Annotated in this window: 86 protein-coding genes, 1 tRNA gene and 1 pseudogene (1 of these 88 running past the window's edge); 39 read left to right on the forward strand and 49 right to left on the reverse strand. The window is 42.4% G+C overall.

Going from position 1 to position 115,343, the window contains the following annotated elements:
• Positions 1-748 precede the first annotated feature (748 nt).
• Positions 749-2,047: a KamA family radical SAM protein gene (locus tag ATH1_RS0102095; RefSeq protein ID WP_010416939.1), complete on the forward strand. Its 1,299-nt coding sequence runs from the start codon at positions 749-751 to the stop codon at positions 2,045-2,047.
• Positions 2,048-2,315: 268 nt separating this feature from the next.
• The gene (locus ATH1_RS0102100) at positions 2,316-3,191 is read left to right on the forward strand and encodes a lysylphosphatidylglycerol synthase transmembrane domain-containing protein (protein WP_010416941.1); all 876 of its coding nucleotides are present in this window, start codon (positions 2,316-2,318) and stop codon (positions 3,189-3,191) included.
• Between the two features lie 18 nt (positions 3,192-3,209).
• Here ATH1_RS0102100 and ATH1_RS0102105 read toward each other — a convergent pair whose 3' ends face one another.
• Together ATH1_RS0102105 and ATH1_RS0102110 are read right to left on the reverse strand one after the other, a co-directional pair.
• Positions 3,210-4,598: an LPP20 family lipoprotein gene (locus ATH1_RS0102105; protein WP_010416943.1), complete on the reverse strand. Its 1,389-nt coding sequence runs from the start codon at positions 4,596-4,598 to the stop codon at positions 3,210-3,212.
• Between the two features lie 14 nt (positions 4,599-4,612).
• Positions 4,613-5,074 (reverse strand): regulatory protein RecX, encoded by a 462-nt coding sequence (locus ATH1_RS0102110; protein WP_010416945.1) that lies wholly within the window; start codon positions 5,072-5,074, stop codon positions 4,613-4,615.
• 236 nt (positions 5,075-5,310) lie between these two features.
• Between ATH1_RS0102110 and ATH1_RS0102115 the strand changes: the two genes are divergently transcribed.
• A complete protein-coding gene (locus ATH1_RS0102115; RefSeq protein WP_010416948.1) occupies positions 5,311-6,531 on the forward strand; it encodes an acyloxyacyl hydrolase in 1,221 nt (406 codons plus the stop codon).
• Here ATH1_RS0102115 and metF read toward each other — a convergent pair.
• The 7 genes from metF to ATH1_RS0102155 all read right to left on the reverse strand — a co-directional run bounded on the left by metF (position 6,528) and on the right by ATH1_RS0102155 (position 17,525).
• Entirely contained in the window at positions 6,528-7,484 is a 957-nt protein-coding gene (metF, locus tag ATH1_RS0102120) for a methylenetetrahydrofolate reductase [NAD(P)H] (protein ID WP_010416949.1), read from the reverse strand. The two genes, ATH1_RS0102115 and metF, sit on opposite strands and share 4 nt — an antisense overlap.
• Positions 7,485-7,668: 184 nt before the next feature.
• Entirely contained in the window at positions 7,669-9,171 is a 1,503-nt protein-coding gene (locus tag ATH1_RS0102125) for an Eco57I restriction-modification methylase domain-containing protein (protein WP_010416951.1), read from the reverse strand.
• A gap of 29 nt (positions 9,172-9,200) precedes the next feature.
• The gene (metH, locus tag ATH1_RS0102130) at positions 9,201-12,938 is read right to left on the reverse strand and encodes a methionine synthase (RefSeq protein WP_010416954.1); all 3,738 of its coding nucleotides are present in this window, start codon (positions 12,936-12,938) and stop codon (positions 9,201-9,203) included.
• 482 nt (positions 12,939-13,420) lie between these two features.
• Positions 13,421-14,023: a coiled-coil domain-containing protein gene (locus tag ATH1_RS0102140; protein ID WP_010416960.1), complete on the reverse strand. Its 603-nt coding sequence runs from the start codon at positions 14,021-14,023 to the stop codon at positions 13,421-13,423.
• Between the two features lie 407 nt (positions 14,024-14,430).
• Positions 14,431-15,828, reverse strand: a complete 1,398-nt coding sequence (gene fumC / locus ATH1_RS0102145; RefSeq protein ID WP_010416963.1) for a class II fumarate hydratase — start codon at positions 15,826-15,828, stop codon at positions 14,431-14,433.
• Between the two features lie 32 nt (positions 15,829-15,860).
• Positions 15,861-16,968, reverse strand: a protein-coding gene (prfB, locus tag ATH1_RS0102150; RefSeq protein ID WP_139035213.1) for a peptide chain release factor 2 whose coding sequence is annotated in 2 segments (ribosomal slippage) — positions 15,861-16,904 and positions 16,906-16,968 — 1,107 coding nt in all. Because the reading frame shifts where the segments join, the coding sequence is not laid out codon by codon here.
• Positions 16,969-17,449: 481 nt separating this feature from the next.
• Positions 17,450-17,525 (reverse strand) — tRNA-His (locus ATH1_RS0102155).
• Between the two features lie 801 nt (positions 17,526-18,326).
• On the opposite strand from ATH1_RS0102155, the gene ATH1_RS0102160 reads away from it, so the two are divergent.
• The 3 genes from ATH1_RS0102160 (at position 18,327) to lon (ending at position 23,326) form a co-directional block, all read left to right on the forward strand.
• Positions 18,327-19,508 carry a hypothetical protein gene (locus tag ATH1_RS0102160; protein ID WP_010416966.1) on the forward strand — a complete coding sequence of 394 codons (1,182 nt, stop codon included), beginning with the start codon at positions 18,327-18,329 and terminating at the stop codon, positions 19,506-19,508.
• 178 nt (positions 19,509-19,686) lie between these two features.
• Positions 19,687-19,950: a type B 50S ribosomal protein L31 gene (locus tag ATH1_RS0102165; protein ID WP_010416968.1), complete on the forward strand. Its 264-nt coding sequence runs from the start codon at positions 19,687-19,689 to the stop codon at positions 19,948-19,950.
• Positions 19,951-20,860: 910 nt separating this feature from the next.
• Entirely contained in the window at positions 20,861-23,326 is a 2,466-nt protein-coding gene (lon, locus tag ATH1_RS0102170) for an endopeptidase La (protein WP_029163917.1), read from the forward strand.
• A 145-nt stretch (positions 23,327-23,471) separates the two neighbouring features.
• Here lon and ATH1_RS0102175 read toward each other — a convergent pair whose 3' ends face one another.
• Entirely contained in the window at positions 23,472-24,260 is a 789-nt protein-coding gene (locus tag ATH1_RS0102175) for an ADP-ribosylglycohydrolase family protein (RefSeq protein WP_010416972.1), read from the reverse strand.
• Between the two features lie 367 nt (positions 24,261-24,627).
• On the opposite strand from ATH1_RS0102175, the gene ATH1_RS0102185 reads away from it, so the two are divergent.
• Positions 24,628-25,731 carry an AI-2E family transporter gene (locus tag ATH1_RS0102185; RefSeq protein ID WP_010416973.1) on the forward strand — a complete coding sequence of 368 codons (1,104 nt, stop codon included), beginning with the start codon at positions 24,628-24,630 and terminating at the stop codon, positions 25,729-25,731.
• Between the two features lie 12 nt (positions 25,732-25,743).
• On the opposite strand, the gene ATH1_RS0102190 is transcribed toward ATH1_RS0102185, so the two are convergent.
• Complete coding sequence (locus ATH1_RS0102190) at positions 25,744-26,376, reverse strand: hypothetical protein (protein ID WP_010416974.1); 633 nt, start codon at positions 26,374-26,376, stop codon at positions 25,744-25,746.
• A 327-nt stretch (positions 26,377-26,703) separates the two neighbouring features.
• Positions 26,704-27,333 carry an NUDIX hydrolase gene (locus ATH1_RS0102195; protein ID WP_010416975.1) on the reverse strand — a complete coding sequence of 210 codons (630 nt, stop codon included), beginning with the start codon at positions 27,331-27,333 and terminating at the stop codon, positions 26,704-26,706.
• A 7-nt stretch (positions 27,334-27,340) separates the two neighbouring features.
• Between ATH1_RS0102195 and pyrE the strand changes: the two genes are divergently transcribed.
• Positions 27,341-27,973, forward strand: a complete 633-nt coding sequence (gene pyrE, locus ATH1_RS0102200) for an orotate phosphoribosyltransferase (protein ID WP_010416976.1) — start codon at positions 27,341-27,343, stop codon at positions 27,971-27,973.
• 2 nt (positions 27,974-27,975) lie between these two features.
• Complete coding sequence (locus ATH1_RS0102205; protein ID WP_010416977.1) at positions 27,976-28,377, forward strand: SRPBCC family protein; 402 nt, start codon at positions 27,976-27,978, stop codon at positions 28,375-28,377.
• Here ATH1_RS0102205 and ATH1_RS0102210 read toward each other — a convergent pair.
• Complete coding sequence (locus tag ATH1_RS0102210) at positions 28,374-29,114, reverse strand: biotin--[acetyl-CoA-carboxylase] ligase (protein WP_010416978.1); 741 nt, start codon at positions 29,112-29,114, stop codon at positions 28,374-28,376. The two genes, ATH1_RS0102205 and ATH1_RS0102210, sit on opposite strands and share 4 nt — an antisense overlap.
• Before the next feature lie 255 nt (positions 29,115-29,369).
• Here ATH1_RS0102210 and rsfS point away from each other — a divergent pair, with 255 nt between their 5' ends.
• From rsfS to ATH1_RS0102235, 5 genes are all read left to right on the forward strand, one after another.
• A complete protein-coding gene (gene rsfS / locus ATH1_RS0102215) occupies positions 29,370-29,750 on the forward strand; it encodes a ribosome silencing factor (protein WP_010416979.1) in 381 nt (126 codons plus the stop codon).
• A 24-nt stretch (positions 29,751-29,774) separates the two neighbouring features.
• Positions 29,775-31,940: an ATP-dependent zinc metalloprotease FtsH gene (ftsH, locus tag ATH1_RS0102220; RefSeq protein WP_010416980.1), complete on the forward strand. Its 2,166-nt coding sequence runs from the start codon at positions 29,775-29,777 to the stop codon at positions 31,938-31,940.
• Positions 31,852-32,559 (forward strand): LutC/YkgG family protein, encoded by a 708-nt coding sequence (locus ATH1_RS0102225; protein ID WP_245531685.1) that lies wholly within the window; start codon positions 31,852-31,854, stop codon positions 32,557-32,559. Before ftsH ends, ATH1_RS0102225 begins: the two co-directional genes overlap by 89 nt.
• A 225-nt stretch (positions 32,560-32,784) precedes the next feature.
• Positions 32,785-33,591, forward strand: coding sequence for a phosphatidate cytidylyltransferase (locus tag ATH1_RS0102230; RefSeq protein WP_010416982.1), 807 nt, complete (start codon positions 32,785-32,787; stop codon positions 33,589-33,591).
• Positions 33,592-33,652: 61 nt separating this feature from the next.
• Positions 33,653-34,393: a phosphatidylserine decarboxylase family protein gene (locus ATH1_RS0102235; protein WP_245531686.1), complete on the forward strand. Its 741-nt coding sequence runs from the start codon at positions 33,653-33,655 to the stop codon at positions 34,391-34,393.
• Between the two features lie 18 nt (positions 34,394-34,411).
• On the opposite strand, the gene ATH1_RS0102240 is transcribed toward ATH1_RS0102235, so the two are convergent.
• The 9 genes from ATH1_RS0102240 to ATH1_RS0102280 form a co-directional block, all read right to left on the reverse strand.
• Positions 34,412-37,603 carry a ligand-binding sensor domain-containing protein gene (locus tag ATH1_RS0102240; protein WP_010416984.1) on the reverse strand — a complete coding sequence of 1,064 codons (3,192 nt, stop codon included), beginning with the start codon at positions 37,601-37,603 and terminating at the stop codon, positions 34,412-34,414.
• A 4-nt stretch (positions 37,604-37,607) separates the two neighbouring features.
• On the reverse strand, positions 37,608-38,585 hold the full coding sequence (locus ATH1_RS0102245) for a hypothetical protein (protein WP_010416986.1): 978 nt from the start codon (positions 38,583-38,585) through the stop codon (positions 37,608-37,610).
• A gap of 8 nt (positions 38,586-38,593) precedes the next feature.
• On the reverse strand, positions 38,594-40,009 hold the full coding sequence (locus ATH1_RS0102250) for a PKD domain-containing protein (RefSeq protein WP_010416988.1): 1,416 nt from the start codon (positions 40,007-40,009) through the stop codon (positions 38,594-38,596).
• A 12-nt stretch (positions 40,010-40,021) separates the two neighbouring features.
• Entirely contained in the window at positions 40,022-40,927 is a 906-nt protein-coding gene (locus ATH1_RS0102255; RefSeq protein ID WP_010416990.1) for a PorP/SprF family type IX secretion system membrane protein, read from the reverse strand.
• A 15-nt stretch (positions 40,928-40,942) separates the two neighbouring features.
• The gene (locus ATH1_RS0102260; RefSeq protein ID WP_010416991.1) at positions 40,943-42,667 is read right to left on the reverse strand and encodes a T9SS C-terminal target domain-containing protein; all 1,725 of its coding nucleotides are present in this window, start codon (positions 42,665-42,667) and stop codon (positions 40,943-40,945) included.
• Positions 42,668-43,685: 1,018 nt separating this feature from the next.
• On the reverse strand, positions 43,686-45,107 hold the full coding sequence (locus tag ATH1_RS0102265) for a TlpA family protein disulfide reductase (RefSeq protein ID WP_010416993.1): 1,422 nt from the start codon (positions 45,105-45,107) through the stop codon (positions 43,686-43,688).
• Between the two features lie 66 nt (positions 45,108-45,173).
• Complete coding sequence (gene coaD, locus ATH1_RS0102270; protein ID WP_010416995.1) at positions 45,174-45,656, reverse strand: pantetheine-phosphate adenylyltransferase; 483 nt, start codon at positions 45,654-45,656, stop codon at positions 45,174-45,176.
• A 421-nt stretch (positions 45,657-46,077) separates the two neighbouring features.
• Positions 46,078-47,487, reverse strand: coding sequence for a bifunctional class I SAM-dependent methyltransferase/glycosyltransferase family 2 protein (locus tag ATH1_RS0102275; RefSeq protein ID WP_010416998.1), 1,410 nt, complete (start codon positions 47,485-47,487; stop codon positions 46,078-46,080).
• Positions 47,488-47,490: 3 nt separating this feature from the next.
• Positions 47,491-49,146: a glycosyltransferase family protein gene (locus ATH1_RS0102280; RefSeq protein WP_010417001.1), complete on the reverse strand. Its 1,656-nt coding sequence runs from the start codon at positions 49,144-49,146 to the stop codon at positions 47,491-47,493.
• A 1,475-nt stretch (positions 49,147-50,621) separates the two neighbouring features.
• On the opposite strand from ATH1_RS0102280, the gene ATH1_RS0102285 reads away from it, so the two are divergent.
• The 4 genes from ATH1_RS0102285 to ATH1_RS0102300 all read left to right on the forward strand — a co-directional run bounded on the left by ATH1_RS0102285 (position 50,622) and on the right by ATH1_RS0102300 (position 55,051).
• Positions 50,622-51,779 (forward strand): hypothetical protein, encoded by a 1,158-nt coding sequence (locus ATH1_RS0102285; RefSeq protein ID WP_010417003.1) that lies wholly within the window; start codon positions 50,622-50,624, stop codon positions 51,777-51,779.
• 17 nt (positions 51,780-51,796) lie between these two features.
• Entirely contained in the window at positions 51,797-53,023 is a 1,227-nt protein-coding gene (locus ATH1_RS0102290; protein ID WP_010417005.1) for a quaternary amine ABC transporter ATP-binding protein, read from the forward strand.
• Between the two features lie 2 nt (positions 53,024-53,025).
• On the forward strand, positions 53,026-53,898 hold the full coding sequence (locus ATH1_RS0102295) for an ABC transporter permease (protein ID WP_010417007.1): 873 nt from the start codon (positions 53,026-53,028) through the stop codon (positions 53,896-53,898).
• A 289-nt stretch (positions 53,899-54,187) separates the two neighbouring features.
• Entirely contained in the window at positions 54,188-55,051 is an 864-nt protein-coding gene (locus ATH1_RS0102300) for a glycine betaine ABC transporter substrate-binding protein (RefSeq protein ID WP_139035215.1), read from the forward strand.
• A gap of 204 nt (positions 55,052-55,255) precedes the next feature.
• Here the strand turns inward: ATH1_RS0102300 and ATH1_RS0102305 are convergent, their stop codons facing one another.
• The 3 genes from ATH1_RS0102305 to carB form a co-directional block, all read right to left on the reverse strand.
• A complete protein-coding gene (locus tag ATH1_RS0102305; protein WP_010417011.1) occupies positions 55,256-55,756 on the reverse strand; it encodes a hypothetical protein in 501 nt (166 codons plus the stop codon).
• The gene (locus tag ATH1_RS0102310; protein ID WP_010417013.1) at positions 55,753-56,217 is read right to left on the reverse strand and encodes a hypothetical protein; all 465 of its coding nucleotides are present in this window, start codon (positions 56,215-56,217) and stop codon (positions 55,753-55,755) included. The genes ATH1_RS0102305 and ATH1_RS0102310 overlap by 4 nt, the downstream gene beginning before the upstream one ends.
• An 82-nt stretch (positions 56,218-56,299) precedes the next feature.
• The gene (gene carB / locus ATH1_RS0102315; protein ID WP_010417015.1) at positions 56,300-59,524 is read right to left on the reverse strand and encodes a carbamoyl-phosphate synthase (glutamine-hydrolyzing) large subunit; all 3,225 of its coding nucleotides are present in this window, start codon (positions 59,522-59,524) and stop codon (positions 56,300-56,302) included.
• A 377-nt stretch (positions 59,525-59,901) separates the two neighbouring features.
• Here carB and ATH1_RS0102320 point away from each other — a divergent pair, with 377 nt between their 5' ends.
• The 15 genes from ATH1_RS0102320 (at position 59,902) to carA (ending at position 77,146) form a co-directional block, all read left to right on the forward strand.
• Positions 59,902-60,381, forward strand: coding sequence for an arginine repressor (locus ATH1_RS0102320; RefSeq protein WP_010417017.1), 480 nt, complete (start codon positions 59,902-59,904; stop codon positions 60,379-60,381).
• A gap of 313 nt (positions 60,382-60,694) precedes the next feature.
• On the forward strand, positions 60,695-61,396 hold the full coding sequence (locus ATH1_RS0102325; RefSeq protein ID WP_010417019.1) for a GNAT family N-acetyltransferase: 702 nt from the start codon (positions 60,695-60,697) through the stop codon (positions 61,394-61,396).
• A gap of 78 nt (positions 61,397-61,474) precedes the next feature.
• Entirely contained in the window at positions 61,475-62,689 is a 1,215-nt protein-coding gene (locus ATH1_RS0102330; protein WP_010417021.1) for an argininosuccinate synthase, read from the forward strand.
• A gap of 202 nt (positions 62,690-62,891) precedes the next feature.
• A complete protein-coding gene (argC, locus tag ATH1_RS0102335) occupies positions 62,892-63,857 on the forward strand; it encodes an N-acetyl-gamma-glutamyl-phosphate reductase (protein ID WP_010417023.1) in 966 nt (321 codons plus the stop codon).
• A gap of 240 nt (positions 63,858-64,097) precedes the next feature.
• Positions 64,098-65,225 (forward strand): aspartate aminotransferase family protein, encoded by a 1,128-nt coding sequence (locus tag ATH1_RS0102340; RefSeq protein ID WP_010417025.1) that lies wholly within the window; start codon positions 64,098-64,100, stop codon positions 65,223-65,225.
• Between the two features lie 11 nt (positions 65,226-65,236).
• Positions 65,237-65,854: an HNH endonuclease gene (locus ATH1_RS0102345; protein ID WP_010417027.1), complete on the forward strand. Its 618-nt coding sequence runs from the start codon at positions 65,237-65,239 to the stop codon at positions 65,852-65,854.
• Positions 65,844-66,650: a pyrroline-5-carboxylate reductase gene (gene proC / locus ATH1_RS0102350; protein ID WP_010417030.1), complete on the forward strand. Its 807-nt coding sequence runs from the start codon at positions 65,844-65,846 to the stop codon at positions 66,648-66,650. Before ATH1_RS0102345 ends, proC begins: the two co-directional genes overlap by 11 nt.
• The gene (gene proB, locus ATH1_RS0102355) at positions 66,647-67,750 is read left to right on the forward strand and encodes a glutamate 5-kinase (protein WP_010417033.1); all 1,104 of its coding nucleotides are present in this window, start codon (positions 66,647-66,649) and stop codon (positions 67,748-67,750) included. Before proC ends, proB begins: the two co-directional genes overlap by 4 nt.
• 226 nt (positions 67,751-67,976) lie before the next feature.
• Positions 67,977-69,224: a glutamate-5-semialdehyde dehydrogenase gene (locus tag ATH1_RS0102360; RefSeq protein WP_010417037.1), complete on the forward strand. Its 1,248-nt coding sequence runs from the start codon at positions 67,977-67,979 to the stop codon at positions 69,222-69,224.
• Between the two features lie 137 nt (positions 69,225-69,361).
• Positions 69,362-70,312 carry an N-acetylornithine carbamoyltransferase gene (locus tag ATH1_RS0102370; protein ID WP_010417040.1) on the forward strand — a complete coding sequence of 317 codons (951 nt, stop codon included), beginning with the start codon at positions 69,362-69,364 and terminating at the stop codon, positions 70,310-70,312.
• Between the two features lie 69 nt (positions 70,313-70,381).
• Positions 70,382-71,158: an acetylglutamate kinase gene (gene argB, locus ATH1_RS0102375; protein WP_010417042.1), complete on the forward strand. Its 777-nt coding sequence runs from the start codon at positions 70,382-70,384 to the stop codon at positions 71,156-71,158.
• 52 nt (positions 71,159-71,210) lie between these two features.
• Complete coding sequence (locus ATH1_RS0102380; RefSeq protein WP_010417044.1) at positions 71,211-72,284, forward strand: M20 family metallo-hydrolase; 1,074 nt, start codon at positions 71,211-71,213, stop codon at positions 72,282-72,284.
• Positions 72,285-72,948: 664 nt separating this feature from the next.
• Entirely contained in the window at positions 72,949-74,283 is a 1,335-nt protein-coding gene (argH, locus tag ATH1_RS0102385; RefSeq protein ID WP_010417046.1) for an argininosuccinate lyase, read from the forward strand.
• A gap of 148 nt (positions 74,284-74,431) precedes the next feature.
• Positions 74,432-75,778, forward strand: a complete 1,347-nt coding sequence (locus ATH1_RS0102390) for a citrate/2-methylcitrate synthase (RefSeq protein WP_010417047.1) — start codon at positions 74,432-74,434, stop codon at positions 75,776-75,778.
• A 279-nt stretch (positions 75,779-76,057) separates the two neighbouring features.
• The gene (carA, locus tag ATH1_RS0102400; protein ID WP_010417051.1) at positions 76,058-77,146 is read left to right on the forward strand and encodes a glutamine-hydrolyzing carbamoyl-phosphate synthase small subunit; all 1,089 of its coding nucleotides are present in this window, start codon (positions 76,058-76,060) and stop codon (positions 77,144-77,146) included.
• Between the two features lie 324 nt (positions 77,147-77,470).
• Here carA and ATH1_RS21805 read toward each other — a convergent pair whose 3' ends face one another.
• From ATH1_RS21805 to ATH1_RS0102420, 4 genes are all read right to left on the reverse strand, one after another.
• Positions 77,471-77,614, reverse strand: coding sequence for a hypothetical protein (locus ATH1_RS21805; protein ID WP_010417054.1), 144 nt, complete (start codon positions 77,612-77,614; stop codon positions 77,471-77,473).
• Positions 77,615-77,698: 84 nt separating this feature from the next.
• Positions 77,699-78,832 carry a cytochrome d ubiquinol oxidase subunit II gene (cydB, locus tag ATH1_RS0102410; RefSeq protein WP_010417056.1) on the reverse strand — a complete coding sequence of 378 codons (1,134 nt, stop codon included), beginning with the start codon at positions 78,830-78,832 and terminating at the stop codon, positions 77,699-77,701.
• Positions 78,825-80,438, reverse strand: coding sequence for a cytochrome ubiquinol oxidase subunit I (locus ATH1_RS0102415; protein ID WP_010417058.1), 1,614 nt, complete (start codon positions 80,436-80,438; stop codon positions 78,825-78,827). The genes cydB and ATH1_RS0102415 overlap by 8 nt, the downstream gene beginning before the upstream one ends.
• 31 nt (positions 80,439-80,469) lie before the next feature.
• Positions 80,470-80,682 (reverse strand): DUF4492 domain-containing protein, encoded by a 213-nt coding sequence (locus ATH1_RS0102420; protein ID WP_010417061.1) that lies wholly within the window; start codon positions 80,680-80,682, stop codon positions 80,470-80,472.
• Between the two features lie 657 nt (positions 80,683-81,339).
• On the opposite strand from ATH1_RS0102420, the gene gltB reads away from it, so the two are divergent.
• The 4 genes and pseudogenes from gltB to ATH1_RS22545 all read left to right on the forward strand — a co-directional run.
• Positions 81,340-85,860, forward strand: coding sequence for a glutamate synthase large subunit (gene gltB / locus ATH1_RS0102425; protein WP_010417062.1), 4,521 nt, complete (start codon positions 81,340-81,342; stop codon positions 85,858-85,860).
• A gap of 54 nt (positions 85,861-85,914) precedes the next feature.
• Positions 85,915-87,336: a glutamate synthase subunit beta gene (locus ATH1_RS0102430; protein ID WP_010417064.1), complete on the forward strand. Its 1,422-nt coding sequence runs from the start codon at positions 85,915-85,917 to the stop codon at positions 87,334-87,336.
• Positions 87,337-87,641: 305 nt separating this feature from the next.
• Complete coding sequence (lpxA, locus tag ATH1_RS0102435) at positions 87,642-88,451, forward strand: acyl-ACP--UDP-N-acetylglucosamine O-acyltransferase (RefSeq protein ID WP_029163919.1); 810 nt, start codon at positions 87,642-87,644, stop codon at positions 88,449-88,451.
• Positions 88,452-88,683: 232 nt separating this feature from the next.
• Positions 88,684-88,863 (forward strand): annotated as a pseudogene (locus ATH1_RS22545) (hypothetical protein); the annotation flags it as partial.
• Positions 88,864-89,147: 284 nt separating this feature from the next.
• Here the strand turns inward: ATH1_RS22545 and hydF are convergent.
• Positions 89,148-90,368: a [FeFe] hydrogenase H-cluster maturation GTPase HydF gene (hydF, locus tag ATH1_RS0102440; RefSeq protein ID WP_010417068.1), complete on the reverse strand. Its 1,221-nt coding sequence runs from the start codon at positions 90,366-90,368 to the stop codon at positions 89,148-89,150.
• A 348-nt stretch (positions 90,369-90,716) separates the two neighbouring features.
• On the opposite strand from hydF, the gene ATH1_RS0102445 reads away from it, so the two are divergent.
• Complete coding sequence (locus ATH1_RS0102445) at positions 90,717-91,715, forward strand: PD40 domain-containing protein (RefSeq protein WP_029163920.1); 999 nt, start codon at positions 90,717-90,719, stop codon at positions 91,713-91,715.
• A gap of 2 nt (positions 91,716-91,717) precedes the next feature.
• Here ATH1_RS0102445 and ATH1_RS0102450 read toward each other — a convergent pair whose 3' ends face one another.
• From ATH1_RS0102450 to ATH1_RS0102510, 13 genes are all read right to left on the reverse strand, one after another.
• Positions 91,718-93,181, reverse strand: coding sequence for a lyase family protein (locus ATH1_RS0102450; RefSeq protein WP_010417072.1), 1,464 nt, complete (start codon positions 93,179-93,181; stop codon positions 91,718-91,720).
• Positions 93,182-93,193: 12 nt separating this feature from the next.
• The gene (locus ATH1_RS0102455) at positions 93,194-94,357 is read right to left on the reverse strand and encodes a sigma-54-dependent transcriptional regulator (protein WP_010417074.1); all 1,164 of its coding nucleotides are present in this window, start codon (positions 94,355-94,357) and stop codon (positions 93,194-93,196) included.
• A gap of 21 nt (positions 94,358-94,378) precedes the next feature.
• Complete coding sequence (locus ATH1_RS0102460; RefSeq protein WP_010417075.1) at positions 94,379-95,320, reverse strand: Ppx/GppA phosphatase family protein; 942 nt, start codon at positions 95,318-95,320, stop codon at positions 94,379-94,381.
• A gap of 244 nt (positions 95,321-95,564) precedes the next feature.
• Positions 95,565-96,911 (reverse strand): ABC transporter permease, encoded by a 1,347-nt coding sequence (locus ATH1_RS0102465; RefSeq protein WP_010417077.1) that lies wholly within the window; start codon positions 96,909-96,911, stop codon positions 95,565-95,567.
• The gene (locus ATH1_RS0102470) at positions 96,908-97,852 is read right to left on the reverse strand and encodes an ABC transporter ATP-binding protein (protein WP_010417079.1); all 945 of its coding nucleotides are present in this window, start codon (positions 97,850-97,852) and stop codon (positions 96,908-96,910) included. The genes ATH1_RS0102465 and ATH1_RS0102470 overlap by 4 nt, the downstream gene beginning before the upstream one ends.
• 107 nt (positions 97,853-97,959) lie before the next feature.
• A complete protein-coding gene (locus ATH1_RS0102475) occupies positions 97,960-98,427 on the reverse strand; it encodes a DUF6146 family protein (RefSeq protein ID WP_010417081.1) in 468 nt (155 codons plus the stop codon).
• A 43-nt stretch (positions 98,428-98,470) separates the two neighbouring features.
• Positions 98,471-99,613: a bifunctional histidinol-phosphatase/imidazoleglycerol-phosphate dehydratase HisB gene (gene hisB / locus ATH1_RS0102480; protein ID WP_029163921.1), complete on the reverse strand. Its 1,143-nt coding sequence runs from the start codon at positions 99,611-99,613 to the stop codon at positions 98,471-98,473.
• 10 nt (positions 99,614-99,623) lie between these two features.
• Positions 99,624-100,532, reverse strand: a complete 909-nt coding sequence (locus ATH1_RS0102485) for an alpha/beta hydrolase (protein ID WP_010417085.1) — start codon at positions 100,530-100,532, stop codon at positions 99,624-99,626.
• A gap of 11 nt (positions 100,533-100,543) precedes the next feature.
• The gene (gene hisC, locus ATH1_RS0102490) at positions 100,544-101,581 is read right to left on the reverse strand and encodes a histidinol-phosphate transaminase (protein ID WP_010417088.1); all 1,038 of its coding nucleotides are present in this window, start codon (positions 101,579-101,581) and stop codon (positions 100,544-100,546) included.
• Between the two features lie 38 nt (positions 101,582-101,619).
• A complete protein-coding gene (hisD, locus tag ATH1_RS0102495; RefSeq protein WP_010417090.1) occupies positions 101,620-102,900 on the reverse strand; it encodes a histidinol dehydrogenase in 1,281 nt (426 codons plus the stop codon).
• Positions 102,901-102,973: 73 nt separating this feature from the next.
• Positions 102,974-103,834, reverse strand: a complete 861-nt coding sequence (gene hisG, locus ATH1_RS0102500) for an ATP phosphoribosyltransferase (RefSeq protein ID WP_010417091.1) — start codon at positions 103,832-103,834, stop codon at positions 102,974-102,976.
• 377 nt (positions 103,835-104,211) lie between these two features.
• On the reverse strand, positions 104,212-104,604 hold the full coding sequence (locus ATH1_RS0102505) for a bacteriohemerythrin (protein ID WP_010417093.1): 393 nt from the start codon (positions 104,602-104,604) through the stop codon (positions 104,212-104,214).
• 263 nt (positions 104,605-104,867) lie between these two features.
• On the reverse strand, positions 104,868-105,263 hold the full coding sequence (locus tag ATH1_RS0102510) for a bacteriohemerythrin (protein WP_010417095.1): 396 nt from the start codon (positions 105,261-105,263) through the stop codon (positions 104,868-104,870).
• 497 nt (positions 105,264-105,760) lie between these two features.
• Here ATH1_RS0102510 and ATH1_RS0102520 point away from each other — a divergent pair, with 497 nt between their 5' ends.
• The gene (locus tag ATH1_RS0102520) at positions 105,761-106,495 is read left to right on the forward strand and encodes a CDP-alcohol phosphatidyltransferase family protein (RefSeq protein ID WP_052306294.1); all 735 of its coding nucleotides are present in this window, start codon (positions 105,761-105,763) and stop codon (positions 106,493-106,495) included.
• 68 nt (positions 106,496-106,563) lie between these two features.
• On the opposite strand, the gene ATH1_RS0102525 is transcribed toward ATH1_RS0102520, so the two are convergent.
• The 6 genes from ATH1_RS0102525 to ATH1_RS0102555 all read right to left on the reverse strand — a co-directional run.
• Entirely contained in the window at positions 106,564-106,884 is a 321-nt protein-coding gene (locus ATH1_RS0102525; RefSeq protein WP_010417101.1) for a single-stranded DNA-binding protein, read from the reverse strand.
• Positions 106,885-107,494: 610 nt separating this feature from the next.
• Entirely contained in the window at positions 107,495-108,280 is a 786-nt protein-coding gene (locus tag ATH1_RS0102530) for an InlB B-repeat-containing protein (protein ID WP_010417103.1), read from the reverse strand.
• Complete coding sequence (locus ATH1_RS0102535) at positions 108,222-112,097, reverse strand: InlB B-repeat-containing protein (RefSeq protein ID WP_010417105.1); 3,876 nt, start codon at positions 112,095-112,097, stop codon at positions 108,222-108,224. Before ATH1_RS0102535 ends, ATH1_RS0102530 begins: the two co-directional genes overlap by 59 nt.
• Positions 112,098-112,231: 134 nt before the next feature.
• Positions 112,232-113,356, reverse strand: a complete 1,125-nt coding sequence (locus ATH1_RS0102540) for a helix-turn-helix domain-containing protein (RefSeq protein ID WP_245531687.1) — start codon at positions 113,354-113,356, stop codon at positions 112,232-112,234.
• A 271-nt stretch (positions 113,357-113,627) separates the two neighbouring features.
• Entirely contained in the window at positions 113,628-114,836 is a 1,209-nt protein-coding gene (gene manD, locus ATH1_RS0102550) for a D-mannonate dehydratase ManD (RefSeq protein ID WP_010417110.1), read from the reverse strand.
• Positions 114,837-114,874: 38 nt separating this feature from the next.
• Positions 114,875-115,343, reverse strand: partial view of an SDR family NAD(P)-dependent oxidoreductase gene (locus tag ATH1_RS0102555; RefSeq protein ID WP_029163923.1) — the 3' portion only. It continues 278 nt past the right edge of the window; the window shows 469 of its 747 coding nt (coding positions 279-747); its start codon lies beyond the right edge, outside the window; the stop codon is at positions 114,875-114,877.

The following is a 115,343-nucleotide window of genomic DNA, read 5'->3' on the forward strand; positions in this document are numbered from 1 at the left end:
GATGAAATGGACATAGATGGGTTTTCGACAATAAGAATATGTATAAATCCTTTTATGCGAGTTCCATCAGACTAATGACTTAGATAAATTTTATACGGATGAAATATAAAGTAAACCGCGGCAGTATTCTGTTGCGGTTTTTTTCGGATTTTAGAAAATATATGAGTGCGGAATAAAAAGTATATTTGGTTAAAATCAAAAACTGCTTCCATTCCCTGAAAATTGTTTGTTGTTGCTTCGCATGATATTGTTTTTAAAAAAATTCTGAGTTCACCCGCCACCATCCTCTTCGCAGCACTATATGCTGTACGGTTAATTCTTCTTTTAATTCAAAACATATATAAAGCACTGATTTACAGCAATTAGAATGGTTTTCGTTTGTCGGTTTCTCAAAATCTTTGTATATTTGTAATAAATTAAGGATCATGTCTACTTCTGAAAATTGATTCCTCATGGCAATTTTTTTGCCTCTTTATTTTGCTTAATTAGTGTCCGTCTATAAAGTCGGCAAAAGTTGTATCAAATCATGTGTCTGTTCAGAAAGTGTCAGTTGCAAGGCTTTCGAAGCCGCCCAAAATGGAGTTTACTTATCAAATGAGTATTTTGGCGGCGAGTGTAACACAGCAAATGGCACTTTATGGACCGACACTAATTATGGCACCGGAGCATGTCTTGATGTCTAAAAACAGATGTGTTGGTGTATCGAAAGAGAATTAAATATAAAAAAAATAATAAACTTTGGATGCCTATGAAATATCAGATCTATTCATTGCACAATTATCAAAAAATTCCTCAGATCGATAAGTTAAACAAGCAGGATCTAAGAAATATTGATGTAGTTGGTCATGTTCTTCCGTTTAAGACTAATAATTATGTTGTAAACGAACTTATTGACTGGGATAATTTTCATGAAGATCCCATTTTTATCCTAAACTTTCCTCAAAAAGATATGCTTAAGCCTGAGGATTTTCAGAGTATGTCTTCAGTGCTCGATAAAGAGAACGATAAGGTTGCAATAAAAAAGGCAGCCAACGCGATTCGTCACAAACTGAATCCCCATCCGGCCGGGCAGGCACATAATGTGCCGGAACTTAACGGGCTCAAGCTTCAGGGTGTTCAGCACAAGTATGATGAAACCATGTTGTTTTTCCCTACCCAGGGCCAAACATGTCATGCTTATTGTACTTTTTGTTTTCGCTGGCCTCAGTTTACCGGCATGGACGACCTTAAGTTTGCCATGAAACAGATGGACTATGTGATTGAATATCTGAAACAACACACCGAGATCACCGATATTTTATTTACTGGGGGCGACCCAATGGTAATGAAAGCCTCGATTCTCGACAACTATATTACCAGTCTTTTGGAAGCTGATATTCCACATCTTCAGAATATCCGTATTGGTAGCAAGTCGCTCAGTTTCTGGCCCTACCGTTATCTGACGGATGATGACGCCGATGATGTATTACGCATTTTTGAAAAAGTTACCAGGGCCGGAAAATCATTGGCTTTTATGGCCCATTTCAATCATTACCGCGAGCTTGAAACAGAGGCAGTTGCCAAGGCTGTTGCCAGGATACGTGAAACAGGTGCCCAGATAAGGACACAATCACCATTGCTGAATCATATTAATGCCGATGCCGATGTCTGGAGTACCATGTGGAAAAAACAGGTCCGTATGGGAATGATCCCTTATTACATGTTTGTTGCCCGTGATACCGGGGCTCAGGAGTATTTCGGTGTATCTTTGGCACGTGCCTGGGAGATTTTCCGTAAAGCCTATACCCGGGTAAGCGGAATCTCACGAACTGTCAGGGGCCCAAGTATGTCATGTACGCCTGGTAAAGTACGTATCATTGGTGTGAGCGAAGTAAGGGGCGAAAAGGTGTTTGTTTGCGAATTTATCCAGGGGCGTAACAGCGACTGGGTAGGTCGTCCTTTCTTTGCAAAGTATGATCTGCGCGCTTTGTGGATGGATGATTTAAAACCTGCTTTTGGTCAGGAGGAATTCTTCTTTGAGGAAGATATGGCAAGAATGCTTTTGTAATTGTTGTCTGTTAAAATGAAAGTATATTAAGGTTATATGAAAACTTGCGAGTTCCTCCGGTAAATCGGGGCCAGCCTGTTCAACCTTAAAAATTGAATTTTGTAATAATGAGTCAGCTTAAAACTGACATGTAAAAATATCTATTAAATAACCGTCAGGGACGATCCGGGGCGGTTATTTTGTTTTATGGATTTATTGTATTTTTGAACCACGAATTTGTGAATCTCTTCCTGAGATCAGGCCTATAACCCGGACTAATTTTATTTTGATGAATATTATCAACCAAAAACACATAAAAACCATAAAACTAATTGCTAAGATTTTTATTAGCGCCGGTATTTTATGGTATATTACCTCGAAGATCGATATTGAAGAAATTGGTAAGTCCATTGCAAGAGCCAATATTCTGTTGCTTCTTGTTGCGTTATTGATTTATGTGGTTTCTCAGGTGGCAGCGGCCTTTCGTCTGAATACTTTATTCCGGTTAATGCCGGTTAATATCTCCGAAAAGACCAATATAAAGCTGTACTGGCTGGGTCTGTTTTATAACCTTTTTCTGCCTGGAGGAGTTGGTGGTGACGGCTTTAAGGTTTATATGCTCAATCACTATCTGAAAGTACCTGTTAAGAGGTCGCTGGGTGCTATTTTTGCCGACCGGCTTTCGGGCTTAACGATTATTGTCACATTTATATTGGTACTTTTGCATTTTGTCGATTATTCTTTTCCGTATAAATTGTGGTTGTACTTTGCTATTCCGGTTCCCTTAATTGCGTTTTATTTTTTCCTGAAATGGGTATTGCCACTTTTCCGAAAAGCCTTTGTTTATATTAGTTTGTGGTCTGTTTTGGTTCAGGGCTTTCAAATGCTGGCAGCCGTAAGTATACTGTATGCTCTCGGAGTGGAAAATTCAGGCAGTTATGATGATTATTTGTTCCTCTTTTTCCTCTCTGCAATTATGGCATCTATTCCTGTAACACTGGGTGGTATAGGCGCCCGTGAATTTACCTTCCTGATGGGGGCCGAATACCTGCACCTGCAGCAGGACCTTGCAGTTGCTTTAAGTTTGTTGTTTTTTTCGGTTTCGGCAGTTTCTGCATTGCCGGGACTATGGTATACCATAAAACCGCGCAAAATTCTTGTCTGAATTCAGGAGTGGGCACACTTACAGGTTCAGCGATTCGAGTTGTGGATATATTTCTTCCCTGAATTTTTTCAAAAGCTTTTCCCTGGCCTCTTTTAAAGCATACTGATAACTTCCGGGGCGCATCCCCTTTATTCCGGTCACCGTGTCACTGAAAATTTCCGTTCCTGTTTCGGCTGAAATTATTGAAAAGTAGAGGTCGGCAAAAACCACGTAAACCGTGTAGCCTGTGCCTTCTTTTATCTCACCTTTCCTGAAATTTACATCCGTTTCAACGATGTAGGATGCCGATTCGGCGGATGGAGTGAAGTTAAAGAAAGTTTCGTTTAGTTCTGATTTTAGTTGATTGGCGAAGGGTTGCCTGATTTCAGGGCTTCCAAAAACATGCTCGACAGCGGTAAACCACGCATCCGATTTTTGGAGTTCAATGTCGAATGTTGCAGAGGGGACAGCTCCTTCGGGCAGGAAAAAGCCAACCAGCGGGCTGTTGGCGTCCTTGTTCTCTTCCTGAAGAAGTGCTGTGTGGTCGAATTTAGCTGTAACCTTTTGTTTTTTTAGTGGCGACTCAAGTTTTTGTATATAACTTTTTACTTCTCCTCCGGGATCCGAGACCGCCTTTTCCTGTAAAATTCCTTTGCCCTGTGTAAACTGAAAACGAACCGGAAAATTATGAACAGGAACTTTTCGTCCGGCAGGTGAAAAATATTCAACCCTGGCTGTTAGCGGGGCTTCCATCGTTTTTGAGAAAGACACCTTATAGGTCGGATTAACCGGCGTGACTGATATTTTCGAGAACAATTGCCGCAGGTCGTTCATAATATCGATCCCTAAATTGATATTACCGTCAATAGTTCTGTAGGTCAGGTCCTCTTTGAGGTGGTCTTCCAGAGATTCAATGGCTTTGAAGTAAGCGCCCAGAGCAGCTGTTATTTCAATATTTTCCAGATGTTGACGCGCCTCAAGAAGAAAAGAAGCGGCCTTCTTTTTAGCCATTTCCAGATCGAGTTGTTTGCGACGCCGGTATTGTTCTTTATTCAGGCGCATCATCACCCAGTACTCTTTTTTGTTCTCCCATGTCTGCACTTCATATCCGGTCAGATTCCCGGCAGTTGATGTGGCAATTTCTGATTCGAAAGTTTCGCGGAAAGCATAATTGTCTTCAAATTGACGCAGCAGTGAGTTGGCAGATACGTTTACTTCAATTTCCGATGCCAATTCCTTCAGTGCATCGGCTCGTGCCTTTTTGGCATAATCCAGGCCGGATGCTTCATTTTTATAAGCCATCCCTATGCCAATAAAATATTCCCTGTCCGATGGGCGTTTTTTAACCCATTTGGGTTTGGCAGCTTCAGCCGGAAGATGAGATAAGCCAAAAATGACTATCAGAAAGAGAGTGTAGAGCTTGTTCATATTTTTAGCTTTTTTTAATTCTTTAACAATAATTGTTCCACAATTGGAATGATCTCCTCGTATTCATACCCTTTCGATACTGCATTTCTAATCAGAGCAGCCTTCTGTTTGAGGGGCTCTGTGTCTTTAACCTGTCTTAGTTTTTCTTTTATGAGTTTTTTGAGGGTTTGCCGGTAATCATTTTCATCAATTTGATTTAGAGCGTTGTTGACATCATCGTCAGAAATTCCTTTTTGTTTTAGCTGCCAGCGTATTTTTTGCCTTCCCCACCTGTTGAACCTGAACTTGTCGCGAACATAGAACGAAGCAAACCTTGACTCATCAATAAATTGTTCTTTAACCAGTTCTGCCAATATTTTTTCAGATTGTTCCGGCTGAACGTCCCATTTTTCGAGTTTCTTGCGAATGTCCGACCGACAGTATTCCTGCCGTGCGCATAACGATGATGCTTTATGAAGTGCTGTCTTGTAATCCATGAAATAATGTTGCAATATATCCGAAACATTGAAACCTCCAATAACTTGATGTCTATCGCTAAAATAATGATTTTTGTAATTATTACCTATTTTATAGATTTATGATGACAAAGATTGTCACAAAAGAACATGTATAAAACTCTTGCATGCGAGTTCCATTCGGCCAATAACTTAGATAAATTATATACGGATGAAAAGTCTTAGTTGGACAAGTACAAAATGATTGGAAGTTAAAAGTGGATTTGAAATCCACTACCAAAGGAGGTGCGGATTATCGCTCGGCTTTGCCGCTTTGCTCTGCAAAGAAATCCGCACCAGCGGGGGTTAATCGGGAGGAGTCCCGTTCGGCCTTTGAAAAACAAATTTTATTTATTCGAATGCAAAAACATTGTTACATATTTTTTACCATAATCGGGTTGCTTCTTTCAATTGTTGCCAAAGCTCAGGAGGAGGTAGATCAGGCTCCAATACGTTATTTAAATACCTGGGTTTATGGTGGAAAAATTGTTGTTCATTCCTCCAAAGTGGAACATTTCCGCAATGTATCTCCAAAGGGCATTGGCATAGATTATGAATGGAAATTTGTTTCCGGGGAGGCTTATTCTTTGTGTCAGTGTTATCCCTCAATAGGTGCATCATTGAATTTCCGGGATTTTGGTGATAGTTCGCTTGGGCATGCATTGTCGGGATTGTTCTATGTTGAACCGGTTTTGTTTTCCCCGTTTAATATTGATATTTCTTTCAAAGGGGGGTTGGGAATCAGTTATTTGAGCAATCCCTATGATGAAAGCAACAACCCTGAAAATGTGGCGTATAGCATTCATCTTTCTTTTCCCTTGTTGGCGGGATTGTCCTTTAAATATCCTGTTGGAGACCAGTGGGCACTGCGCCTGGCAGGTACTTTTCAGCACATTTCGAATGGTGGAATCAATCAACCGAATCTGGGAATTAATTATACTGCCTTGGGGGTAGGTGTTCAACGAAAGCTCGATTCCCGTTCTCTTCCGTCCAAAATAGAGCTTCAACCTTTTGATCGGGCAAGTGGCGAAAAAAGATGGTATTTTAACATGATTGCCGGACTGAAAGAGCCTGAAGAAAGTGAAGGTAAAGCTTTGGTATTGTCAGCATCTGGCGAATATTTGTCACAGTTTGCTCGTATTAACGCCTGGACGGCCGGCATCATGGCAGAGTTCGACAATAGCCGTGATTATTCGGATGTGGGAAGCAAATCACGTCTGAGTTTTATGGTTGGGCACGCCTTTCTTTTGGGGCGTTTTGCTTTTGGGCAGAAAGCCGGCATTTACATCTGGAAGGGGCATGCCACGCATGCTCCATGGTATCAGTATTATACGCTTGATTTTGAAATAAATGATAAAATCGCGATCGGGACAGGTTTAAAAGCTCATGGGAAAGTGGCCGAATTTCTTGGGGCCCGGCTTTTGCTGTCGCCTTTTTAGTAAATCTCTCTGGCTATGTTATAGACGCACTGCGTGGCCATCATTGAATAGAAATGCAACAAATTGAACCCGCGTGAAAGTAATTCTTTTGATTGCATTATAGCCCATTCTGTTCCTACTTTGGCGGTATCATCGTTGTTTTTGCATTTTCGGAGTTCCCGGGCCAGTGATTCGGGTATTTCGGTATGGAAAACTTTGGGCAGAATAGTGAGCTGGTTTTTGATGTTAATGGGCTTGATACCGGGGACTATGGGCACCTTTATTCCTGCTTCGCGACATTTTTTCACAAAATTGAAAAACTTTTCGTTGTCGAAAAACATCTGGGTAATAACATATTCCGCTCCTGCATCCACCTTTTGTTTCAGCCAGTAAATATCGGAATCCAGATTTGGCGCTTCTTCATGTTTTTCGGGATATCCGGCTACACCATAACTAAAAGGTGTTTCAAAAGGCTCCATGAGTGTACCATCGAGAAATAGTCCCTTGTTCAGATTATTAACCTGATGGATAAGGTCTATGGCATAAGCATTTCCCTGTTCCTCTGGCTTATAAAACTGATGCCGGGAAGAACTGTCTCCCCTGAGCAATAAAAGATCGTGGATGCCAAGAAAATTCAGGTCGATAAGTGCATATTCGGTTTCGCTCCTGGTGAAACCACTGCAGATCAGGTGCGGTACTACCGGTATCTGATACTTGTGCTGAATAGAGGCGGCAACGGCAACAGTCCCCGGTCTTTTCCGATATACCCGGCGTTCGGTAAACCCTTTTTCATTGGTTTTGTAAACCACCTCGTCACGATGAGAGGTGATATTGATATATTGAGGGTTGAATTCCTTGAGTTTATCAATGGTACTGAAAACTTTTTGAATACTGTTGCCTTTTAAGGGGGGCAACAGCTCGAAAGAGAAGGACGGTTTGTCAATGTTTCTGATTATTTCGGCTACTGTTGGCATAAATCCGGGTTTTTATCGTGTGCAAAATTATTCTTATTTCTCTGTGAAACAAATGGCTAAATATTATTTTGAGGGGCTATGAGTTTTGTCTGTTTTTTTATTCCACGCTGAGGGTGCAAAATTAAAGGAACGCTAAAATCGCTAAGAAAGGGATTCCGAGACATTGAAAGAACTGAGGTAATATTTAGCTGACAAACCGGATGAGTTGTTTTATTTTTCCCGGTTGTGCCCAGTTCATGGTTCCTTCCATTTTCATTGACAGAAGATAATGTTCGACTTGCGGCGAGTTTAATTTTTTTAATATTTTTTCGGCTTCTTTTTTTGTACCAAAAGGGATAAACGCCTGGAGCGATTGGTTAGCCTGCCAGTGTCCGTCAACCAACATCGGATTGAATTTTTTTTTGCCGTATGCTTCCCAAACGACTTTATAGGGGGCATAATTGTAACTTCCAACTCCCAACAATGCCCACCATAGGCCTCTTTTTATATGAGATTGTATCAGGGTGCCTCTTCTTGATGTTAATTTTTCCCGGTGTTGTTCAAGATATTTTTTCAGGGAAGGAAAGTTGTCTAATTCCTGCTTTGATAAGGGCCTTCCGTTCTTATTGTGAGGAATTAATACCCAGACTGAAGGTTTTTTGTTCCGGTCTTTGAAATTAGCCGATGTGAGTAATGGATAAATCATTTCTGACGGTAATTCAAATTGGTCTTCTACCAGACAGATATCTGATGATATCTTCTGAACTTTCCGGAAAAAATAAACATTGTTGGCGCCACATGTATTTAGCCCCTGGCGAGGCATTGAAGCTTTGGGTAATTCAATGGCATTAAATGCTTTCAGTGGTTTTTTTCCTACTTTTTCGTAGATACTAAACGGGCCGGCATGCTTTTGAATTGGTGATGCAAGATGTTTTGTCCATTTGTTTTGCTGAAGCATATAATAATCTATTGGAAACCGGGGTATACAGTCTCTCTCGAAATGTGCAAGACCATATCTTGTGGATATTTTATGGAAAACAGGTTCGTTTTTAAAATCAAATATTTCGACAGGTGCAAAACTGGTATCTTTGGTTTTGAATTCTCTGAACTGTTCATGTGCTCCGTCGTTTAAAAGCAGAGAAAGGGGCAAAAAGAAATATGCATGGCCTCTTTTTTTCAGAAAATTATTAATGGACATCTGAATAATGAGTGCCGAAATATCCATTCTTGAGCCTCCCAGCAATAAAGTTTGTTTGTTCCTGATGAGCCCGCTTTTATCGAATATGCTTCGAACTTTTTCTTTGTATTCCCCGGGGAGGTCATTAAAATTTTTCCATGGGGGATTACCAAAAATGATGTCGAATTGACGGGGAGATAAAGTAAGTATATCGCAGTTAGTGATCTGAGTTGAGAGGTTAATTCCGTATGATTGCCTGAAACGGTTCACTGTATGGGTAAAGTATTCGGTGTTTAATTCATTGCCGAATAGGTTGTTAACCGGTAAATCCTCCAATTTGTAACCTTTTTTCAAACCAAATTCAACAAGACTTTCCAGCAAATTGCCGGTACCCATTGTGGGGTCGAAGACAGTGGCTCCGTTCATCCATTTTCCGAAAATATCGAATTGTTCGATGGCGAATTCAGCCCATTTCTTTGGGGTGAATACGTTGCCTATTCTGAGTCGTTTTTCCGAAATGGTTGTTCTCAATGGTTCGCTATTCTTTTTTAACAATCTGTTCAATCCGCCAGATTGGTCGGAATCCACTTCTTTAATTCATCGGGACTTATTCCTTTTCGTCTTGCCACGTCTTCGACCTGGTCGTTTTTTATTTTTCCAACTCCGAAATAAACGGCTTCCGGGTGTGCCAGGTAGATGCCACTGACCGATGCATTGGGGTACATGCTGAAATGTTCGGTCAGTTCGATGCCGGCATTCTCTTCAGCATTAAGAAGGTCGAAAAGAATTCTTTTTTCGCTGTGGTCGGGGCATGCGGGATAACCCAATGCAGGGCGGATGCCTCTGTATCTTTCGCGAACCAGGTTGTCGTAGTTGAATTCTTCATCGGGGTTATAACCCCAGAATTCTTTGCGAACCCTGAAATGCATCAATTCCGCAAAAGCCTCAGCCAGCCTGTCGGCCAGCGATTTTAACAGGATGGCATTGTAATCATCGTGTTGTTCCTCAAAGTGTTTTATCCACTTTTCAATGCCTTCACCTGCACTTACGGCAAATCCGCCAATGTAATCGTTGATGCCGGATGACTTCGGGGCTACAAAATCGGATAGTGAATAGTAAGTTTCTTTTCCCTGTTTCTTTTGTTGTTCCCTTAAAAAGTGAAAGGTGGCTTTGACCTTTTTACGGTCTTCATCTTCATATATTTCTATATCGTCACCTACGCTGTTGGCAGGATAAAAGCCGATTACCGCGTTGGCCTTCAATATTTTTTCATCGCTGATGCGACGTAGCATTTTTTGTGCATCTCTCCAAAGATTGAGTGCTTCTTTTCCTTTTTCCCTGGCCGTATCAGACGAAAAGTTTTCAAGCCACATTTTCTCCGACGCCGTATCTGTCACTTTTTCAATGCCGCGATAGTTGCCGGTTAACCGCCAGGCGTGGAAAAAGAAAGTCCAGTCAATGAAAGGAATGATCTCATCAACCGGGTAATCTTTGAAGGATTTTATACCTGTAAAAGCGGGTTTTTTTACAGATGCTTCGTTCCAGTTTGTCGTCCATCTTTTTTTTCTGGCTTCCCCGATACTCAAATATTCTTTTGTTTTTTTTGATTGATTGGCTTTTCTTAATTTTTCGTATTCTTCTTTCACCGCAGCCACATACTTTTCCCTTTCTTTGGCAGAAAGTAAAGCGCCTGTGACCTGGGCACTCATCGAGGCATCCTTTACGTAAACCACGGGGCCGTTGTAGAAAGGGTCGATCTTCACGGCTGTGTGTACCTTTGAGGTTGTGGCCCCCCCAATCAGAAGGGGTTGTTTCATTCCTCTTTGCTGCATCTCTCTGGCAACATTACTCATTTCCTCAAGAGAGGGAGTTATCAGGCCACTCAACCCGATAATATCAGCCTCTTGTTTTTCTGCTTCACTTAATATTTTTTCGGCCGGAACCATCACTCCCAGGTCGATGACATCGTAATTGTTGCAGGCCAGAATAACACCTACGATGTTTTTCCCAATGTCATGTACATCGCCTTTAACGGTAGCCATCAGGATTTTACCTTTTTTGGATTGAGCATTTCCCGAAACACGCTTTTCTTCTTCGATGAAAGGCTCCAGCCAGGCTACTGCCTTCTTCATGACGCGTGCTGTTTTCACCACCTGGGGAAGGAACATCTTCCCGGATCCAAACAGATCACCCACGATGTTCATCCCGTCCATAAGCGGTTGTTCAATGATGTCGAGTGCAAATTCATATTTTTGACGCGCTTCCTGAAGGTCTTCTTCGAGGTAATCAGAAATTCCCTTGATAAGGCAGTGATGAAGCCGTTCTTCGAGGGGTAACTCACGCCAGGCATTTTTTTTGGAACTTGCAGCTTCTCCGGTTCCTTCTTCTTTAAATTTTTCGGCCGCCTCGATTAGTCGTTCCGTGGCATCAGGTCGTCGGTTTAGGACAACGTCTTCTACCAGCTCCAGTAAATCGGGTGGTATCTCATCGTATATCTGGAGCATTCCCGGGTTGACAATGCCCATATCCATTCCTGCCCTGATGGCATGATAGAGAAACACAGAATGCATGGCTTCGCGGACCTGGTTGTTTCCGCGAAACGAAAAAGACAGGTTGCTGACGCCCCCGCTGACTTTGGCATAAGGCAGATTTTCTTTTATCCATTTTGTAGCCTTGATAAAGTCAACCGCATAATTGTTGTGTTCTTCAATGCCGGTGCCAATGGCCAGGATGTTCGGGTCAAAGATGATATCTTCAGGAGGAAAATGAACTTTTTCAGTCAGAAGATGATAAGCTCTGCTGCATATTTCTATGCGTCTTTCAAAAGTGTCGGCCTGGCCTTTTTCATCGAAGGCCATTACCACAACTGCAGCTCCGTATTGTTTAATTCTTGAGGCTTGCTGCACAAAAGCATCTTCTCCTTCTTTCAGACTGATGGAGTTGACTATGGCCTTTCCCTGAAGACATTTGAGTCCGGCTTCCAGAACTTCCCATTTTGAAGAGTCTGCCATGACCGGGAGGGCTGCAATATCCGGTTCCGAGGCCATCAGGTTCAGAAAGGTAACCATCTCCTTTTTGGCATCAAGCATGGCATCATCCATGTTGACATCAATGATCTGTGCTCCGCCTTCTACCTGTTCGCGGGCAACAGAGAGCGCTTCTTCATATTTTTCTTCCCTTATGAGCCGGGCAAATTTTTTGGAGCCTGCAACGTTGGTTCGTTCTCCGATGTTCACGAAGTTTGTGTGTTCATCGATAACCAATGCATCCAGGCCGCTTAACCGTGTTTTTTGTTCAATTTTTGAAGGGATATGCGGTACTGCATCTTTAAGGTATTGCCCGAAAGCTTTAATATGTTCAGGCGTGGTGCCGCAGCAACCGCCGATAATGTTGACGAGTCCCTGGTTCAGGTACTTAAATATTTTAGGCGCCATTTCGTCCGGTGTCTCGTCGTATTCACCGAACTGATTGGGCAGACCGGCGTTGGGATAGGCGCTGATAAAGAGAGGTGTTTTGTCTCCGATTTGTTTTACATACGACCGTAAATCTTCTGCTCCGAAAGAACAATTAAGGCCAATCGAAAATAAGGGGAAATGCGAAACCGAAATAATGAAAGCATCCAGAGTTTGTCCGGAAAGGGTTCTGCCACTGGCGTCGGCCACCGTAACGGAAACCATAACAGGAAAACCGGTAAGATTTCGCTTTTTGAGTTCTTCCCCGATACCAAAAAGGGCAGCCTTTGCATTCAGCGTGTCAAAAATGGTTTCGAGCAAAAGTATATCCACGCCGCCATCGAGTAATCCCGAAGCTTGCTCGGCATAAACCTCTGCCAAATCATCAAATGTAACGGCTCTGTAGCCGGGGTTGTTAACATCGGGACTGAGTGAGGCGGTTTTATTGGTCGGGCCCATCGATCCGGCAACAAAACGCGGTTTATCGGGTGTAGCATATTTTTTTGCAGCCTCCGAAGCAAGGAGTGCCGACCGTTTATTCAGATCATAGACTTTATCTTGCATTCCGTAATCGGATTGCGAAATGCGGTTGGAATTGAACGTATTGGTCTCTATTATGTCGGCTCCGGCCCCGAGATACTGTTCATGAATCCGGCTGATAATGTCGGGGCGGGTTATTGATAACAAATCATTATTGCCTTTTTGGGAAAAGGAATGGTCTTTAAAATCTTCTCCTCTGAAATCTTCTTCCGTCAGTTTGTATTGTTGGATAAGGCTTCCCATGGCCCCGTCGAGAAGTAAAACTCTTTGCTGTACCAGGTCTTTCAATTGTTCTGTCTTACTCATAATATATTGATGCTGTTTTTCAGCAACTGTGCGGGATATAGCAACCCGGCCAGAAGCATGCTGAATGAATGATGAAAGATTTGCTTTACTACGAAACGAAAATCACGCCTGTTAAAACGTAGTCTTCAGAAATGCAAAGTTAAGGAATTATGTGATACAGTGGGGAGATAGGAGAGGGGAGCTGTTTTGGTGTTTTTGGGCTGAGTGTAAACCTTGTATGAATACGGTCTGAAAAGCCTTTTGACCCCTAAATCCCCTAAAGGGGACTTTTTTAAACTGCTGATTTTTAGCAGTTCCCCTTTAGGGGTCAGGGTAAAAATGGTAAAAATCAGCAGTTTGAAGGCTTTTTATACTGCACTCACTATTGAATTGAAGATTATATGAATCACTTTTATCTGGCTTATTTTGCCATTCATTCTGCCCTTCTGCCTTCCTCTATGTTCTTTGCCCTATGCTCCACGCTCCATGCGCCCTGTTTCGAGCTACTGTCTTCCCCTGAGTTTATTCAGCTCATTTAGATGCTGGCGGGCCATTGTTTTTTCTTTTTCAAGCGCACGTTGTCGGTGTGCTTCAAATTCTTTTTCAAGGTCTTCATATTTTTCCTGCATCTGTTTTGTGATGAAATGACTTCTTTTGAAAAGGAAAAAAAGAAATGCTACTCCTGCGGCCAGAATAAGGACTAATGCCCACATAATGGTATTGTATTTTCCTTTTTGTATTTCTGCCCCGAAAAAGGGGATGCTGTTTTTTGAGAGAATGGCTTGGTCCAGTTTATCTTGTGTGGTTGTCAATTTTTCGTTTAACAGGACAATTTGATTGCCAAGAGAATCTATCTTCGCTTGTTTTTCTGCCATTTCGTCCCGAAGATACGCCAACGTATCCATCACATTGCTTTTCAATTTATAGAGCCATGCTGTTCGGACTACCCTGAACTCTTCATACTTGCTTGATTTTTCGATGGTATAATCGAACTGGCCGGACAAAGGACCTTTGTCCAGTGTGGCTTCTTCGTTTTCCTGAGCTGTTAATGTCAGTATTTCTGTAAAGGATAAGATGACAATCAGAAAGATAGTGCAATTTTTCATGGCCTGTAAAGATTTCTATAATGAGAATATGATACGAGTGTAACGATAAAATAACGATAAAATTGTAAAATACTACAAACTTTATTTGACTCAAAGATATAAAAAAACCGTCCCTGAGGAAGAGACGGTTAATGATTATTTACATAGTGTCGTATCAAGCTTAAAATATGGCACCAGGCATCACTGATTTTCGTTTTTTCTTCATGATGAAAAATTTAGGCGCTTAGTGCATAAAACTAACCAACATGTTGTTTAAGTTGACTAAATCCCGCATAGGGCTTTTTCAGGCTTGTCCTGAAAAAAGGTAGTAGCTATGTTGTGGCTATGCGCACTTTTTCTCATTTTGAAAAAAGCAAAAATCAGTTTCAACTTATACGTCGTTTTACATGACACGACACCGGGACAAATTAATCGAGCGAACCGGTCATTTTTGACGGGTCTACCCATTTGTCAAATTCTTCCGCCGTGAGGTATCCGAGGTCGAGGGCTGCTTCTTTCAGGGTTGTGCCTTCTTTATGAGCTTTTTTAGCTATCTCGGCAGCCTTGTAATACCCGATATGTGGATTCAGTGCAGTCACGAGCATCAGAGAATTGTCGAGATGCATTTTGATCCGCTGATGGTTGGGTTTAATACCTACAGCGCATTTGTCATTGAACGAAACGCAGGCATCTCCCAGTAACTCTGCGCTCTGCAGGAAGTTATATATCATAACCGGTTTGAAAACGTTCAGCTCAAAATGACCGTTGGAACCACCTACCGACACGGTAACATCGTTACCCATGACCTGAGCACATACCATAGTCATGGCTTCTGCCTGAGTAGGATTAACCTTGCCGGGCATAATTGATGAGCCGGGTTCATTTTCGGGGATCAATATTTCTCCGATGCCCGAACGGGGACCCGATGCGAGCAGGCGGATGTCGTTAGCGATTTTCATCAGGCTCACTGCGATTTGTTTCAGAGCGCCATGACTTTCGACAATGGCATCGTGTGCTGCCAGTGATTCGAATTTGTTTGCGGCTGTTTTGAAAGGCAGGCCGGTAAATTTGGCGATGTATTTTGCGACTGTAACATCGTAACCCTTTGGCGTGTTAAGGCCTGTGCCTACAGCAGTACCACCCAGTGCAAGTTCGGAAAGATGATCCAGGGTTGCTTTAAGCGCTTTGAGTCCATGGTCAAGTTGAGAGACGTATCCCGAAAACTCCTGTCCCAAAGTAAGTGGTGTAGCATCCATCAGGTGTGTTCTTCCGATTTTTACCACCTCCATCATTTCTTCCGATTTAGTTTTCAGGGTGTCACGCAGCTTTTCAATGCCGGGAATGGTTTTTTCGATCAGCATTTTGTAAGCTGCAATGTGCATTGCAGTAGGGAATGTATCGTTGGATGATTGCGATTTGTTGACATCATCGTTTGGGTGAATGGGGCTTTCTCCTTCTCCCAGTTTTCCGCCGTTGAGTACATGGGCACGGTTGGCTATCACCTCGTTGCAGTTCATATTCGATTGCGTTCCGCTTCCGGTCTGCCATACAACCAGAGGGAACTGGTCGTCGAGTTTACCCTCGATTATTTCGTCACAGACTTTTTCAATCAAGACTCTTTTTTCTTTGGGCAGGACGCCATGTTCCTCGTTGGCATAAGCAGCCGCCTTTTTGAGATAACCAAAAGCTCTGATAATTTGTTTGGGCATGGAAGCAGCAGGGCCTATGGGAAAATTCATAACAGAACGTTGGGTTTGTGCTGCCCAATATTTATCGGCAGGCACTTTTACCTCTCCCATTGTGTCTTTTTCTATTCGGTATTCCATTTCTTTGTGTTTTTATGTTGCAGTTGAAACAATTAGTTTTTCTTGAAAACATCCTCGGCACCAAATTCCATCAGGTAAGCTTTGATAAAATCATCGATTTCACCGTCAAGTACGGCCTGAACGTTGCTGGTTTCATGATTGGTACGAACATCCTTGACCAGTTTGTAGGGCTGAAGAACATACGAACGAATTTGAGAGCCCCATTCAATTTTTTTCTTCTGTGACTCTATCTTGTTTTGTTCTTCCAGTTTTTTTCGCAGTTCCAGCTCATAGAGTTGCGATTTCAGCATACGGAGGGCATTCTCTTTATTGCCTCCCTGAGAACGCGATTCGGTGTTTTCTATAACGATACCTGTCGGGGCATGTCTTAACCTTACGCCGGTTTCTACTTTATTGACGTTTTGTCCGCCGGCACCACTCGAACGGAAGGTCTCCCACGTGATATCTGCCGGGTTAATTTCTATTTCAATGGTATCATCAATAAGGGGAATAACAAAAACAGACGTAAATGAAGTCATTCGTTTATTGGCGGCATTAAAAGGGGACAGTCTTACCAGCCGGTGTACGCCGTTTTCACTTTTGAGGTACCCATAGGCATAATCTCCTTCGAACTGAAGGGTCACCGATTTGATGCCTGCTTCATCTCCTTCCTGGTAGTTGGTTTCCGTTACCTTGTAACCGTGGCGTTCGCCCCATCTTATATACATCCGCATGAGCATTTCGGCCCAGTCCTGGCTTTCGGTACCTCCTGCGCCTGCATTTATTTTCAGGATAGCCCCCAATTTGTCCTCTTCCTTTTGGAGCATATTCCTTAACTCCAGGTCTTCAATAAGCTTTACAGTCTTCTTGTACTGCAGGTCCACATCGGCCTCTTCAGCTTCTCCTTCCTTCAGAAATTCCAGAAGTACAGACGTTTCTTCGATGGCGTTTTTGACATCTTCGTACGCATTTACCCAACTCTTAAGCGCTTTGAGTTTTTTCATTTTTTGCTCGGCTTTTTTGGGGTCGTCCCAAAAATCGGGTGCCTGGGTACGCATTTCTTCTTCTTCTATTTCAATCTTTTTACGATCGATGTCAAAGATACCTCCTTAACGCAATCTCGCGTCCGGTGAGCTCTTTCATCATTTCGGATGTTACCATGGTATTTTTTTAAATTTGTGCGCAAAGGTAACAATTAAATTTGCTGCAGGGTTGTCGGAAAGTTAAATTAACGACAAAATTCTTTAATTGTATTTATTTACCGTGCAATTGGTATTTTTCAGGACAGATACATGAGCCTCGTCTAAAAAGCATCTTTGTTGCCAAACTCAGTGTTGTTTTAAATTTTCGCATCCTCATTAACAATGAGTTAACTCTGGCACAAAAAATTAAAACGCCTTGATTCTGACAAAAATATGCATTTTATACCGCACTCATACATGATTTGTAAGCTACTTTTCCGGTTTTACAGGGGGCACTAATTGGTTAACCCCCCGGTCGAAATGACCTGTACGTCCCGACTTTAACAAAAACAGCCCTTTCCTGATCAGATTCAGGTAATTTTGAATTCAAAATTCGTCATCTTTTTTCTTAAAAAAAGCAGCCCCAAACATCTGATTTTATAGATATTTGGGGCTTTAACGGGTGAAAGACCGGATTCGAACCGGCGACCTCCAGAGCCACAATCTGGCGCTCTAACCAGCTGAGCTACAATCACCATTTTACGTGGGTGCAAAGGTAAAATTTTTTCTGTTAGTTTTGCAAATGTTTTTTCAAAAAAGCGATTATTGTTGCTTTGCCGCTGGATAGGTAAAGCAGGTTAAATAAGAAATTATTGTAAATGAAACGAGCATGACAAGGTTTGTCTTAATAGATTATCAGATTTTTAGATTTAAGATTTAAGATGAAAAGAGCATGACAACGTTTTGTCTCAAAAGAACATGTATAATTAAACTCTAATCATCAAAGAAACCAAAAACAGGAAACAGATTCTTCGTCGTGCCTCCTCAGAATGACACTTAGCACTCTGTCATTCTGAGCGGAGCGAAGAATCTAATATCAATTAAAGCATAATAAATTGCATCATTTCAATAACTTAGACTAATTTTATACGAATGAAACGAGCATGATAAAGATTGTCTCAAAAGAACATGTATAAATCCTTGCATGCGAGTTCCATCAGACTAATGACTTAGATAAATTTTATACTGATGAAATTCTTTCCTGATATCAGTTTTAAACAGGTTAGGGAATTTTTACAAAATAATTAACTTTGAACTCCATATCCGATATCAAATCTTAACAGATAATTGGATTTTTTAGTGACAGCCCGAGTTCTTTTATAAATAACTGATATACAAATTTTAATTAAAAAAGGGCAGAAGTATAAAGTTAAGGTAAAAGGGAGGATAGAGTGGAGAATTGTTAGATGAAAAATGTCAGGATGGAAATTCTTAAAATATAAACAATTGATTTTAATCCTTTTGCAAGAGTTTAGTTGCAACTGAAAAAGTAATCTTATGCATATTGTTGAAGTAAAATCAGATAAGGAAAAACGGCAATTTCTCGATGTCGTTGATAAAATCTATAAAAATGACGACGCTTATATTCGTCCTTTGGATATCATGATCGAAGAGGTATTTGATCCTGAAGTCAACGATTTTTTTCAACATGGCAAAGCGGTTCGTTTCCTTCTCATGGACGATGATAATAAGCCGATAGGACGAGTTGCTGCCTTTATCAATGAAAAAAAGGCCTACGGGTTTCAGCAGCCCACTGGCGGGATGGGCTTTTTTGAATGCATTAATGATAAGGATGCAGCTTTTATGCTTTTTGATGCGGCCAAAAACTGGTTATCGGAAAGCGGCATGGAAGCCATGGACGGCCCGATCAATTTCGGAGAGAATGACAGTTTCTGGGGGCTTCTGATTGAAGGGTTTACCCCGCCGGCTTTTGGTATGCAATATAATCCGCCCTACTATAAAGATTTTTTTGAATCGTATGGATTTGAGAATTATTTCGAGCAGGTAACCAATCGTCTGGACCTGCAAAAACCATTTCCTGAAAGATTCTGGAAAATAGCCGGATGGGTAGGACGAAAGCCCGGTTATCATTTTCATCACTTTACCTGGCAGGAGAGTGAAAAGTTCATTCAGGATTTTATTGAGATATATAATGATGCCTGGCGGTTTCATGAGAATTTTACCCCCATGAAAGCCGATACGCTTCGTAAATCTCTGAACGAGGCTAAAGATTTTATGGACGAAGAACTGATATGGTTTGCTTACTATGAAGATACCCCCATCGGATTTTTCGTCCAGTTCCCGGATGTCAATCAGATATTGAAGCACTTTCACGGGGAAATGAACTTTATTAATAAGCTAAGGTTTGTTTATCTGAAATGGAGGAAAGTAATGACGCGAACCAGGGTTGTGATTATGGGCATCCGACCGCGTTGGCAGAGAAATGGTATTGAATCGGGGATATTCTGGCATCTGCAGAAAGCGGTCGATAAAAAGCCATGGATCAAAGAGATGGAGCTTTCGTGGGTGGGGGATTTTAATCCCAAAATGCGCGCGCTTCATGATTCAGTGGGGGCAGAATTTAGTAAAAGACATATCACCTACAGGTATTTGTTTGATGAAGAAAAGCGCCGTCAGAAGCAAAGAGCTTCGGCTATTCCTCTGGATACAAAGGAATAGGTAAATTCATGAGATAATCATGCTGTGATATAAAAATTTTTTAAGTAAAAGTTTTGGTGATTGTTGACGGAATAATTAATTTTGCAGTCCGTTTAGAGTGATATAGTGTGGTTGATATTCAACAGCTATTGAAAGTAGTTATTTTTGAAAACGAGGTTTAGAATAAAAATATTTGACAATGAAAAAGGGAATTCATCCGGAAAATTATCGCATGGTTGCGTTCAGGGATATGTCCAACGGCGATACTTTTATCACCCGTTCTACCGTTAATACCCGTGAAACGGTTGAAATTGACGGGACCGAATATCCGTTGGTAAAACTTGAAATTTCAAGTTCATCTCACCCTTTCTATACTGGTAAGATGAAACTTGTTGATACCGCCGGCCGTGTTGATAAATTCCGTAATCGCTATAAAAAACATTTGGAAGGGAAGAAAAAGTAGGTTTTTAGGCTAAAGAAGGTGTTAAGCCCTGGGTGTCTTTCCAGGGCTTTTTTTTGCTGTAGAATTGGAGCGAAGCATAAATCGTGAACGCCTTATAATTTTTATCTCGTGAACAAAAAAAGTAAAAGCCCGCGCAGCTTGAGCGCAAAAAGTTAAATGCTTTTTTTGTCGGACAGTAGTGATTACTTTTTATTTTTTTTAGACCGGGCTTTTTTATTGGTATACATATTGCTACCTTAAACAGTATAAGTAATGTCTGTAATAAAGTATCATTTGCTGTGTTACGCTTGCCCCCATAACGCTCATTTACTTAAGTAAACTGCGCTTTGGCGGCTTCGCATGTCTTGCAACTGCTACTTTCTGAACAAACACATGATGTGGTATAATTTTTCCCGACTTTATAGACGGGCACTAAAAAAATATATATATTATCTGCCAAAATGACAGGTGTTTTAAGCTGTTTTATTCATCAGTATAAAATAAGTCTAAGTTATTGGTATTATGCAACTTATCATACTTTAATTGATGTCAGATTCTTTGCTTCGCTCAGAATGACAGAGTGCTCAGTGTCATTCTGAGGGGGCACGATGAAAAATCTGTTTCCTGTTTTTGGTTTCTTTGATGATTAGAGGTTAGATGGTGTTATACATGTTCTTATTGTGGGAAACCTTGTCATGCTCGTTTTATCAGTTTTCGTCATGAGATGCTCAAATTATGGAATGATACAAATAGCCGCAGACAAATTTTAAGCAGGAAATAGCAGACCATTTTTAACCCGAATTCTTGCAGGCAAGAACTTAGGATCAGATTAAATTTGATGAGGACGCTTGTATTGTATTTTGCTGGCAGTTGAGCATCGTAATTTATGAAAGAAGCAGTCTAAATAAAGAGAATGGAGATAAGACCAAATATGGAAGATTTTAAAATATCGATAGATGCATTTGGAATGAGTGATTTTGCAGATGGTGATTCGGAATTTATTCCCATTATTGGGGATGACATGGAACAGGATACCGATGATACTCCCATCCCTGAAGAATTGCCGATATTGCCTCTTCGAAATACCATCCTTTTCCCGGGTGTTATTATTCCCATTGCTATAGGTCGCGAAAAGTCGCACCAGCTTATTAAAGATGTAGACCGGGCAAAAGGGTATTTTGGAGCATTAACACAGGTTGATTATAAGATTGATGATCCGGGCGTTAACGATCTTTACAAAACCGGTTCGGTAGCAAGGATCATCAAGATACTTCAAATGCCCGATAATTCCACAACGGTCATAATACAAGGGAAGAAACGCTTTGAATTGGAAGAGATGGTGGACGATGATCCTTATTTCATCGGTCGCATCAGGTTGCTCGAGGACAGGGAACCCGAAGGTGACAAAACACGTGAGTTTGAAGCCGTGGTTTCTTCTCTTAAGGATTTGTCCCTAACGTTGATTGGACAAAGTCCGAATGTACCTCCCGAGGCTTCTTTTGCCATCCGCAATATTGAAAGTCCGGCTTTTCTTATAAATTATGTGTCGTCCAATACCGATATACCTGTTAAGGAGAAGCAACGCCTTCTGGAGATTCACGACTTGAAAGAACGGGGGATGCGGTTGGTTGAGTTTCTTGTTCGTGAAGTTCAGCTGGTGGAGATTAAGAATGACATCCAATCCAAGGTGAAGCAGGATATGGATCAGCAACAACGGGAGTATCTTCTCCAGCAGCAGATGAAAACCATCCAGGATGAGTTGGGCTCAAGTCCTGTTGAGCAGGAAATTAAAGACCTGGAAAAGCAGGCTTCGGGCAAGAAATGGTCGGATGAGGTGGCAGAATTGTTTCGAAAAGAACTTGAAAAGTTACGCCGTTTAAATTCGGCTTCGGGGGAGTATTCCATTCAGTATAATTATCTGCAGACACTGTTGGAACTTCCCTGGAATGAATATACGAGGGATAATTTTGACCTGAAACGGGCACAACGTATTCTTGATAGGGATCATTATGGACTGGAGAATGTAAAAGAACGCATTCTTGAACACCTGGCTGTTCTCAAGTTAAAGAAAGATTTAAAGTCTCCCATCATTTGTCTGTATGGCCCTCCCGGTGTTGGTAAAACGTCTTTGGGCAAATCTGTGGCAGAGGCATTGGGGAGAAGATATGTCAGAATGTCATTGGGCGGGCTGCATGATGAGGCTGAGATCAGGGGACACCGGAAAACCTATATCGGTGCCATGCCGGGGCGAATTGTTCAGAATATCAGGAAGGCGGGTTCCGCTAATCCTGTTTTCATTCTTGATGAGATAGATAAGATCAGTAACAGTTTTCATGGCGATCCTGCCTCGGCTTTGCTCGAAGTGTTAGACCCGGAGCAGAATAATACATTCCACGACAATTTCCTCGAAGTGGATTTTGATCTGTCGAAAGTGATTTTTATTGCCACTGCTAACACACTGAACTCTATATCTCCTCCGTTGCTCGATCGCATGGAATTAATCGATGTCAGTGGCTATGTGTTGGAAGAGAAGATTGAAATTGCCAGGCGACACCTAATACCTCAGCTGATCGAGAGTCATGGAATTCCCGGGGGGACTATAACAATACCCAGGCGCACACTGGCCTATATCATTGAGCATTATACCCATGAATCTGGTGTCAGAGATTTGAATAAAACCCTGGCGCGATTGTTTCGGAAGATTGCACTTAAACTTGCTACTGATGAGCAGGTAAAAAAATCGGTTGCTATTTCAGATGTCAGAGAATATCTGGGGGTTGAGAAATTTTCGAAAGATACCTGGCAGGATAATAAGTTTGCCGGTGTTGTTACCGGTCTGGCATGGACGGCCGCCGGAGGGGAAATACTGTTTGTTGAAAGCAGTCTTAGTAAAGGGAAAGGGCAACTCACTCTCACGGGAAATTTGGGGGATGTGATGAAAGAATCGGCCATGCTGGCTCTTGAATATCTCAAGTCGCATGCCGGCTACCTGGGTGTTGAGGAGTCGGTTTTCAGTGAGCGAAATGTTCATGTTCATGTGCCGGAAGGTGCAATCCCCAAAGACGGGCCTTCTGCAGGCATTACAATGGTTACTTCGTTGGCGTCATCGTTTACAGGGCGCAAGGTGAAAGCGAGAATCGCCATGACCGGGGAGATAACGCTCAGGGGCAAAGTGTTGCCCGTAGGAGGCATTAAAGAAAAGATACTGGCGGCCAAACGTGCCGGCATCAATGAGATTATTTTATCAAAAGAGAACAAGAAAGACATTGATGAGATTAAACCCATATACATAGAGGGGTTGACTTTTCACTACGTCGAAAATATAAAAGAAGTGCTTGATCTGGCGCTTACCAATGAAACGAGCATGGCTAAGCCTGTCACAAAAGAACATGTATAAAACTTACATGCGAGTTCCATTCGACCAATAACTTCTACTAACTTTATACGGATGAAACGGGCATGGAGTCGTAATTTTTCAAATGCCTGAAAGTTCATGTATGTGTCCGGTAGCTGATAAATTCCGGTGCAGGTTAACTGTTTTCTTAAGCTTTCTGATTTGACCGCGTTACAAACTTTTCCTCGAACGCGTTTATGAGAGCCTGCATTTTAGGAGTAATGCGAGCCAGCGCCCGCCGTGTTATCGATTTGGGTATGTGACCGAAATATGCTTCAGCCAATCCGCCGGCGATTGATGCAATGGTATTGCTGGGTCCGCCGATGGAAATAGCCAGACGAATGGCTTCTTCGTAATCGGAAGCTTCCATAAATGCTGCAAAGGCCGGCTCTACCGGAGATACTTCACTATCGGGGGTTATTTTTTTCGTTTTCCAGTCATTCACTTTCAACGAAAAATCGTAATCAAATGCTTGTCCGATAAAAGTTTTTATCTCTTTTTTGGTGCCGGCTTCCCTGCACATATAAATAGTTGCTGCTACTGCTTTGGCGGCTTTTATTCGTTCGGGGATATTATGGGTAATTTTGGTACTTTTTTCGGCCTCGATCAGGGCTTCTTCGACACTTTTGGCGGCAAATCCTATCGGGCTGATCCTTCGTGCGGCACCTTCCCCTTTGCTTACATAATGTTTCGAATCGTCGGACAAGGCCCACTCAAGAAATTGGGGGCGATAACCTGCTTTCGGAAATTGCCGGACCCACTCTTTCAGGGTTTTTTCATAATCTTTATGGTGTAATACTGAATCGGCGGTGGCAAGTGTCAATATGGTATCATCTGTGTATGCCGAAGAAGGTTTGAAAAGCTGAAAATCGGTATCCGGAGCATTGTCCGAGGTAAATGTGGAACCAATGATGTCGCCGATAATAGCACCTTTCATAGTTTAGGTTTTGTACGTTATAATTATTTTAATTTGGCACGGCTAATATGATAAGTTTTGCGCTAAAAACAAACTTTTCTTAAAAAATATTGTTCGCTGTTTTTTCATGCCTGTTTGGCTCCAATGGTTTTGTGATGGTTCGTTGTTCGGTTCTTCCCGGCTTAGGAAAGACCTACGGCATTCGTTGGATGATTTTGTATAGAAATTTGTATATTTGAGTCATCCTGATATGCTACAGAGACAGACATGTTTTCGTGCCGGGCCAAAGCTTATCTGATCAAAAATTTTGATAAATTTTTCTGTTTGCAGCAGTATATTTTGTTAATTGTTATTCTTGCATAATCTCATAATTCTGTGATTTGTTGATATGAAGCTGTTCCTGAAATATCTGTTTTTCATTATAGCCATTTTTGGTGGTTTTTTTCTCTTATGGTATTTCCGTTCCATTGTTATTTTCGTGTGTGTTTCTGCAATTATTTCCCTGGTTACCAGGCCGTTGTTCGATTCCTATCGACGCATAAAGATTGGAAAGGCACATGTTGGCAGAACGATATCGGCATTGTTGACGGTTTTGACTTTGTGGGTCTTTATAATCCTGTTCTTCAGATTTACTGTTCCTTTGGTAGCTTCAGAGATTCAGTTTTTCTCAAGAATTGATGTACCGCTTGCATTGGAAAAGGCAGGAAGATTGCTCTCCGATATTTTTGCGCCGTTGAGGAATTCAGAATTTGGCCGAACTATTTTGGATGGCATGGAAGCCCAGTTTGAAGAAGCTTTTCTGACATTCCTGGATTTTGAACAGGTTCGTCAGTTTTTTACCTCCATTGCTCAATTTTTTGGAGGTGTCTTTATTGCTGCTTTTTCTATTACCTTTATTACCTTCTTTTTTCTGAAAGAAGAAGGGTTACTTATCGGTGGTATTTTGCTTTTTGTTCCCCAAAAGCATGAAGCAGGTATCAGGCATGCACTGTTGTCCATCAGGTATCTGCTAAGGCGGTATTTTCTTGGAATACTTATTCAGACAACACTGGTCGGGACCATCGTGACTACCGGTTTTTCCATACTGGATGTCGGATTTAATCACGCTGTAACAATCGGCATTATCAGTGGTTTAATGAATATCATTCCTTATCTGGGGCCTCTCATCGGGGCATTTTTTGGCATTAGTGTCGGAACCCTTGTTTATTTACAGTTGCCTTTGGAATATTCTTTTCTGTCATTTTTTGGTGGTATGATTCTGGTTTATGTTATTGTTCAGTTGATGGACAATATGTTGTTTCAGCCCCTCATTTTTTCTAACAGTGTGAAGGCGCATCCGTTGGAAATCTTTATCGTTATCCTGAGTGCGGGGTATCTGGCGGGAATTTTGGGAATGTTTTTTGCCATTCCCGTTTACACAATAATTCGCGTCATTGCACGGGAATTTTTTGACCAGTATGAGGTGGTTCAAAAACTGACAGGCCGGATGTAACCGGTTTAAGATTTAGTCTTTTTTTCGTTGCTGAATGGCTTCCTGTATGTTAATTCTTTTCCCGTTTTTGATGGCTGTGATATAGGCTTGTTCAAATCCTATGGTTTTTACTATATCCCTGAATTCAACAGCTGCCTCGTAAGTGGGTAAAATGCCAAGTGTGAACTGATTCAGCCCTCCGTATTCCACCTGATGAAGCGAAACCATATAATTTTTGAATTTGCTCATATTTATGTTCGTGTATGCCCCGACCTGGACACTGAAAAAAATTCCGTCATCGGGAACGTTGAAGCGAATGGTATCCGTTCCCGGCGAGACAATGTTCAATTGCTCTATTATTAAAGAGTCTTTTTTTTCTGTAATTGAGTCACGCTTTTTTTGTTCCGGTTGGCCGAGCTTCTGAGCAAGTGTTTGTTCGTTTTTCGCGTAAGTTTCTTCCTGTTTTTTTGGGGAGGTACCCCAAATTGCGATATATGCAAAAGACAATAAGAGGAGGGTGGTTAATATGGCCAAAGCGTTTCTCATTTTTTTGAGCATACGGGATTTTCTGAAGTCCTCTTTTTTTAAACGGACAAGTTCCTTTTCCAATGCTTCACGTCTGGTTTCTTCTTTCCAGCGGTTAAATGCTTTTTCGTGGTCGGTCATCTGATTTTATTTTTCGGGTTATTCGGGGTACTCGTTTTATATTACTGAGCCCAGTCTAAAAAGCATCTTTGTTGCCAAACTCGTTGTTGTTTTAAATTTTTGCATCCTCATTAACAACAAGTTAACTCCGGTACAAAAATTTAAAACGCCTCGATTTTGACAAAAATATGCTTTTTATACTGCACTCATCAATGCCTTGTTTAAATGTTAACAGACTATAAATAAGTTAATTATTATCATAGATTATAGGATTTGTCTGTTGAAATCCGGTATCTCAAATTAATTTAATCTAACAATCTAACATCTAACAATCTAACAATCTAACATCTAACAATCTAACAATCTATTTAAAGATGTTTCAATCACTTCCCTCACAGAAGGAAATGCATTTCTGACAAATTTATCAATGTTTTGGAGATTGACCCATTCGACAGCGGTTATATCTTCTTCTTTCTGAGGAGAAGGATTTTTATTGCCGTTGTAAATCATTTCGAACCACATGGTTTCTTTCAGTATTGGCACTTCATCAATATAGTAAATATGGAATGTGGATATGAGCGGCCTTTTGATACGGAGGCTTTCAATATTACATTCTTCCTGAACTTCTCTTATAGCCGCTGCCTCAAATGTTTCATCGGGCTCGACTTTTCCTTTGGGCAGGTCGTTTCGTCCGCGACGAGTAATTCCCAGAAAGGCGTCTCTCGCAGGATTCCAGACCAATCCGCCGGCTGCAGGAAGGTTCTTATAGCACTTCCTGACCCGTTGGAGCAATTCAAATTCATTGTAGTGATATATGAAAGCTTCTTTGCGTTTTTCATTGTTTTCAAAATCCCTGAGAAATTTTTTCAGTTCCCCGTCACTTCCCAACTTATGGATGGCTCCGAAATCAGGGGTGAGAACAGAATCAATATGTTTCGTTAAAAAGAGGGCTCTGTCTTTGAAAAATATCTTGTACATTTGCGATATGAAAAAATTAAAGGAAATAATTGCCGGTCAATTGTTGCAAATAAAAGCAATTAAACTGCAACCTGCAAACCCTTTTACCTGGGCCTCGGGATGGATTTCTCCCATTTATTGTGACAATCGGAAGACTCTGTCCTATCCTGACATCCGAAATTTTATCAAGATTCAGTTTGCCCGCATTATCATGGAAAAGTGGCCCGAAGTGGATGTTATTGCAGGCGTTGCAACCGGGGCTATTGCCCAGGGGGCGCTTGTGGCTGATCTTTTGGGAAAACCTTTTGTATACGTTCGTTCAAGTCCTAAAGGTCATGGGTTGGAGAATTTGATTGAGGGAGACCTGAAGCCGGGGCAGAAAGTAGTGGTTATTGAAGACCTGATTTCAACCGGAGGAAGCAGTCTTAAAGCTGTAGAGGCATTGCGAAATAACGGTGCCGATGTGCTGGGAATGCTTGCCATCTTTACTTACGGGTTCCAGGTAGCAGAGGATAATTTTGCCGCCGCCGGGGTTGAATATAAAACGCTTAGCAATTATGAGGTGTTGATAAAGGTAGCGGTCGAAAGCGGATACATTTCTGCTGACGATTTGAATGCTTTGACCGACTGGAGAGAGAATCCGGAAAACTGGAGAAAATAATTATGACAAGATTTGAAAGTGATATAAAGACAGTTCCGCATTCTGCATCGAAGGTTTACGAAGTACTTTCCAATTTTGACAATTTTGAATCGCTACTTCCTTCGGATAAAATTCAGAACTGGGAAAGTTTTGGTGACAGATGCCGTTTCGAAGTAACGGGTATTGGACAGATCGGACTAAAGATTGTTGATAAGGAACCTGAAAAGACTATAAAATACACTGCCGACGGCACTGTTCCGTTCAATTTCTTTCTTTGGGTTCAATTGAAACATGCTGAAGCCTCCAGCAAAGTTAAAGTAACTCTGGATGCCGATCTTAACCCGATGATAAAAATGGTTGCCAAAGGACCTTTGGAGAAGTTTGTCGGCTTGCTTGCCGATGCCATTGCATCTCATTCGTATTAAAAAACAAATTCCACCTCTTTAAAGGCGTACTTTGCAGTGATACCGTCGGTACGAGTCAGAAAAATATGTCCGGCATGTCCGATACCTGAAATACTGGCCAAAAACTCCCCGTGGCTGTCACGGTATTTGTGAAACCCCGATCGCCGGTAAAGATGAGACAGATAACTCTTCTCAATTTCCCTGGTTTTGTTTTCCGTAAGTTTTTGGTAGGATGAAGTCAGTGACTGGTAAACCTGATGAAACAGGGTTTGTAAATTCATATTATATCCTGTTATCATTTTCATCGATATGGGATTGGGGATGTTTTCCGGAAAGGAAGTTTGATTAATATTGATGCCGATGCCTGCAATTGTTTGACTGATAGAGCTTCCCTGTAAAGCGTTTTCAATAAGAATGCCACCGAGTTTTTGATCGTTGTAGTATATATCATTTGGCCATTTGATTTCTACCGGCCGGATGTACTTTTCAAGTGAGGTGACAATGGCCACGGCAACAGTTTTGGAGATGATAAACTGAGATGAGGCCGGAACCATTTCCGGGAAAAAAACGATTGAGAAGGTGAGATTTTTCCCTGGTTCCGCTTCCCATGTATTTCCTGGTTGTCCGCGTCCTGCCGTCTGCCGGTTGGTAATTACGACCGAACATTCAGGCAGATTTTGCTGTTTCAGTAATTCTTTCAAATGCAGACTGGTCGATGAGGTGCTTTCGGGCTGGATGATTTCAGGTATTGAATCCATGAGTCAAAATATTAAGCGCCAATTTGTCATAGTAATGGACACAGAAGTTACAAAAATAGGCATTTGTCCTTTTAAAATGTTATCTTTGAAGGCAAATTTAATTGTGGCATTGTTTTTTCAATAGTTCATGAAGATTTTATATTTTCAGAACAGGGAGGTAAGTGATTTTTTTATGAAAAGAATTTTTTGATACAAGGCAATTCCTTGTTAGCCTTGTAACAACAGTATGTTAAGAATTAAAAAAATGTATAGTGAATGACAGAAAATTATTCTGATGTTGTTGCATCCGAAGAGCTCGTAAAAGCGGTTGTAGAAGGAATTCAGGAGAAGAAAGGGATTAATATTACCGTTCTCGATCTTCGGAACATTGAAAATATGATTGCAGAGTATTTCGTGATTTGTGAAGGAGAGAGTAATGTCCATGTTGATGCCGTTTCGGAATCCATTGAGGAGATTGTCAGAAGAGATTCCGGTGAGAAACCGTTTCATATTGAGGGGAAGCAGAATGCAGAGTGGATATTACTGGATTATCTGAATGTTGTTGTCCATGTTTTCCAGAAACAGGTGAGACGTTATTATAGTCTGGAAGAGTTGTGGGCCGACGCTTTGAGAACAGATGTTGAAAATGTATTTTAAATCGATTTTTTCTTTATCAATTATATGACTGAAAACGAACAAAAGAGACAAAATGGTCGGTCGCAAGACCATGGGAAACAAAAAAATAACGAGAAGGATACCAAACGGCCATTAAGTAGTCAGGAATCGGGCACAGATGGAGGAGACAAACCACAGGGTCCCAAAATGCCAAAGTTTAATGCTTACTGGATATACGCGCTTATTCTTATTGCCCTGATTATTGTGAGCACTTTTAACCTTGGACAGGGGCCGCAAAATTTATCCTACAGTATGTTCGAGGATCAGCTCCTGCCGAGTGGTGATATAGAGAAGATTGTTGTTGTGACAAATGAAGGAACGGCTGAAGTCACCCTCCGGGAAGATGCGATAGATAAACATGGTGACTTGTTTAAGAATGGGTATACTCCAACGAGGATAGGGCCTCATTTTGCCGTTAAAATTCCTACAATCGACCGTTTTGAAGAGGCTCGAAAAGCTGCCGAAGATGAAAATAATATAAAAATTCCCGTTGAGTACGAAGAGCGCATCAACTTTTTCCGTGATTTTATAGGGATGGTATGGCCCCTGTTGCTGTTGATTGTCATTTGGATATTTATTTTTCGGCGTATGAGCTCGCAGTCAGGTGGAAGCGGGGCAGGAAATATATTCAACGTCGGGAAATCCAAGGCCCGTATGTTTGATCGTGAATCGAACATCAAGGTTAACTTTGATGACGTAGCCGGATTGGCAGAAGCTAAGCAGGAAGTAGAAGAAATTGTTGAGTTCCTGAAGAAGCCGGAAAAGTTCACCGAGCTTGGAGGTAAAATTCCCAAAGGCGCTTTGCTGATAGGCCCTCCCGGAACAGGGAAAACACTTCTTGCCAAAGCCGTTGCAGGTGAGGCAAATGTTCCGTTTTTCAGTATGTCGGGATCCGATTTTGTAGAGATGTTTGTAGGGGTGGGCGCTTCACGTGTTCGCGATTTGTTCAGAAAGGCCAAAGAGAAGGCGCCCTGTATTGTTTTTATTGATGAGATTGATGCAATAGGACGGGCACGTGGGAAAAATGCCGGATTCAGCAGTAACGATGAGCGTGAGAATACCCTCAACCAGTTACTGACCGAAATGGACGGTTTTGCTTCCAACAGTGGCGTCATTATTCTTGCAGCGACCAACCGGGCTGATGTACTGGACCGCGCCTTAATGCGTGCCGGACGGTTTGACCGCCAGATTGCAGTGGAATTGCCCGACATGAACGAAAGGAAAGATATATTTAAAGTCCATTTGCGACCATTGCGACTTAAAGATGACGTAGATCCTGATTTTCTTGCCAAACAGACGCCCGGATTCTCCGGGGCCGATATAGCCAATGTATGTAACGAAGCCGCACTGATTGCAGCCCGCCGTAGTAAAAAACTGATCGAAAAGGACGATTTCCTCGATGCGGTCGATCGTATCGTCGGTGGACTCGAGAAGAAGAACAAAATCATCAGCAAGGATGAAAAGCGCAGGATTGCCTTTCATGAGGCAGGTCATGCCGTTATCAGCTGGCTGCTCGAACATGCACATCCTTTGGTTAAAGTGACCATTGTGCCTCGCGGAAAAGCTCTTGGCGCTGCCTGGTATCTCCCGGAGGAGAGACAATTGACAACCTCTGATCAGATGCTTGATGAAATGTGTTCGGCTCTGGGGGGACGAGCGGCCGAAGAGTTAATCTTCAACCGCATTTCCACAGGTGCGCTTAACGACCTCGAAAAAGTGACACGTCAGGCCTATGCCATGGTCAGCTATTTCGGTATGAGTCCTAAACTCGGTAATCTCAGCTATTTTGATTCTACCGGTCAGAATGAATATAGTTTCCAAAAACCTTATAGCGAAAAAACAGCTGAATTAATTGACCGCGAAGCTTCGAATATAGTGGAAGAGCAGTATGCACGTGCAAAGAAAATACTCACGGAAAATAAAGATAAACACGCCTACCTGGCTGAACTTTTATTGGAGCGTGAAGTGATTTTCAGCGAAGACCTTGAAAAGATTTTCGGGAAACGTAAGGGACCGGAGCATGTTATTTCTCCTAACCCCAATGGCAAGAGGGATGATAAGGATGAGAAAAAGTCATCCGGTAATGAAAACAAATCGAACCCTGAGAGCACGGATAAAAAAGAAAACAGCGAAGCGAAGTCTGCTAATGATGAAACAGCCGGAAAAGAATAGTGATTCACGTAAGATCATCCTCTCAAAATTACGCGGAAGTGTTTCACGAGCCTGGGAACAGAACTGGCCCGATGAAGTTCCGGAGGGCGATGTTTTTCCCCGGATAACGAATCTGTTAAATGCTTTTAAAGAAGAGCTGGAAGGGCTTGGCGGGGAGGTGTTTGTTGAGAAGAGCGAAGCTGAAGCACTCGTCAGATTGCAAAAACTTGCCAGCCATAGGAACTGGGGGCCTGTTGCGGTAGTAAACCGGGCATTAAAAGAGAAATGCTTGAAAAACAATATAGAGGTCACTGATTTTGACCCCGAAACAGGTGTTTTTGAAGCCGGATTGACCGGTTGCGAAGCCTTAATTGCGCTGACAGGCAGTGTTATGGTGAGCAGCAATGGTTCCGGACGAAAAATGAATGTTTTCCCACCGGTTCATGTGGTTTTGGCACATAGCGATCAGGTTGTGGAATCTATAAAGGATGGGTTTAAAAAAATTGAGGAAAAGTATGACCATCTGCCTTCTCAAATATCTTTGATTTCGGGCCCCAGTCGTACGGCCGATATTGAAAAGACGCTTGTCATGGGTGCACACGGGCCGCGTGAATTGATCGTTTTGGTTCAGGAGGAATAGGGGTGTTCAAATTACATCACTATATTGTTGAGTACAGTCTGAAAAATATCTTTGTTGCCAAACTCGTTGTTGTTTTAAATTTTTGCTTATTCATTAACAATAAGTTAACTCCGGTACAAAAATTTAAAATGCCTCGATTTTGACAAAAAAATGCTTTTTATACTGCACTCATTGTTTTTCCGATAAAATTCAGAATAATTTTTAAGAGATGATAACCCCCGAAGTATGAGTAATTTTTGGCAACGTACCATAACGGGTCTTTTTTTTGTTGTAGCAATAGTTATTGGATTGTGGTGGCATCCGCTGGCCTACATGGCTATTTTCGCGCTTGTTGTATTGCTTGGGATGTATGAATTTATTCGCATGCTTCGGGGACTGGATGTGAAGATTCGTTGGTTTTGGGCTTTTTTAATAGGTTTGTTTCTTTACGTTGGTTCATTTTTCTTTTTTTATGCTCAGGTACCGGCCCGCTGGCTGGTTGTGATTGTTCCCATGGTAGGTGGAGTGTTCCTTTCAGAACTTTATTTCAGAAACAAGAATTCGCTTTTGAATATTGCAACGACACTTATTACTCCGCTGTACGTGGCCCTTCCTTTGGCTTTTTTGCATCATCTTGCTTTTTATGGCGGTGAGTACGGCTATCATTTGTTAATGGGATTTTTCCTGATGGTCTGGGCAAATGATTCCGGAGCTTATGTGATAGGTTCTCTTTTGGGGAGACATAAGTTGTTTCCCAGTGTTTCGCCGGCTAAAAGTTGGGAAGGAGCTGTTGGGGGATTTGTTTTTACGATTGTAGCAGGATATTTCAGTTATTATGTGTTTGGTATATTGAAACTAATTGATTGGATAGTCATAAGCAGCCTCATTGCAGTTTTGGGAACTTATGGCGATCTTATTGAGTCTATGCTGAAGCGAAGCGTTAATATTAAAGACTCCGGGAATGTCTTCCCCGGACACGGTGGAGTGCTCGACCGGTTTGACGGTGTTTTTTTCTCGGCTCCGGCTGTAAGTTGTTATCTTTTGTTTTGTTAAATTTGCACGTTTTTTTAATTAGTGTCTGTCTAAAAAGTCGGGGAAGTATCTTTGTAACAATGTGTCTGTTCAGAAAGTACCGGTTGCAGGGCATAACGAAGCAAGTGGTATTTTATGGAGCGACACGAATAAGGTTATCATTATGAGAGTGCACAAAGAAGGTTATGCAACGTTGTTTGTAGTTTTTTTAATTTTGGCCGGGATCAATACCGGAATCTATTTCTTAGTGGCTTCGCCTGCCCCGGTTCTGGAATGGACCGTTATTATTTCTATCATATTATTCTTTTATTTTGCAGCCTTTTTTCGCAGCCCGAAACGGAGCGTCTTTCTGCAGGACAAAGCCATAGTTGCACCGGCTGACGGGAAAATTGTTGTGGTTGAAGAAACTGAAGAGAATGAATTTCTTAAAGAGAAGTGTGTTCAGGTTTCGGTTTTTATGTCCATATTCAATGTCCATATCAACTGGTTTCCTGTTTCAGGGATTGTCCGTTATGTAAAACATCAGCCGGGCAGGTTTCAGGCGGCTTATCTGCCTAAGGCATCGTCTGAAAATGAACGTACAACGGTTGCTTTGGAAACTCCCGGCGGCTCACAGGTTGTTGTGCGACAGATTGCCGGCGCACTTGCCCGAAGGATAGTTTGTTACGCAGAAGAGGGTGAAAAGGTGAGACAGGGACGACAACTCGGATTTATTAAGTTTGGCTCAAGAGTAGATGTTTTTCTGCCGGTTGGAAGTCGCATCGATGTGCAGCCGGGGCAAAAGGTAAAAGGACGGCAAACCATTATCGGGTGGCTCGAATAGGTTGAAAAAAATCGGTACTTACTGAAGTCTGATGCCCATAAATATTACATCATCAACCTGTTCCAGGTCTCCTTTCCAACTGTAGAAATGTTCTTTAACAGCATTATATTGCTGATCCATAGGTAAGTGATGGATTTCTTCCAGCATGGTTTTTATGCCCACTTTCATGAATTTTTTCTCTTTGGGTCCGCCAAACTGATCGGAGAAACCATCTGAGAAAAGATAAACGGAGTCGCCGGGCTTGCATTGATATTCAATGTTTACAAAAGGCGTATCATCATCGACAAGTGAATCCCCTATACTTCGACGATTTCCTTTATAGATGGTAAGCGCATTGTTCAGATATAAATAAACTGGTCTTTTTGCAGAAGCGACCCTTACTTTATTGGAGTCTGTTTCAATTTCAATAACGGAAATATCCATCCCGTCGCGTGTGTTTTCTTTATTCTTGCTGTTCTGAAGTAATATTTTTATTTCCAGATCAAGGCGCTGAAGAAGATCGGCCGGAGAATTGACATCCTGACGTTTTACAATATCATTGAGCAAAGTACTGCCTATCATCGACATAAAAGCTCCCGGAACTCCGTGACCGGTACAATCGGCACAACTGATAATAAAGTGGTTTTTGGTTTTGTAGAACCAATAAAAATCACCGCTGACAATGTCACGGGGTGCAAAGAAAACAAAGGACTCGGGGTAATATGATTTTAAGACATTAAGAGGGGGTAAGATTGATGATTGAATGGTTTTGGCATAGTTTATACTGTCGGTAATGTCGCGGTTTTTCCTTTCAATTTCAGCCTTTTGCTCTCTGAGCTGGATCGTTTGAAGATCAACGGCTTTTTGTAACTGTTCTTTCTGGCGTTTTAATTTTCTTTCCCGGGAGACTATTATCAGATATACCGCATAGATGATAATAGCGGTAAGTGCCAGGTAGAACCATGGTTTTTTCCAAAAAGGAGCAGCGATGGAAAACGCAATCGATACAGGGTCAGAGGGAACGCCATCGGCATTAAAAGCGCGAACGCTGAGCGTATAGCTACCGCTTGGCAAAAAATCATATTCTCTGAAATTGGTAGTGCCCAGATTTATCCATTCATGGGTTTCTTCGTCTCCACTTCTTTGTAGTTGGTATTGATAAGTTACTTCTTTTGAGTTTTTAAAACTTATGCCGATGAAATTAAATCGGAACTGATAGCTTTTACGATAAGGGTAAGGCAGTTCTATTTTCTCTCCCGGGCGGTAGCTTTCTCCGGATATCGATATGTTGGTGAAATTCAGAGAAGGCGGTATGGGGTTTTTATCATGCTTTTCGGGGAAGTAATGGACTGCTCCGCGGGCAGAAGCAAGCCAGAGCGTTTTGTCGGTATCTTTTTTTATTTGATAAAAATCCGATCCCATGTCCTGTTCGTGGTCGTATATTTCAATTTCGCCGGTTTTGGTGTCAATCATGCTCAGCCCGGGATGATGAGCAATCCAGAGCCGGTCGCGGTTGTCGACAGAAATGCTGTAACAAAAATTTTTAGCCAGGCCGTTGTTGATATTGAAAGTCTGAATGGAATCTTGTTTGTATTTTAATACTCCCCGACCGTGAGTGGCCAGCCATATACTGTTGTCTGATGTTTGAACCATATCATACACATCAACAGGCGCATCGGATATTTTGTGCATTTCAATACGGTTGTTTCTTAATTTGCAGATTCCGCTGTTTCTGGGGCCTATCCATACGTTACCTTCGTTGTCGGTATATACGAAATTTATATTATTGTGGGGAAGTCCCCGTTCGGTAGTTAGATGTTCCGTTTTTCCCGTCTTTGTATTGATGGAAAAAAATCCACCATAGGTTGCAAGATAAATCATGTCGCCTATTCCGGTAATGTCCCTGATCATTAAATCAGGAAGATTACCGGAATAGTGTAATCGGGAAAATCTCATCTCTCCCGGTTTACGGTAATAAAGACCTTTGCTGCCGCTGGCAGCATAGAGCGTGCCGTCGGGCGCACGGTACAATCCGGTAATTTCATCGTTGGGAATACCAAAAGAGGCGTCATAATATTCAAAGTCTATGAAACAGAAAGGATCTGTTTTGATCAGCCCTTTCTCCAGTCCCAGCCATAAGGTGCTGTCATGACGGCAGGTTGACAGGACTTTGTTTTGTTCAAAGCCAATGGTCTCCAGATTGTAAAACACGTGATATTCATTTGTCAGGAGAGAGGTGCCTCCGCCATAGGTGGCAAACCAGTAATTTGATTCGCGGTCACACAATATATCCCTGACATAGTTGTTGTTGAGTCCGTTTTCGGTAGAGAAGTTATAGGAGTTGGTGTACGCTTGTTTGTCAGGATCGAAAAAAAGTTTGATCACCCCGTTGCCCCACGTGGCCAAAAGGAGATTCCCGTTTGGCTCCTCTTCAATGTCTTTTATGTTTTCCCACTGGATATCGAATTTCAGGCAGAGACTGTTGTCTACAAGGTGACGACTTTCGTTTTGTGTGTCGGAATATAAAAAGAAGCCATTGTCTTCTGTTCCGATCCAGTAATCTCCAATAATTCCTTTTCTGGGAATGATGGAAGTAATATTGGTGGATGGAATTTGTGAAATCCGGGCTGCTGAAACAATGGTATCATTTTCCGAAAAATTAAGACGAAAAAGGCCTTCGGATGTGCCTGCCAAAGCTGTACCATTATTAATTCCTATGGAATAGAACAGTTTATGAGCAAGTTTATCGTGTTTTAAAAGTTCATAATCAAGCGTACTTTTGTCGATTTTTATTAACCCTTCATTTTGACAGGCAATCAGGATGGTTTCATTATCAAGGTCGCTGATGCAGGTTACCGGGCTTTTTGTCTCGGGAATCCTGACCGGCCAAAACCGGTTGTTTTTATATATCGTGACGTCGCCGTTATTGTGTCCAATCCAAAGGTTTTCATCAGAAGAGATATGCAGCGACGAGATGAAATCGTCGGCAAGCGAGTCGGTGTGATTAAAATTTTTGAACTCGAGTCCGTTATACCTTACCAGTCCTTCTCCGGTTCCCATCCAGATATAACCGTTTTTGTCCTGTTCCAGCGCATAGACGAAATTTTGTGGCAATCCCACGTTGGAATCGAAGATTTTAAATCTGAAAGATTGCCCCGATACATTACGTGTCAATAAGAGCAAAAATGCAATTGACATGAAGAATGCCAATTGTCGGGCCCGAAACTCCATAATGCTATTGTTTTGGTTTTATGCCTATGCTGTATTTATACTCAGGAATGCCACCAATAGGAATACTGTAAAACGGCATTAGCTCTCCGTATTGATTTTCCAGGAAGATGACAACATTATTGTCTTTCACCATTGGTGATTGTCGTTTTATCATCTGGATGTCCAACGAGCTGTTGTGTTCATCTTCAGTTATGGCATGGCGGCTTTCCACCCATTCATCATCAGCCGAAGCTGCCAGTATTTCACCGTTTTTCGCCGGCGATATGATCCTGATAGATCCGTCAGAGTCCCAATCGAAATTGCTTTGCTTAATGGCAATAACATCCGATGTCATATAAGGATAGATATGTGAAACTTCTTTGACATCGTTGTGCAGTCTGAATTTGTATTTGAAGTAAAAAGCAAATGCTCCTTCAACGGGACGGTTTTCATCGCTTTCGGTCGTCAGGAAAAGGGTGTAGAGATTCCCGTCATCTCCGTCAATTCCTTCAATTATCATTTTAAAAATGTACCCTCCGTATTCCGGCAGTAACTCTCCCTCTGTCGGATTAAAAGGGCCGAATGTGTACCAGCTTTTATTGTACCTTGGGTTGCCTGCAAATGTTTTTGAAGCCAGGAGGTTCCCGCTTTTATAGTTTCCTTGGAGGTTGGAACGACGCGCGTCCTCTTCGGAGCAGGTACCATCGCCGCCGTAAACAGAAAAACGGGTGGTTGTGTCCCATTCACCTTTCTGCTCATCGATATCACTTCCGGTATCGGGATCAGATACTCTTATAAAAATAGGGCGATCATAATTCTCCGGTATCGAAAAAAATATGATTTGACAAAAATCGTCATCACCCCAGGCAGTATCTCCGTCACCACCAAAAGTGACCAGATAGGGGATGTTTTCATCAATTGCAGGAACGGGTTGGGCAGATAGCGAGGACAGGTTAAAAAGGAAACTCAGAATGATGAAATATAACGTTGTTGTTGGTTTCATAATGCTCTTTATTGAGGATCAGTCACTTCAATTTCTCTGAAAAAGCACACTTCCCGGTTATTCTTTAAACGGGTTGAACAGATGATCCTGTATCTGCCGGCTTTATGATATGTGTAATCAATTTTTTTGCCAATTCTTGTTTCTCCGTTGCCAAAATCCCAATAAAAAACCATATCTTCCGGTGGATTCTTATATCCACGAAGGGTTGCCTTCAGCTCCAACGTGAAGTTGGTGTTTATAGTATCGGGTGTTTCAAACCATATTTGTTTTTTTCTTTCAATTTTCAGGTTATACGAAGCAACTGAAAAAAGTTGTTCATTCAACAACGTATCTATTACATTAAGATTAATTTGATATTGTCCGGGCTGTTCGAAACAATGATCTACTTCGAGACCTGTTGCCTCATGTCCGTCTCCAAAGTCCCATCGATAAATGTAAGGCAGCGTGTCTGACTTAAAAGGTCCGTTTTCGAAAAAAGTGAAGCAAAAATTGTCTTCTTCTACTTTTTGAGGATCGGAACATGCAATTTGAGGGAATGAGAATTTGTATATGTCATCGTCGCCGTCTCTGTCCGAAGCAAAAAAGCCATGCTTTTCATCGGGTCCGATGTAACAGGAAAAGTCATTAAAAATAGTGTTGACAGGCTCGGGAAGCGGTACGGGTTTGCTGCCGGGAATATTCATATTGACGTAGTAAATGTCGAGGTTTCCTGCTCCGTTGTGCCCGTCGGAAGAAAAATAGAGTTTTCCTGACGGGTGAATAAAGGGGAACAATTCTTTTCCCGGCGTATTTATGTCAGGGCCGGTATTTTCGGGTGTACTCCAGCCGTCCGGGGTTCTATGTGAGACGTAAATATCGGTGTCGCCATATCCGTCTTCCATATCGGACACAAAAAATAACCGGTTTCCGTCGGCCGAAAGAGATGGCTGACCTATGGAAGCACTTGGAGGAACATCTATATTCAGCTTCTGATACCTGTTCCATGCTTTTTCTCTTTTTTGAGCAGTGTAGAGCGTTAACCGGTTGGGCCGGTTCTGACCGGATCGTCCCTGATATCGTTCCGAACGATTGTGAGTGGCTATAAGCATGGCGCCATTGGCCGAAAAAGTCAGAGGACCGGCATTGTAACGTGGCTGGTCAGGCGGTGAAAAGAGTTCCGCCTTACCTGTTGTGCCGTCAGCATTAAGCGGGGTTCTGAAAATTCTGAAAAGAAGCTCATTATTTTGGTCAAGATAGGTAACAAACAGGTTGGTTCTGCGGTTTGATATAAAATAAAGCATGGAATCCTGTACCACCGGAGCAAACTCACTGGTTCCGGGATTGCTTATTTCTAATTTCCTGACGTCGATTCCCTGTCCGGGGGCTTCTATACCGGATAAGATGAGTAAAAACAGGACTAAGTATGGTGTTTTTTGCCAGGCCATTGTGGTCAGTTTTTAAAAGAATTTGGGACTTGGGGTATTAATTGTGTACCCGAAATCGTACTGAATAGAAATTTCGTGGCTACCATGGTTGAAATTTCCAATATCACCCAGAGAATAGTCATACGAGTAGGCTACCCGAAGCTGCGGAATGATTTGCCAGCCAACATGAAAAACAATCTCTTCCCGGGTACGGTAGGTGGCGCCGCCCCATATCATACTGTTATAGATTACAGAACCTGACAGGTCTGCCCAGGAGCCCGTATCCTGGTTCACTTTTAACAGGAACGATGGCTGGAAACTTAAATCCTGTGAAACATCAAAGAGATAACCGCCTGTGAAGAGAATATCCATTTTCTTCGGGTCGAATTCAGGGCCGTCTAATTTTTCGAAATCGTGGGTGAAAAACTCGGGAATTGATATGCCCCCAAAGAAACGGTGATTGTAAATACTCCATCCGAACCCTGCCTGGGGGCCCGACGATGCCTCTTTAATGCCGAATATTTCATCTTCCGCTTCTTCCAGTGTTACCTCATTCCAGTTGATGGAATAGCTGGAAAAACCTCCCGATACACTAAAAGCCATCCAGGTATAAGGGTTGACGTGCACGCGGTAAGTATATGAAAGCGATGCACCGAGATTGTTTTTGATGGCAAAAGTTTCGTTGAAGACCTGCAAACCGACGGCCATGTGAGGATTCTTTAATGGGGTGTGACCTGTAAAATACTGTGCATGTGGCGATTGTGGCATTCCTGCCCATTGCTTTCTAAAAGAGCCGAAGAGCGAAAGGACTTCACGCGATCCGGCAAAGGAAGTGTTAATGGCAAATCTGTTGTGCATGTATTGGCTAAGCGTCATTGCTTTCTGGCCGGATGCCGGAAGCATTACAAGCAGGAATATGATGATGGCAGTAATTTTCATATCAGACAGACACGGTTAATTTCTTTTGATGATTAAATAATCCTGTACAGTTTTAATGCCTTCTCCTTTGAACACAAAATAGTAAACGCCACTGTCAAGCGGTTTGCCATTGTCGTCGGTGCCGCCCCAGGGTTCATCCTCGGAGTAATCTTTTTCATGATAGACCACAGCACCGTTTTGGTCGAAAATGATCAATTCATTGTTGTCAATATGACGGGCTCCTTTTATCTTGAAATAGTCATTTTTCCCGTTGCCATTTGGTGATATTCCGGTATAGTAGGTCAGTTTCTGAAGATGAAGAACGATCTGGTCAGATTCGGCAGGACAGACGCCGTTGGTTACCAACCACTCAATAGTAACGGGAGCGTTGTTAATATTGGAAATAAGCGTGATTGTGTCGGACGGGTTGACAATGTTTCCACTCCCGGATACAATATACCATTCTCCTTTCCAGTCACCCGACAAGGTGTTGCTGAGAGGCGTTCTGGCGTGAAGGGTTGTTGAGTTCTTGTGATAGAGGGTATCCGTTTCACCGTTTGTAATTTCGGCTAAAGGTGGTTCGTCGAATCGTACAATGCGGCTCTCGCTGGCAGAGCAATCTTTGTTTGTTTCCGTCCAGGTAACAATGTGTTCGCCCCAATCCAAAGCTTCAAAAACAGAGTCATTCGGATTGGTACTTCCAGAGAATGTTCCGGTTTGGGAGCTCCAATAACCATATTGGGCTTTTGCCGATAGCTGATGTGTGAGCACGATGTTTTTTACACCACAAACGGCTGTGTCATTCCCTGCATCGGGTGAGGGAAGAAGATCAATGACCGTGGCTTCATCAGAGATATCTTCCTGTAATGCCAGACAGCCGTTGTTGTCGCGGACCCATAGAAATGAAAAGATTGTTTCACCATTGACGGTTACGGTTTCAGTGGTTGTAGTATTGGCTGATGTACCGTTGAGGACTTTCGAATCGCCGTCGGAAATGGCATATTCCCAGGGGCCGTCTTCACCCTCAAACATAAGTTCGAGTGTAGCCGTCTGCTCTTCCGTACCGCATACTTCCGATGAGGTGGTTAACGATGCCGAGGGAGAGCCGCGAAGCAGGACATTAACCTCGTCTGTATTTGAGCAGGCTCCGTTTTCCTGGTGAAATACCAGCGGATAATTTCCTTTTTCAGGGGCTTCAAAGGTAGTATTGGGATCGCTCGTGTCCCGGAAAACCCCTTCGGCAGGATTTTGCCATGAGTAGTTGTTTGAGATGGGATCGGGGACAGCACTAAGGACCGCCTGCAATCCGCAGGAATCGATATCGGCACCGGCGGAAGGATTTGGCATAGCCCAGTTGGTGAAGGATATCTCTTCACCGGAAAGTTGTTGCCCGTTATCTTTAGTCCAGTTTGTTATTGTATTGTCAAAGACTTCTAATATTTCAAAGGTACCTGTGGTGTCAGTTTTTCCTTCTTCTACCGGAAAGTTAAGGGTATAGTTTTTTATGTATACACCGTCAACCAAATTTTCTTCGAATATTTGGTTGCTTTCGAATACTTCATTGTTATTTGGAAACTTCAGTGAATATGCAAACGGATCATCACCGTAAAAGCGGATTTTCAGTTCAACAGTAATCTGGCCGGTATTGCAAACCTCAATATCCCCGGTTACAAATTCAGCATTCGGAGTTTGGGCCAGTGCACTGCTAAAGTAGCCCCAGAGCAGGATTGTTAAAATATATACCGGTTTAAGCTTCTTCATTGATGTACAATCTTTCCTTGCCGATGATGTTATAAACGGGAACTAAAATAAATATGGCCCTGATACAAATCTAATAAAAAACTCCGTGAATTCAGTCGGATATTGTTCACGCTGTTATCAGAGTTGAATTTAGTAAATAAAAATGACGAGTTCATTAAAAAGTACATGAAAGTAGTTGATTTTTACACGATTCATTGTTTTTTTCTGATGTATTTCGGGCAAAAAGTCTTTTTAGGCGCCTTTATTACCCCTCAATAGTCCGTTAAAAAAGTCTAAACGCAGAGACACAATGACGCAAAGCTTTTATTATGAGAGAGCTGTCCTTCTGTGTTATTGATTGTGTAAACAATTAATTATCAGGAACCTGTAAAAGTTTAACGGAGTATTGACCCCTTTAATGAGCCATAAAAGATAGGTTGGTCACATCAATGCGTACCTGAGATAAGGTAGTGTACCTTCGCGAGATGCTTATGCATGGAGCCACAGTGGGATGGAGTGTTGGACTATTTACGGAATCTTGTGATGTTTTTACTACACCATTTAAAACCTCTAATCATCTGAGAAACCAAAAACAGGGAACAGATTCTTCGTCGTTACCTCCTCAGAATGACATTAGACAGTCTGTCATTCTGAGCGGAGCGAAGAATCTAAGATCAATTAAAGCATGATAAGTTGCATTATTCCAATAATTTAGACTAATTTTATACAGATGAAACGAGCATGACAAAGATTGTCACAAAAGAACATGTATAAAATTCAATCATGCGAGTTCCATCAGACCAATAACTTAGACTAATTTTATACTGATGAAACGAGCATGACAAGGTTTATCACAAAAGTTGATGTATAGAATCAATCATGCGAGTTCCATCAGGCCAATGACTTAGACTTATTTTATACGGATGAAAAATCTGTGTAAATCTGTGTCATCTGTGGTGCATCCTCAACCTCAATCAGGGTTCCGGGTTTCTAACTTCTGCCTTCTGCCTTCTCCCTTCTTCCTGTCGGTTACTAACCGCTATCGACTATTTTTTCGCAGAACTTCCCTCCGGAACTTTTTAAATTGCTCAATGAAGACATCCTGAAAGTTTTCGCCGGGAGCAGGAGCGGGCACCATGACCAGCTTCCCGTTGGGATCAATAAGATAGTATAAGGGAACTGCCTGAACATTGTAGTTGTTGATCAGGTTTCCCTGCATGGCAAAATATAAAAAATGCCATTTGAATGTATTTTCGGTTGCTTGTAAAAATTGTTTTGCCTGATCGAAGTCTTCGTTGACAATAACCGTAACGATATGCAGATCAGGCTGGAAATCATCATGAATTTTTTCCAACAGTTTCAGGTCTTTTCGGCACGCATAATTTTCGGTGTGCAGAAAGTTGAGATACACAAATTTCCCTTCAAAATCTTTCAGCGATTTTTCTCCGCCCGAAAAATCAGGCAGACTGAACGCGGGAGCATCTTTCCCTTCCATCAATATACCTATTCGGTCGTGCAATGCGGCAGCTGTTTTGGATATGCGTTTTTGTCCGGAATTATCTGCGCATTGCTTCAGTAGGTGAAGGGCAACTTTCTGAGAGAGTATTTTTTCGTGATAACTTTCGTAGATGATCCACAGGGCCACCGCTTCACTAAAGTCGGGCCGGTGAAATATATCGCGCGATCTTACAGAATCCCTGACAGTAGGGTAACTTAGGGCGCTTTGAAAATGGTATTCACCAAAGAAGGTATGGCAATACCCGTTAAAAACTTCTTTAAAGGACGTCCAGTATGCCGGCATGTTGAACTGTACCGGTTTGTCTGAAAAATATTTTTTTATGACATCCTGTTCTTTGTTTCTGCCGGCAAGCATGGCAAGTCTTGCATAGCGAAAATGTTTGTGTTCCCGAAAAAAATCATTGTCCGAAGGAAAATCAGTTTCGAGCGAGTCGATGACATCCTGAGCTAAAGATTTATTTTTGGTAGTGAGGAGCTTTACTGCATATTCGTTTAATTTAGTGTTGAAGGCCTGATCGAAATCCCGGATTTTTGCATTCAGTCCGTTTGAATTTTCATTAAGTATTCCGATGACAACTTGTTCGTGTTTGAAAAAGGGATTTAGCTTTTGAGCCTGCGACAACGGGCTAAAGGGAGGCAGTTTGATGTGATACTCCTGTCCCGGAGTTAAATACATAAAACCTCTGAACCGGCCAATATCGGCAAAGGCGTAGGTTGTTTCTTCAAGTGGGAATGAAAAATCGAAAGCACCGTTGTCATCCACTTCTATGGTAAAAAGTTCTTCTTGCTGGTAATTTATAAAATTCTGATAACACCTGAAGACAATCGCGTAATTTCTGTACTCCGGTGCAGAGCCATATATTCTGACACTCCTGTTTTGGGCATTGATTGCCGTTGTCAGTAAAGACAAAGCAATGAAGTGAAAGAGTAGCTTTTTACACATTATTATAACCTAACATTTTCAGGAATTCAGTATCCTGACCTTTTAATTTGCACGAATCATGCCAGGTTATTGTTCCCGGCTGACTCTGGCTACCTGTATTTTTATTTTATCGGGAATAAACCTTGAAGCATCACCGCCATGTTTAAGAATATCACGGATTATAGAGGAGTTTACAGGCGTATGCTCGGGCGAGGTAAGCAGAAAGACGCTGTCAATGCCCGACATTGCCTTGTTTACCTGCGCAATGGCACGCTCATATTCGAAGTCGGCTGCTGTTCTGATGCCTCTGAGTATGAAATTACAACCCAGTTCTTTTGCAAAATCAACTGTTAAACCTTCGTATGAAACGACTTCAATTCGGTTTTCGCCGGCAAAAACCGAGTTTATCCATTCTATTCGCTGTGAAACCGGGAAAAAATCTTTCTTGTTTGCATTGAACCCTATGGCGATAAAGATTTTGTCAAACAAGTTTAGCCCCCTGCGGACAATATTTTCATGACCAACCGTGAAGGGATCGAACGAACCGGGGAAAATTGCTGTTTTTTGCATGCCTCCGTTTTTCAGTTTTTATTGACGCTGTAAAAATTCAAAAAATAAGTCAAACCACCAATTTGTTGGCATATATTTCGGATAATGGCTGTGTTCTAAGTCGTGCTGTCTATAAAGTAAATAGTCGATTTTAAAAAGCCTAAACGCAGAGACGCAATGACGCAAAGTTTTTATTATGAGAGAATTGTGGTTTGTGCCGTTCATTGTGTAAGCAATTAATTTTCAGACATCCGTAAAAGTTTAACGGAGTATTATAAGGTAATATTTGTTGCGTTAGCCCAAAATGGAGTTTACTTATCGTAAGTGAGTAAACTCCGTGTTTTCGGACTTCGCAAGCCTTGTAATCGCCACTTTTTGAACAGACACATGAGTTGTTACAACTTTTCCCTGCTTTATAGACGAGCACTAAGTCGTATACTATTCACCAGAATTTAATTTTTGCCGCCGCGAAAGCCGCCATTTTCAAGAGGATGAATCCATGGGAAAAACGGCTGATATTAGTGCTTCCAAAGGTTCGTTCGCGATACCTTACCGGGAGGTCTATGATTTTCAGGTTAAGCTTGTAAGCGCCAAACAACAGGTCGAAATCTCCGAACGGGTCAAATTCTCCAAAGAAGGGGCGGTTTCGGGCCAGCCTTAGGTAATCTGAGCGAAACATGACTTTAGTGCCGCACAGGGTGTCTTTAACCGGTTGTTCGAGAAGCCAGGAAAATAAAAGGCTAAAAAAGTAATTACCGATGGTATTAAGTGGTCGCATGGCATTCTTTTCCATTGGATAAACCAGTCTCACGCCATTGATAAACTCTCCTTTACGGCTTGTCAGGGCATGGTAAAAACGGGGGAGGTCTTCCGGGGGCACCGTCAGGTCGGCATCGAGTATCATCAGTATGTCGCCCGTTGCCTGTTTGAAACCTTCGCGCACGGCATCTCCTTTCCCTTTGCCGGGCTGGCGTATGGCTTTAATGTCGCGTGCAGGTGTGTATTTTTCTTTAACCTTGTTTATAACGTCCCATGTGTCGTCGGAGGAATTGCCTTCAACAAAAATAATTTCTATATGGCTTCCGAACTCCGGAATGCGTTTAACTGCATTTTCAATGTTTCCCGATTCATTTCTTGCCGGGATAACAATTGATGTGGAGTATTGAATTTCGGTTTTACCGGGAACGGGTGCCGGCCTCGCAAAGATGTAATTGTTGAGACTCAGATGCCTGAGCAGAGGAAGTCGTGAAACAATACGGTTAAAAAACCATGAAATGAGCGGAACTTTAAACGGGATCATCATATTTTTGTTGACCCGGTAAGTTTCAAATCCGGAGAGATAAAGAAGATTTTTCAGATCGTTGGTAGAGAGCCAGTTCTGCAATGGTGAAGACCGTTTGATACGGAGCCATTCGCCCAGTTTCAGCACGGGTTCCCACAGCCGGTTGTAATAGGTCACAATAATGCGGCTCCCGGCGTGTGTCACTTTGTTCAGCTCGGTGAAAGCTTTTTCTACGTCGGGTAAAACGCCCACCAGGTTAGACATGATTATAGTATCGTACTTTTCTTCCAGTGTGAGCTTTTCGGCCTGCATAACTTCAAACCGTATTTCAGGGTATTTTTCACGTGCATGTTTGATCATTTCAGGACTGAAGTCAATCCCTGTTTTATTGTCCGCATCCAGTTTGGCCAGCATTTCGCCTGTGGCACAGCCTATTTCGAGCACTTTGTGATCAGCTGGAATAAAATAATTGCAATGCCTGGTAATACTATCCCAGTAATATGATTTTCGTTTTCTGTAACGCGACCAGGTTTTTGCAGCGTTATTGTAATAGGTGAGGATATGATCCATTTTTTATTCTTCTTTATTTTTTTGTTGCCAGATGTTGTAATTCACCTCAAACAACCAGGCGGGTTCGGTTTCTCCGATTTGCTTTCTGAGAATAAAAGTTCCCGGATATTTGTCGGCAATGTGTTTCATGTAACGATGAATGGTGTTTATCACCTGGCCGGTTCTCATTCTCGGATTTTTACGCAGGGAAGCTACAATAATGTGTGTTACACCCCGGTTGTATAATTGCGTAATAAGCGTGTCCGCATTTTCGGAATCGATTCTGTAAATACCATAAAATTCCTTACCCCCGGCTGTTAAACGGGCAATATTCGGTTTGCGACAGGCAATGTAAGATTCCGGCGGCAGATTATGTGATGCAAATTCTACCATTTTCAGGTAATTCTGCCAGTCGGGCGTGTAACCGTAATATTGGTCACCAGATATGTTCTTAAATGTTGCCTGAAAATCGGTTTGTTTTACTGTTTGTGCCGTTGATAATAGTATAGTAAAAGCCAGGAGTACCGCCGGAATTTTTTGTTTCCCGGCTGTTTTGCTTTTTGAAGTATAGGCGACAACGGTTTCGATAAGAAATATTATCATTAAAGGATAAAAGGGGATAATTAGTCGTACCTGATCCCAAATTGTGTGCAGGGCAAAAAATGTGGTGCCCAGCATAAATATCAAATATATCCCGATGAACAGGAGATAAGGGTTTCTTCTGTAGAAGCGGATCATTCCTGCTATGAGCCATGCATAGAGCAATATTGTGACAAGAGGCTGCTTCGACAACGACATGGCATTTTTAAAGCCTGTCAGGATTGCAAAATATTTGGACAGATATATGTTGGAGTTCTGGGCAAAGCGTTCGAAAAAACCGCCAAATGTTTCGCGACCCTGAGAAGCATCGTAGGGGTGCTTCATTAACAAAGACTGAAGCTGAGAATCTGCGCCTGTGGGACTGTCTGCAACGATTGCCTTTAACCCGATAAAAGCCCCTGACAATACAACGAAAAAGAGTATTGTCAGCCACGCTGCCTTTTTTTGATTCCGAAGGAAAAAGAAAAGAACAACTGCCGGAACAGCCACGATGGCGATCGTTCGGGTAAGATATAATGTCAGCAGTAATACCGAAATGGCTAATACACAGCGAACCGGAATGATAAGATTATCATGTTTTTCTATTGTCCTGAAAAGATAAAGTATGAAGAAACTCTGGAGAGCCATGAAGAAGGCCTCTGAGTACGTTTGGCTTCCGAAGTAGAGAAAATGGTGATTGACAACCAACGCCAGAATAATGCCCCAAAATGTAATGGCAGATACTTTGTTGACTATGGCTTTTCCTAACAAAAAAACCGAAAGCGACAGGAAAATCCAGGAGCTCAGTTTTAATACAACAATCCGGGTTCCGAATAGGGCAATAAACAACGAAAGTATAAAGGGATAAAGAGGTCCCTGAAATTGTGGAAATTTCCCTTCTTCCAAAAACGAAATTGCACGAATGATGTAAGCGCTGTCGTCGCCACCTTCGCTGATTCGAAGGCTGAAGGTGAAAAAACTGAAAAACAAGTATATAATGAAGGCTGCCGTTACCAGCATCGAATGGTTTTCCGCAAGTGTCTGATTCGCTTTATCCCACCACGAAGCACGACTCTTTTTTTCTCTTTGTTTGTTTCCCATATTCAGGTCGGTTAAATTATTAGTGCATCAAAATTAATAACTTCACTGGTTTCTTTGATAAAATACCCGAATAAACTTGTTTTTATCTAATCTGGACAAGCCAGAACCAAAAAGCTATAAAAAATCGAATCAGAATTAGCCTGATAAGTTAATTGCTGTGCAATTACTTGGTGGGGTCAACGAATTTATGCCAATTATCCATGCTGTCTAAAAACTCTGCATAATTTATTGTTTCACAGAGTTCCACGGAGTTGGTACACAGAGTTTCACAGAGTAAAAAGTCCGTTTTTCTCTGTGAATCTCTGTGATGTGCTCCGGGCACCTCTGTGTAACTAATTGAAAAAACAATACTTGCGAAGCAAGGATCGAATTCAGTTTTTTAAAAGAATTACTTTTTAGGCAGCCCCTTTTTAATTCGCATAATTCGTGCAATTAGCTGACCCGGGACAAGAGATGGCTTTGCCATGCTCGTTTCATCAGTATAAAATTAATCTAAGTTATTGGCCTGATGGAACTCGCATGATTGAGATTTATACATGTCCTTTTGTGACAATCTTTGTCATGCTCGTTTCATCTTACATTTAATAAATTGTTACGGCTGTTAGAATTGTTAAAGTTGTTAATATTGTTAATGTATTAGTTGTTAAAATATTATAAGTTTTATTACATTAGCTAACAATCCTAACAATCTAACAATCCTAACAATTTTCATCCGTATAAAATTAGTATAAGTCATTGGAACGATGAAACTTATCATACTTTAATTGATATTAGATTCTTCGCTCCGCTCAGAATGACAGAGCGCTCAGTGTCATTCGGAGGAGGCACGACGAAGAATCTTTCTCTTGTTACAACAAGTTCCTTTAGCCGGTTTTTATCATTCAAAGACTCTTTGCCACTGATGAGATGCTTCGCTTTGCTCAGAATGACAGACTGTCTAATGTCATTCTGACGAGGTAACGACGAAGCATCTGCTCCCTGTTTTTGGTTTCTCAGATGATTAGAAGTTAGGTGGTGTCTACTTTAAGCGAACTGAACATTTTCAATTCATTCATGTTTGCTATTCAGAACAACTCAAATAGGTTCTGTGCGACTTTTTGCATAAGTGAAGAGTGTTTTTTACCTTTGCAACTGTTTTGTCCGGCTGATTTAAATAGAAAACCCCACATATTTAGTTGGTATAGAAATAAAATATTTTTTTAGGAATAATTTATTTAGTTTGATAGCTTAGTGTTTATCGGACTGAACAAATTTTTTTTTGTGGTTTGAAGAAAAAATCACTTGACGTTAAGTGGTTGAATGATTTAATTTTAAGACTGTCTTTTAAATGCGCAGAGCCCTGAGTAGGGAGTTTCTGTTATCCTGCTGTTACCATGCTATTACCCGGTAGCGAAACCAAACATCTTTTGTTTTTTGGAACAATGTGTTGTTTTGAAGAATTCATTTTTAATTTTTAATCTAAAAATAGAGTTGTTATGAAGAAAGTAGTATTTACGATTTTTGCCATTGCAGCATTTCTGACCCAGGGTATTGTTAATGCCCAGGAAAAGAATGAAGACTATGTGAAGTTTGGAGGGGCAGTTCGTTACAATATTCATGATAAGAGCTGGAACGGTGATAAGACGGATCCCCAGTTTACCTGGGACACCTGGCGGTTGAATGTTAATGCTCGTACTGTCGGCGTTGATCTTAGTTTTGAATACCGTTTCTACCCTGTTGATAATACTCATTTTATACACCACGGGTGGTTAGGTTATGGCTTTTCAGATGACCTTTATATGAAACTGGGTGTAAGCCAGGTACCTTTCGGTATCACTCAATATGCGTCTCACTCATGGTGGTTCCAGATTCCATATTATGTTGGTTTGGAAGACGATTATGATATGGGTATAAAATTTGATTATACCGGCATTGAAAACCTGGAATTGAATTTTGCTTATTACCATCAGCCGGAACCAAAGGGTTCTCCTAACTATGCATCACGTTATTCTTATGATATAACGCCTTCTGAAGATGCATCTCTTAAGGAGGTTAATCAGTTTAATGTTCGTGCTGCCTACGATGTTTCCGAAAGTTTGGAGCTTGGTCTTTCAGGCCAGTTTGGAAAAAATTACAACAGTGTACTCGATGAATCCGAATCATCCAATGCTTTTGCTGCTCACTTAGTAGGAAATTTTGGTAATTTTAATTTTAAAGGCGAATACATTTCGTACGATTTTGGAGCAAAAGATAATGAAGGAAATGATCTTGACATGGTTCAAATGGGAGCTTATAGTTACAACTATAATGTGGCCGCAGAAGGTGATATTTGGGTAGCCGGTCTGGCTTATTCAATTCCTGTTGAATGGGGGCCGATTTCCAATATTCAGCCCTACGTTGATTATTCTGTGATTAATAAAGCAGAAGATAATTTTGAATCAAGTCAGCACCTGGTTCCAGGTATGCTTATTACCGCCGGAAGTATTTATACCTACGTGGATTGGGCATTTGGGAAAAACAATGCTTGGTTAGGTCCGGATATTTCAGATGAAGAAGGAAATGTGTATAGTACCTGGTCAAGTGGGTTAGCTGAAGGATTAGAAGATGCCGACTGGGAAAGCCGTTTCAACATCAACATCGGCTACTATTTCTAAACGAAAACTCAAACCAAATGAGTAAAATTGAAGTTAAAGACCTGTACGTGATATTTGGTTCCAGGCGTAAACAAGCCCTTGAATTAGTAAAAAAGGGTGTGTCCAAAAATGAAGTACTGGAAAAAACCAAATGTACGGTCGCGGTTAACAATGCCAACTTCTCGATAGAGGAAGGCGAAATATTTGTAGTGATGGGACTTTCCGGTAGCGGAAAGTCCTCACTTATTCGTTGTCTTAACCGCTTGAATACACCTACTTCGGGTTCCATATTCGTCAATGGCAAGGATGTTACCAGGATGACAGAGGAACAGCTTCGCCAGTTGCGTCGTACCGAAATGTCGATGGTCTTCCAGCATTTTGGTTTGCTCCCGCACCGTACGGTACTTTCCAATACTGCCTTTGGTTTGGAAATTCAGGGGAAATCTGAGGAAGAAAGCCTCGAAAAAGCCCGTCAGATGATTAAAACAGTTGGCCTGGAGGGTTATGAGGATATGATGACCCGGGAACTGAGTGGCGGTATGCAGCAGCGTGTCGGACTGGCAAGAGCGCTCACTACCGATCCGCAAATTCTGCTGATGGACGAGGCTTTCAGTGCGCTCGACCCGCTTATCCGTACCAACATGCAGGACGAGCTCATCGAGCTTCAGCGTAAATTGAAAAAAACCATTGTTTTTATTACTCACGACCTTGACGAAGCTTTGAAGCTCGGCGATCGCATTGCTATAATGAAAGATGGCGAAATTGTTCAGATAGGAACCCCTGAAGAGATACTGGTAAAACCGGCCGACGACTACGTGAGAGCTTTTGTAGAAAATGTCGACCGTAGCAAAATTGTTACCGCATCAAGTCTGATGTTTAAGGACACAGGTAAATTGATTATAGAAAAGGATGGCCCGGCGCTGGCCCTGAGGCGTATGCGCGAAATGGGCGTCAACAGGCTGCCGGTAGTCGATCGCGAAAATAAGTTCCTTGGTTTTGTGATGGACCATGATGTTGTGGAGCTGAAGAAAAAGGACGACAGGGATATGAGAAAGATTCTGATTTCAGATGTGATGCCAAAGGTTTCTCCGGACACGCCGGCAGCAGATTTGTTGCCGTTGTTTATCGACAAGCAATTGCCACTTCCCGTGGTTGATGAAGAAGACAGATTGCTTGGTGTTGCGGTTCACTCTTCGGTCATTGCCGAAGTTACAGGGCGTGACCGTGAAGAGATTATTGAAATTAAAAACAGCGGAGGTCTTTAATTATGGATAAACTTGATATTGGGAAATTTGTAGAACAAGCCATCGATTTTATTACCGACCATGCCGGACCGGTTCTGGACGGTATTGCCTATGTGATAGACCTTGTGGTGGATGGCTTTCAGACGGCATTGCTGGCGGTACCCTCATGGGGTATTATGATTATTCTGGCGTTGATTGCCTATTTCGTTCAGGCAGAAGGATTTAGACCCGGATTCACGAAAAAGGGCTTTAAAAAAGCCATTGGTCTCGCTGTTTTTACTGTTATAGGACTGTTTCTTCTTTTTTGGATGCAGTACTGGGAAGAGACTATGGAAACCCTTGCTCTGGTATTGGTTTCGGCACTTATTGCTCTTTTAATAGGTATTCCATTGGGAATATGGGCTGCCAGAAGCAGTAGAGTGGATCAGATAGTAAGACCGATTCTTGACTTTATGCAAACCATGCCGGCTTTTGTCTATCTGATTCCGGCCATTCTGTTTTTTTCTGTCGGGAATGTTCCCGGCGTTGTGTCAACCGTAGTGTTTTCATTACCCCCGGCTGTTCGCCTTACCAGCCTCGGGATTCGTGGCGTACCGGGCGAAGTGGTAGAGGCCGCCTTATCATTCGGAAGCACACAAAGACAGTTGTTGTTTAAGGTACAGATACCTTTGGCTATGCCCACTATTCTGGCCGGGGTTAACCAGGTTATTATGCTTGCCCTGTCGATGGTTGTGATTGCATCGATGGTAGGTGCCGCCGGACTCGGAGAGCGTGTATATTCCGGTATCCTGCAGGCAAAAGTAGGCCTTGGTTTCGAAGCCGGACTTGGTATCGTGATCCTTGCTATAATCCTGGACCGTGTTACGCAGGCTATGGGTAGTTTAGGGAAAAAGTGATAATAGAGTGCCTGTTCATAAAGTACCATTTGCTGTGTTACGCTTGCCGGCAAAATACTCATTTACGAAACGAGGATGGCAAACCTTGTCATGCTCGTTTCAGTCGGATGGCTGTTATTAGAACTGAGATCAGTTGTATGTTTTTAAGAAAAGAGATTGTTCCTGCCTGCCTTTAGGCAGGAATCTTAAATCTAATGATCTAATGATCTAATAATCTATTATATATTTGTGATTTACAAGAATTTTGTTGAATTTTATTCGACATATCAAACCTTAAAAGGAGATGATTATGAAAAACAAAATGAAAAAAGTATTGAATCTGACCATCGCTGCTGCCCTCACACTGGCAGTAGTTGCATGTGCAGGTGACCAGCAGAAAAAAGAAGTTTTTATTCCTTATCCTAACTGGTCGGAAGGAATTGCTATGACCCACCTGGCTAAAGTATTCCTCGACAAGCAGGAGGGATACGATGTGGAAATTAAGCCCATTGAGCCGGGCCCAATCTATGCTTCACTCTCTAAAGGTGATGCCGATGTCTTTTTGGATGCATGGTTGCCCTATACTCACGCCGAGTATTGGGAACGTTTTGGTGATAAAATTGATCATATCGGGACTGCTTTCGCGGGAGGTACTACCGGACTGGTTGTCCCAAGTTATGTGACCATTGACTCCATTACCCAGCTGAATGACTATGTTGACAAGTTTGATGGAGAGATCATCGGTATTGGAAGTGGCGCCGGTATTCATAAAAATACCCTGAAGGCTATTGAAGAGTATGACCTCAACTTTAAGCAGGTAACTTCTTCAGGTACAGCTATGGTTGCCGCTCTTGAAAAGGCCATCAACAATAATGACTGGGTGGTTGTTACCGGCTGGAAACCTCACTTTATGTGGGCGCGCTACGATATCAAATATCTGGAAGATCCCATGGGTGTTTATCCCACTGATGAGTTAAGAATTCTGGCACGTAAAGGTTTTACAGAAGAATTTCCAAAATTGGCCAAATTCTTCTCAAACTTTAAATTGGAAGAAGATAAACTTTACGAGTTGATGGATGCTGTTGAAAACGCAAATGATCCACTTGACGGAGCCGAGCAGTTCTATCAAAACAACAAAGCTATGGTTGACGGCTGGTGGCCGGCCGAAGAGTAAAAAATATTTTATGAGTGCGGTATAAAATGCATATTTTTGTCAAAATCAAGGCGTTTTAAATTTTTGTACCGGAGTTAACTCATTGTTAATGAGGATGCAAAAATTTAAAACAACACTGAGTTTGGCAACAAAGATGCTTTTTAGACCGGGCTCATTTTATTTTAGGATAAAAAAGGACTGGTGAAAGCCGGTCCTTTTTTTTGGTTAAATGGGGGCTAAACCACCGTTCGTGCCGGTTTTTTCATTTTCTTTGCTTAAAATCTCAAAATAATTTTTCACTATATCTCGTTTTGGTAAAAAAAATAAGTTTAAGTTTATACTTTTCTGTTGGTTATTGTTCAAAATCATTTTTATTTCTCTATCGGTTATAAAAATGTCTTTAATATCAATTACTCTCACGCATTCCGGCTTCTTTTGTTTTGGTAAAAGAAAATTGATTTCTTCTTCATTCCATGAAATATAATATTTTTGATCTTGCAAGCTTTTTGCTAAAGCAAAAATACTGGCTGTGGTTATTGCCATAAATATAAGGCTATTCCAAACGGATAGGTCTAAAAATGCGTTTTTCCCGATGAATAAATTTGAGCCTAATCCCGCCAAGCCAACAATGAATATTAAAATGTCTATAGTAATGAAGAATTTTATACTTTTTTCATTTCGCCGATATAATGGCAAATAGGTCTCTTTTGTGATGTTTTTTTTCATAAGATGGGGATATCGTATTCTTGAGATTTAGAATTTATTGATTCTTTAATCATCTGAATTAAATTGTAATCATTTGTTGGTAAGTCAATTTCAATAGAACTATTGTTGATTAATAATATTTTGTATCTGGCTGCTTTGTATTCAATTGATTTAATGTCCTTCCATTTGATTCTTGTTTCTTTTTTGAAGGGTTCTGGCTTGGAAACGATTTTTTCGTTATCTATTAATATATGGGCTTTCGCACCAAACAGCTTCCTTATGGAGATGCCTGTTCCTTCTATTAAATGAGAGAGCCCCAGCAATAAAAAAACAACAAAATATATCCAATCAAGTAGATTGAAGGACTTTTCGGTGTTCAAATTATAAAAAAGATAGGAAAATGAGAAGATCACTATCAAAATTCCGAAAATTGTCCTGACAGTAGATTTGGGGGGGTTCAATAAATCAATGCTGAGGTTCATAATTGTAAGTTTTTACCGTGTTAAAAATCCCTGCCGGCGGGAATAGACGGCTGTTTCACATCTAAAAACAAATCATCTTCCCCTACCTGTACTCATTCCAGCTCTTGATAGGGATATCACTAATATCCATCTTGCAGAAAGCATAGATAAAAGCACTTGCCAACCGGGCATTGGTGATGAGCGGTATGTTAAAATCGACGGCATTTCTTCGAATCCGATAGCCGTTCCGAAGTTCCCCTTTGCTCAGGTTTTTTGGGATGTTGACCACCAGGTCGATTTTCTTTTCCCTGATATAGTCCAGGGTATTAGGTTTCATGTCGGGTTCGTCGGGCCAGTGTAGCATGGTCGATTTGATGCCGTTTTCTTTGAAAAATTTGTGAGTGCCGGCTGTTGCAAAAATATTGTATCCTTTTTCAACCAGCATTTTTGCGCTTTGAAGCATTTCCACTTTACTTCTTAGCGGACCGGATGAAATAAGGATGTTCTTTTTCGGAATGTTATAACCTACAGCCAGCATGGATTGTAATACTGCATCGTAGTAATTATCTCCGATACAGCCGACTTCCCCGGTCGAGGCCATGTCCACACCAAGTACCGGGTCGGCATTGAGCAAGCGGGCAAATGAAAACTGCGGGGCTTTAATACCTACATAATCGAGTTCGAAGATGCTTTTTGCAGGCCTTTCGACAGGCATACCAAGCATTACTCTCGTGGCGATATCGATAAGGTTTATCTTCAGAACTTTCGAGACAAAAGGAAAACTGCGGGAGGCTCTTAAATTACATTCTATTACTTTTATGTCGTTGTCTTTTGCCAGCAACTGCATATTGAAGGGCCCCGAAATATTCAGAGCAGCAGCGATCTGTCGTGCAATCCGTTTTACTCTTCTGATGGTTTCGATATAGAGTTTTTGCGGGGGGAATACAATGGTTGCATCTCCCGAGTGAACACCGGCGAATTCTATGTGTTCGGAAATGGCATAGGCAATCATCTCACCGTTTTTGGCTACGGCATCTATCTCAATCTCTTTAGCCTGTTCTATAAATTCCGATACAACTACGGGATATTGTTTGGACACGTTGGCAGCCAGTTCCAGAAAATGTTCCAGTTCTTCTTCGTTGGAAACAACATTCATGGCCGCTCCCGATAAGACATAGGATGGACGAACCAGAACGGGATAACCGACTTTCCGGATGAAAGCATAAATGTCTTCAATAGAAGTAAGCTCATTCCACCTTGGTTGGTCGATTTTCAAATCATCCAATAACGATGAGAATTTCTGACGGTTTTCGGCACGGTCGATGTCTTCGGGCGAAGTTCCCAGGATAGGAACATTGGTTTTATGCAACCGCATGGCCAGATTATTGGGAATTTGTCCGCCTACCGATACAATAACGCCCCTGGGATTTTCAAGATCGGTAATATCAAGAACCCGTTCCAGAGTTAATTCATCAAAAAAGAGCCGGTCGCATACGTCGTAATCGGTACTTACCGTTTCGGGGTTGTAGTTGATCATCACCGAACGGTATTTTTGTTGGTTGATGGTGTCAATGGCATTTACACTACACCAGTCAAATTCGACGCTGGAACCTATCCGGTATGCCCCTGAGCCCAAAACAACGACCGAACGGCCGTCCTTTTCAAATTCCACATCGTGGTATTCGCCATTATAGGTGAGGTATAGATAATTGATTTGGGCCGGAAATTCGCCGGCCATGGTGTCAATTTGTTTGACGACAGGCAGGATGTTACGTTTCTTTCGGTGCTCACGTACCTTCAGGAGGTTTTCTTCCATCTTGTCGTCATCAGGATTGAGGACGAGACGAGCAATCTGGAAATCGGAATAGCCCATCTGTTTAGCTTTAAGCAGCATTTCATCCGGGATATTTTCGACAGAATCATATCTGGAAAGCTCGTTTTTAAGATCGGTAATGTTTTTTAGTTTGTTCAGGAACCATTTGTCGATTTTTGTGAGATCATGGATTTCTTCAACGGTAGTCCCGTTCTGAAGCGACTCTGAAATGGCAAAAATGCGTTGGTCGGTAGGCTCTGCAAGTTCCGTTTCCAACACGATATCTTTAAGCGGATGATTGGCCACAAAACCGTGCATCCCTTGTCCCACCATTCGCAGTCCTTTTTGAATCGACTCTTCAAAGGTTCGCCCGATGGCCATGATTTCGCCCACACTTTTCATACTCGACCCGATTTGTTTGGACACGCCCGTGAATTTGTTCAGGTCCCATCGGGGTATTTTGCAGACAATATAATCGAGTGCAGGTTCAAAAAATGCAGGGGTGGTTTTGGTTATAGAGTTTTTCAGTTCAAACAAACCATAGCCCAGTCCAAGCTTGGCAGCCACAAAAGCCAGCGGATAGCCGGTTGCCTTGGATGCAAGTGCACTGGACCGTGACAGGCGGGCATTTACCTCAATGACTCTGTAGTCCTCTGAGTAAGGGTCAAGAGCATATTGAACGTTGCATTCGCCAACTACTCCGATGTGCCTGATGATTTTTATGGCAAGTTCCCTTAATTTATGATATTCTGAGTTACTTAGTGTTTGAGAAGGAGCAACAACGATACTTTCACCCGTGTGAATTCCGAGCGGGTCGAAGTTCTCCATATTACATACGGTGATGCAATTGTTGTAGCTGTCACGCACTACTTCGTATTCCACTTCTTTCCAGCCTTTGAGAGATTCCTCGACCAATATTTGTTTGGAGTACGACAGCGCATTGTCGGCCCGTTTGATGAGTTCTTCCTTGTTGGCGCAGAAACCGCTACCCATACCGCCAAGTGTATAAGCAGCTCTGATGATGATGGGATACCCCATTTTGTCGGCGGCTTTAACTGCATCCTGAACCGAAGTTACAGCAACACTTTTGGGCGTTTTAACGTTGATTTCGGCCAGTTTACCGGCAAAAATTTCCCGGTCTTCAGTATCGATGATAGCTTGTATTGGTGTGCCAAGAACTTCAAGGTTGTATTTCTTCAGTATTCCCTGCTCGAAGAGCTGAATCCCGCAGTTCAGTGCTGTCTGACCGCCAAAAGCGAGGAGAATACCTTCGGGCTTTTCCTTTTTAATAACTTGTTCAACAAAATAGGGTGTGACTGGTAGAAAGTATATCTTGTCGGCAATTTTTTCCGAGGTCTGAACCGTGGCTATGTTAGGATTGATAAGAACCGTCTCTATGCCTTCTTCTTTAAGTGCTTTCAGTGCCTGCGAACCGGAATAATCAAACTCACCTGCTTCTCCGATTTTCAGGGCTCCCGAACCCAGGATAACCGCTTTCTTGATGTGCTTCTTCATTGATTGATTGTTTTTTAATGCAAATAATGGCTTGCTTGTTCTCCGGGTTGCAAAGGTACATTATTCTTTAATAATGACCATAATCTTTTTTGGTGTTTTTGTATATTTTTTGAATATATATTTTAAAAATGATTTTTAGAGAAAGTTTTTGTTTTTCTTGCTGGCAAAAGTCTTACCACTATTTCAGGTGTTCTTTGAAAAGAATAAATAATGCAAAAAAAGTGGATAAATTTTGGATGTTTATGAAATTTGAATAATTTTGCAATCAATATTGAATAATTATTCCTTGGCAGGAATTGGTTAATTTTATTATTAAATAGAACTGAACATTCCTTTTATGTATTAAGGCATGAGGGAATGTCTTTTCATTTGTCGATATGAAGGTAAAGACGCAAAGATTAAATGTCATCAGGCAGCTGATTTCGAACCACAGGGTGAGGAGCCAGGAAGAGCTGCTTAATTTGCTGGAAACTGAAGGTTTTTCGGCAACTCAGGCTACGCTTTCACGTGATCTTAAGGCATTGAAAGTGGCCAAGCGGCCCGATATAGAGGGCGGATATGCTTATGTTCTGCCGGAAGAGGATGATAAGAGTGGAGAAGACGAAAATGGAGATGTATTCCCCGTTAGCGGACTGGAATCTATTGAATTTTCCGGGAATATGGCTGTTTTGAAGACACGGCCCGGATTTGCCAACAGTATCGCTTCGGTCATCGATAGTCATGCTCCCTTTGAGGTGCTGGGAACAATTGCGGGAGATGACACCATACTTCTTATCAGTAAGGAAGGGGTATCGCGACCTGATGTTATCAATGCACTTTCTTTGTTTATGCCGGGACTGAAAAAGAAATTATTGTGAGACAATCGTTCGTTAAGTTTTTGCAAAGGCCTTGAAATCTGTTTTGGGATGATGGTTTGTGATAAACAGCTGACTGTAAAAATTCTTTGTTTCAAGGTTATGTGATCATCTTAAATCTATTGTAAATCTGACATCTTTAATATAGAATGAGTGCGGTATAAAAAGCATTTTTTTTCAAAATCAAGGCGTTTTAAATTTTTGTACCGGAATTAACCCGTTGTTAATGAGGGTTCAAAAATTTAAAAAAACAATGAGTTTGGCAACAAAGATGCTTTTCAAACCGGGCTCATAAATATCTAACAATATATATTTAATGGCACAGGCACAGGTAAATAATATAAAAATACAGATTGCTTCGGAGGAGCATTTGCCTTATGTGGATACCATTCTGGAGACCATTGCGGAAGCCGCCAAAATCAGGGGAACAGGTATAGCCCGCAGGAGTCCGGATTATATCCGTAACAAAATTATTGAGGGGAAGGCCATTATTGCACTTGACGGTGATGAGTTTGCCGGATTCTGCTACATCGAATCATGGGGACACGAGAAGTTTGTAGCAAATTCCGGATTAATTGTCGTGGATAAATATCGTGGACAGGGTCTTGCAAAGAAAATCAAGCGGAAGGCTTTCGAACTCTCACGGAAAAGATACCCAAATGCTAAAATATTTGGGCTTACAACAGGACTTGCCGTGATGAAAATCAACTCGGAGCTCGGATATAAACCGGTTACTTTTTCGGAGTTGACCGACGATGACGAGTTCTGGAAAGGCTGCCAGAGTTGTGTAAATTATGATATCCTGATGCGTACCAACCGCAAACATTGCCTTTGTACAGGAATGCTTTTTGATCCGGCAAAAGATGCAAAGCCGGAACCCATTCCTCCAAAGCGGCTGAGTGTGTACGGCAGATGGTTGAAATTTAAGCAGTTTGTGTTCTTAAAGTCGAACAATAACAAGCAGTCCACAGGGAAAAGAAATTTGCTGAAGAGCCTGTTTTCTACTCTCTTTGCCTGATTCATCAGGCCTTTGGTGAGGCGGCAATTACCGGTAGATTTTGAAAGAATGTTTAGTTGATATAACAAAATAGAAATAATGAACAACAAAGTAGTGCTTGCCTTTAGTGGCGGACTGGATACGTCGTTTTGCGTTAAATACCTCAAAGAGGAGAAGGGACTGGAAGTTTATTCAGCAATTGCCAATACGGGTGGCTTTTCGGATGTCGAACTCGGGGAGATAGAGAAAGGTGCACGGAGCCTGGGCGTGACCGATCATGTTACCCTCGATATTACCGGACTTTATTACAGGAACTGCATCCGTTATATGGTTTACGGGAATGTGCTCAAGAATAATACCTATCCGCTTTCGGTTTCTTCGGAGCGTATTTTTCAGGCTATGGCTATTGTAGATTATGCACGAAAAATTGGTGCCCGGTATATCGCACACGGAAGTACAGGGGCCGGAAATGATCAGATTCGGTTTGATCTTACTTTTCAGATAATGGCCCCGGAAATTGAAATACTGACCCCGATTCGTGATCTTACTTTGTCGCGCAATGAAGAGATTGAATACCTGAAAAAGAGAGGTGTCAATAAAGATTGGACCAAAATGGCCTATTCCATCAATAAAGGGATATGGGGTACCAGCGTGGGAGGGAAGGAGACGCTTACTTCCGATCAGGCTCTTCCTGACGATGCCTACCCGAGCCGGCTGAAGAAGGAAGGAAGTGAAGAAATGATACTTTCCTTTGAAAAGGGAGAGCTGAAGTCGGTTAACGGTGAGTCGTCTGACAATCCTGTCGATGCCATTCGTAAAGTTGAGTCGTTAGGGGCCTCTTATGCAATTGGACGCGATATACACGTGGGTGATACTATCATCGGGATAAAAGGACGCGTCGGGTTTGAAGCAGCAGCACCGCTGATGATCATTAAAGCGCATCATTTGCTTGAGAAACATACACTTACCAAATGGCAGTTGTATTGGAAAGAGCAGCTGGGTAACTGGTACGGCATGTTGCTTCACGAGGCTCAATACCTTGAACCGGTGATGCGTGACATTGAAGCATTCCTGGAACATTCGCAAGCCAATGTTTCGGGCGACGTTATTCTGAAACTTCATCCTTACCGCTTTGAACTGATTGGAATTCGTTCGCCACACGATCTGATGAGGAGTGGGTTTGGCGATTACGGTGAAGTGAACAAAGAGTGGGATGGTAATGATGTAAAAGGATTTACAAAGCTGATGAGCAATTATCTGAAAATATTTAATAAAGTCAACGGATTTGATGTGGAGACTGGTGTTAATGCTTGAGTAAAGCATATTTTTGTCAAAATCGAGGCGTTTTAGATTTTTGTACCGGAGTTAACTTATTGTTAATGAGGATGCAAAAATTTAAAACAACAATGAGTTTGGCAACAAAGATACTTTTTAGCCCGGTCTCAATGCTTAAATCTGACATATTGTGAAAGTTTGTTTGAGTTTATAGAGGAGTACTAAATATCTGATTAGAAAAATGATAAAAGTAGGCATTGTAGGTGGAGCGGGATATACAGCCGGAGAACTTGTCCGTATTTTACTTGGGCATCCTTCGGCAGAGATTGTATGGATTCATAGCAGTAGTAATGCGGGAAATAAATTGTTCGATGTTCATACCGACCTGTTTGGAGAGACCAATCTGGAATTTTGTGAAGGGATGGATTTCGAAGCGGTAGATGTCATTTTTCTCTGCATGGGGCATGGTCGATCAGCAACATTTATGAAAGAGCATAACCTGCCGGATCAGTTGAAGGTGATTGACTTGAGCAATGATTTCAGGCTGGACAGACAAAACAATGAGTTTGTCTACGGTCTGCCCGAGGTGAACCGGCCAAAGATAAAAGATTGCCGGTATCTGGCTAATCCCGGTTGTTTTGCCACCTCCATTCAGTTGGCATTGCTTCCCCTTGCGGCCGGTCATCTGCTTGATGAGATACATGTACATGCCATTACCGGTTCTACAGGTGCAGGACAGGCACCCTCGGGAACAACCCATTTTAGCTGGCGAAATGGCAATGTTTCGGTATACAAAGCTTTTGGTCATCAGCATCTTAATGAAATGACCGAAACCATGAAAGAACTGATGCCGGGCTTTAATGAAGCCTTCAATTTTATTCCCGTCAGGGGTAATTTTTCCCGGGGAATTCTGGCTTCGGTTTATTTGAATTGCCCGATAAGTGAGACTGAAGCAAATGATTTGTTCGGGAAATTTTACAGTACTCATCCTTTTGTTACAATATCGGCAAAACCTGTCGATGTAAAGCAGGTGGTCAACACCAATAAATGTTTGTTACATGTGAAAAAGTATGGCAGTAAGCTCCATGTGGTAAGTGTTATCGATAATCTTACCAAAGGTGCATCGGGGCAGGCTGTTCAAAATATGAATCTGATGTTTGGTCTGGACGAACAGGAGGGGCTACGACTGAAGCCAGTGGCTTTTTGAGATAGATAAAGGGTTGTTTTTTTACGGTTTAAATTTAGGTGTTCATTTTTTTCAATCCTACTCCCTTCTGTTTGTTTGTCGCTGTGCTCAGATGAGTACAGCGACATTTCCGGACCATATTATAACCCGGTGAAACAAGCAGGCAAAGTTTACCACTGCTGAAAGTATTGATAATAAGCGTTCGGTATAATAAAGATGCTTTTTTAGACCGGGCTCATAATATATTAAACGATAAGAATAATGGAGTTGTTCGATGTTTATCCGCTGTTGGACGTGATTCCCGTTTCGGCTAATGGTTGTTACATTACCGACGATCGGGGTGTTGAATATCTGGATTTGTACGGGGGTCATGCTGTGATCTCAATAGGTCATTCACACCCGCATTATATCCGGCGCATTAAAGAACAGCTCGACCGTATAGGGTTTTATTCCAATTCTGTCATTAACCCGTTGCAAAAGGAACTGGCCAAAAAACTGGGCGAAACATCCGGGCTCGAAGATTACCGTCTGTTCCTGTGCAACAGTGGGGCTGAAGCCAACGAAAATGCTTTGAAACTGGCTTCATTTGCCACAGGGAAACGTCGTGTTGTTGCTTTTTCGAAAGCCTTTCACGGGAGAACCTCGGCAGCATTGGGAGTTACTGATAACGATAATATCCGTGCAGCGTTAAATCGTGGACAGGATGTTACTTTCCTTCCTCTTAATGACATAGTGGCTGTTGAGAAAGAGTTGCAGAAAGGCGATGTTTGTGCTGTTATCGTAGAGGGTATTCAGGGAATCGGGGGCATACGCATCCCTGAAATTTCGTTCCTGCAAAACCTTCAGACTTTGTGTGAGAAAGCCGGATGTAAGCTCATTCTGGATGAGATTCAGTCGGGATACGGACGGAGTGGGAAGTTTTTTGCATTTCAGGAAGCAAATATTGAACCAGATATAGTAACTGTAGCCAAAGGAATGGCCAATGGTTTTCCGATGGGCGGCGTTTTGATCAAACCCGGTATTGAAGCCCGACACGGGATGCTCGGTACCACATTTGGTGGTAATTACCTTGCCTGTGCTGCCGGGCTGGCAGTGCTCGAGGTCATTGAATCCGAAGATTTGATCATCAATGCCGATGTCATCGGAAAATTTCTTTTGTCAGAGCTTCGAAAAATCAGTGGTATAAAAGAGGTTCGTGGCCGCGGACTGATGATAGGGCTGGAATTTGACTCACCGGTAAATGAGCTCAGGAAAACACTATTAAAGGATGAGTACATATTTACCGGCGTTTCTTCCACCAATATCATCCGGCTTCTTCCGCCACTAAGCCTTACCCAAAAGGAAGCTAATGTTTTCATTAAGGCTCTGAGGCGTCTTTTGGCTCCCTAAACCCTTGAATTATGGTTAAATCATACTGGAATGAAGAATGGAAAGAAATCCCTTTCGAAAAAGGAGCCCTGCGAAAACGTTATGCTGTTTCGAATTACGGGCGCGTCGTCAGCTATTGTGCCGACGATATGAGTGATGCTGCTTTTGTTAAAGGAGGCACACTTAAAGGATATAAGACATTGCCCCTGCGACCCTTTGGGCGTTCGCGAACCTATTATGTGCATAAACTGGTGGCTGAGCAATTTATCGGCAAAGATTCTGATGATCAGAAGTATGTGATTCACCTGGATTATAACAAATGCAATAATTTTGTTGAAAATTTGTGCTGGGCCAATAAAAAGGATATGTTTGAGCATCAGCAAAAAAATCCCACGGTTGTGGAAGGACGCAAGCGCCTGAAGGAAAACCGCCGGAGTGAGGGAGGCAAACTTACCGATACGCAGGTGATGTTGCTTAAAAAGAGAATATCGGACCCGCGCCGTAAAACCCGTCTGAAAATTATTGCCCGTCAGTTCGGGATAAGCGAAATTCAGTTGCAACGGATCAAACGTGGTGAAAACTGGGCGCACATTCAAGTTAATGAACCGGAAGTAGCCGGAGAAAGAAATAAAGACATTCATGATCAATAAAATTGCTATAATCGGGGGAGGCAATCTTGGATCTTCCATTGCCAAAGGTTTGATGAGTGCGAACCAACCTTTTAAAGGGGAATTGGTGGTGACCCGAAGACGGGTGCATCTTATCAAAACACTTGAAACATACGGCATTGTAGTTCAACAGGATAATGCGAATGCCGTGAATAACGCTGATATCGTCATTCTTGCCGTGAAGCCGTTTCAAATGAGAGATATAATAGAAGAAATTACGCCTGCTCTTAAAAAGGAGGCCATTCTGGTTTCTTTGGCTGCCGGCGTAGATGCACAGCAAATTTCTGAGATGGCAGGCGGAAGAAAAGGCATTTTCAGGGCCATGCCGAACACGGCTATTTCCATAGGCGAATCCATGACCTGTGTTTCTTCTTTTCAATCGACCGAAGAGCAGGATAAAGTCATTCGGGATTTATTCGAACCGGTAGGGGTCGTTCAGTTTATCCCTGAAGAATTAATGTCTCCCGCTACGGTGTTGGCAGCCTGCGGTATTGCATTTGCTTTGAGATTTATCCGTGCTGCCACCCAGGGAGGCGTGGAAATCGGATTTGGCTCAGAACTTGCCCTGAAAATTGCTTCCCAGACGGTGAAGGGGGCATCGGAATTGATCATCAGAGGTGAGACTCATCCGGAGGCCGAAATTGATAAAGTGACAACCCCCAGGGGAATTACCATTTCAGGTCTGAACGAAATGGAGCATCAGGGGTTCAGCTCAGCCTTGATCAAGGGTTTACTTACTTCATACGAAAAAATTGAAAACGCCACAAAAAAGAAGTGAGAAATAACAAGCTTATTTATAAGTCTGTAACAATAAAGGTAGGGTCCAATGTCCTGACCAGGGACGATGGGAGTTTAAATGTTCAGCGGATGGAACATTTGGTTGGTCAGATTGGCTGGTTGCATAAACAGGGCATTCATGTTATACTGATTTCCTCCGGTGCTGTTGCTGCCGGTCGCGATACCATCAGGAACGCATCCGCTAAAGACCCGGTTGCACAGCGACAATTATTGTCTTCAGTAGGACAGGTGAAACTGGTTAATGTTTATTCTGATTTATTTGAAAAACAGGGCCTTATAAGTGCTCAGGTGCTGGCCACAAAACAGGATTTTAGCACACGGGAACATTATCTGAACATGAAAAACTGCTTTTCTGTTTTACTCGACAACGGAATTGTTCCCGTGGTAAATGAAAATGACGCAGTTTCTGTTACAGCCCTAATGTTTACCGACAATGATGAACTGGCAGGACTTGTGGCATCCATGATGGATACCGATGCGCTGTTAATCCTCAGCAATGTTGACGGAATATTTACCGGTGTCCCGGGTGAATCCGGCTCCGAACTTATTTCCGAAATAAGAGAGGGTGTGGACGACCTTGATGCCTATATCTCTGCCACGAAGAGTGATTTTGGCAGGGGCGGGATGCTGACCAAATGCAGGGTAGCCCGGAAAACGGCTGCCGCGGGTGTTACGGTTCATATTGCTAACGGCACCCGTGATAATGTAATTATCGATTTGATTTCTGAAGATGTAAATGTGCCACATACAAGGTTTGTTCCCAATAGTCCACGACCGGCCATTAAAAAGTGGATGGCCTATGCCGACGGGTTTGCCAAAGCAGAAGTGGTCATCAATAAAGGAGCTAAGGCAGCTTTGACCGGGCCCAAAGCAAGGAGTCTGCTCCTGGCTGGCGTGGTTTCTCTCAACGATGATTTTAAGAAGGGCGACCTGTTGCGGATAAAAGATGAAAACGGACAATTGTTAGGCATCGGCAGGGCTCAATATGACCGGGCGGTTGCCGAAAGACATTTACATGACGAACGTTACCGCCCCTTGATTCATTACGATTATTTGTTCATTTACCCTGACCTGGCATAACCGGGATCAAACAAATCTATACCTTATCTGTCGCTGCTCCGCGGCTGTTAATTGCTGATATGTTGTTGACAAAACGAAAACCGCAGAGCGGTGTCCGGAGCGGTAACATTACCAATGAACCCGGTAACAACGAAAACCGCGGAGCGGTACCGGAGCAGTAACTTTTATAGCAATTATAATCCAATTAAAATGCGACGCCGAAAATGTCGTACAATTATCTATCAATATGACCAACAACGAACAATTCAGGAAAGCGGCTGAAGCCACCCAAACAATGGTGCGATTGAGTGATGATAATATTAGAAGTGTTTTACTCGATCTGGCCGATGAAATGGTCGCGCGAAGTGCTTTTTTGCTGAGTGCCAATAAAAAGGATATGGAACGGATGGATGAGTCCGATCCCCGGTATGACCGGCTTATGTTGACGCAGGAGCGAATAGAAGGGATTGCTGCCGATATGCGTTCTGTCGCCAATATGCAGTCCCCCCTGGGAAAAATATTGGACGAGCGTTCCATGCCATCCGGATTGCACCTTAAAAAAGTGAGTGTACCGATTGGGGTTGTTGGTGTTATATATGAAGCACGTCCCAATGTGACTTTCGATGTTTTTTCACTTTGTTTTAAGTCGGGAAATGTGTCGGTACTGAAGGGAGGACAGGATGCCTGGCATTCTAATCTTGCCGCAGCCGGAATAATTCGGGAATGTCTGGCTGCCCATTCCGTTTCTTATGATGTCATTCAACTGCTTCCACCCGACCGGGAGGCCGCCCGCGCCTTAATGAATGCCGATGGTTATGTGGATGTGCTTATCCCAAGAGGCTCGCAGGGGCTGATAAATTCGGTACGTGAAGGCTCTAAAATTCCGGTGATAGAGACCGGAGCAGGTATTGTGCATACTTACTTTGATGCCTCCGGCGATTTGGAAAAAGGGAAACGCATTGTGTTCAATGCAAAAACCAGAAGACCTGCCGTTTGCAATGCACTTGACTGTCTGATACTTCACGAAGATCGGCTTTCCGACTTACCGGAACTGGTTGCTGCACTCGCCATGAAGAATGTGGTGATAGAAGCTGATGAGAGCGCCTGGATGCGACTCGAAGGTCACTATCCTTCAGACCTTTTGCAGAAAGCGACACCCGAATCTTTCGGTACCGAGTTTCTGTCGTTGCGTATGGCCATAAAAGTGGTGAAAGATTTTGATGAAGCGCTGTCTCATATATCCCAAAATAGTTCCAGACATAGTGAAGCAATCATTGCCGAAGACAGAGCAGCAGTTGAACGGTTCTTTAACGAGGTGGATGCGGCAGCCGTCTATTCCAATACATCCACCGCCTTCACCGATGGTGCCCAGTTTGGACTCGGGGCCGAGATAGGTATCAGCACACAAAAACTTCATGCCCGTGGGCCCATGGGGCTGAAAGAGTTGACCAGCTATAAGTGGATCGTTGAAAGTGACGGCGCTATACGGCCATGAAAAATCGTTACGAAATTGCAGATAAAGCAATCATGAGTTTGGCAACAAAGATGCTTTTCAGACCGGACTCAATCATACGAATTTCCAGGATAAACCGGGCGAGGCTATAAGGCCGGTAAATCAAAAAATTTATATTGATGAAGAGATTTTTAACACCTTCCGATATCGGAGACCTCCGGCAGGCATTGAATGAAGCCGCCGAAGTGAAGAGAAACCCGTTTGGTTATCAGCATCTTGGCAGAAATAAAACCGCTGTATTGATTTTTTTTAATTCCAGCTTGCGGACGCGGTTAAGTACACAAAAGGCGGCAACTAATCTTGGAATGAACGTGATCGTGCTGGATATAAATAAAGACGGCTGGAAACTGGAAACAGAATTTGGTGTGATAATGGATGGAGACAAACCCGAGCATATTCGTGAAGCTGTACCGGTAATCGGACAATACTGCGATATTATTGCCGTAAGGTCTTTTGCTAAATTTGAAGATAAGGAAGAGGATTACAGCGAACGGTTGCTGAATCAGTTTATCGGGTTTTCCGGACGACCCGTCATCAGTATGGAATCTGCAACGCGCCATCCGTTGCAGGCTTTTGCCGATTTAATTACCATTGAAGAGTATAGGAAAAAAAGCCGCCCCAAGGTTGTTCTTACCTGGGCGCCACACCCGAAAGCACTTCCCCAGGCTGTTCCGAATTCTTTCGTGGAATGGATGAAGGCAGCAGATGTGGAGCTTACTGTTACCCATCCAGAGGGTTATGAACTTGCACCTGAATTTATGGAAGGCATTCATGTTGAGTATAATCAGGACAGGGCTTTCAGAGATGCCGATTTCATTTATGCTAAAAACTGGGCCAGCTTTTCGGAATACGGGAAAGTGTTGTCAACCGACAGAAGCTGGACAGTTGATGAGAGAAAAATGGCCCTGACCAATCATGCAAAGTTTATGCATTGTTTGCCGGTGCGACGTAATATGGTGGTAAGCGATGGTGTTATTGACAGTCCCGATTCTATTGTTATCCAGGAAGCTGCCAACAGGGTGGTATCGGCACAAACCGTTTTGAAACGAATGTTGGAAGCTTTGGAATAGTTTTTCGGATGTTTTGATAACCGGGTATAATTCTTCAGTTGTCCGTTAGCTTTTTAAATCATATTTTTTATGGATCAACAATTAACCATTGTCAAAGTCGGGGGGAAAGTTCTGGAAGAGGAACAGACACTCCACATATTTATGGACGACTTTGCATCGCTTCCCGGTGCCAGACTTCTTGTCCACGGAGGCGGGCGTTCGGCTACGGCCCTTGCAGGGCGCCTGGGAATAGAGACCAAAATGGTGGAAGGACGCCGGGTAACAGATGAAAAGATGCTTGAGGTGGTGACAATGGTCTATGGCGGCTTAGTCAATAAAAATGTGGTAGCTGCCCTTCAGGCAAGGGGGGTCAACGCTTTTGGCGTTACCGGAGCAGATATGAATATTGTGAAAGCCCATAAACGAACAGGAACCGAAGTTGATTATGGTTTTGTTGGGGATGTGGATGATGTCAACATTGGTAATTTGACGGCCTTAATTAAACGGGGACTTGTTCCTGTGGTTGCTCCTTTGACACACGACGGAGCAGGACAGATACTCAATACAAATGCCGATACCATTGCTGCTGCTCTGGCTGTGGGATTTGCAGAAGCTTTTGATACCCGTCTGGTTTTTTGCTTCGAAAAACCTGGCGTATTGATCAATCCCGATGATGACGCTTCTGTTATTCCTTTTCTGAACCGGGAATTGTTCCAAATGTATCGTGATGAAGGCATCATTGCAGAAGGAATGGTACCCAAGCTCGAAAACGGGTTTAATGCTTTGAGCCGGGGTGTGCTGGAAGTGGTTATTACCAATATTGAAGGATTGACCATCCCCGGAAAAGGTACTACGCTTGGCGAATAAATGAGTGCGTTATTTTTAGACCGGGCTCATAAATTTTTTAGAGAACTTAAATATGTCCGTTCATCCATACATAACTGATTCAATTGAGCTTCTGAAAAGAATGATAGCTGTTCCTTCTTTTAGCCGCGAAGAGCAGGGAGTGGCCGCATTGCTTGAAGATTTTTTTAAAAGAAACGGGTTGGATTATTATCAGCGAAAAGGGAATAACCTGTGGATCAGGTCGAAATATTACTCCGAAAAATCACCCACCATATTGCTGAATTCCCACATCGACACGGTTCAACCCTCTTCCGGCTGGACAAGTGATCCGTTTTCTCCCAAAGAAGAAGATGATAAGATAACCGGGCTCGGAAGTAACGATGCAGGTGCATCCGTTGTTTCATTGCTTGCCGCTTTCAGGATGCTGGAGGAAAAGAAACATCCGTGTAATTTTATTTTTGCTGCAACTGCGGAGGAAGAAATATCCGGAGAGGAGGGTGTCGCTTCTATTCTTGACCAACTCGGACCTGTTGACCTCGGGGTTGTGGGTGAACCCACACGTATGCAGATGGCTGTGGCTGAAAAAGGACTGATGGTGCTTGACGGAACGGTAAAAGGTAAAAGTGGTCATGCAGCCCGTGACGAAGGCATCAATGCGATTTATGAAGCGATTCCTGTCATTGAATGGTTCAGGAATTATCAATTTCCCCTGCAATCAGAGTTTCTCGGGCCGGTGAAGATGACTGTTACCGGTATCGGGGCAGGCTCTCAACATAATGTAGTTCCGGATGTTTGCCTGTTCATGGTCGATATAAGAGTAAATGAGCACTATAAAAACGAGGAATTATTTCAACTTATCAGGCAACATGTCAACTGTGAATTAAAGGCTCGGTCTTTCAGACTAAACAGCTCTTCTGTCTCTGTAAATCACCCCTTTGTTAAGAGGGGCGAAGAGCTGGGGCTCGAAAAATTTGGCTCTCCTACTACTTCCGACCAGGCGCGTATGCCGTTTACTACGGTGAAAATTGGTCCGGGTGATTCTTCGCGTTCTCATACTTCCGATGAATTCATCAGACCATCAGAAATTGTTGAAGGCGTGAAGATTTACCATCAATTACTCGATAATTTGCATATTCATTCAATTTAAAATGATTTTATATTCATCTTTTTGAAGGCTGATTTGAATGAAACGGGCATGGCAAAGTTTGTTTTAATAGATTTTTAGATGTAAGATGGTAAGATGTAAGATAAAACGGGCTTGACAAGGCATACCACAACAAGAATATGTATAAAGCCTTACATGAGGGTTCCAACCGACCTTAATAATTAAAATTTATACGGATGAATTTATTAGTGTTTTTAAAATAAATCGTTTATTTTTGTGATGATTTCAACAAAAAGGTTACAGATTGGGAGTAAACTGTAACGAGTTGTTTTTTGAATTTTCTGTGAATATTATTCATTTATATCCGTAGTGTTTCCTGTTGGGAAGATGAGTATTTTCCCATCCGTGGAGAGAATTTTATACCTGTTTTTCCCCCGATAAACAAAATTTAGCTTTGTTGTATAAGGTCTGCCAGAAAATGGTGGTTTTGCTGAGAGGGGATGTTGTTTCTTACTGGGAATAGAAATTTAATGGGTTGATACAGAAGTTAATACTATGAAAAACTTATACAACAGAAGGCAAATCTACAAGTTGTGTTTAAAAGGGTTGTCGGGTAAATGCGGTATTACAAGGTTAAATCGAACATCTGAAATTCTGAAATTCTAACCCTCTGTTGAGATGTACTTGTTTAATAAAATTTGCAGCTATGAAGCTATGGGATAAAGGTACCGGAACCGATAAGAAGATAGAATTATTTACGATAGGAAAGGACAGGGAGCTGGATGTTTTTCTTGCCCCGTTTGATATTATAGGTACAATAGCTCATAGCATGATGCTGAAGAAAGTCGGATTGTTATCGGAAGATGATTTGAACGCCTTGTTGCCAGCACTAAAGGATTTATATAAAGAAGCGAAAGAAGGAAATTTTCGAATCGAAGAAGGAGTCGAGGATGTGCATTCACAGGTAGAACTTGAATTGACACGCAAACTGGGAGATGTTGGTAAAAAGGTGCACAGTGGTCGGTCGCGAAATGACCAGGTGCTGCTCGATCTGAAGCTTTTTACGCGGCATAAAATTATGGAAATAGCCGGGTCGGTGCAGGAATTGTTTAAGACACTTCAAACCAAAAGTGACGAACATAAAAATGATCTTTTGCCCGGTTATACGCATTTACAGGTAGCAATGCCATCATCCTTCGGACTGTGGTTCGGGGCTTATGCCGAAAGTTTAACAGATGATATGCAATTGATGCTGGCGGCCTGGAAGATTGTGAACCAAAACCCGCTGGGAGCTGCCGCCGGATATGGAAATTCCTTTCCACTCGATCGGACCATGACAACCGGTTTACTGGGATTTGACGATCTCAGCTATAACGTTGTATATGCTCAGATGGGGCGTGGAAAAATGGAACGTACCGTGGCGATGGCCATGTCATTGATTGCCGGCACTTTATCGCGGCTGGCGATGGATGCCTGCCTGTATATGAGCCAGAATTTCGGATTTATCAGGCTCCCTGATGATTTTACAACCGGTTCGAGCATCATGCCACATAAAAAGAATCCTGATGTTTTTGAATTGTTGCGGGCACGTTGCAACAAACTGACCGATATGCCTCAACAAATCGCATATATAACAGGTAATCTGCCTTCGGGCTATTTCAGGGATATGCAGATTATAAAGGAAATTTTTATTCCGGCTTTTGATGAATTGATCAGTTGCCTCGATATAATGACTCTTGCCCTGAAGCACATGGAAGTAGTCCGTAATATTATGAATAACGAGATGTACAAATATGCTTTCAGTGTAGAGGAAGTAAACCGGCGTGTTCTGAAAGGAGTTCCGTTTCGGGATGCATATAAACAGGTAGGCCTGGAAATTGAAGCCGGTAAGTTCAGTCCCGACACCTCCCGGGTGGAGCATACCCACGAAGGTAGTATTGGTAATCTTTGTAATGACAAAATCAGAGAGAAGATGGATGCCGTGATGAATGGTTTTAGCTTCGGGAAGGTTGAGGCTGCTATTGAAAAATTAATTACTTAATAATGTGTCTTTTCAGAAGGTGTCATTTGCAAGGCTTGCGAATTCCGAAAATAGGGAGTCCCGAAAAACCGGGATGTGTATTTTTGGTAAGCATAACAGAGTAAATGGCACTTTATGGACAGCACAAATTAACCAAAAAATATTGTGTATGACCTTTTTGAAAGAATTAGCGAAATCAGCAGTTCAGTCGTGTGAGATTGACAAAGAGTTGTATGAGAAGTACGATGTAAAACGGGGATTGCGGAATGCAGATTTTTCCGGCGTTTTGGTAGGGCTGACCAACATTGGCGATGTGGTTGGCTATAAAAAAGATGAACAGGGAAAAATCATCCCGGCCCATGGAGAACTGTACTACCGGGGAATTGAATTGAAGGACCTTTGCCGTGGTTTTCAGCAAGACGGACGGCATGGCTTTGAAGAGGCCGCTTATCTGTTACTCTCGGGGAAATTGCCCAATACTTCACAATTGAAGGAGTTTTCTGAAATGTTGACCCGGGAACGTGAACTTCCCGAGTTTTTCTCAAAAAATATGATTTTGTCGTTGCGCGGTCGCAGTGTAATGAATATGCTGGCCCGTTCGGTATTGGGGCTTTATACTGCCGACGATGAAGCCGAAAATTATTCACCTGAAAATCTTCTTAAACAATCGATCAGTCTCATTGCCAAATTTCCTGTCATTGTGGCTTATGCCTACTATGGGATGCGTCACTCCTTTCAAAGGAAATCACTGATTATCCGTCATCCCCAACCCGAACTTAGCGCAGCCGAAAATTTCCTCTATATGCTCAAAGGGAATAAGTACACCAGTCTTGAGGCTGATTTGCTTGACCTGTCACTGGTGTTGCATGCGGAACATGGCGGCGGAAATAATTCATCGTTCACGACACGGGTAGTTAGTTCGGCCCAAACAGACACCTATTCGGCTATTGCTGCAGCACTTGGTTCGCTAAAAGGGGAATTGCACGGCGGTGCCAACCTGAAAGTGATCAACATGATGAATAACATCAAGCAAAACGTCAAAAACTGGGAAGATGAGAATGAAGTGGCCGAATACCTCGAAAAAATTTTGAACAAGAAGGCCAATGACGGGACAGGTAAAATTTACGGCATAGGGCACGCCATTTATACGCTCTCTGATCCCCGTGCCGTGTTGCTTAAAGAAAAGGCAGAGGAACTGGCCAAAGAGAAAGGACGTCTGGCTGAATTTAAACTTTATGCCCTGATTGAACGGATTGCCCCTGAAGTATTCTATAAGTTTAAAGGGTCTAATTCCAAAGTGGTTTGTGCCAATGTCGATTTTTACTCTGGGTTTGTTTATCAGTGTCTTGATATTCCGGAAGAAATTTACACCCCTATTTTTGCTGTTGCCAGGATTGCCGGCTGGTGTGCACACCGCATAGAAGAAGTTACCTGTTCGAGCCGCCGGATTATTCGTCCCGCCTACAAAGCCGTTTATCCGCGACTGGAATATGTTCCGATTCAGAAAAGGAAATAAAATGTTCTCCAATCCTTAAAGGATCATGTTGTGAACTCTTTACGGAAAGTGCTTCCGCTGTTTTTTGAGGGCTCTGAGATATCATTAATGTATATTTATTCGGTTTGTAAGAATTAAACTTAATAAATATTCAAAATTATTCTTTTCCGGCTGGTTTTTATGCAAACATTTTCCTATTTTTGCATCATGATAGTGTTCCACAATTACATGCATTTACCGGTTTTTCGGTAAATGCATTTTTTGCGGAAGGCGAGTGATAAATTTAAAGAAGATTTTAGTATGCCTGATTTTAAGCCTATTAAGCTTGTGTTGGAGGACGGAACGGTCTTTAAAGGGAAATCCTTCGGGTATCACAAATCTGTGGCCGGGGAAGTTGTTTTTAATACTGCAATGACCGGCTACCCGGAAAGTTTAACAGACCCTTCCTACGAAGGACAGATTTTGGTTTCTACCTATCCTCTGGTGGGAAATTACGGAGTGCCGAAAGATGATAAAGAAAACGGAATTCTTAAATATTATGAATCCGACAGCATTCATGTTTCAGGATTTGTCATTTCCGACTATTCTTTTGATTATAGTCACTGGAATGCAAAGAGCTCGCTGGGAGACTGGCTGAAGCAGAATGAAGTTCCGGGTATCTTTGGAATCGATACCAGGGCATTGACCAAAATATTGCGAGAAAAGGGAACAATGCTTGGGAAGATTGAAGTGGACGGGGAAGAAATTGATTTTTATGATCCGAATAAGGAAAATTTAGTATCTCGTGTCAGTATCAGGGAAAAAGTGACCTACGGGAATGGAAAGTATAAAATTGTATTAGTCGACACCGGGGGTAAATACAATATCATTCGCTGTCTTCTGAAGCGGGATACTACCGTTACTCTTGTTCCATGGGATTATGACTTCAACAACGATCAGTTTGATGGTATAATGCTTGCCAACGGCCCAGGCGATCCCCAAATGTGTGATGTTACCATCAATCACATCAGCAAAGCATTAAACGGTAACAAGCCGATTTTTGGAATTTGCCTGGGGAATCAATTGCTTGGAACCGCAGCCGGTGGCTCAACTCATAAACTTAAATACGGCCACAGGGCACACAATCATCCCGTTATTAAAGTTGGCACCGGTACATGTTATATCACCAGTCAGAACCATGGGTACGTTCTGGATACCGACACTTTGAGCGATGAGTGGAAACCTTTGTTTGTCAATATTAACGACAACACCAATGAGGGAATACGCCATAAATCCAAACCCTTTTTTTCTACCCAGTTTCATCCTGAGGCTTCGAGCGGACCTACCGATACAGAGTTTCTTTTCGATGATTTCGTTGATTTAATAAAGAAATCCAGGGGAGAGAAATAAGTAACCGACAGGCAGAAGAATGCGGCATGGCGAACAGGGCAAGAGGCAGAGCATAAAGGTAGGAATGGTAGTTATCAGGCAAGTAGAAATATAGCCACGGCCCGGCGTCAGAATGGTAGTAGCACAGATGTCATTGGCTCCTTAAAACAAACTGCGGATTTGCGACAGAGATGAAAGAGGTTAATAGAACGGAGCCTGAAGGGCTTCCATATTATAGCATTGATGCACAAAATAAACATCCACGCCGAAGGCGTCATTTCGTAGAATTTTAACCAATGCACAATAAACAGGACTTTGATTACTGCAAAGCCCTGTTTATCATCGTTATTTCCCTGTTGCTTCTTCAGCTTCTGTTTTTTCTTTCCATTTTTTATCAAATATCTTTATGGCCATCATCGAAGCAAAATAGCCAATGGCTACAGTTGCCAACCACAAAAGATGCATCAGAACAGATCCAAAATAACTCATATCGTTAATGTTTTTTGTTTGTCTTCTTTTTCCTGAGATTTGTTTAAGGTTTAAGTTATCCAACCTGACACATAGACAAATCATCTAATAAAAATGTGACTCTCCGGATGACAATTCCTCTTTACTGATTTTCTTTTTATTAATGGCCCGCCATGTAAACCAGATATAGGCGACCACTATTGGAACCATCAGTGATACGTAGCTCATGACTGTCAGAGTGAAATGACTGGATGAGGCTTTCATAATTGTCAGTGAGCTTTGAGGATCAATGCTCGAAGGATAAAAGGCGGTGTTGTTGAATCCTGCGACAAGAAAAAGAGAAAACACGGCAAGAAATGTCCCCGGCCCGGTATACCATATACCAGCAGAGCTGTTACTGAACAGCGTGATGGCAATGCCGGTAATGACAAGGACTACAGCTGCCAGAAACAATATCAGTACCAGCGGCATTTCAATCAGGTTACGGAAGTATTTATGCGGTTCCATGAAAATTTCTCCGTTATCGGGGTTTATAGCGTATCCGTCACGAAACATCAGCCAGGTTATGAATACAATAAAGAGTACCAGGAACGGTAAAGCGTTATACCAAAGTTGCTTTTGAATATTATTTTCGATTTTTTCATCTTCTACTGTATTTTTAAAGTAGAGTAGGCCCAGTGTGCGGCCAAGAAAGAATAAGGCCAAACCAAGAGTAAGGTTATGTACATTAAATAATAGCTCCAGCCCACGTAATGGTGACTCCCATCGGGTTTCGTTCAGATCGGTCAAAGTAAACGGTGAGCCGGTAAAAAAACTGGCCACCACCACACCCAAAAGAAAAGTCCCGATCAATCCGTTGATGAAGAGAAATGTTTCATAGGTACGTGCCCCGAAAACATTGCCCGGACGGGATCGGAATTCATAAGAGACTGCCTGCAGAATAAAGGCAAACAAGAGCACCATCCAGGCCCAGTAAGCACCACCGAAGCTGGTGCTGTAAAAAAGGGGAAATGATGCAAAAAAAGCTCCTCCGAAGGTAACAAGTGTGGTAAAAGTAAATTCCCATTTACGGCCCAGGGCATTGATCAGCATGGTGCGTTCCTCTTTGGATTTGCCAACCTGGTAAATCAACGTTTGTCCACCCTGAACAAACATCAGGAATACCAAAGCTCCTCCAAGTACAGAAATAATGATCCACCAGTATTGCTGCAATGCAAAATGTGTTAATGATTCAAACATTTTTTGGTTCCTCCTTCTTTTGGGGTCCTACTTTGATTTGTTTAATCATAATCCTGACTTCGGCTATGAAAAGGCCGACAAAAGTCACCGAAAACAATATGAACGTTGTCATTACCGAGCCAACATCTATTTGAGTCACCGCTTTCATGGTTGGCATAAGGTCCTGTATAACCCAGGGCTGACGACCTACTTCGGCAACGATCCAGCCGGCCTGAGAGGCAATGTAAGCCAGGGGAATGGTCCAAACCCCTGCCCATAGAAGCCATTTTTTATTGTGCAGTTGGTCCTTCATAACCAGATAGAGGAAAACTGCGAAAAGAAGCAGAAACAAAACGCCAAGAATTACCATGATATGAAAAGCATAAAAGGTCATGGAAATTGGAGGTACCATCCTGAATGCGTTTTTCTTCAATACTTCGGGATCTGGATCATAAAAATTTCCATACCCAAAATATTTAACATTGTTTTCGATAAAATCCGGATCCCTGAATTTGGCTTTCAGCTCTTCCGCTTCGGGGCTCTCCGGATTGGTCTTTTGAACTTCTTTTAAGGCAAGAAGCGCTTGTTGAGCTTCGTATCCGCGGTTTATTTTTTCCTCGTATGAGAGAATGCCCTGTTCCTCATTGCCCATGATGAGGTCTTTTATTCCGGCTACAAAATTGTCGGCATCTCCATAGGCGAGCCATGAAAGCATTGAAGGAATTTCAATTTTAAAGAGAAAGTCGGCCTGACTGTCTGCATCAACATTTTTGTGGTTTTCTTTTCCGCTCAGGATGCCAAAGGCGACTAACGGGGCATTGGTTTGCCCTTCATAAAGAGCTTCCATCGCTGCCAGCTTCATCGGTTGGGATTTTACAATTTCTTTCGCAGAGCTGTCTCCCGTGCCGATAAGAACAATCGAACTGATAAGCCCGAAAACCGAGGCAATGACAATGCTTCGCTTGGCAAGCAGCAACTCCCGCTTTTTAATCAGAAACCAGCTGCTGACCCCGATTACAAAAATGGAAGCCAGCACAAAACCTGATGTAGTGGTGTGCACAAATTTGTTAACGGCTGTCTCCGAAAGGAAAACATCCCAGAAATTGATCATCTCGTTGCGGGCAGTTTCGGGATTGAAGATGGTACCAACGGGGTTTTGCATCCATGCGTTGGCTACCAGTATCCAGATAGCACTCAGACTTGCACCGACGGCTGTCAGCCATGTAGCTGTTAAATGGAACTTTTTACTTACTTTGTCCCATCCGAAAAACATGACCGCAATGAATGTGCTTTCCAGAAAGAAGGCCATAATGCCTTCAATGGCAAGCGGCGCTCCGAAAATATCTCCAACAAACCAGGAATAGTTACTCCAGTTCGTACCAAATTCAAATTCCAGAATAATACCCGTTGCAACGCCGATGGCAAAGTTAATTCCGAAAAGTTTCATCCAGAACTTAGTGATCCTTTTCCATTCCGGATCACCTGTTTTTACATACATGGTCTCCATGTAGGCCATGATATAGGAAAGCCCCAGTGTCAAAGGAACAAATATCCAGTGAAACATGGCGGTGAGGGCAAATTGCCCCCGCGACCAGTTGACCAGGGTGAAGTCAATGTTCTCAAGCATTGTATCAGAGGTTTAATCGTTATTACTTATCTTATGATTTGGTTATGCTTTCGATAACATGATTTGCCCGTTCTTCATCCGTCTTGTAATTGGTTTGTAGCTGATTAGGGAAAAAGAAAAGGCGTAATACCACAAACATAATGAAGAGCTTGATGAGTATTATGATCCAAAGCGCTCTTCCCCAGTCCGGTAGCTCCCTGAAGCCGGTTGCATAAAAGTCGACTATTTTCTTGACACGTTCCATGTTTGAGTTTTCAAGATAGCAAAAAATAATAGAAATTACATCCCGGGTTGTTTTTTTTAAATAGAATCCGAAAGGGATACAACGATTCTTTTGATAATTTTTTGCGGATTTTGGATGTTGCTAAAATAATAAATAATTAAGAACCCTAATACCTAAATAGAGGAATTATTCATGGTCAAATTCTCAGGTGGACCGGTTTAGTCAGTAGTCAATAGTTAGTAGTTGAGTGCAGTATAAAAGGCATATTTTTGTCAAAATCCAGGCGTTTTAAATTTTTGTACCGAAGTTAACTTATTGTTAATGAGGATGCAAAAATTTAAAACAACAACGAGTTTGGCAACAAAGATGCTTTTTAGACCGGGCTCAGTAGTTTATACCTAATTTCTTACAAAGAAAAGCCGGGCGGATCGATACGGTTTACGAATGTATCGCTTTACTTAGAGTGAACCCCGATTTAGAAATGTTGGCTTTAATGGCAGACACTAATTAAAGTAGTTAATTGTAAGAATTGTTGCTTCGAAATTTGATAAATGTAATCAAAATAGCTATTTTTGCTTTCGAATATTAATTTTTTCCACTTAAAATGTGATAGTGTAAAACAGGATGCTTCAAAATACGAAGTTATCCTATTGTTTATCTCCATTAAAATAATTTAGTATGCAGCAACGTTTTCCGAAAGTTCAGGGGCTGTACGATCCGGTCAATGAACATGACAATTGTGGAATTGGATTTGTGGCGCACATCAAAGGAAAACCGTCTAACGACATCGTCAGGAAAGGCCTGGAGGTACTTGTGAATATGACACATCGTGGTGCCGAAAGTGCCGATAATAAATCGGGTGACGGTGCGGGTATTCTTATGCAGGTTCCGCATGATTATTTCAGAACACTGGATTTCGATTTGCCGGCAGCGGGAAGTTACGGTACCGGGTTGGTCTTTTTGCCTTCTGATGCCAATTCTGCCAGAGCCTGCCTGGAAATTCTGAATCAGAATATTATTGAAGAGGGTCTTGAGCTTATTGGTTACCGGGATGTTCCTGTGGATTCGGATGCTATAGGAGAGATTGCCAAAAGCAGTGAGCCTGTCATCAAACAGGTTTTTGTGACCGGTAATTTCAGTGAACAGGATGCACTTGAAAGGAAATTGTATCTGCTTCGGAAGGTTACTGAAAATGCAATTCGCAAGTCTGATATTAAGGGGAAGAATTGTTTTTACATTGTGAGTTTGTCTTCCAAAGTATTTATTTATAAGGGAATGCTTACGCCTGCTCAACTGAGTGAATATTTTACGGATTTACAGGATTCGCGCATGATGAGCGCGATTGCTCTGGTTCACTCCAGGTTCAGCACCAATACGTTTCCCACCTGGGATTTGGCACAACCCTTTCGTATTTTGGCCCACAACGGTGAAATCAATACCATTAAAGGGAACCGCATGTGGATGCAGGCCAGGGAGGGCTTGCTTGAGTCGGATATGTTCGGGGAAGACCTTAAAAAATTGTTTCCGGTCATTGAAGAAGGGAAAAGTGATTCGGCATCGCTTGATAATGTCCTTGAGTTCCTGTTTCTTGCCGGGCGCTCTCTGCCACATGCGCTTACTATGCTGATTCCTGAATCATGGAACGATAAGAACCCCATCCCTCCCAGCCTGAAGGCTTATTACGAGTATCACAGTACCATTATGGAACCATGGGACGGACCGGCTTCTGTTGTCTTTTCCGACGGCAGGTATATTGGCGGGACACTGGACCGGAACGGACTTCGCCCCTCACGTTATGTAATTACCGATGACGACCTTATCGTGATGGGGTCGGAAGTGGGCGTACAAACTTTTCCGGCCGGAAAAATTGTAGCCAAAGGGCGATTAAAACCGGGGAAACTGTTACTTGTAGATACTCAGTTGGGCATCATAATTCCGGATGAGGAGATCAAAGCCCAGCTATCCCGTCGACATCCTTACCAGAACTGGCTGAATGAAAACCGTATCAGTCTGAAGGATATTGAAGTCCGGCAACGCGTACCCTCGCAGTTGGGCGACAAGTATGACATGTATCTGAAGGCCTTCGGATACAATAAGGAGGAGTTAAGTATGATTATTACGCCCATGGCCAGGAACGGCGTCGAACCAGTGGGATCAATGGGGAATGATACACCTATGTCCATTTTTTCGGACAAGCCGCAACGTCTTTTTAGTTATTTCAGGCAGCAATTTGCACAGGTGACAAATCCCCCCATAGATTCTATCCGGGAAGGACTTGTAATGGCACTCACCAATTATATTGGCTCTGTGTCTAAAAATCTGCTAATGGAAAGTCCTGAACATTGCAGGTCTGTTAAATTTACAAGTCCGCTGATTACCAATACCGACCTGGGCAAAATAAAGGATTATCGCCGCGAAGAATTCACTCATGTCACCATTCCTATGCTTTTCCGTGCCTCTGAAGGCGGAAAGGGGCTTGAGAAAGCAGTGGAAAATATATGCATACGGGCCGGGAAAGCAGTGGATGACGGGAATAATTATATTATTCTGAGCGACAGGGGAGTGAGTATTGAGAATGCCGCTATTCCTTCGTTACTTGCTACCGCGGCAGTTCATCATCATCTGATAAAGGCCAAAAAGAGGATGCAGGTGGGATTGATTATTGAAACGGGGGAGGCTCGTGAAGTGATGCATTTTGCATTGTTGCTGGGCTATGGAGCCAGTGTCATCAATCCCTACGTATGCTTTGCAGCCATTAACGACTTAGTAAAGCAGGGGAAAATTGAAGGTTCTTACAGTGAAGCAAGGGAGAGATACATTAAGGCTGTCGACAAAGGTATACTGAAAGTGATGTCGAAAATGGGCATTTCGACCCTGCGCAGCTATCATGGAGCTCAGATTTTTGAAGCAATCGGGATTTCACAGGAAGTAATCGACAAATATTTTACCGGAACGACATCCCGGATCGGTGGGGTCGGGTTTGAGGAAATTGCTAAAGAGGCACTTGAATTCCATCAGAAGGCTTTCGATGAGTTATTGCCAAAAGGCCCGTATGAAAGTGCCGGGGCCTATGCTTACAGAAAATACGGAGAGAAACATGCCTGGAATCCGGAATCTATCGGGTTACTCCAATGGGCAACCTCCAGAAACGATTACGATAAATATAAGCAGTATTCACGTCAGATTGAGGAGGATAATAGAAAACCGCTGTTTTTACGTGGCTTTTTAAAATTTAAAAACGGTACACCTATAAATATTGAGGAGGTAGAACCTGTTGAGTCTGTCATGAAAAGATTTGTGACGGGCGCAATGAGTTACGGCTCTATTTCCAAAGAGGCGCATGAAGCCCTCGCTATGGCGATGAATGAAATCGGAGGAAGAAGTAATACCGGCGAAGGAGGAGAAGATGCTAAACGGTTTAGTACCACGGCCAGAAGCGCCATAAAACAGGTGGCCAGCGGCCGGTTTGGGGTTACCAATAATTACCTTGTCAATGCCGATGAGTTGCAAATAAAAATTGCTCAGGGAGCAAAGCCTGGAGAAGGCGGTCAGTTACCCGGATATAAAGTGGATAAAGTAATTGCCAAACTGAGACATTCCACCCCCGGCATTACCCTTATTTCACCTCCTCCGCATCATGATATCTACTCAATTGAGGATCTTGCCCAGTTGATATTTGATCTGAAGAATGCAAATCCAAGGGCCAAAATCAGCGTTAAGCTGGTCTCCGAAACAGGTGTAGGTACTGTTGCTGCCGGGGTGGCTAAAGCGCATGCCGATCTTATAGTGATCAGCGGGACCGAAGGAGGTACCGGTGCAAGTCCCACCAGCTCTATCAAGCATGCCGGATTACCTGTTGAACTGGGACTGGCCGAAACACAGCAAACGCTGGTGCTCAACAATCTCAGAGGACGCGTGAAATTGCAGACCGACGGGCAGTTAAAGACCGGCCATGATGTCGTAAAAATGGCTCTTCTTGGGGCCGAAGAGTACGGTTTTGCTACCTCCAGCCTTATTGTATTGGGCTGCGTCATGATGCGCAAATGCCATTTGAATACCTGTCCGGCAGGAATTGCCACGCAGGATGAGGTTTTGAGGAAGCGGTTTATCGGCAAGTACAAAAATCTTATCAACTTCTTTACCTTCATTGCGATGGAGGTGAGAGAAATACTTGCCCAAATGGGATATCGATCGCTTGATGAAATTATTGGCCGGAGTGATCTTCTTGAAAGAGACCCTGACGTGAAAAACTGGAAGACCGGAGGATTGGATTTATCCGGATTGTTGCACTTCCCGGAAGAAGGTCATAAATACCCGCTGCGTAATACCATGGAGCAGGATCATAAAATTGATGATGTGCTTGACAGGAAGCTTATTGAAGAAGCTCATCCTGCTCTTCAAAGCGGATCGCGTGTCTGGATGGCATATCCGGTAAACAATACCGACAGAGCCGTCGGAGCCATGTTATCCGGTGAAGTCTCGAGAATATATGGTGAAGAAGGGCTTCCAAAAAATACGATTAATTGTTCGTTCTCTGGTTCTGCAGGACAGAGTTTTGGTGCTTTTCTTGTCAACGGGGTTAGTTTTCGTCTTGAGGGAGAGGCTAACGATTATCTTGGGAAGGGACTTTCCGGCGGGAAAATAATTGTTGTGCCCCCAACGGGTCATAAGTTTAAACCTGAGGAGAACATTATAATAGGTAATACAGTTCTTTATGGTGCAACCAGTGGTCATTTGTATGTCCACGGTATAGCCGGTGAGCGCTTTGCGGTAAGGAATTCGGGTGCAAATGCCGTAGTTGAAGGAACCGGAGACCATTGCTGCGAATACATGACCGGAGGACGTGTTGTAGTGATCGGGCCGACAGGACGGAATTTTGCTGCAGGAATGAGCGGGGGAATAGCCTATGTGCTGGATGAAACAGGAAATTTTGACTTTTTCTGTAACAAAGGATTGGTTGATCTGTTGCCCGTCCAGGACTATGAGGATGTTCAGGAACTCCAGTTTCTTCTTCATAAGCATCTGTTGCACACCAATAGTGCTAAAGCCAGGGAGGTACTTGTCAATTGGGATAAATATCTGCCACGGTTTGTAAAAGTAATTCCGTTTGAATACAAGAAAGTACTTGAGCAGCAGAAGGTTGAAGAATTGGAGAAAAAGTTGCGTGAGACGGAAGATGCTCCGCATCTGAGAGAGTAAATCAAATGTTAATCCCGGCTTTTTTATTCAAAAGTCATATAATGGTTATTAGCTATGGGAGATCCAAGAGGATTCATAGAAGTTCAGAAAAAAACAAGTGGATATCGTCCTGTCAATGAGCGGGTTGATGATTATGGTGAAGTTGAGCAAACCCTGAATGATGAGGATCGCCGGTTACAGGCATCGCGGTGTATGGACTGCGGTATCCCCTTTTGCCATTGGGCATGCCCGGTAGGCAGTAAAATTCCGGAATGGCAGGATGCTCTTTACCGTAAGGATTACAAACTTGCCAGTGAAATATTACATTCTACAAACAGTTTTCCCGAATTTACGGGCCGTGTTTGCCCGGCACCCTGCGAAAAATCATGTGTGCTGGCTATTCACGATGAGGCGGTTACCATACGTGAAAATGAAGCTTCAACAGTTGAAAAGGCGTTTAAGCTTGGTTTAATTCAACCGCGCCCTCCGAAAAAGAGGACAGGTAAAAAGGTGGCTGTCATTGGTTCGGGGCCTTCAGGATTATCTGTTGCCGATCAGTTGAATCAGAGGGGGCATACTGTCACTGTTTTTGAGAAAGATGATGCTATTGGCGGACTTTTGCGGTATGGAATACCCGACTTTAAACTCAACAAAAAAGTTATTGACAGAAGACTCAGAATTTTTGAAGCAGAAGGTATTGAATTCAGAGTTAATACCTGTGTTGGAAAAGATATAAGGGGAGCTGATATACTGAATGAATACGACGCTGTGGTTTTGGCTATTGGTGCTATGCAGCCGCGGGACCTGCCTGTCGAGGGACGCGACCTGAAAGGCGTATACTTTGCCATGGATTACCTGAAACAACAGAATAAGGTCAATCGAGGAGAGACTTTTTCTCCTGATGAACGGATTGATGCCCGTGGAAAGAAAGTTATGGTTATAGGAGGTGGCGATACCGGCAGCGATTGTGTCGGGACTGCCAACCGCCAGAAGGCTTCCAAAGTGACTCAGATTGAGATCATGCCCAAACCACCGGTTTCGCGGACGCCCGATAATCCTTGGCCCTATTGGCCAAATGTGATGAAGGTTTCCACCTCGCACGAAGAGGGCTGCGAACGTATGTGGAGCTTGTCGACACGCAGGTTTATCGGTGAAAACGGCCATCTGAAGGCCGTCGAAGTTGTTGAGGTAGATTGGATGCAGGACAATGGCAGATGGGTTATGCAGGAAAAAGAAGATACCCTTCGAACCATTGAGGTTGACCTGGTATTTCTCTCAATGGGATTTGTTCATCCAATCCATAAAGGTCTGGTGGAAGAGCTGGAACTTGGGCTTGATAATCGCGGAAATGTTAAAATTAACGGGGCGTTTGCTACTACGAAAGACTGCGTATTTGCGGCCGGCGATGCAGCCAATGGTGCCAGCCTTGTAGTAACGGCCATCTCGAAAGGCCGTGAGGCAGCTCTTCATGTCCATGAATATTTATCGACGAAGTAAATGATTTGTTAGGGGTTATTTGACTTTTTGGTTCCCCTATTTTGGATGCCGGCTTCGAAAGAAGCCGGCTTTTTGATGCCGATAATAAAAAAAAATGTATTTTGAATTCAATTGATTATTAACGTGTTAGTTCTCTTGATTCAGTGCTGCCCTGAATTTATCGAAATTTTTGGTACGTGTCTTTTTTTGCTGGATTGTCATATCTATAAGGTAAAATTGATGAAATGTTAATAATTTGATAACAGAGGGCTGTCATAAAAAATATGTCAGCCTCCGATTTTATAAACAGATTAGACGAAGAAAAGATGGAGCAACTCATTTCAAACAGGGCTGAAATTCATCCTGATGCAAAAATCGGGAATAATGTTACTGTTGAAGCTTTTGCAAAAATAGATAAAGATGTTGTGATAGGCGACGGAACCTGGATAGGTTCAAATGCAATAATATATCCCGGAGCACGCATTGGCAGGGAATGTAAAATATATCCTGGTGCTGTGATATCGGCCGAGCCTCAGGACCTTAAATTCAATGGCGAGTATTCTACCGTAGAGATTGGTGATCGCACTACTGTCCGGGAATACGTTACCATAAACAGGGGTACCGCTGCCAGGGGTGTAACCAGCGTTGGTAATGATACTTTACTGATGGCTTACACCCATTTGGGACATGATGTGGAAGTAGGAAATCATTGCGTTGTTTCCAATAGTGTCCAGCTTGCAGGTGAGGTTGTCCTGGAAGACTGGGTAGTGATTGGAGGAATGAGTGCCGTTCACCAGTTTTGTCGGATAGGGGCTCATTCCATGGTTTCCGGTATGAGTGGTGTCCTTTCTGATGTAGCTCCTTTCACCAAAGTATTTGGCGTTCCTGTATACTACATTGGAATTAATGTTATTGGACTTCGGCGTCGTGGTTTTTCCAAAGAACAAATTGATAATATTCATGAAATATACCGTGCTATTTACCAGCAAGGCCGTAATTTTTCGCAAGCCATTGAATACGTGCAGGCTTATCTTGATCCTACCCCGGAAATGGGACAGATCATTTCTTTCATAAAAGCGTCGAAAAGAGGCATTGTTAAAAATGCTATAGGACAAACTGCTTCTGTGGAATCATAAACTGATACACGACCCAAATTCTTGCTAGCAAGCGGCAGGGCCGGGCGGACCGAAATCACTCAACGATTTAAAAATGCCCAGCTGGTGCGGATTTCTTTGCAGAGCAAAGCGGCAAAGCCGAGCGTTAATCCGCGCCTCCTTAGGAGTGGATTTCTAATCCACCGTTAACTTCCGATTATTTTCATCCGAATAAAATTTAATAATTAAGGTCGGATGGAACTCACATGTAAAAATTTATACATATTCTTATTGTGGCAAACCTATCTATGAGTGCAGTCTAAAAAGCCTTTTGACCCCTAAATCCCCTAAAGGGGACTTTTTCAAACTGCTGATTTTTAGCAGTTCCCCTTTAGGGGTCAGGGGTAAAAATGGTAAAAATAAGCAGTTTGAAGGCTTTTTATACTACACTCATAAATATTTTTTTATACGGGCAAACTGTAGTGTTGCAGGGGGTTGGGGGAAAAAGCTTAAACGCAAAGACGTATGTTGTGTTTATAATTCACACTACTGGCTACTGGCTACTGGCTACTGGCTACTGACTACTGACTACTGACTAAAAACTAATGACTAAATTACTTATATCTAAAAATCTGATAATCTATTAAGGCAAACCTTGCCATGCTCGTTTCATCAGTATAAAATCTGACTAAGTTGGCCGCAAGCGTAACACAGCAAAGGGTACTTCATGGACAGACACTAAATAATGTCGTCGTATTGTGCCTCTTTTCCAATCGTAAAAGGTGCAATTGCTCTTTGGTATATGCCATGAACCCAGGCAATAGCCATTCCATAGTTGGTGACAGGGATGCCTGCCTCTATGGCGGGGCGAAGCCTGTTGTGTAACTGGCGACGGGTGATCATACAACCTCCGCATTGAATGACCAGTGCATAATCGGTAATGGGGCGTTTTACAGCATCCAGTCCTGCCACTACATCGAACTCAAGATTTTTGCCGGTATAAGTTCTTATCCACCTGGGTATTTTAACTCTGCCTATATCGTCGCACGAAACGTGATGAGAACATGATTCGAGCATTAGTATTCTGTCGCCATTTTTTAGATTCGAAATAGCCGGTGTGCCTTTCATATAATGATCAAAGTCCCCTTTTAGCCTGGCCATAAGTATACTAAAACTGGTTAATGGGATATCCCGGGGGATGGAGGCATCGGCTTTTGGGAATACCTGTGAATCGGTTATTGCCAAAGCCGGTTTTATTCCCGTTTCTGCAAGAAATGAGTCTATTTCTCTTTCCTTTAATATCACGCAAACGGCATCATTGTCCAGAATGTCTCTTATTGTTTGTACCTGTGGAAGAATCAAACGTCCTGTAGGTGCTTCTATGTCAATGGGTGTTATAAGTAAAACGATGTCCCCGTATTTAATGATGTCACCTACAAGTGTCGGGATGGAAAATGCCGATTCAGGAATGGAGGTTTGTATGACTTGAATCAGAGGATCAATATCCTCTTCTGGAGAAAGTAACAGAAAGGCTCCGGCACCGCTTTGCAGATATTTTTCTTTTGTTTTCGTCGCTGCTTTACTAATGTCTTCCTTGTTGTGAACAACAATAAAGGGTACTTCCCGTTTTCTGAATTCATTAATCAGGGTTTGTTCCTGTTCATCAAACTGATTGTCTGTGATTACCAGAATTGCCAGGTCAATAAGATCGATGGACTGTAATGTTTTGGAGACTCTTTTTGTCCCCAGATCGCCAATATCGTCAGTTCCCGCAGTATCGACCAAAACTACCGGTCCGAAACCGGTTATCTCGAACGATTTTTTTACTGGGTCCGTAGTTGTTCCCGGCGTGTCTGATACTATGGCGATATCCTGACCGGCAAGACGATTAATAATTGTACTTTTTCCGTTATTTCGTCTTCCGAATATTCCTATAAATGGTTGTCTGTCTCTGGCCATTTTTTTTTTGAAAATTAATTAAAAAACGATAAGATAGCAAAGACTAAGTAGTGCCCGTCTATAAAGTTGGGGAAGTTTCTTAATTATAATGTGTCTGTTCAGGAAGTGCCATTTTCAAGGCTAGCGCAGCAAATGGTACTTTGTGGAAAGACTAAGTATTGCGTATTTTTCTCTTTCTTCGCGGAATTGGTCTGTTTCAGATGAAACAAGTGGATTGCAGTTTCCGAATGCCTTGATCGAAAGAACCGATTCATTTAATCGAAACTTCCGAAAGCCTTAATCGTATGAGTTTATTAGCTATATTCGTACCTTCTGAAAACCCTGGTTTTCAAATTTCATTATTTTCTTATGCATATCAAAACAGCTGTTTTATTAATGTTTCTGAATTTGTGCCTGATAATTAAGGGACAGACATACGAAGAATCTCCATCCGATTTCTTTTTTTCTGACAATGCTGAAGACAACTCATTGATGATGGCACCCTCTCTTATATCGACAGGCATGAATGAGATACATGCAACTATGGCTTCAGGCGGAGATGAATTTTACTATTGTGTGAAGGGGCCGGGACGGTTTTCGGTCATCGTGGGGCTTCGATTTGAAGATGGCTTCTGGAGCCATCCTGAAGTGGTTTCTTTTTCAGGAGGAGAAAATACTGATCTAAGCCCGTTTGTTTCACCCGATGGCCGGTTTCTTTATTTCGTTTCCGACCGTCCTCGAAGTGCAACGGATGAAATTCGGAATTTTAATATCTGGAGGTGCCGGCGTCAGGATGACGGCAGTTGGGGAAATCCTGAACTAACTGAGTTTAGCAAATATTCTGGAAACGAGATATCGGTTTCTGTAGATCGTGTTGGCAATGTATATTTTTGCGCAGATTATGAGAGTAATAGTCTTTCTTTTGAAAGGGATGCGCTTGACATCTATTGGGTTAGAAAGAAGACCGGCAATACCTGGGGGGAAGTTCAAAAGTTGGGTTCTGCTGTTAATACAGAAAAAATTGAGCAGACTCCGGCTATCTCACCCGACGGGAAAACATTGGTATTTAGTTCTCTGAGAGGTGATGGATTAGGCGCGGCCGATCTGTATGTTTCTTTTCTCCGGGAAGATGGATGGAGCGGGGCCGTTAATCTGGGAAGAATGGTAAATACCACAGCCTATGAGTGGTGTCCTGCATTTTCGGGTGACGGACAATGGCTTTTGTTTTCAGGCAATTTAATGAAAGATAAGCCTGACCTGGTTACTTATACTTCTGTGAAAAGATGGTTGCTTGGCGACGGTAATGGGGCTTCGGATATTTGGTATATTAGAGCATCCGCCATTCAGAAATTAAAAGATAATCAATGAGATCAGTCGGAGTGCCCGGTTTCTTCGGGGTTAATATCTTTCAGACTAAAGCCTTTAGCTGTCAGTGATGAAGGTTGTAAAATTCGCAGAATTTTGCCTTCCGGTAAAATGGCAAGTTTGCTATTGCTTTCAAAAACGGTTGTGTTTGATTCCTTCATGTCGCTTGCAATGAGGGCGGCCTTTTTATGTCCGATGTAAGGGACAAGTGCAGTGGTGATGGATGGGTTTTTGAATATGTCATCTTCCTCATTTTTGGCAGAAACCGTCATATCTTTGAGTAAATTTTCCGTCATACTTTTACATCCCGAGCACAAAAGATTGAAGCTTTCTATAAAAGCCAGACCAATGGAAGGCAGGTAGGCATTAAGATCGAGACATCCCCTGGCTGCAAGATTCGCTATCATCTGGTCGTTAGCATATACTTTGTGACTTATCGATATCATGAACTCCGGGATGACAGGATTGACCTTACCGGGCATCATTGAGCTTCCCAGTTGCCTTTGAGGAATTTTTACCGACGGATGGACAAACAGGTCGGCCGCGAGAAGTCTCAGGTCAGTGGATATCTTTTCGAGATTAACGGCGAGCGCTTTTAAAATGGCATGTGATTCTACAAGGGAGTCGTTATTCATTGTAGCGTCGACCATATTTTCTGCCTGAGCGAGGGGTAATCCTGTTATTTTCTGCAATTCTTTTGGTACCTGAAGAATAAAGAAGCGCGGTATTCCCATCCCGGTGCCGGCTGCTCCTCCGCCAATATTCACTTCTTTCAGACGTTCCTTTATGCGTGAGGTTCTCCACCAGTCGCGTGACAGGGCATCACTGTAACTGGCAAAAAGATTGCCATAGGTTGAAGGCACCGCTTTTTGCATCTGGGTAAAGGCCTGGCGAATTTCGTTTCTATAGGTTTGTTCTAACGACTCTACAGCGCTTCTTGTGGCATTAACGGCCTCTTCCAGTCTGACGGTCAATCGTATTAATGCTATGTGGAGAGCTGTGGGGATAACATCGTTGGTAGATTGGTAAATATTTGCGTGGTCAAGGGGATCAATATAACGGTAGTCGCCCGGTTTGTGTCCGGTTTTTAGCAACGCAACATTTGATATAATTTCATTCACATTCATGTTAATGCTGGTACCTGCACCTCCCTGAACGGCCGGGACAATAAAATGACTGAAATGCCTGCCCTCAGAAACTTCGACAGCAGCGTCCTCCAGGGCATTAATTATTTTATCCGGCAACCACCTGTGACCCCCCGGCGACGGGAGACCTTTCTCTCTGGCCGTGTCCCTGAATTTCCGATAAGTTTTGTAGTATGCCAGTTTCACCAGTCCTATGGCACGATACCATTCAACGGGGAAAAGTGTGGAATTGTCAAAATTTTCCCGGGCACGCAATGAATGAATGCCAAATAGATGCTGCTCTTCTATTTCTTTCTTTCCCAGAAAATCTTCTTCAACCCGCATCTGTCTCTTTTTTCAGGCCAAAGGCATGGCGTAAGTTTTTACATCTTCTTCAGTAATGGTATCACTGCCAAGAATAATTAGTCTTTCGATGACGTTGCGAAACTCCCTTATGTTTCCTGTCCATTTGATGGATTTTAAGGTTTCAACGGCAGATTCGTCGAAAGTTTTAGGTTGAACACCCAGCTCCTGGCAGATTAAATTGTTGAAATAGTCGGTCAGTAACGGGATATCATCTTTTCGTTCGTTGAGCGATGGCACATGAATGATGATGACACTAAGCCTGTGGTAAAGGTCTTCACGGAAGCGACCTTCTCTTATCTCTTCCTGAAGGTTTTTATTGGTGGCCGCGAGAATGCGAACATCAACTTTTATGTCTTTGTCACTTCCCACTCTCGAAATAACATTTTCCTGAAGCGCTCTGAGCACTTTTGCCTGTGCAGCATGGCTCATGTCGCCTATTTCGTCGAGGAAGATGGTGCCGCCGTTAGCTTGTTCAAATTTCCCTTTTCTCTGTTTATAGGCCGAGGTAAAGGCTCCCTTTTCATGACCAAAGAGTTCGCTCTCGATGAGTTCCGAGGGGATGGCTGCACAATTGACTTCAATAAAGGGCTGACCGGCTCTGTTGCTTTTTTCGTGGAGCCAACGGGCCACCAACTCTTTACCGGTTCCGTTTTGTCCGGTGATAAGGACACGCGCATCCGTAGGGGCCACTTTATCTATCATTTCTTTAACCCGCTTCATTGGTTCCGATTCGCCAATCATCTCATAGGTCTTACTGACTTTGCGCCTTAACACTTTTGTTTCATTGACCAACTCTTTCTTGTCGATTCCGTTACGGATGGTCACAAGTAGCCGGTTCAAATCAAGTGGCTTTTCGATAAAATCGTAAGCTCCTTTCTTGATGGCCTCAACAGCTGTGTCGATGTTTCCGTGACCAGAGATCATAATGACGGGTGTGTCGGGGGAAGATTGCATCATTTTATCAAGCACTTCCATTCCATCCATGTCCGGCATTTTTATATCGAGCAATACGGCATCGAACTTATCTGCCTCAAAATGTTCCAATCCTTCCGGACCGTTTTCGGCAAGAACTACTTCATGCTTTTCGTATTCCAGAATATCCCTGAGTGTATTACGTATGCTTTTTTGGTCGTCTATTACTAATATTTTGGACATAATTCAGTTTTTATACCGCGCTCATAATTGACTGGAAATAATTTGCAAAACGGCTCCTTCCTTCAGTGCGAATGAGCATTGCCATACTTCTTTTATTTTCAGTTCATCAATTATAAATTTAACAATAATACTTGCAGGAACAATACTATCTACCCTGTGAGGTTCCATTCCGGGCATCACTTTTCGCTGATCAGAATCAGACGTCATAAGCTCTTTGTGGACAACCATCAGCCGTTTGCTTTCCAGAAACAGCGAAGTGAGCTTTGACATGTCGAGCAGTGGGTAAAACTTTTTGGCCAAAAGTGCTGCAAGCGTATCAAACGAACCGGACGACCCCACCAGTTTTTTTACCGGAAATTGTTTGACGGCCTCATACAGCGATTCCAGAGATTTTTTCAGGTGCTTCCGGATGGCTTTTATTTCATTCTCCGTGATGGGATCGGACGGAGTAAATTGTTCCAGCAAACGGGCGACACCAATTTCGTAGCTTTTTTTCCAGGCAACGCCAAACCGGTTGGCAATGATAAACTCAATACTGCCTCCTCCGATGTCGGTGATGAGTACATAATCTTCGTCCAGGGGGAAAACCTGTTTTACTCCGTCAAAAATGGTTTGTGCTTCTTCATCTCCCTGAATAATTCTTATGGTAAGCCCCAGTTCGTTTTTTACTTTTTTTACGAACAGGTGGCCATTGTCGGCAGATCGAATTGCAGAGGTAGCAAAACAGAAAATGCTCTCAACCTGAAACTCTGAGATGGTAATCAGATGGGATTTTAATGCTTCAATACCCCGTTCAATGGCTTCCGGTGTAATGGTTGACTTATGAATACCTCCTTTCCCCAGCTTGGCAGGAATTTTTGATTCGAGGAGGATGCGGTAGGTGCCAGTGGGATTTATTTCTGTGATAAGTAGATTGAATGTGTTGGTTCCCAGATCGATAATAGCAATTCTGTTGTGCTCCATAATATTTTTTGAGATGTACGTTCAAAGGTACAAATAATCATATTCATCCGTATAAAATTTGTCTAAGTTATTGGTCTGATGGAACTCGCATGTAAGAGTTTTATACATGTTCTTTTGTGGAAAACTTTACCATGCTCGTTTCATTCGGCGATTAATTGCCTGTATCATTATCCTAAAATTATTTCTCTGTGCTCTCAGTGGTTGAATATTGCACCACAGAGGGCGCAGAGAGACACAGAGTATATTATTTATCCGAATACCTGAGCCATTTCCAAAGTTCTTTGTAATCCACTTTTTTTCCATACATAAGGATTCCTGTTCTGTATATTTTACCTGCCAGCCATGTGGTAAATATAAATCCGGCAACGAGTAATGTCATAGATAGCAGGAGTTCCCACAAGGGAACCTGGAAAGGTATCCGTGCCATCATAACAACAGGAGAGGTAAGAGGAATTATGCTGAACCAGAATACAATATCGCTTTGGGGATTCCTGAAGGTTATCATCGCCACATAGAGCGCGATAATAATGGGGATGGTGATTGGCAGCATAAACTGTTGCTGATCGCTTTCGTGGTCTATGGCGGCACCTACTGCGGCAAATAGGGCAGAGTAGAGCAAATACCCTCCGAAGAAATAAAATAAAAACAAAAGAAGGGTTTTCATCGGCTCAAGGCTTCTGACCATTTCCATAGTCTTATCGAAGTTAAAACCTGGCACGGCTTGAGCAGTTTCTTCTCCGGCTTCAATACTCTGCATCATTTCTACCTGTGCCTGGGCTCTGTCAGGCATGGGAGAATTTTCAAAGAAAACAGACTTAACCCCGGTTACTATCAGAATAGTAAGCACAACCCATAGTAAAATTTGCGTCAGGGCAACCATAGCGAGTCCGATGATTTTGCCCATCATTAACTGAAAAGGTCTTACTGATGAAACAATGACCTCCACAATGCGTGATGTCTTTTCTTCCATGACACCTCGCATAACCTGGCTGCCGTAAATGAAGATAAACATATACGAAATGAAGGCAAAAGCCATGCTGATTATCATTGTCAGTTCAGCAGAACTTTGTTTTTCAGTACCGTCAGTCCCTATTTTTACCGTAGAGATATCAACGTCAATATTTTCCAGTTCCGAAATAATGTCAGGCAGTCCGGAAATATCGTATGAACGAAGTCTGGCATCTTTAAGATGCTGTGTCAGGCTTCTTTCAATATGGTCTTTGACATCCATGGTAACCTGCGAATCGCTGTAAAGCCGGATAGCGCTTTTGTTATTCAAGAGGTTGTCTGAAATAACCAGGAAAGCATAATAGCCCGATTCCGGGAAATTTTCCCGTATTTTCTCTTCTTCCTGGTCTGACAGAAATTCGAATTTCAACAGTTCGGTATCTTCTATTTGTTCTGAATAGAGTCCTGTATTATCAATTACGGCAATAACTTTTGCTTCGTCGTCTTCGAGCGTGGCCAGCCAGGCGGGAATAACCATCAGGGCGGCAAAAAGTATCGGCCCAAGGATGGACATTATGATAAAACTTTTCTTTCTGACTCTGGAAAGATATTCCCGTTCTATAATTAATGATATTTTGCTCATGACCGTTGTTGCTTTTGGGAGGATTGTTTTTGTTGATTCACCACCTGAATAAACACATCATTCATGCTTGGAAGTAATTCCTGGCATCCGTGAATGTGACAATGTCCTATTATTGCTTCCAACACCTGGTTGAGCGATTGGTCTTCGCCGGTTTTGACCAGGGCTGAGTAGTGGCTGTTTATTGCTTCGAACTTATGAAGCTCAAACCGATCCTTTAATATTTTCTCAACAGTGTCCGCTTTACCTGAGAAATCAATACTAACCAGGTTTTGTCGATAATTTTTTCGAACTTCTTCGGTGGGGCCTTCGATCATGGCTTTGCCATTGTTAATGAGTGTAATGTGATCGCAAAGCTCTTCCACCGATGACATATTATGCGTGGAAAAGATGATGGTAGCGCCTTTTTCTTTGAGTCGCAGAATTTCTTCTTTCAGAAGATTGGCATTAATGGGATCGAAACCGCTGAAAGGCTCATCGAAGATTAAGAGAGAGGGTTCGTGGAGTATGGTTACGATAAACTGCACCTTTTGGGCCATTCCTTTGGAGAGCTCCTCCACCTTTTTATCCCACCATGGCTGAATTTCAAATTTTTCGAACCAGTATTTCAGTTGTTTTAAAGCATCATTTCTGGAGAGTCCTTTGAGCCGTGCAAGATAGATCGCCTGCTCACCGACCTTCATTTTTTTGTAAAGTCCCCGCTCTTCAGGTAAATAACCGATATTACGAATGTCGGCCGACCGCAGAGGGTGACCGTCAAGTATCAACTGTCCTTCATCGGGCCCGGTAATACGGTTGATGATGCGGATGAGTGTTGTTTTTCCGGCACCATTTGGGCCCAGCAGGCCGTAAATGCTGTTTCGGGGAACATCAATGTCTACTTTGTCGAGGGCCAGGTGGTTGGCAAAACGCTTAACAATGCCCCTGGCTTCAAAAAATGCCATACACTTATGGGTTTAGGTTTGACAATAAGCTGAATTTGAACAGCCAAAAATAGTGAAATTGTTGACAGGGGCAATGGATTTGAAAAATATTATATTACCGTATTGTATTATTTTCCTCTCCGGACAAGAACAATTCCATATTCCTGTTCAATGAAGCGGAAGTAATAATACAATTTGTAATTTAACTCCAGTCCGTAATCGATGTTTGGCTGGTAGTCGATCCTGGTCTCATAAAAATTACCGTAACGAATCGGATTATCATGCCTCTGATTCCATTCGGTAACATAACGCTGGTTCCAGTTTTCGTAATATTGCTGCGAATAGTAATTGGCAGGTGGCTGTGTGGCAAGCCAGGAATCAAATTTCGGATCGAGCACGATCAATTCATACTCAACAGAATCTTTGCTTTGGGTGGTGTCGTTTTCAGCCACAAGTTTTATTTTTTGTACAGGGGCTTCTGCTTTTTTTGTGGTTTTACAGGCTGATACAGCAAAGCCTGCCGTAAGCAACACAATAAAAAAAATTCTTATAAGAGAAAACGCCCTTTTTTGCAGATTTGTTTTATTCATTATCATGGCATCATCTTTTTAGAAAAAAACCTGCAATATATGTGCCACTCTACAAAGCTCCTTTGGTGGACGGTAGCTGCATACTCAACGGGTCTTTTTTTATGGCTGCTTTAATTGCACGTGCAAAGGCTTTGAAAATCGCTTCAATTTTATGGTGCTCATTCGTTCCTTTGGCTTTGATGTACAAATTTGCTGCAGCAGCATCTGAGAAACTCTTGAAAAAGTGCATGAACATTTCGGTTGGAAGATCACCGACTTTTTCTCTTTTAAATTTGGTCTTCCAGACAAGCCAGGGGCGGCCACCAAAGTCAACAGTCACATGCGCCATACAATCGTCCATGGGGAGGGAAAAACCATAGCGTTCGATTCCCCGTTTGTCTCCAATGGCTTTTTTAAACGCTTCACCTAATGCCAGGGCAGTATCCTCGATCGTGTGATGCTCGTCAACATGCAAATCACCTTCAACCATGATGTCGAGGTCGCAACCCGAATGTCTGCCTATCTGTTCAAGCATGTGGTCAAAAAAACCCAATCCTGTGCTGATATTACATTTTCCTGTTCCATCCAGGTTTAGTCTGATCTTTATTTTAGTTTCTGAAGTTTTTCTTTCCACTGTTGCCGTTCGTTCTTTAATGAAGAGAAAATTGGCAATTTCTTCCCAGTTGACGGAACACAGAACACACTGGTTTTCGAGATTTTGTTTTTCCAGCAACGGGATACCTTCCGTTTTTTCCTTCATGAGTATGGCTTTACACCCAAGATTTTTGGCGAGTTCTACATCTGTCAGGCGGTCTCCGATGACAAATGAGTTTTCCATGTCATAATTTCCCGAAATGTATTGTTTGAGCATGCCGGTACGTGGTTTCCTGGTGGGGGCATTGTCTTCGGGAAATGAACGATCAATATGAATTTCACTGAATTCTATACCTTCACCTTTTAAAATGTTCAGCATCTTATTATGTGCCGGACGGAACGCACCTTCAGGGAAAGAAGAAGTTCCAAGCCCGTCCTGATTGGTCACCATGATCAATTCGAAATCCAGATGTTTTGCAATCCGGGACAGGTTACAGATCACCCCGGGAATAAATTCCAGCTTTTCAAGGCTGTCTATCTGAAAGTCGACTGGTGGTTCTTTTATGATGGTTCCGTCACGATCGATAAATAGAATGCGTTTTTTTGTGGGGTTGTTCATGTCCATAGGTCTATTTTCCTGTTTCGTGAAGCCACTCTGCCAGATGTGTGGTCCATTCGAAAGCCGGACTTTCCTCTCTGAACCCGAAGCCATGACCTCCTTCTGGAAGTATTATTTCCTTTACATTTACATTTTTCTGTCGCAGCGCTTTGGCATAAGTCCTTGTGTTATCCGCAGGAACCGCTCTGTCGTCAGCCGCATGAAGGATAAAAGTGGGAGGTGTTTCTTCCGATACCTGTTTCTCAAGCGAAAAAAGATCGATCAGTTTCTGTGATGGATTGTTACCAAGCAGTGCTTCTCTTGATCCCTTGTGGGTGAGCTCATCTGTCATGGAAATAACGGGATAGATAAGTATAGAAAAATCCGGGCGTACCAAATCTCCGGTTTTAGCATAAGGGATTTCATGATTGAAAAGGGTTGAAGCTGAAGCCGCCAGGTGTCCACCTGCCGAAAATCCCATGATTCCGACTTTTTTGGGGTTGGTGCCAAGGCTTTTGGCCATTTTCCTGACCAGGGCAATAGCTTGCCGGGCATCGGCCAAAGGAATATAAGTGGCCTCAGAAAAAAGATTTTCGTCGGGCAAACGATATTTAAGAACGAAGGCCTGATAACCCATATCCGACAACCATTCTGCCACCTGTTTCCCTTCATGCTCATAAGCCTCGTAGCGGTAACCTCCTCCGGGGCAAATTATTATTGCAGGTCTGGCGGTATCTGTCCTGGCAGGGAACCACCATAGTTCAGGCTCCGTGATGTTGGAAATGACCGCCGATCCGCTTTTCGAATTGTCCCGTTTTTCCTTTATTCCGGTAATTTTATTCCCGGGAATTGTATCTTCATATAGGGGAATAATGGCTTTCTGTGCCTGTGTGTTGAGCACGAAAAAGGTCATAAAAATGAAAATTATAGTTCGCTGCATGGTGTTATTGTTTAAAGATCAATTTGTTTCAGTGTCTCTATCAGTTTCCTGTTTTCTTCCGGGGCACCTATAGTTATTCGCAAACATCCTTCGCACAATACGACTTTGGAGCGGTCGCGGATTATGATTTTATTTTCAACCAGAAAATTATATATTTTTTTCGGAGCATCGGTCTTTATTAATATAAAATTGGCATCGGATGGATATATTTTTTGAACAATAGGCATCTTCTTTAGTTGTGCAATCAGGTTCTGTTTTTCAGATAAAAGCTCTTCTACCCACTTTTGCATGCTTTGACTTTTGTTTAATAACTCAAGCGCTTTTTCCTGAGTCAGATTGTTTACATTGTAGGGGTATTTTATTTTACTAAACACGTTTATTATTGATTTTTCAGCAAAAGCCATTCCCAGTCTTATTCCGGCCATTCCCCATGCTTTTGAAAAGGTTTGGAATATTATCAGGTTTGGATAATTTATTAACTCGGGTAACCAGCTTTTTTCCGGGGCAAAATCAATGTATGCTTCATCGATAATGACGATGCCCTGGAAGTGATTTATTATATCTCGTACATCTTCTTTGCGGAAACAGTTGCCGGTTGGGTTGTTTGGCGAGCAAAGGAATATAATTTTTGTGTTTTCGTCGATATTGTTTAGGATGGCACTGACATCCAACTGAAAATCGGGGGTAAGAAGTACTTTCTTTACTTCTACATTATTGATGTCGGCTGCCACCTGATACATCCCGTAGGTTGGTGATATAGACACAATGTTATCGATTCCGGGTTCGCAGAATGCACGAATGGCAATATCAATGGCTTCATCACTTCCGTTTCCCAGGAATATGTTTTCGGGTGATATGTTCTTTATTTCTGCAATCCGTTTTTTCAGTTTTCGCTGGTATGGATCGGGATAGCGATTGTAGGGTGCATTGAAAGGATTTTCGTTGGCATCCAGAAAAACGGCAGCCTCGCCACTATATTCATCCCGTGCCGAAGAATAGGGCTTAAGGTCTCTTATGTTCGGACGTAAAAGCCGGTTTAAACTTTGCATTTTGCTAAACGTGTTTAATAATAACTTGTACTAATAGATCACAGATTCTTAAGCCTAAGCATTACTGCCATTTTATGAGCTTCAAGCTGTTCAGCTTCAGCCATTGTTTCAATGACCGGCCCCAGTCGTTTTAGTCCCTTTTTGGAAATTTCCTGGAAGGTTATTTTTTTGCAGAAGCTGTCAAGATTGACACCACTGTATACTTTTGCATAACCGTAAGTGGGCAGGGTATGGTTTGTACCCGATGCATAATCTCCAGCACTTTCAGGGGTGTAATGTCCAAGAAAAACGGAGCCGGCATTGACAATTTCTTTAGCGGTATCCTCAGGGTTGCGTACTGCCAGAATAAGATGTTCGGGCGCATAAAGATTCGTAAAAGAAACCATATCGTGGATGGTTTTCAGCAAAATAATTCGACTGTTCCCAAGCGCTTTTTTTATCGTTGCAGTGCGAGGAAGAAGTGCCAGTTGTTCATCCAGCTTTTCTTTTACTTCTTCTGCCAACTCAGCAGAATTTGTCACCAGGATAGCTTGGCTGTCGGGTCCATGCTCGGCTTGTGAAAGAAGGTCTGATGCCACAAAGTCAGGATTGGCGCTTTCGTCGGCCATTACTTCCACTTCGGATGGTCCGGCCGGAAGGTCTATGGCGATACCATCGAGGGTGACCAGTTGTTTGGCTGCTGTTACATAGCTGTTCCCAGGGCCGAAAATCTTATCAACTTTTGGGATGGTTTCTGTTCCGTATGCCATAGCAGCGATTGCCTGGGCGCCTCCAACTTTAAAAATTCGTGTAACACCCGTTAGGTGTGCAGCCAAAATTATGGCAGGATGTATTTTTCCGTCTTTCCCCGGAGGCGTACAAAGCACAATTTCTTTGCATCCGGCTATTGCGGCAGGGATCGCCAGCATTAATACCGTTGAAAACAATGGCGCTGTTCCTCCCGGAATATAAAGACCTACCTTTTCTATGGGAGTGCTGCGTTGCCAGCAAATCACACCGGGGGAAGTTTCTATTTTCCGAACCGGTTGTTTCTGGCTTTCGTGAAATTTCCTGATGTTGATTATGGCACTGTTGATGGCTCCTTTCAGTTTGCTGTCAACATCAAGACATCCTTTCCTGATCTCTTCTTCAGATACCTGAAAGGAGCTTAATGAAATACCGTCGAATTTGGTTGTCAAATCTCTGACAGCTTTGTCTTTGTGGGTTTTAACGGCATTAAGGATCGGCCGCACTTTTTCCATTACATCCTGTTGGTTGTCAACTGCCCGGGTTGTTAGTTTTTCCCATTCCGTGCGTGCAGGAAATCTGAAAGTGTTCATGGGTATAAAATTTGATTTTTAAGGCCCGATATAACACGATTCCGGCTAATCGGGTCTCGTTTCATCGGTTGGATTAAAGTATCATTTTTTCAATTGGAACAATGAGAATACCTTGTGCCCCGTTTTCTTTGAGCTGACCGATAACTTCCCAAAAATGGTCTTCTTTAATGACAGAATGAACGCTTGACCATCCTTTTTCTGCCAGTGGCAGTACTGTTGGACTTTTCATTCCCGGTAAAATATCAACAATTTTGTCAACTTTATCGTTTGGAGCGTTCAAAAGAATATATTTGTTCGAATTTGAAGCCATCACTGCATTGATACGGAAAATCATCTGCCCGAGAATGGCTTCTTTTTCCGGGGAAAGATTATCTGAGGCGACCAATACTGCTTCGGAATCCATTACTTTTTCTACTTCTTTCAGGTGATTGGCCACCAGGGTACTCCCTGAGCTTACAATGTCGAAAATGGCATCGGCCAGTCCAATACCCGGCGCAATCTCTACCGATCCTGCAATTTCATGGATTTCGGCATTGATGTTTTTTTCATCGAAGAATCGTTGCAGTATTTTGGGATAGGACGTGGCTATTTTTTTTTGTTTGAACCATGAAAGTCCCGTGTATTCAATTTCTTTCGGAATGGCCAGTGAAAGACGACATTTACTGAATCCCAGTTTTTTGACAGTTCTAAGCTCGAAACCTTTCTCCTCAAGCTCATTTTCTCCCACAATTCCTATGTCTGCTACGCCGTCGGAGACTGTCTGCGGAATGTCGTCATCACGCAGGAACAATACTTCCATAGGGAATTTGGAGGCTGAAGCAATCAGTCTTCCGTTACCAAGGTTGAACATAATTCCGGCTTCTTTCAGCAGGTCGCGGCTGTCTTCAAACAATCTTCCTTTCTTTTGCAGTGCAATTCGTAGTATTGTATTCATTGAATTGGTTTTTCTGAGGTTCAATTTTTTCAGTTTATCCGTATAAAATTAGTCTGAGTTATTGGTCTGATGGAACTCGCATGATTAATTTTATACATCTTCTTTTGTGACAATCTTTGTCATGCTCGTTTCATTGATTTCCTGTCTGTCTATATCGAATCATGTGTCTGTGTCAAAAAAAAAAGCTTACCATCGAGGTAAGCCTTTTTACAAAATATTTTTGCATAGTACATTCAGCCCACCCTCGCTACAAGAGGTAAAAATGATGATGAGCATAATGTTGTACTGAAAAGTTCATGTTTGTTTTTTGTTATTACTTACAATTCAATGCAAAAGTAGGTTGTTTTCGGATAAAATCAAACTTTTTGACTGTTTTTTTATTTTTGGGCAAAAACGGCATACTTTTTATCTTCGTTTTTTATGTGATGTGTGATCCACTCTTTAATGAAGTTAGTGACTTCCAGCGAAAGGAGCAACTTACCGGATGTGTATTTTTCATAAAATTTATTGGTCTTTTTCATAAATGCTTCATGCTCCTTTTTGTGGGCATCAAGTCCTGGAAAGTTGACAGACTGCATGTACTCTTCTTCATGTGTGAAATGGATTTGAGCATATTCTAGCAGTCCTTCGATGAGACGGGCCAGTTTTTCTTTCGACGACCCATCCTGAATTCCCTTATAAAAGTCGTTAAGTATATCGAACAGACTTTGATGTTCTTTGTCGATCTCGATATTATTAACCTGATAATCAGTACTCCATTTTACGATCATTGTTACCGGGTTTTTGTTGACGTTTTAAAGTTATGAGCCCAGTCTAAAAAGCATCTTTGTTGCCAAACGCGTTGTTGTTTTAAATTTTTGCATCCTCATTAACAACAAGTTAACTCCGAAACAAAAATTTAAAACGCCTTGATTTTGACAAAAATATGCTTTTTATACTGCACTCAGTTATTATTTTCTTAATCGTTGAGGGGAATGGCTCCGTTCGGCTCTGTTTGCAGGGCAAAACGACCGCTTGCTTGCAGGAATTTGGGTTATATATTGTTGGCAAACCTTGCATACTGCTGATCGGTCCCCTTTATGTGATTTATGAGCCAGGTTTTCAGGAAATTGGTCACTTCGAGCGAGAGAATCAATCGGTCATTTTTAATTTTTTCATAAAATTCCGTAATCCTATTTACATAGTAGTCGTGTTTTTCTTTATGGGCATCAAAGTCGGGGTAACCGATTGATTTCATATATCGCTCCTCATCGGCGAAATGATACTTTGTGTAATCGAGCATGCCAACGACGAGCTCGGTGAGCTTTTCTTTTGATTTGCCATCCATTAGTCCCTGATAAAAATCGTTTAGCAGGGAAATCCATTTTTGGTGTTCTTTGTCTAATGTTTCATGACCTACGGAGAGATCTTCTGTCCATTTTAGAATCATATCTTAAATTTTTATTTGTTTGCTTCAATAGTGGGTTTTGAGCTCTTTTTTATTTATGAGCCCGGTCTAAAAAGCATCTTTGTTGCCAAACTCAGTGTTGTTTTAAATTTTTGAATCCTCATTAACAATGAGTTAACTCCGGTACAAAATTTTAAAACGCCTTGATTTTAACAAAAATATGCTTTTTATACCGCACTCATTTATTACGGGGAAATGCCGAATGGGTTGCAAAGTTGTTCCGAGTCAAAAACGTTGATTTCTGGAAAAAGTTTACTTTTGTTCCTGTTAAAATTAAATAAAAATCAAAACCGGATTTTTCCGGATAATAAGGCAAATTATTCATGAAACGAGCATGACAAAGATTGCCTTAATAGATTATCAGATTTTTAGATATAAGATTTAAGATGAAATGAACATAAATAGATTTTCCACAACAGAACATGTATAAGTTCTTGCATGCGAGTTCCATCAGACCTTAATAAATAAATTTTATGCGGATGAAAATTTTAAGACATGTTCCGAATGCGCTGACAAGTCTGAATTTATTTTTTGGTGCAACAGGTGTATTCTTTGCTTTACAGGGACGACCTGATCTAACTGCATGGGCAGTTCTCATTGCTGCGGTGTTCGATTTCTCTGACGGTTTTGCAGCCCGGTTTCTGAAAGCATATAGCGAAATAGGGAAAGAGCTGGATTCGCTGGCCGATTTGATTAGTTTTGGCCTGGCCCCGGCTGCTTCCTATATGAGTTTGTTACACTATGGTTTTGCAGAAAGCTGGAAGATCGATTTCTGGCAGTTGAATATGGCCGGGCAGGTACTTATTTTGTTTCCTCTTATTTTGGTTGTTTTTTCAGCTTTGCGGCTTGCAAAATTTAATATAGATACGCGTCAGACAGAATCTTTTCTTGGACTTACCACCACGGCAACGGGTATGTTTTCTGTGTCTTTGATCCATTTCATTTTTACCCGCGGTGGTATATGGACAGTGCTTTCCTCGGTTTATGTGGTGGTGCCTTTACTGGTTATTTTTTGTTTTTTGCTGGTCAGTGAAATTCCCATGTTTTCGCTGAAATTTAAGACCTTTGGTATCAGGGAGAATTTTCCCGGATACTTTTTACTTCTGACCGGGCTGGTTTTTGTTATTTTGACAGGTGTAGGCGGAATTGCTGTAACAATTTTGCTGTATATTCTGTTTTCGCTGGTGAAATTGATTACTTCCAAACAAAAATAAAAAGCTGTCCCGAAAGAGACAGCTTTACAATATTGTGTAATACAACTGACAACCTTTGAACAGATGGATCAGCTCAAAAATTCGAGATCCTTCACATTCAGATTCAATGCAGATTTAATGTCTCCATCTTTGCTTTTGAATCCTTCGCTTGAAGGCACCCCTTCGAGCAGCACTTTCCTTCCTTTTTTCAGGAAATCGGCAACTTTTGTGCTCTGGCCGTCATTTTTCCAAATAACGGCTTTCACCCATTCGGTGCGTTCCACCTTGTTGCCTTGCTGGTCTTTGTAATCCATCGAAACAGCAACATCAAAATTAATTGCTTTCTTTTTGCCTACTTCTCTGATTTCGGCATCTTGTCCGAGTGCTCCGGACACAATCATTTTTAACATGACAATTTATTTTAGGGTTAATAAAAAAGGGATAAATAATTGTCTAAGTAGTCTCTGTCCATAAAGTGCCATTTACTGTGTTACGCTTGTCCGAAAATTACTCATTTACGAAAATGTAAACTCCATATTTTCTGACTTCACAAGCCTTGTAAATGACACTTTCTTAACAGACACATGATAAGTAAGAAACTTTCCCGACTTTATAGACGGGCACTAATTCGTTAATGCATTGTAAATCTATATATTTATTTTGAAAGATGCTACTTTTTATGATAATAAACCGGGATTTTTAGATATAATATTAGTCAGAAGTGGTCAGTTAATGGCCAGTAGATGAGGTTCCTGGTATTGACTAAGCAAAAATCTGACAAAATTATCACATTTTAATGCTTTATCATTAAGTGGACTCATTAATAGTTCGTTAAATTTTTGCTGTGCGCTGCATACCAACCGTGGCAGAGCGAATTTGTTGTTGTTTCCATATTTTTATTTTTCCTGGCGGCTGCTATGAATAGCACATAATTCATAATAGCCGGATCAACCGGTTGAAAAAAGTCAGGGCCTCACATTTGTGAAGCCCTGACATCCAAAAACTAATTCTTCTCCTTCCCTATTTTTTAATAATATGTTTCACTAAAATATCTCCGTCAGTATTTGTTATTCTGAATAAGTACAGGCCGGATGTCAAATGTGAAACATTCACTGATTCTCCGGGTTTGTTTATTGTGCAGACCAGGTTCCCTGTTGTGTCGAAAACATCAATTTTTTCGATCTGCATATTTCCTCTTATCCATATTTTTTCTGTTACCGGGTTGGGCCACAGTGTGAATGTAGATGTTTTCCCGGTTCCCACTGACGTGGCTTCAAGTGCTATTATTTCTGTAACATTATTGTCTGAAACGTTGAAGACGGCATCATCAACCATAAGCTGGCTTTCAAAGACTACATCATACAGATAAGATCCATTCGGTAGACTTGTTGATGCCAGTCCCGTGTTGTCTGTTAATAACTCTTCTCCGGTTCCGTCAATTTGTATCAAAGCATTTTCGACGGGTGTTCCGTCCAGGGTAACTGTAAATGCAACTTCCCATTCGTCAATGGCAAATTGTGCTGTCACATTAATATCATTCGTGACACCCGGGTCGATTCTGGCGGCAGTGGTAACCCCGTCGTTCCATTGCAAAAAGTGGTACCCTTCGTCGGGAACGGCTGTAACTTCTGTTCCGTCCTGACCGTGTTCAACAGTTTGCGGTGTATCGCCGCTGATGGAACCATTCTCACCTGCCAGGTAGAAAAGGCTGTATGAATTGATGGCAAATTCGGCAGTAACGTTAATATCACCAGTGACGCCTAAATCGGTTCTGACAGCAGACGTAACCCCGTCGTTCCATTGCACAAAAGTGGTACCCTTCGTCGGGAACGGCTGTAACTTCTGTCCCGTCCTGACCGTGATCAACAGTTTGCGGTGTATCACCGCTGATGGAACCGTTCTCACCGGCACTATAGTTCAGATTATAAGCGTTTATTTCAAATACGGCGTTCAGGGTACGGTCTTCGGATACAATTATTGAATAGGGATTATCAGTGCTCACAGCGGAGCCTTCTTCCTGCCACTCAAGAAAATGATAGCCCGCATCGGGTGTAGCTTCCAGATTTATTACCAGGCCTTCGTGAAGAATGTAGCTGCCGGTTTCTTCATCATCGGGTACTATTACTTCACTGGCATCATTACTTACCTCAACAGAGCCGTTCGCGGTTTGGATGATAATGTTGTGAACCGGCACAAAGTGCGCGGTGATGGTGTGATTGCCCGTTGCGTTGAAAGTCAGTGGATTATCTGATGAAAAGATTGTACCACCTTCACTCCATTCTGTGAAATCATAGCCGCTGTTTGCTGTGGCAGACAAAGAAACCAAGGCATTGTTTTCATATTGTCCGGCTCCGGAAACTGTTCCACCTGCATCGGGATCCGACAAAACATCAACTTGATAATAACTGGTAACCGTAATGCTCTTGGTTGCATCAAGTCCCGAATGATAAGCTGAAAGCGTGGCTGTACCCGGCCCAGCGACTTCAATAAAACCTGTAGGATTTATTGTTACGATGTTTTCATCATCTGTACTCCAGTCGAGACATTGAAGAGTGGCATCTGTGGGTGTAAAGGTTGCTGAAAGTTGATATGTCTCTCCAACGGATAGAGACATGTTGTCCTGATCTATGGAAAAGTCGGTAAGGTCAGTAACCGGAGTGGTTTCCGGCGTTTGCCAGCGCAGGAACGGATAACCGTTGTTTTTGTCGGGCTGAATGTCCCAGATGGTTGAGAAATCCCATTCGGCATAGGTTTGGGAGCATCTGAGGAAATCTTCAGGAATGGCTTCTCCCAGATTATTGTTGGGTTCATTATCGGGGAAATAACTGTTGTTAATTGTATAAGATGAGTAAACGTATCCTATCAAGCCTCCTGAACCATTTACCTGCGTTAAAGAATAGCAGTTATTTATAGTGCTGGAACTAAGGTGTCCAATTAAGCCTCCGCCACGATAGGTGGTTGATATTGTTCCGGTTCCGTAGCAGTTGGTTGCGGTTCCATTGTCTTTATATCCAATTAGTGATCCAACATAAGATCCTGTTACATCAACATTTGTGTAGCATTGACTGACTGTTCCCATGTCTCTGCCTGCAATGCCACCGCCATAATCTCCCGCTTTAATAACTCCTTCAACTGAACAATTTCTGGTAGTTCCGTAATAATGAGCAGCAAATATACCACCTACGCGTCGTGATCCTGTTAAATTAATATTGGTAAGATTTAAATTTTCTATTGTTGCATATTGCCCTAAACCAAAAAGACCAACATTCATAATGGAGCGATTAATATAAAGGTTAGATATGGTATGTCCGTCTCCATCAAATGTTCCTCTAAACGAGTTGTAATAATCATCGCCGATAGGCAGCCAGCCATTGCCTTCATTGTAGGGAGCAACGTCAAGGTCAATGTCTGCAATCATTTTAAAGTGAACACCGGATTGTTCAAGAAAGTTCCGAACATTGTTTAAATGTTCCGGTGTTTCAATGAGAAACGGGTCTTCTGATGTTCCTGTTCCCCCGGCAAACCATGGAACAAAATGAGCAGTCAGGTTCCTGGCACCATCAACCGTAAAGGTTATTTCGGCTTCGTTGCTTATGGTAATGCCATCTTCGCTCCAATGCGAGAACGAAAACAGGTTTTCAGGAATGGCTGTAAGGGTTATGGTTTCTCCGATAAGATAATCTCCCGTTCCTTCAACGGTTCCAACATCGACAGGATCCGTAGTGGCTGTGATGGCATATTGTTCCTTGAAGATGGCTGTTAAAGTTGTATCGCATAACATATCGAAGATCAGAGGATTGTCTGATGAAACAGAATCGCTGTTACTCACCCAGTGAGAGAAACCATATCCTCCTTCGGGAAATGCTTCAACAGAGACTTCAGTGGCATAGTCATAAATACCATCGCCTGTAGTTAAACCGTAAAGTGTATTATTGGCTTCGGTGGTCAGGGTGTATTGATTGATTTCGAAATTGGCTGTCAGGACTTTATCTTCGGTTGCTGAAAAAGTGTATTCGGCAGAAGTGCTGACTTCTGTTTCACCTTCTGTCCAGTTGATAAAGTGATACCCTTCATCGGGAGTTGCACTGATTGTAACACTTTCTCCGTCAGTATAGGTTCCTGCACCTGAAATATTTCCATGGACAGGCTCGTTCACCAGAAGAGATATTGTGTGATCTTTGACCGGCTGAAATTCGGCTGTGAGGGTTCGGTGGTCAAACATCTCGATATCGGTTTGTGCACTGGCCGAAACAAACTGTCCGTTTTCACTCCACTGAATAAACTGGTAGCCCGTTTCGGGGGTTGCTTCAATGGTTTGCGTACTGAAAACTATGTATTCGCCTTCTCCTGAAACTGTTCCGCCTTCCTGTGGAGATGCTTCAAGAGATAAAGTCCGCTTGTCGGGTATACTGAAAAAGTATCGTGTATTTGGACCATGCGGGCCATTGCCTGGGCCGGGGTTAAAATCGAGATAGGTGCAGGAAAAATTAACCAGCGTGTCGTTGGGGGCGGAAACGGTAGAAGGCCAATAACCTTCTTCAGTCAATGGAACCTGCTGAAAGGTGGCAGGCCATGTTTCGTCTTCAGGATACTTTTCAGCATATATGGTGCGTTGATCTTCCACGTTAATGATAACCGTTTCTTTACCAAAACCATTGGCGTGAATTTTAACGGCATTTACTATTTGTCCTTCTTCAAGAGTGTAAATGGGCGTTCCCGGACTGTTATCCAGGGTAGATTTGTACATTATTTGCTGAGGAGTAGCATTGGTTGTGTACACGATGCGTGGATTGCCATCGGGGTGCCTGCAAATATCCTGACGGTTATGTGCTGCCGGTGAAATAACTACCGGCGAGTCCCATGAACCGTCTGGGCAAGTTCTGTAACCTAATTCACCACTTCCTTTATTGCGCCAGTATATGCCTGCTATAGAACCATCCTCTTGTATAATGGCGGGAAAGAATCCCATTCCATGATCAACCGATGTGTCATTATAATTTGCAATGGTAATTGTTGACCATGCTCCGGAATTTGGGTCTCGTCGGAATTCCCAGGCTTTTCCGCCATAATCTCCCCAACCGTAGTAAATTGTTATCAGATGCACAGTGCCGTCATTGGAAATCAATAAGTCACGGATTATTTTATTTCCATAGGCAGATGCTGAGGGGGTTGAAACCGGTTCTTTTACCCAGCTGCCAGTTAAGTTATGGAATACATAAATATTTCTCCAAAAATACTGACTACTACCCGAAACAGCTGCACCATAATTAAATGCCGGATTAATGCTTACCACAAGAAAAATATTGCCATTAACATCGCCTTTGATCATTACATCGGAAACTTTACCATCGTATTCCGTAGCTACTGACTGTTCTGTCCACGTTTGTCCGTTATCAGAACTGGTTAAATACTTTAGTTCATAGTTGTCAACGACAGCCATGTGAAAAGTACCATCTTTGGCTTTGTAAAGATTTGCCCTGTGACCGTGATAATAACCAACATATGATGCGGTTGAATAAGTTTCTCCGGTCATGACCGTGGTTTCGTAGCTTTGGGCATTGGTGTATGAAATGCCAAAATTCAGTATTACAAGAAAACTGAGGAGTGGTAAAAGTTCTTTCATTGTTGACAGGTAAAATGAGTTTATAAATCATCAAAAGTCCCTGGATAAAGGGATTGATGAATTATACGAGGGTGTTGCATTTCCGTTCTTGCAAAAGGTAAAACGGTCTTTGAAAAGGTAAAAAAGGGGAGAAATTATTGGTGAGCGTCGGGTATTGATTGACGAAATTCGTTAGGTGTTATATTTTCAAATGTTTTAAAAGCTCTGACAAAAGACGAATAATTCAGAAATCCGGACATGCTGGCCAGAACGGTTAATGAATAGTTTTGTGTTCCGGGGTCGGTCATAAGTCTTTTTGATTCCTCTATGCGATAAAAATTGATAAAAGTCGAAAACCTTTGTCCGTAGATATGATTGATTAATCTGGAAATGTAAGTGCGGTTTGTATTCAGGTCGCGGGCAATGTCCCAGATTTTTAATTCGGGATTAAGGAAGGGACGATATTCCCGTATATAGTTCTCCAGCTTTTCTTTGAGTTCTGGTGGAATTTCGGGTGTTTCAGTTTCAATTGTTTCAGTTTCAATTTTGCGGTCAATCTCTTCTGTGGGGATTTCTTTCTTTAGAGAGACACCTTCTGTTTCACTCTCATCCACCTTTTCCGAAGGAAATATTATAATGGCCTGACGATTACTGTAATTGCCCACCATCGCGAAGAAAGTTCCAAGTAAAATGAATGGAACGGATGAAAGGAAAGGACTGTTTAATACATTCAGACGGGGAAACCAATGTACTGAGATACCCGAGAACAGGGCAAGAACAAAAACAACGGAGATGACTTTTACCCAGCTCAGTGAGACACCTTTCAGGGATGAATAGTAGTCTTCAATTCTTTTTTGGTGCCTGTTGACCAAACGGAGGGTGAGTATATAGTAAATAACGGAGAAAAAGATGTACAGCAGCTTGGCGAGCCGGTCTGTTTTCTTCATAAAATGAAATTTCCAATGTGCATCGGCGGGCGGATTGGATGACAAAAGAAATTCCTGAATATAGAAAAGCTGTTCCGCTTTATTCATCATTATCACGTACAGGGTGAAACTGGTAAAGACCAATAATATCCCGGGGATTAAATGTCGCAATAGTTTTGGTGAAATTTTTTCGGGATTGACAATTTGCAGAATGTATATATAGAATAGCGGGAACAATACCAATGTTGTGAAAAATACATAAGGATATACAATCCGGTAAGTTTCCATGGCGCCACCATATATCCCGATTCCCGACAAGAAGGTGAGCAATGCGCATCCCATGAATAATGCCATTATAAATCGTGGATTTCGAAGTGATATCCTGCTGAAAAGGAATGATATAAACCAAATAAGGGTTACAAAAACCGGAAATAACAATGCTATCTGAGAAAAACTCATTGGCTGAAAAACTGATGCGATGATTTATGATTTACGTTGTAGTAGCTGTTTGGTTTCGCATAAATCTTTTTATTTTCTGATAATTGATCCCCGGTAGTATAAAAAATAAATGCCAGTCGTTGCAATCACAGCAAAAGTGGAAAATCCATATTCCATGGCCGTTTTTTTACCAGTAAAACAGGGTTCCGTCTGTTTTTCTGTTTACAGGTAAGCTGGCCCTGCTATAAGGAAATTTTTCGGCTGCTTTTTCATCTATATCCACACCAATTCCGGGTGTGTCGTCAATATACATGTAGCCATCTTTGAAGTGGTAATTGGTCTTAAACACTTCATTGACAATTTCTTCATGGGGCATGTATTCCTGAATCCCGAAATTGTTGATGGCATAATCGAAGTGAAGAGCTGCAGCCATATTTATGGGAGAAAGGTCGGTTGCACCATGAAATCCGGTTTGTACATGGTAGATAGAGGCAAAAGCGGCTACTTTTTGTAAATGAGTAATTCCTCCACCATGCACGATGGGCATTCGCACAAAATCTATCAATTGTTCCGAGATAAGTGTGGTATAGTCATATACCGAATTAAAAACTTCACCAATGGCAATCGGGGTGGTTGTATGCTGGCGTACCAAACGAAGTCCTTCCTGAAGTTCTCCCGTCACAGCATCTTCCATCCAATAAAGATGGAAAGGTTCCAACTCTTTCCCTAATCGTCCTGCTTCTATGGGTGTTAGTCTGTGGTGAACATCATGCAACAGAAGCAACCCCTCTCCGAAGTGTTCTCTGACTTTGCTAAACAGTTTAGGTACCCAGTTAAGATATTTGTGTGTATCCCAGTAATCTTCTTTTGGGAGGCCTTTTCCTGCCGGTTCATATTTCTCACCTTTTTTGGCGACTCCGTAAGTGTGGTCCAGTCCTGGAATGCCCGATTGCACCCTGATGGCCTTGAAACCATTGTCCAGTTCGCTGGCGACACTTTCCAAAGCGTGGTCGAGGTCCACACCATTGGCATGGGCATATACCAGCACCCGGTTACGGCTTTTTCCTCCCAGCAGGTTATAAAGCGGAGTATTCAGAACTTTTCCCTTAATGTCCCACAGGGCCATATCAATGGCCGATATGGCTGTCATGGTAACGGCTCCGCGTTTCCAGTATACCCCACGATAGAAATAGTGCCAGATGTCTTCAATGTTGGCCGGATCCCGGCCTGTTAAAGCCGGGATACAGTATTCTTCAAGGTATTTGGCTACGGCAAGTTCCCTCCCGTTAAGGGTGGCATCTCCTAATCCGTAAATGCCTTCATCGGTATATATTTTAAGGGTGACGAAGTTTCGTCCGGGTGAACATACTATTACTTTAGCATCTGTTATTTTCATGATTGTTGTTTTTGTTGACCTGCCAAAATCATTAAAAATCAAAATCCAATGGAATTGCCGCCATCAACAGGCAGAACAACTCCTGTAATGTAGCTCGCTGCATCAGAGACAAGGAATAGAGCTGCTGAAGCAACTTCTTCGGGATTGCCCATTCGTCCCATGGGTGTTCTGGAAAAGACTTTTTGCTTCCTTTCAGGGTCGTTATCCAAAGCGTTTGCCGACATTTTGGAATAGATAAATCCCGGTGCAATGGCATTGACACGGATCCCTTTAGGTGCCCACTCAACAGTCAGTGCACGGGTCATGCCTTCAACAGCGGTTTTGGCAGCCGTGTAGGCAATTACTTGCGGCATGCCGTATTGTGCCGCCATTGAGCTAATGTTAAGGATAGAACCGCCTCCATTGTCGATCATTTTTTTTGCAACTTCCCTGGAAAGCGCAAAAACAACATTCTGGTTTGTTTGTATTACTTTCTGAAATTCTTCATCCGAGGTCTCCAGGGCAAAT

The sequence above is a fragment of the Anaerophaga thermohalophila DSM 12881 genome (assembly GCF_000191885.1).
GTDB classification, from domain to species: Bacteria; Bacteroidota; Bacteroidia; order Bacteroidales; family Marinilabiliaceae; genus Anaerophaga; species Anaerophaga thermohalophila.

Excerpts from the sequence above, each read along its gene's own strand:
- ATH1_RS0102095 (WP_010416939.1), top strand. The coding sequence starts at position 749 with ATGAAATATCAGATCTATTCATTGCACAATTATCAAAAAATTCCTCAG.
- ATH1_RS0102100 (WP_010416941.1), top strand. The coding sequence starts at position 2,316 with ATGAATATTATCAACCAAAAACACATAAAAACCATAAAACTAATTGCT.
- ATH1_RS0102105 (WP_010416943.1), bottom strand. The coding sequence starts at position 4,598 with ATGAACAAGCTCTACACTCTCTTTCTGATAGTCATTTTTGGCTTATCT.
- ATH1_RS0102110 (WP_010416945.1), bottom strand. The coding sequence starts at position 5,074 with ATGGATTACAAGACAGCACTTCATAAAGCATCATCGTTATGCGCACGG.
- metF (WP_010416949.1), bottom strand. The coding sequence starts at position 7,484 with ATGCCAACAGTAGCCGAAATAATCAGAAACATTGACAAACCGTCCTTC.
- metH (WP_010416954.1), bottom strand. The coding sequence starts at position 12,938 with ATGAGTAAGACAGAACAATTGAAAGACCTGGTACAGCAAAGAGTTTTA.
- ATH1_RS0102140 (WP_010416960.1), bottom strand. The coding sequence starts at position 14,023 with ATGAAAAATTGCACTATCTTTCTGATTGTCATCTTATCCTTTACAGAA.
- fumC (WP_010416963.1), bottom strand. The coding sequence starts at position 15,828 with ATGGAATACCGAATAGAAAAAGACACAATGGGAGAGGTAAAAGTGCCT.
- ATH1_RS0102160 (WP_010416966.1), top strand. The coding sequence starts at position 18,327 with ATGCATATTGTTGAAGTAAAATCAGATAAGGAAAAACGGCAATTTCTC.
- ATH1_RS0102165 (WP_010416968.1), top strand. The coding sequence starts at position 19,687 with ATGAAAAAGGGAATTCATCCGGAAAATTATCGCATGGTTGCGTTCAGG.
- lon (WP_029163917.1), top strand. The coding sequence starts at position 20,861 with ATGGAAGATTTTAAAATATCGATAGATGCATTTGGAATGAGTGATTTT.
- ATH1_RS0102175 (WP_010416972.1), bottom strand. The coding sequence starts at position 24,260 with ATGAAAGGTGCTATTATCGGCGACATCATTGGTTCCACATTTACCTCG.
- ATH1_RS0102185 (WP_010416973.1), top strand. The coding sequence starts at position 24,628 with ATGAAGCTGTTCCTGAAATATCTGTTTTTCATTATAGCCATTTTTGGT.
- ATH1_RS0102190 (WP_010416974.1), bottom strand. The coding sequence starts at position 26,376 with ATGACCGACCACGAAAAAGCATTTAACCGCTGGAAAGAAGAAACCAGA.
- ATH1_RS0102195 (WP_010416975.1), bottom strand. The coding sequence starts at position 27,333 with ATGTACAAGATATTTTTCAAAGACAGAGCCCTCTTTTTAACGAAACAT.
- pyrE (WP_010416976.1), top strand. The coding sequence starts at position 27,341 with ATGAAAAAATTAAAGGAAATAATTGCCGGTCAATTGTTGCAAATAAAA.
- ATH1_RS0102205 (WP_010416977.1), top strand. The coding sequence starts at position 27,976 with ATGACAAGATTTGAAAGTGATATAAAGACAGTTCCGCATTCTGCATCG.
- ATH1_RS0102210 (WP_010416978.1), bottom strand. The coding sequence starts at position 29,114 with ATGGATTCAATACCTGAAATCATCCAGCCCGAAAGCACCTCATCGACC.
- rsfS (WP_010416979.1), top strand. The coding sequence starts at position 29,370 with ATGACAGAAAATTATTCTGATGTTGTTGCATCCGAAGAGCTCGTAAAA.
- ftsH (WP_010416980.1), top strand. The coding sequence starts at position 29,775 with ATGACTGAAAACGAACAAAAGAGACAAAATGGTCGGTCGCAAGACCAT.
- ATH1_RS0102225 (WP_245531685.1), top strand. The coding sequence starts at position 31,852 with ATGAAAACAAATCGAACCCTGAGAGCACGGATAAAAAAGAAAACAGCG.
- ATH1_RS0102230 (WP_010416982.1), top strand. The coding sequence starts at position 32,785 with ATGAGTAATTTTTGGCAACGTACCATAACGGGTCTTTTTTTTGTTGTA.
- ATH1_RS0102240 (WP_010416984.1), bottom strand. The coding sequence starts at position 37,603 with ATGGAGTTTCGGGCCCGACAATTGGCATTCTTCATGTCAATTGCATTT.
- ATH1_RS0102245 (WP_010416986.1), bottom strand. The coding sequence starts at position 38,585 with ATGAAACCAACAACAACGTTATATTTCATCATTCTGAGTTTCCTTTTT.
- ATH1_RS0102250 (WP_010416988.1), bottom strand. The coding sequence starts at position 40,009 with ATGGCCTGGCAAAAAACACCATACTTAGTCCTGTTTTTACTCATCTTA.
- ATH1_RS0102255 (WP_010416990.1), bottom strand. The coding sequence starts at position 40,927 with ATGAAAATTACTGCCATCATCATATTCCTGCTTGTAATGCTTCCGGCA.
- ATH1_RS0102260 (WP_010416991.1), bottom strand. The coding sequence starts at position 42,667 with ATGAAGAAGCTTAAACCGGTATATATTTTAACAATCCTGCTCTGGGGC.
- ATH1_RS0102265 (WP_010416993.1), bottom strand. The coding sequence starts at position 45,107 with ATGTGTAAAAAGCTACTCTTTCACTTCATTGCTTTGTCTTTACTGACA.
- coaD (WP_010416995.1), bottom strand. The coding sequence starts at position 45,656 with ATGCAAAAAACAGCAATTTTCCCCGGTTCGTTCGATCCCTTCACGGTT.
- ATH1_RS0102275 (WP_010416998.1), bottom strand. The coding sequence starts at position 47,487 with ATGGATCATATCCTCACCTATTACAATAACGCTGCAAAAACCTGGTCG.
- ATH1_RS0102280 (WP_010417001.1), bottom strand. The coding sequence starts at position 49,146 with ATGGGAAACAAACAAAGAGAAAAAAAGAGTCGTGCTTCGTGGTGGGAT.
- ATH1_RS0102285 (WP_010417003.1), top strand. The coding sequence starts at position 50,622 with ATGAAGAAAGTAGTATTTACGATTTTTGCCATTGCAGCATTTCTGACC.
- ATH1_RS0102290 (WP_010417005.1), top strand. The coding sequence starts at position 51,797 with ATGAGTAAAATTGAAGTTAAAGACCTGTACGTGATATTTGGTTCCAGG.
- ATH1_RS0102295 (WP_010417007.1), top strand. The coding sequence starts at position 53,026 with ATGGATAAACTTGATATTGGGAAATTTGTAGAACAAGCCATCGATTTT.
- ATH1_RS0102300 (WP_139035215.1), top strand. The coding sequence starts at position 54,188 with ATGAAAAACAAAATGAAAAAAGTATTGAATCTGACCATCGCTGCTGCC.
- ATH1_RS0102305 (WP_010417011.1), bottom strand. The coding sequence starts at position 55,756 with ATGAAAAAAAACATCACAAAAGAGACCTATTTGCCATTATATCGGCGA.
- ATH1_RS0102310 (WP_010417013.1), bottom strand. The coding sequence starts at position 56,217 with ATGAACCTCAGCATTGATTTATTGAACCCCCCCAAATCTACTGTCAGG.
- carB (WP_010417015.1), bottom strand. The coding sequence starts at position 59,524 with ATGAAGAAGCACATCAAGAAAGCGGTTATCCTGGGTTCGGGAGCCCTG.
- ATH1_RS0102320 (WP_010417017.1), top strand. The coding sequence starts at position 59,902 with ATGAAGGTAAAGACGCAAAGATTAAATGTCATCAGGCAGCTGATTTCG.
- ATH1_RS0102325 (WP_010417019.1), top strand. The coding sequence starts at position 60,695 with ATGGCACAGGCACAGGTAAATAATATAAAAATACAGATTGCTTCGGAG.
- ATH1_RS0102330 (WP_010417021.1), top strand. The coding sequence starts at position 61,475 with ATGAACAACAAAGTAGTGCTTGCCTTTAGTGGCGGACTGGATACGTCG.
- argC (WP_010417023.1), top strand. The coding sequence starts at position 62,892 with ATGATAAAAGTAGGCATTGTAGGTGGAGCGGGATATACAGCCGGAGAA.
- ATH1_RS0102340 (WP_010417025.1), top strand. The coding sequence starts at position 64,098 with ATGGAGTTGTTCGATGTTTATCCGCTGTTGGACGTGATTCCCGTTTCG.
- ATH1_RS0102345 (WP_010417027.1), top strand. The coding sequence starts at position 65,237 with ATGGTTAAATCATACTGGAATGAAGAATGGAAAGAAATCCCTTTCGAA.
- proC (WP_010417030.1), top strand. The coding sequence starts at position 65,844 with ATGATCAATAAAATTGCTATAATCGGGGGAGGCAATCTTGGATCTTCC.
- ATH1_RS0102360 (WP_010417037.1), top strand. The coding sequence starts at position 67,977 with ATGACCAACAACGAACAATTCAGGAAAGCGGCTGAAGCCACCCAAACA.
- ATH1_RS0102370 (WP_010417040.1), top strand. The coding sequence starts at position 69,362 with ATGAAGAGATTTTTAACACCTTCCGATATCGGAGACCTCCGGCAGGCA.
- argB (WP_010417042.1), top strand. The coding sequence starts at position 70,382 with ATGGATCAACAATTAACCATTGTCAAAGTCGGGGGGAAAGTTCTGGAA.
- ATH1_RS0102380 (WP_010417044.1), top strand. The coding sequence starts at position 71,211 with ATGTCCGTTCATCCATACATAACTGATTCAATTGAGCTTCTGAAAAGA.
- argH (WP_010417046.1), top strand. The coding sequence starts at position 72,949 with ATGAAGCTATGGGATAAAGGTACCGGAACCGATAAGAAGATAGAATTA.
- ATH1_RS0102390 (WP_010417047.1), top strand. The coding sequence starts at position 74,432 with ATGACCTTTTTGAAAGAATTAGCGAAATCAGCAGTTCAGTCGTGTGAG.
- carA (WP_010417051.1), top strand. The coding sequence starts at position 76,058 with ATGCCTGATTTTAAGCCTATTAAGCTTGTGTTGGAGGACGGAACGGTC.
- ATH1_RS21805 (WP_010417054.1), bottom strand. The coding sequence starts at position 77,614 with ATGAGTTATTTTGGATCTGTTCTGATGCATCTTTTGTGGTTGGCAACT.
- cydB (WP_010417056.1), bottom strand. The coding sequence starts at position 78,832 with ATGTTTGAATCATTAACACATTTTGCATTGCAGCAATACTGGTGGATC.
- ATH1_RS0102415 (WP_010417058.1), bottom strand. The coding sequence starts at position 80,438 with ATGCTTGAGAACATTGACTTCACCCTGGTCAACTGGTCGCGGGGGCAA.
- ATH1_RS0102420 (WP_010417061.1), bottom strand. The coding sequence starts at position 80,682 with ATGGAACGTGTCAAGAAAATAGTCGACTTTTATGCAACCGGCTTCAGG.
- gltB (WP_010417062.1), top strand. The coding sequence starts at position 81,340 with ATGCAGCAACGTTTTCCGAAAGTTCAGGGGCTGTACGATCCGGTCAAT.
- ATH1_RS0102430 (WP_010417064.1), top strand. The coding sequence starts at position 85,915 with ATGGGAGATCCAAGAGGATTCATAGAAGTTCAGAAAAAAACAAGTGGA.
- lpxA (WP_029163919.1), top strand. The coding sequence starts at position 87,642 with ATGGAGCAACTCATTTCAAACAGGGCTGAAATTCATCCTGATGCAAAA.
- hydF (WP_010417068.1), bottom strand. The coding sequence starts at position 90,368 with ATGGCCAGAGACAGACAACCATTTATAGGAATATTCGGAAGACGAAAT.
- ATH1_RS0102445 (WP_029163920.1), top strand. The coding sequence starts at position 90,717 with ATGCATATCAAAACAGCTGTTTTATTAATGTTTCTGAATTTGTGCCTG.
- ATH1_RS0102450 (WP_010417072.1), bottom strand. The coding sequence starts at position 93,181 with ATGCGGGTTGAAGAAGATTTTCTGGGAAAGAAAGAAATAGAAGAGCAG.
- ATH1_RS0102455 (WP_010417074.1), bottom strand. The coding sequence starts at position 94,357 with ATGTCCAAAATATTAGTAATAGACGACCAAAAAAGCATACGTAATACA.
- ATH1_RS0102460 (WP_010417075.1), bottom strand. The coding sequence starts at position 95,320 with ATGGAGCACAACAGAATTGCTATTATCGATCTGGGAACCAACACATTC.
- ATH1_RS0102465 (WP_010417077.1), bottom strand. The coding sequence starts at position 96,911 with ATGAGCAAAATATCATTAATTATAGAACGGGAATATCTTTCCAGAGTC.
- ATH1_RS0102470 (WP_010417079.1), bottom strand. The coding sequence starts at position 97,852 with ATGGCATTTTTTGAAGCCAGGGGCATTGTTAAGCGTTTTGCCAACCAC.
- ATH1_RS0102475 (WP_010417081.1), bottom strand. The coding sequence starts at position 98,427 with ATGATAATGAATAAAACAAATCTGCAAAAAAGGGCGTTTTCTCTTATA.
- hisB (WP_029163921.1), bottom strand. The coding sequence starts at position 99,613 with ATGAACAACCCCACAAAAAAACGCATTCTATTTATCGATCGTGACGGA.
- ATH1_RS0102485 (WP_010417085.1), bottom strand. The coding sequence starts at position 100,532 with ATGCAGCGAACTATAATTTTCATTTTTATGACCTTTTTCGTGCTCAAC.
- hisC (WP_010417088.1), bottom strand. The coding sequence starts at position 101,581 with ATGCAAAGTTTAAACCGGCTTTTACGTCCGAACATAAGAGACCTTAAG.
- hisD (WP_010417090.1), bottom strand. The coding sequence starts at position 102,900 with ATGAACACTTTCAGATTTCCTGCACGCACGGAATGGGAAAAACTAACA.
- hisG (WP_010417091.1), bottom strand. The coding sequence starts at position 103,834 with ATGAATACAATACTACGAATTGCACTGCAAAAGAAAGGAAGATTGTTT.
- ATH1_RS0102505 (WP_010417093.1), bottom strand. The coding sequence starts at position 104,604 with ATGATCGTAAAATGGAGTACTGATTATCAGGTTAATAATATCGAGATC.
- ATH1_RS0102510 (WP_010417095.1), bottom strand. The coding sequence starts at position 105,263 with ATGATTCTAAAATGGACAGAAGATCTCTCCGTAGGTCATGAAACATTA.
- ATH1_RS0102520 (WP_052306294.1), top strand. The coding sequence starts at position 105,761 with ATGAAAATTTTAAGACATGTTCCGAATGCGCTGACAAGTCTGAATTTA.
- ATH1_RS0102525 (WP_010417101.1), bottom strand. The coding sequence starts at position 106,884 with ATGTTAAAAATGATTGTGTCCGGAGCACTCGGACAAGATGCCGAAATC.
- ATH1_RS0102535 (WP_010417105.1), bottom strand. The coding sequence starts at position 112,097 with ATGAAAGAACTTTTACCACTCCTCAGTTTTCTTGTAATACTGAATTTT.
- ATH1_RS0102540 (WP_245531687.1), bottom strand. The coding sequence starts at position 113,356 with ATGGCATTATTCATGGGATGCGCATTGCTCACCTTCTTGTCGGGAATC.
- manD (WP_010417110.1), bottom strand. The coding sequence starts at position 114,836 with ATGAAAATAACAGATGCTAAAGTAATAGTATGTTCACCCGGACGAAAC.